Source organism: Acinetobacter sp. WCHA29 (genome assembly GCF_002165335.1).
GTDB lineage: Bacteria > Pseudomonadota > Gammaproteobacteria > Pseudomonadales > Moraxellaceae > Acinetobacter.
In genome coordinates this window covers 57,672-147,826 of record NZ_NHRQ01000006.1, presented here as the reverse complement: position 1 = coordinate 147,826, position 90,155 = coordinate 57,672, and the positions used below count along the sequence as shown (strand labels likewise).

At 38.3% G+C, this 90,155-nt stretch carries 92 protein-coding genes, 1 other RNA gene and 2 pseudogenes (1 of these 95 only partly in view); 37 read left to right on the top strand and 58 right to left on the bottom strand.

Annotated elements, in window-relative coordinates; genetic code table 11:
* The 18 genes and pseudogenes from CDG59_RS06810 to CDG59_RS06725 all read right to left on the bottom strand — a co-directional run.
* On the bottom strand, positions 1-596 hold a 596-nt coding region (locus tag CDG59_RS06810), incomplete at its 3' end, for a thioredoxin family protein (protein ID WP_171295000.1).
* A 127-nt stretch (positions 597-723) separates the two neighbouring features.
* Complete coding sequence (locus tag CDG59_RS06805; protein ID WP_087544396.1) at positions 724-1,641, bottom strand: hypothetical protein; 918 nt, start codon at positions 1,639-1,641, stop codon at positions 724-726.
* Positions 1,642-1,668: 27 nt separating this feature from the next.
* Positions 1,669-2,793: a toxic anion resistance protein gene (locus CDG59_RS06800; protein ID WP_087544394.1), complete on the bottom strand. Its 1,125-nt coding sequence runs from the start codon at positions 2,791-2,793 to the stop codon at positions 1,669-1,671.
* 12 nt (positions 2,794-2,805) lie between these two features.
* The gene (locus CDG59_RS06795) at positions 2,806-3,582 is read right to left on the bottom strand and encodes a tellurium resistance protein (RefSeq protein ID WP_087544392.1); all 777 of its coding nucleotides are present in this window, start codon (positions 3,580-3,582) and stop codon (positions 2,806-2,808) included.
* Between the two features lie 173 nt (positions 3,583-3,755).
* A pseudogene (locus tag CDG59_RS06790) lies at positions 3,756-4,276 on the bottom strand (putative solute-binding protein); the annotation flags it as partial.
* A gap of 66 nt (positions 4,277-4,342) precedes the next feature.
* The gene (locus CDG59_RS06785) at positions 4,343-4,765 is read right to left on the bottom strand and encodes a PaaI family thioesterase (RefSeq protein WP_087544390.1); all 423 of its coding nucleotides are present in this window, start codon (positions 4,763-4,765) and stop codon (positions 4,343-4,345) included.
* A 62-nt stretch (positions 4,766-4,827) separates the two neighbouring features.
* Positions 4,828-5,811, bottom strand: coding sequence for a fatty acid desaturase family protein (locus CDG59_RS06780; RefSeq protein ID WP_005160663.1), 984 nt, complete (start codon positions 5,809-5,811; stop codon positions 4,828-4,830).
* A 107-nt stretch (positions 5,812-5,918) separates the two neighbouring features.
* Positions 5,919-6,716, bottom strand: coding sequence for a PaaX family transcriptional regulator C-terminal domain-containing protein (locus CDG59_RS06775; protein ID WP_087544388.1), 798 nt, complete (start codon positions 6,714-6,716; stop codon positions 5,919-5,921).
* Positions 6,717-6,821: 105 nt separating this feature from the next.
* Entirely contained in the window at positions 6,822-7,622 is an 801-nt protein-coding gene (locus CDG59_RS06770) for an undecaprenyl-diphosphate phosphatase (RefSeq protein ID WP_087544386.1), read from the bottom strand.
* Positions 7,623-7,751: 129 nt separating this feature from the next.
* The gene (locus CDG59_RS06765; RefSeq protein ID WP_171066556.1) at positions 7,752-9,641 is read right to left on the bottom strand and encodes a M48 family metalloprotease; all 1,890 of its coding nucleotides are present in this window, start codon (positions 9,639-9,641) and stop codon (positions 7,752-7,754) included.
* A 103-nt stretch (positions 9,642-9,744) separates the two neighbouring features.
* Positions 9,745-11,283, bottom strand: coding sequence for an amidophosphoribosyltransferase (gene purF, locus CDG59_RS06760; RefSeq protein ID WP_087536879.1), 1,539 nt, complete (start codon positions 11,281-11,283; stop codon positions 9,745-9,747).
* 40 nt (positions 11,284-11,323) lie between these two features.
* Positions 11,324-11,917: a CvpA family protein gene (locus tag CDG59_RS06755; RefSeq protein ID WP_087536878.1), complete on the bottom strand. Its 594-nt coding sequence runs from the start codon at positions 11,915-11,917 to the stop codon at positions 11,324-11,326.
* A 1-nt stretch (position 11,918) separates the two neighbouring features.
* Positions 11,919-12,926 carry a quinone-dependent dihydroorotate dehydrogenase gene (locus CDG59_RS06750; protein ID WP_005215517.1) on the bottom strand — a complete coding sequence of 336 codons (1,008 nt, stop codon included), beginning with the start codon at positions 12,924-12,926 and terminating at the stop codon, positions 11,919-11,921.
* Between the two features lie 397 nt (positions 12,927-13,323).
* The gene (gene gspM, locus CDG59_RS06745) at positions 13,324-13,803 is read right to left on the bottom strand and encodes a type II secretion system protein GspM (RefSeq protein ID WP_087544384.1); all 480 of its coding nucleotides are present in this window, start codon (positions 13,801-13,803) and stop codon (positions 13,324-13,326) included.
* A complete protein-coding gene (gene gspL / locus CDG59_RS06740; protein WP_087544382.1) occupies positions 13,803-14,942 on the bottom strand; it encodes a type II secretion system protein GspL in 1,140 nt (379 codons plus the stop codon). Before gspL ends, gspM begins: the two co-directional genes overlap by 1 nt.
* A 38-nt stretch (positions 14,943-14,980) precedes the next feature.
* Complete coding sequence (locus CDG59_RS06735; protein WP_087536875.1) at positions 14,981-15,436, bottom strand: SixA phosphatase family protein; 456 nt, start codon at positions 15,434-15,436, stop codon at positions 14,981-14,983.
* A gap of 57 nt (positions 15,437-15,493) precedes the next feature.
* On the bottom strand, positions 15,494-16,567 hold the full coding sequence (locus CDG59_RS06730) for an NAD(P)H-dependent glycerol-3-phosphate dehydrogenase (protein ID WP_087544380.1): 1,074 nt from the start codon (positions 16,565-16,567) through the stop codon (positions 15,494-15,496).
* A 47-nt stretch (positions 16,568-16,614) separates the two neighbouring features.
* Entirely contained in the window at positions 16,615-17,193 is a 579-nt protein-coding gene (locus CDG59_RS06725; protein WP_087544378.1) for a nitroreductase, read from the bottom strand.
* A 195-nt stretch (positions 17,194-17,388) separates the two neighbouring features.
* Between CDG59_RS06725 and CDG59_RS06720 the strand changes: the two genes are divergently transcribed.
* Complete coding sequence (locus tag CDG59_RS06720; RefSeq protein WP_087544376.1) at positions 17,389-17,772, top strand: hypothetical protein; 384 nt, start codon at positions 17,389-17,391, stop codon at positions 17,770-17,772.
* 46 nt (positions 17,773-17,818) lie between these two features.
* Here the strand turns inward: CDG59_RS06720 and CDG59_RS06715 are convergent, their stop codons facing one another.
* Together CDG59_RS06715 and CDG59_RS06710 are read right to left on the bottom strand one after the other, a co-directional pair.
* Positions 17,819-18,061, bottom strand: a complete 243-nt coding sequence (locus CDG59_RS06715) for a hypothetical protein (protein WP_087544374.1) — start codon at positions 18,059-18,061, stop codon at positions 17,819-17,821.
* A gap of 140 nt (positions 18,062-18,201) precedes the next feature.
* Positions 18,202-19,389, bottom strand: a complete 1,188-nt coding sequence (locus CDG59_RS06710; RefSeq protein WP_087544372.1) for a phosphoglycerate kinase — start codon at positions 19,387-19,389, stop codon at positions 18,202-18,204.
* A gap of 139 nt (positions 19,390-19,528) precedes the next feature.
* Between CDG59_RS06710 and CDG59_RS06705 the strand changes: the two genes are divergently transcribed.
* Positions 19,529-19,912: a DUF2237 family protein gene (locus CDG59_RS06705; protein WP_004680899.1), complete on the top strand. Its 384-nt coding sequence runs from the start codon at positions 19,529-19,531 to the stop codon at positions 19,910-19,912.
* Entirely contained in the window at positions 19,912-20,505 is a 594-nt protein-coding gene (locus CDG59_RS06700; protein ID WP_087544370.1) for a Maf family protein, read from the top strand. Before CDG59_RS06705 ends, CDG59_RS06700 begins: the two co-directional genes overlap by 1 nt.
* A 92-nt stretch (positions 20,506-20,597) precedes the next feature.
* Here CDG59_RS06700 and CDG59_RS06695 read toward each other — a convergent pair whose 3' ends face one another.
* The 3 genes from CDG59_RS06695 to CDG59_RS06685 form a co-directional block, all read right to left on the bottom strand.
* Positions 20,598-21,851: a serine hydrolase domain-containing protein gene (locus tag CDG59_RS06695; protein ID WP_087544368.1), complete on the bottom strand. Its 1,254-nt coding sequence runs from the start codon at positions 21,849-21,851 to the stop codon at positions 20,598-20,600.
* 82 nt (positions 21,852-21,933) lie between these two features.
* Complete coding sequence (locus CDG59_RS06690) at positions 21,934-22,788, bottom strand: MaoC family dehydratase (RefSeq protein ID WP_087544364.1); 855 nt, start codon at positions 22,786-22,788, stop codon at positions 21,934-21,936.
* Between the two features lie 67 nt (positions 22,789-22,855).
* Positions 22,856-24,247, bottom strand: a complete 1,392-nt coding sequence (locus CDG59_RS06685) for a 3-oxoacyl-ACP reductase (protein WP_087536867.1) — start codon at positions 24,245-24,247, stop codon at positions 22,856-22,858.
* A gap of 224 nt (positions 24,248-24,471) precedes the next feature.
* Here CDG59_RS06685 and CDG59_RS06680 point away from each other — a divergent pair, with 224 nt between their 5' ends.
* Positions 24,472-25,998, top strand: a complete 1,527-nt coding sequence (locus CDG59_RS06680) for an acetyl-CoA C-acetyltransferase (RefSeq protein ID WP_087536866.1) — start codon at positions 24,472-24,474, stop codon at positions 25,996-25,998.
* Between the two features lie 82 nt (positions 25,999-26,080).
* On the opposite strand, the gene CDG59_RS06675 is transcribed toward CDG59_RS06680, so the two are convergent.
* The 4 genes from CDG59_RS06675 to CDG59_RS06660 form a co-directional block, all read right to left on the bottom strand.
* Complete coding sequence (locus CDG59_RS06675) at positions 26,081-26,431, bottom strand: hypothetical protein (RefSeq protein ID WP_075696634.1); 351 nt, start codon at positions 26,429-26,431, stop codon at positions 26,081-26,083.
* A gap of 124 nt (positions 26,432-26,555) precedes the next feature.
* A complete protein-coding gene (locus CDG59_RS06670; protein WP_087544362.1) occupies positions 26,556-27,341 on the bottom strand; it encodes a glutathione S-transferase N-terminal domain-containing protein in 786 nt (261 codons plus the stop codon).
* Between the two features lie 11 nt (positions 27,342-27,352).
* A complete protein-coding gene (rraA, locus tag CDG59_RS06665) occupies positions 27,353-27,865 on the bottom strand; it encodes a ribonuclease E activity regulator RraA (RefSeq protein ID WP_087544360.1) in 513 nt (170 codons plus the stop codon).
* A gap of 12 nt (positions 27,866-27,877) precedes the next feature.
* Entirely contained in the window at positions 27,878-28,543 is a 666-nt protein-coding gene (locus CDG59_RS06660; RefSeq protein ID WP_046739194.1) for an NAD(P)H-binding protein, read from the bottom strand.
* A gap of 212 nt (positions 28,544-28,755) precedes the next feature.
* Here CDG59_RS06660 and rpsT point away from each other — a divergent pair, with 212 nt between their 5' ends.
* Positions 28,756-29,022, top strand: a complete 267-nt coding sequence (gene rpsT / locus CDG59_RS06655; protein ID WP_004639414.1) for a 30S ribosomal protein S20 — start codon at positions 28,756-28,758, stop codon at positions 29,020-29,022.
* 118 nt (positions 29,023-29,140) lie between these two features.
* Here the strand turns inward: rpsT and CDG59_RS06650 are convergent, their stop codons facing one another.
* Both CDG59_RS06650 and CDG59_RS06645 read right to left on the bottom strand, forming a co-directional pair.
* Positions 29,141-29,872 carry a histidine phosphatase family protein gene (locus tag CDG59_RS06650; protein WP_087536862.1) on the bottom strand — a complete coding sequence of 244 codons (732 nt, stop codon included), beginning with the start codon at positions 29,870-29,872 and terminating at the stop codon, positions 29,141-29,143.
* A gap of 56 nt (positions 29,873-29,928) precedes the next feature.
* Positions 29,929-30,786, bottom strand: coding sequence for a 3'(2'),5'-bisphosphate nucleotidase CysQ (locus CDG59_RS06645; protein WP_087544358.1), 858 nt, complete (start codon positions 30,784-30,786; stop codon positions 29,929-29,931).
* A gap of 11 nt (positions 30,787-30,797) precedes the next feature.
* Here CDG59_RS06645 and CDG59_RS06640 point away from each other — a divergent pair, with 11 nt between their 5' ends.
* The 4 genes from CDG59_RS06640 to CDG59_RS06625 all read left to right on the top strand — a co-directional run bounded on the left by CDG59_RS06640 (position 30,798) and on the right by CDG59_RS06625 (position 33,648).
* The gene (locus tag CDG59_RS06640) at positions 30,798-31,502 is read left to right on the top strand and encodes an HAD-IA family hydrolase (protein ID WP_087544356.1); all 705 of its coding nucleotides are present in this window, start codon (positions 30,798-30,800) and stop codon (positions 31,500-31,502) included.
* On the top strand, positions 31,486-31,914 hold the full coding sequence (locus CDG59_RS06635) for an RNA-binding S4 domain-containing protein (RefSeq protein ID WP_005215468.1): 429 nt from the start codon (positions 31,486-31,488) through the stop codon (positions 31,912-31,914). Before CDG59_RS06640 ends, CDG59_RS06635 begins: the two co-directional genes overlap by 17 nt.
* 158 nt (positions 31,915-32,072) lie before the next feature.
* Positions 32,073-33,119 carry a recombinase RecA gene (gene recA, locus CDG59_RS06630; RefSeq protein WP_004661473.1) on the top strand — a complete coding sequence of 349 codons (1,047 nt, stop codon included), beginning with the start codon at positions 32,073-32,075 and terminating at the stop codon, positions 33,117-33,119.
* A gap of 46 nt (positions 33,120-33,165) precedes the next feature.
* A complete protein-coding gene (locus CDG59_RS06625; protein WP_087544354.1) occupies positions 33,166-33,648 on the top strand; it encodes a regulatory protein RecX in 483 nt (160 codons plus the stop codon).
* Positions 33,649-33,658: 10 nt separating this feature from the next.
* Here the strand turns inward: CDG59_RS06625 and ffs are convergent.
* Positions 33,659-33,755, bottom strand: an RNA gene (gene ffs / locus CDG59_RS06620) — signal recognition particle sRNA small type.
* Between the two features lie 319 nt (positions 33,756-34,074).
* Between ffs and CDG59_RS06615 the strand changes: the two genes are divergently transcribed.
* Positions 34,075-34,926, top strand: coding sequence for a YbgF trimerization domain-containing protein (locus CDG59_RS06615; RefSeq protein WP_087544352.1), 852 nt, complete (start codon positions 34,075-34,077; stop codon positions 34,924-34,926).
* A gap of 68 nt (positions 34,927-34,994) precedes the next feature.
* On the opposite strand, the gene CDG59_RS06610 is transcribed toward CDG59_RS06615, so the two are convergent.
* From CDG59_RS06610 to CDG59_RS06600, 3 genes are all read right to left on the bottom strand, one after another.
* Positions 34,995-36,866: a SurA N-terminal domain-containing protein gene (locus CDG59_RS06610; RefSeq protein WP_087544350.1), complete on the bottom strand. Its 1,872-nt coding sequence runs from the start codon at positions 36,864-36,866 to the stop codon at positions 34,995-34,997.
* Positions 36,867-36,994: 128 nt separating this feature from the next.
* Entirely contained in the window at positions 36,995-37,267 is a 273-nt protein-coding gene (locus CDG59_RS06605; protein ID WP_004661469.1) for an HU family DNA-binding protein, read from the bottom strand.
* Between the two features lie 166 nt (positions 37,268-37,433).
* The gene (locus CDG59_RS06600; RefSeq protein ID WP_087544348.1) at positions 37,434-37,889 is read right to left on the bottom strand and encodes a phasin family protein; all 456 of its coding nucleotides are present in this window, start codon (positions 37,887-37,889) and stop codon (positions 37,434-37,436) included.
* A 210-nt stretch (positions 37,890-38,099) separates the two neighbouring features.
* Between CDG59_RS06600 and CDG59_RS06595 the strand changes: the two genes are divergently transcribed.
* The 8 genes from CDG59_RS06595 to fdx all read left to right on the top strand — a co-directional run bounded on the left by CDG59_RS06595 (position 38,100) and on the right by fdx (position 44,231).
* Positions 38,100-38,747, top strand: a complete 648-nt coding sequence (locus CDG59_RS06595; protein WP_087544346.1) for a hypothetical protein — start codon at positions 38,100-38,102, stop codon at positions 38,745-38,747.
* 107 nt (positions 38,748-38,854) lie between these two features.
* Positions 38,855-39,328, top strand: coding sequence for an Rrf2 family transcriptional regulator (locus CDG59_RS06590; RefSeq protein ID WP_087544344.1), 474 nt, complete (start codon positions 38,855-38,857; stop codon positions 39,326-39,328).
* 1 nt (position 39,329) lies between these two features.
* Positions 39,330-40,547 carry an IscS subfamily cysteine desulfurase gene (locus CDG59_RS06585; protein WP_087544342.1) on the top strand — a complete coding sequence of 406 codons (1,218 nt, stop codon included), beginning with the start codon at positions 39,330-39,332 and terminating at the stop codon, positions 40,545-40,547.
* Positions 40,548-40,638: 91 nt separating this feature from the next.
* Positions 40,639-41,025 carry a Fe-S cluster assembly scaffold IscU gene (iscU, locus tag CDG59_RS06580; RefSeq protein ID WP_004639432.1) on the top strand — a complete coding sequence of 129 codons (387 nt, stop codon included), beginning with the start codon at positions 40,639-40,641 and terminating at the stop codon, positions 41,023-41,025.
* Between the two features lie 29 nt (positions 41,026-41,054).
* A complete protein-coding gene (gene iscA, locus CDG59_RS06575; protein ID WP_004661460.1) occupies positions 41,055-41,375 on the top strand; it encodes an iron-sulfur cluster assembly protein IscA in 321 nt (106 codons plus the stop codon).
* Positions 41,376-41,458: 83 nt separating this feature from the next.
* The gene (gene hscB / locus CDG59_RS06570) at positions 41,459-41,977 is read left to right on the top strand and encodes a Fe-S protein assembly co-chaperone HscB (RefSeq protein WP_004758242.1); all 519 of its coding nucleotides are present in this window, start codon (positions 41,459-41,461) and stop codon (positions 41,975-41,977) included.
* A gap of 38 nt (positions 41,978-42,015) precedes the next feature.
* Positions 42,016-43,875, top strand: a complete 1,860-nt coding sequence (gene hscA, locus CDG59_RS06565; protein WP_087544340.1) for a Fe-S protein assembly chaperone HscA — start codon at positions 42,016-42,018, stop codon at positions 43,873-43,875.
* Positions 43,876-43,892: 17 nt separating this feature from the next.
* The gene (fdx, locus tag CDG59_RS06560) at positions 43,893-44,231 is read left to right on the top strand and encodes an ISC system 2Fe-2S type ferredoxin (protein WP_004661453.1); all 339 of its coding nucleotides are present in this window, start codon (positions 43,893-43,895) and stop codon (positions 44,229-44,231) included.
* A 51-nt stretch (positions 44,232-44,282) separates the two neighbouring features.
* Here the strand turns inward: fdx and CDG59_RS06555 are convergent, their stop codons facing one another.
* From CDG59_RS06555 to aceI, 5 genes are all read right to left on the bottom strand, one after another.
* Positions 44,283-45,053: a hypothetical protein gene (locus CDG59_RS06555; RefSeq protein WP_087544338.1), complete on the bottom strand. Its 771-nt coding sequence runs from the start codon at positions 45,051-45,053 to the stop codon at positions 44,283-44,285.
* Between the two features lie 32 nt (positions 45,054-45,085).
* A complete protein-coding gene (locus tag CDG59_RS06550; RefSeq protein WP_087544336.1) occupies positions 45,086-46,522 on the bottom strand; it encodes an adenylate/guanylate cyclase domain-containing protein in 1,437 nt (478 codons plus the stop codon).
* Between the two features lie 51 nt (positions 46,523-46,573).
* Positions 46,574-47,008, bottom strand: a complete 435-nt coding sequence (locus CDG59_RS06545) for an HIT domain-containing protein (RefSeq protein ID WP_005160827.1) — start codon at positions 47,006-47,008, stop codon at positions 46,574-46,576.
* A 196-nt stretch (positions 47,009-47,204) separates the two neighbouring features.
* Positions 47,205-50,666: a transcription-repair coupling factor gene (mfd, locus tag CDG59_RS06540; RefSeq protein ID WP_087544334.1), complete on the bottom strand. Its 3,462-nt coding sequence runs from the start codon at positions 50,664-50,666 to the stop codon at positions 47,205-47,207.
* A 298-nt stretch (positions 50,667-50,964) separates the two neighbouring features.
* Positions 50,965-51,393 carry a chlorhexidine efflux PACE transporter AceI gene (gene aceI, locus CDG59_RS06535; RefSeq protein ID WP_087544332.1) on the bottom strand — a complete coding sequence of 143 codons (429 nt, stop codon included), beginning with the start codon at positions 51,391-51,393 and terminating at the stop codon, positions 50,965-50,967.
* A 101-nt stretch (positions 51,394-51,494) separates the two neighbouring features.
* Between aceI and CDG59_RS06530 the strand changes: the two genes are divergently transcribed.
* The 4 genes from CDG59_RS06530 (at position 51,495) to CDG59_RS06515 (ending at position 55,494) form a co-directional block, all read left to right on the top strand.
* Positions 51,495-52,394, top strand: coding sequence for a LysR family transcriptional regulator (locus CDG59_RS06530; protein ID WP_087544330.1), 900 nt, complete (start codon positions 51,495-51,497; stop codon positions 52,392-52,394).
* Between the two features lie 102 nt (positions 52,395-52,496).
* Positions 52,497-53,486, top strand: coding sequence for a transaldolase (gene tal, locus CDG59_RS06525; protein WP_087544328.1), 990 nt, complete (start codon positions 52,497-52,499; stop codon positions 53,484-53,486).
* A gap of 71 nt (positions 53,487-53,557) precedes the next feature.
* Positions 53,558-54,208, top strand: a complete 651-nt coding sequence (gene leuE, locus CDG59_RS06520; RefSeq protein WP_087544326.1) for a leucine efflux protein LeuE — start codon at positions 53,558-53,560, stop codon at positions 54,206-54,208.
* A 107-nt stretch (positions 54,209-54,315) separates the two neighbouring features.
* The gene (locus CDG59_RS06515; RefSeq protein WP_087544324.1) at positions 54,316-55,494 is read left to right on the top strand and encodes a benzoate/H(+) symporter BenE family transporter; all 1,179 of its coding nucleotides are present in this window, start codon (positions 54,316-54,318) and stop codon (positions 55,492-55,494) included.
* Between the two features lie 47 nt (positions 55,495-55,541).
* Here CDG59_RS06515 and CDG59_RS06510 read toward each other — a convergent pair whose 3' ends face one another.
* The 4 genes from CDG59_RS06510 to CDG59_RS06495 form a co-directional block, all read right to left on the bottom strand.
* On the bottom strand, positions 55,542-57,374 hold the full coding sequence (locus tag CDG59_RS06510) for a monovalent cation:proton antiporter-2 (CPA2) family protein (RefSeq protein ID WP_087544322.1): 1,833 nt from the start codon (positions 57,372-57,374) through the stop codon (positions 55,542-55,544).
* Positions 57,375-57,539: 165 nt separating this feature from the next.
* Positions 57,540-57,956 (bottom strand): RDD family protein, encoded by a 417-nt coding sequence (locus CDG59_RS06505; protein WP_087544321.1) that lies wholly within the window; start codon positions 57,954-57,956, stop codon positions 57,540-57,542.
* A gap of 66 nt (positions 57,957-58,022) precedes the next feature.
* Entirely contained in the window at positions 58,023-58,709 is a 687-nt protein-coding gene (locus tag CDG59_RS06500; RefSeq protein WP_087544318.1) for a dienelactone hydrolase family protein, read from the bottom strand.
* A gap of 107 nt (positions 58,710-58,816) precedes the next feature.
* Entirely contained in the window at positions 58,817-60,616 is a 1,800-nt protein-coding gene (locus CDG59_RS06495) for a hypothetical protein (protein ID WP_087544316.1), read from the bottom strand.
* Between the two features lie 204 nt (positions 60,617-60,820).
* Between CDG59_RS06495 and CDG59_RS15705 the strand changes: the two are divergent.
* Positions 60,821-61,426 (top strand): annotated as a pseudogene (locus CDG59_RS15705) (Uma2 family endonuclease).
* On the opposite strand, the gene CDG59_RS06485 reads toward CDG59_RS15705, so the two are convergent.
* The 3 genes from CDG59_RS06485 to pepN all read right to left on the bottom strand — a co-directional run bounded on the left by CDG59_RS06485 (position 61,418) and on the right by pepN (position 66,966).
* Positions 61,418-62,071: a DNA-binding response regulator gene (locus CDG59_RS06485; protein ID WP_087544406.1), complete on the bottom strand. Its 654-nt coding sequence runs from the start codon at positions 62,069-62,071 to the stop codon at positions 61,418-61,420. The pseudogene CDG59_RS15705 and the gene CDG59_RS06485 sit on opposite strands and share 9 nt — an antisense overlap.
* 46 nt (positions 62,072-62,117) lie before the next feature.
* Entirely contained in the window at positions 62,118-64,256 is a 2,139-nt protein-coding gene (locus CDG59_RS06480; protein ID WP_087544314.1) for a two-component sensor histidine kinase, read from the bottom strand.
* Between the two features lie 100 nt (positions 64,257-64,356).
* The gene (pepN, locus tag CDG59_RS06475) at positions 64,357-66,966 is read right to left on the bottom strand and encodes an aminopeptidase N (RefSeq protein WP_087544312.1); all 2,610 of its coding nucleotides are present in this window, start codon (positions 66,964-66,966) and stop codon (positions 64,357-64,359) included.
* Between the two features lie 344 nt (positions 66,967-67,310).
* On the opposite strand from pepN, the gene CDG59_RS06470 reads away from it, so the two are divergent.
* Entirely contained in the window at positions 67,311-67,568 is a 258-nt protein-coding gene (locus CDG59_RS06470) for a hypothetical protein (RefSeq protein WP_004661424.1), read from the top strand.
* 55 nt (positions 67,569-67,623) lie between these two features.
* Here the strand turns inward: CDG59_RS06470 and CDG59_RS06465 are convergent, their stop codons facing one another.
* From CDG59_RS06465 to CDG59_RS06450, 4 genes are all read right to left on the bottom strand, one after another.
* Positions 67,624-68,097 carry a DUF2147 domain-containing protein gene (locus tag CDG59_RS06465; protein ID WP_087536842.1) on the bottom strand — a complete coding sequence of 158 codons (474 nt, stop codon included), beginning with the start codon at positions 68,095-68,097 and terminating at the stop codon, positions 67,624-67,626.
* Between the two features lie 204 nt (positions 68,098-68,301).
* Complete coding sequence (locus CDG59_RS06460; protein WP_413772669.1) at positions 68,302-68,739, bottom strand: DUF2147 domain-containing protein; 438 nt, start codon at positions 68,737-68,739, stop codon at positions 68,302-68,304.
* A gap of 239 nt (positions 68,740-68,978) precedes the next feature.
* Positions 68,979-69,452 (bottom strand): DUF2147 domain-containing protein, encoded by a 474-nt coding sequence (locus CDG59_RS06455; protein ID WP_087544310.1) that lies wholly within the window; start codon positions 69,450-69,452, stop codon positions 68,979-68,981.
* Between the two features lie 145 nt (positions 69,453-69,597).
* Positions 69,598-70,056: a DUF2147 domain-containing protein gene (locus CDG59_RS06450; RefSeq protein ID WP_087544308.1), complete on the bottom strand. Its 459-nt coding sequence runs from the start codon at positions 70,054-70,056 to the stop codon at positions 69,598-69,600.
* Positions 70,057-70,297: 241 nt separating this feature from the next.
* On the opposite strand from CDG59_RS06450, the gene CDG59_RS06445 reads away from it, so the two are divergent.
* From CDG59_RS06445 to CDG59_RS06435, 3 genes are read left to right on the top strand one after another with little or no spacing between them, the layout of a single operon-like run.
* Positions 70,298-71,458: a hypothetical protein gene (locus tag CDG59_RS06445; RefSeq protein ID WP_087544306.1), complete on the top strand. Its 1,161-nt coding sequence runs from the start codon at positions 70,298-70,300 to the stop codon at positions 71,456-71,458.
* Positions 71,459-71,492: 34 nt separating this feature from the next.
* Positions 71,493-72,314 (top strand): hydroxyethylthiazole kinase, encoded by an 822-nt coding sequence (gene thiM, locus CDG59_RS06440; protein WP_087544305.1) that lies wholly within the window; start codon positions 71,493-71,495, stop codon positions 72,312-72,314.
* Positions 72,315-72,331: 17 nt separating this feature from the next.
* Positions 72,332-72,970, top strand: a complete 639-nt coding sequence (locus CDG59_RS06435; RefSeq protein ID WP_087544303.1) for a DUF4240 domain-containing protein — start codon at positions 72,332-72,334, stop codon at positions 72,968-72,970.
* 11 nt (positions 72,971-72,981) lie between these two features.
* Here the strand turns inward: CDG59_RS06435 and CDG59_RS06430 are convergent, their stop codons facing one another.
* Both CDG59_RS06430 and CDG59_RS06425 read right to left on the bottom strand, forming a co-directional pair.
* Positions 72,982-73,356 (bottom strand): 5-carboxymethyl-2-hydroxymuconate Delta-isomerase, encoded by a 375-nt coding sequence (locus CDG59_RS06430; protein WP_087544302.1) that lies wholly within the window; start codon positions 73,354-73,356, stop codon positions 72,982-72,984.
* A gap of 9 nt (positions 73,357-73,365) precedes the next feature.
* On the bottom strand, positions 73,366-75,078 hold the full coding sequence (locus tag CDG59_RS06425; protein WP_087544402.1) for an AAA family ATPase: 1,713 nt from the start codon (positions 75,076-75,078) through the stop codon (positions 73,366-73,368).
* Between the two features lie 159 nt (positions 75,079-75,237).
* On the opposite strand from CDG59_RS06425, the gene CDG59_RS06420 reads away from it, so the two are divergent.
* A complete protein-coding gene (locus CDG59_RS06420; RefSeq protein ID WP_087544300.1) occupies positions 75,238-76,203 on the top strand; it encodes an alpha/beta hydrolase in 966 nt (321 codons plus the stop codon).
* 31 nt (positions 76,204-76,234) lie between these two features.
* Positions 76,235-76,948 (top strand): glutamine amidotransferase, encoded by a 714-nt coding sequence (locus tag CDG59_RS06415; RefSeq protein ID WP_087544299.1) that lies wholly within the window; start codon positions 76,235-76,237, stop codon positions 76,946-76,948.
* A 409-nt stretch (positions 76,949-77,357) separates the two neighbouring features.
* Here CDG59_RS06415 and CDG59_RS06410 read toward each other — a convergent pair whose 3' ends face one another.
* Positions 77,358-79,085: a glutamine--tRNA ligase/YqeY domain fusion protein gene (locus CDG59_RS06410; RefSeq protein WP_087544297.1), complete on the bottom strand. Its 1,728-nt coding sequence runs from the start codon at positions 79,083-79,085 to the stop codon at positions 77,358-77,360.
* Between the two features lie 166 nt (positions 79,086-79,251).
* Here CDG59_RS06410 and CDG59_RS06405 point away from each other — a divergent pair, with 166 nt between their 5' ends.
* From CDG59_RS06405 to nfsB, 3 genes are all read left to right on the top strand, one after another.
* Positions 79,252-79,761: a peptidylprolyl isomerase gene (locus tag CDG59_RS06405; protein WP_004638567.1), complete on the top strand. Its 510-nt coding sequence runs from the start codon at positions 79,252-79,254 to the stop codon at positions 79,759-79,761.
* A 21-nt stretch (positions 79,762-79,782) separates the two neighbouring features.
* On the top strand, positions 79,783-80,499 hold the full coding sequence (locus CDG59_RS06400; protein ID WP_087544296.1) for a UDP-2,3-diacylglucosamine diphosphatase: 717 nt from the start codon (positions 79,783-79,785) through the stop codon (positions 80,497-80,499).
* 142 nt (positions 80,500-80,641) lie between these two features.
* Positions 80,642-81,295, top strand: coding sequence for an oxygen-insensitive NAD(P)H nitroreductase (nfsB, locus tag CDG59_RS06395; protein WP_087544294.1), 654 nt, complete (start codon positions 80,642-80,644; stop codon positions 81,293-81,295).
* Positions 81,296-81,322: 27 nt separating this feature from the next.
* Here nfsB and CDG59_RS06390 read toward each other — a convergent pair whose 3' ends face one another.
* The 5 genes from CDG59_RS06390 to tsaE form a co-directional block, all read right to left on the bottom strand.
* A complete protein-coding gene (locus tag CDG59_RS06390; protein ID WP_087544293.1) occupies positions 81,323-82,183 on the bottom strand; it encodes a DMT family transporter in 861 nt (286 codons plus the stop codon).
* Between the two features lie 77 nt (positions 82,184-82,260).
* The gene (gene hfq, locus CDG59_RS06385) at positions 82,261-82,773 is read right to left on the bottom strand and encodes an RNA chaperone Hfq (RefSeq protein ID WP_087544291.1); all 513 of its coding nucleotides are present in this window, start codon (positions 82,771-82,773) and stop codon (positions 82,261-82,263) included.
* Between the two features lie 91 nt (positions 82,774-82,864).
* Complete coding sequence (gene miaA, locus CDG59_RS06380) at positions 82,865-83,809, bottom strand: tRNA (adenosine(37)-N6)-dimethylallyltransferase MiaA (protein ID WP_087544290.1); 945 nt, start codon at positions 83,807-83,809, stop codon at positions 82,865-82,867.
* A gap of 6 nt (positions 83,810-83,815) precedes the next feature.
* Positions 83,816-85,756 carry a DNA mismatch repair endonuclease MutL gene (gene mutL / locus CDG59_RS06375; protein ID WP_087544288.1) on the bottom strand — a complete coding sequence of 647 codons (1,941 nt, stop codon included), beginning with the start codon at positions 85,754-85,756 and terminating at the stop codon, positions 83,816-83,818.
* Positions 85,746-86,222, bottom strand: coding sequence for a tRNA (adenosine(37)-N6)-threonylcarbamoyltransferase complex ATPase subunit type 1 TsaE (tsaE, locus tag CDG59_RS06370; RefSeq protein ID WP_087544286.1), 477 nt, complete (start codon positions 86,220-86,222; stop codon positions 85,746-85,748). The genes mutL and tsaE overlap by 11 nt, the downstream gene beginning before the upstream one ends.
* A gap of 107 nt (positions 86,223-86,329) precedes the next feature.
* On the opposite strand from tsaE, the gene CDG59_RS06365 reads away from it, so the two are divergent.
* The 4 genes from CDG59_RS06365 (at position 86,330) to CDG59_RS06350 (ending at position 88,834) form a co-directional block, all read left to right on the top strand.
* The gene (locus CDG59_RS06365; RefSeq protein WP_087544284.1) at positions 86,330-86,962 is read left to right on the top strand and encodes a hypothetical protein; all 633 of its coding nucleotides are present in this window, start codon (positions 86,330-86,332) and stop codon (positions 86,960-86,962) included.
* Positions 86,959-87,867, top strand: coding sequence for a pseudouridine synthase (locus CDG59_RS06360; RefSeq protein ID WP_087544282.1), 909 nt, complete (start codon positions 86,959-86,961; stop codon positions 87,865-87,867). Before CDG59_RS06365 ends, CDG59_RS06360 begins: the two co-directional genes overlap by 4 nt.
* Before the next feature lie 110 nt (positions 87,868-87,977).
* Positions 87,978-88,292 carry a type II toxin-antitoxin system RelB/DinJ family antitoxin gene (locus CDG59_RS06355; protein WP_087544280.1) on the top strand — a complete coding sequence of 105 codons (315 nt, stop codon included), beginning with the start codon at positions 87,978-87,980 and terminating at the stop codon, positions 88,290-88,292.
* A gap of 98 nt (positions 88,293-88,390) precedes the next feature.
* Complete coding sequence (locus CDG59_RS06350; RefSeq protein WP_087536111.1) at positions 88,391-88,834, top strand: GNAT family N-acetyltransferase; 444 nt, start codon at positions 88,391-88,393, stop codon at positions 88,832-88,834.
* Here CDG59_RS06350 and CDG59_RS06345 read toward each other — a convergent pair whose 3' ends face one another.
* Positions 88,835-89,551, bottom strand: a complete 717-nt coding sequence (locus CDG59_RS06345) for a pseudouridine synthase (protein WP_087544279.1) — start codon at positions 89,549-89,551, stop codon at positions 88,835-88,837.
* Positions 89,552-89,797: 246 nt separating this feature from the next.
* Here CDG59_RS06345 and CDG59_RS06340 point away from each other — a divergent pair, with 246 nt between their 5' ends.
* Positions 89,798-90,155, top strand: the 5' portion of a protein-coding gene (locus CDG59_RS06340) for a glycine zipper domain-containing protein (protein WP_087544278.1). The gene runs 158 nt beyond the window's last position; only the first 358 of its 516 coding nucleotides appear in the window; its start codon is at positions 89,798-89,800; the stop codon falls past the right edge of the window.

Genomic DNA, 90,155 nt, shown 5'->3' with positions numbered 1-90,155 from the left:
GCTGAGTTGGTATCTAGCTTCGCCACGATTTCTTCCAAAGTCATACGACCTTGTCCAATATGTTCATTGTCTTGAAAGACCATCGGTACAGCTAAGATTTTGCGTTCTTCAACTTCTTCTTGGAAGAAACCACCATCAATCATAGTCGCCGTTGCATTCGGGTTATAGATTGCAATCAAGTTGAGTGCTTGAACCACATCTGGACAATTATGGCAGCTCAATGAAACAAACACATCAAAGTTTGCTTTTAAGTTTAAGCCTTTGATCTGGTTCAAGACTTCATCAGAGACTTTAGGCGCATAACCTGATACTTGTAATAAAGCCAAGATCAAAGAAGTAAACTCATGTCCCATCGGTAAGCCAGCAAAGAACACACGTGGTTGTTCACCTGCTTTAGCTACACCGAAACTCGGACGGCGAGCGTTTGAACCGTCAAAACGCGCCGTAACCTGGTCAGAAAGTTCTGCAATTTCAGTGACGAGTTCTTTGATTTTTGCAGCTTTGTCTGATTCATCTAAAGCCGCAACTAACTCGATTGGACTTTCTAAACGTTCTAAGTAAGCTTTTAATTGAGTTTTAATATTTTGATCTAACATGTATTTCTCCAAATTCTAAGCAGTTCAAATCAGCTAAATTCATTCGATGAAGCTATAGTACGCAAAACTAATAAATAGGTAAAACAGTATGTTTTTATAAATTTAATCGGATAAACCGAATTAAGATTTAAGAGACATCAAGCTTTTGATTAATGCGCATATGGCGATTTTTCAATTGCTTAGCGAGTACATACAAAATAGTGCTTAAAGCAACAACCAACACAATCAAGCCCCATAAAATTACATTCACAATCTGAGAAATACGTTCGGCTTGTTGTGCACGCAGATCTAAGGGCTGAGTAATTGAGGTGATACTCTTACCATATAGCTGCTGCTGCATAACCCATAACTGTTCAGGCTTAAAATCATATTGTTTAAACTGAATCGGGTTATTCTTCTCAGCGACAATCAATTGATTCACGTAGACATTGGCAGTTTTACGATCGATAGGCTGATGCAATAAAGCTACTTGCGCCAACACATAGGCTTTTTCAGTCGATGAAATGTTGGCCTGCTGTAAATCTTGAGCAATTTGACTTTCAACAATATTATTTTGATAGCTCATCCATTGTTGATACGCCTGTTTGGTTTCATCTTTCCAATCGTATTGAATGTAGCTCAGACTGGACCAAAGCAAAATAAAGGCAATAATCCAAGCTAGAATACGCTGTGTCCATGCTTGGAAACGTTGTTGAAAAAACTTAAATTTCTTCATCCAACTGAGCAGTAAAAATGCCCCAATAAACGAAACCAAAATTTTTAGAAACAACCAACCAAACCATGATAATAAATTAAAAAAATAATCGACTGGTTGTTTAAATGGCACCAATTCTTGAACATGATAAGGCAAATCTAATGCCTGAACATGCGTGGAAAGATCAAAGAACCGATAGATAAATTCTTTTTGCAAAAATAACGATGCAACTGTAATAACGACCAATGTACAGGCTAAAACGAACCAGATCATTAAATGACGTTGACGTTTTTTTAATGCATCTAAACGTTGGTCAATCGGTTGTACACTAAAATCGTTTATGGGTGACAATGATTTTTCCTTCAAAAATTAACAATATCAAGATTTAGGTGGCTGGCTATGCTCAAGCACTAAATGATTTAAGTTCTCTTGCAAAGCACGTAAACGTGTTGTCGCTTCCGCACGCTTTTGCATCCCTTCTTTCTGGATCTGAATCACATCATTTACTGTTTTAATGAGGGTGTTTTGTACATGTTCAAGTGTTTCTACATCAATCACTGAACGTTGATTCGCTTTCGCAGTATCGACTGAGTTTTGATGCAATAATTCAGCATTACGGCGTAATAATTCATTCGTTGTGTCATCAATCGCTTTTGCTAACTGGACACTATTCTTTTGCTCTTGTAATGAAATCGCCAGACTAATCTGATTTTTCCATGCAGGTAGCGTAATGTTCTTAATGGCATAGAACTTATCTACCAACATTAAATTATTCGACTGGATGATCCGAATCATCGGCAAAGTCTGCATTGCAGATTGTTGTAAAACCTGCAAATCACTGACTCTTTTCTCAAGATTATTGGCCAAATGATTAAGATCATAAATCTGTTGCGTCGTTTGTTGATCCTGCTCTTGTGATGTGAGCATTGAGATCTGTTGCTGAATATCCTGCTGTTTTAATTGCCCTGCAGCAGTATAAACACCAAGCTGTTTATATTCATCCTGTACCGCATCAAACATTTTATCTAAGGTTCCAACCCGAGCTTTCAACCCCGATTGAGAGCTTTCAATTTCTTTAAGCAATACATCAATCTGCTCTTTAGTGGTATTAAAATGCTGATCAAAATTTTGTTTAGCATTTTTAAACTTACTCAGTAAACCGCCAAAAAACCCAGAGCTTTTTGATTTATTCAAAATACTTGAAGTATTTAATTGCTGTGCGACTTGCACGACCTCATTAAGTTTTTGTCCAGTCGTATCCAAATCTTTATTCTGAACCAGATTTAACAGTTCATCGGTATAAGTTGAAGTTTTACTGGCAATATTTTTGCCATATTCAGCTACCACTGTGGTACTGATATCTGCCAATTCTTTATGTGCATCCATTACTTCTGCAAGATCATGTGGTTGCAATCCTAAATCTTTTAAATTCAACTGTTCAAAACGTTGCTCAGGCTTTACTTCAAGCTCATGAGATAATTTGCTAAGTTCTGAATCTGACATCTTTTTTCCCTCTTATTTCTGTAATGATTTTTTCAAATTTTTAATTAAATCTTCTCGACTTTTATCAAGCTGATCAAGTGTATTTGTTGAAGTCGATACTGTACTTTGTTTAACGTGATATTGCCATGCAGGAATCAAAACCTGTTGTGCTTCTTTAAATCGATCTAGCAAGCCAAAAGATAACTCTTGTGATAACTGCATTTGTTTCATCGCAATATCATTACTCGTTTGTAAGGTGTGTAAGGTGTTTATTTTTTTTGAGAGCCGTTCAACAAAATGGTCAAGCTTTTGCTGTTGAGTAAATTGAGGATATTCTCTTAAAAATTCATCAGCGGCGCGGATATAAGCGGCCATCTGTTCTCTCAAACCTAAAGCTTGCTGTAGTCGTGATTGCGATTTTTGAATTTCGATCTGTAAGCGCTGACTTAAATGATTTGCTTCATTGATTAAACGCTCAAGATCTTTGACAAACTTTACTTGACCAGCATCGTATTCAACATCTATACCTAACCATTTTTGCAACGCGTTAAAACGACGACCACCTAAATGTTTTTTGGAAATTGAAAGTTGCTGAATAATCTGGGTAATCACTTCACTCAATTGCTGATTCAATCTAGGGTCAACACCATTCAGTAATACACTTTGAGCTTGAACTAAATGATCTGCATAATGATTCAAACGATGTGGATCATTGAGAAGAGGAAGTAAATCATTACGTTTAATCGCTAAAATATGTTCTTGATTTGATTCAATTTGCGATAAAGGTATGAAGTCGAACGATTGCGTCATATTAGCCGAGTTTAGTAAGAACAAATAAATTTGAACATAGTTAGTTTTAGCATGTTCTTACTCTTTCGCATACTTAAATGTTGTTATGTTTTTTAAAATTTAACATTTTGGAATGAATAAAAAACCTCTTAATTACAATGAATAAAGAGGTTTTCAGAATTGTAAACGATGCTTTATTCATCATTCAGGGCATATTCAAAACTATTTGGATTTTGCTTACAACGCACTTTTTTCAGAAAGTTCATCATTTTTGGATCATAAATACCTGCTTTGGTTAAACAAATACGAGCTTCGCGCATCATTTTCATATAATTAAGCTGTTCTTCGGGGGGAATGTTCATCCAATATTTTTCAGGAATTTCTTTTTCATATTTTGCGATGATATTCAAAGTACCATCAAGTTGACCCACTACCCATTCACGAGACTTTTGCCCAAATCCTTCAGGAAACTTATCCTTTGGAATAATAAAATTTGCTGAAATTTGTGTTAATGGAAATTTTACGATTCCGCCTTTATCCCCCAAACCTTTATAGAGTTCAAAGGGTTTATAAGCAACAATCATTGATAGGCAAGTATTGCTGTTTTTAAGTCTGTTCACGCACCAATTGCATCCAATGATGCTACATATTTATTGAATTGGCGACCACGCAAACCACTAATAATCGCACCATCACATCGTCCAAGTTTCAAATCTTAGGAATTTCCAGTCAATTACTCTCTAAACAAGATCATTTTAAACAATTCTAATTAGTCAAATAATTACTGAGCTTTTCGTGGTGGAAGCGCATATGTTCCAATCACATGCGCAACTGGTTCTTCATCATCCAAAGAATATAACCACACTTCACCTGTAACTAATGTTTTACCAACTTTGATTAATTTACATTCAGCTTTAATATCTTGATTTCCATTCGGTTTACGAAAAAAATTAATGGTCATGTTGGTGGTAACAGCCATAGCAATTAGACCTAAATGTCCCATAATCGCAACATATAGCGCGAAATCAGCCACCAACATCAAGGTTGGACCTGATACAGTTTGACCTGGACGTAAATCGTTCTGATCGATTTTATAAAGTAACTGTGCCCCTTTAGGGCTAATCTCTTCAATACTAGTTTTTTCGAGTGCTTGAGGAAATTCCTGTGCCAAAAAACGAGTAATTTCATGCTTACTAAGTGCCATAACAATACATCCCAAATGACTTAGATTATTTTTAAATTATGACTAAAACTATAAACAAACATTTAATCAGCTTGATCTGAAAGTTCATTTAAGACTTGCCAATAACTAGGTGGCTCAGGAACATGTCCACGCTCTAATAACATCTGGTGCATTTTAGGTAACTTAAAATATGGAACTGTTGCCATTAAGTGATGTTCTTTATGGAAATTCACATGGATGGGCGCAACTAAAGCACGAGCAATATAACCTGCTTTTGTAGATCGTGTATTCGTTAATGCACTATTACTGGTTGGCATACCTGCATGTTCTGCCATTGAACGAACACGTAAAAATAATGGAAATGGTGTTAAATATGCCAATATCCAAAGCGCATATAATTTAGGATGACCGGCTGCCCATAATATTGAAAACAAAGCAGCATTTGTTGCTATTGCACCACCACTATTTTTTAGAAATGCTTTTGGATAGTCGACCCAATGGCGTCCCTCTTGAGAAATCCAACGACGGTCGTTAGATACCGTCCACTCCATTTTCTCAACATCCATAAGCACTCGTCCAAGTGCGAATTTTAATCCTGTTATTCCAGAAACATCACGGAAAAACTTACGCATTAACGATTTCTTCGAAGTTGGGAAACCCTCTACCAAAGACAGATCAGGATCCTCTACGGTAGAAGTTTTACTGTGATGGCGTAAATGATGGGCACGATATTTCTTTAAATCATTCCAGATTGGGCGAGCACAAAGCCAATCAGTGGCAATATCATTCAGCCATTTGGTTTTAAATAAGCTTTGGTGTGAAGCATCGTGCATAATGATTGCAAGCGCAAGTTGACGACCCGCTAATATTACCAATGCAGCTATACACATCAGTAATTTGCCCCAGACAGGTAAATACTCCCATGTACTGGCAACTGCAGCGAAGGTTCCACCAATGACTGCCCAAGTTGATAAAACAGCCCAACTACCGTGTAAATCTGACTTTGTTGTCAATTCTGTGATTTCTTCTCTTGTGAACAAATCACTTATTGATGTACGTGTATTCATATCCCTACCCTACAATTTTTTTATTTCTATAGATACATAAATATATTTTTTATTTTAGATTAAGTAATATTTCTGTCAATACATTAAAATTAATTTTTCAGTAATATTTATACTAAACTAATTTCATAGAATCGTTGCCACAATTCCAGTCCAGTCTGATCCAATCGCTGAACACTTAACGCAAATTGATCACGTAAATGAACATCAACAAAATCCTCAGGCAATAATGGATCATTCATCAGCAAAGAAATGGTCTGCCGACCAAGCAATAGCGATTCTTTAGCAGCAATATCTAAACTTAATTGCTCAACTGTCTCCAACCACTTTTGAATCATTTGACTATATTTTTTATAGTTTTGGTTAAGTGTTTGAGTGGGCCAAAGCTTCGGAATTTTATTTAATGTTGTGGTGTCGAAATGATTAATTTGGCAAATTTTGGCGCTTTTTTCTAAGCCAGAAGCTTGTAATGCCAAAAATACCTCTTTAAAAGAAATGGCTAAATTATCAGGGCGAATATAAATACCTTGTTCTAACTCTTTAAAACCGAAGTGCTTTAATGCGCGTTCTCGGCGGTTTAAAGCTGTACGATCAACCCGCCCTAATTCACCCGTAAAGACAGCTAAGTATTGGTGATCCCATTGTTTTGTTTGTTTAATTCCGTTTTTACGGTTCAACATTACATCGGCCCATTCGTGTGATTTAGCCGTAAATTGATATATACCCCGCTCAATCGCCTCAATCACCCCATCACTAGATAATCGGGTTACTGCGACACGAATACTATTTCCGCTAATCTCAAAAAGCTTCGCTGCGATAATAATTTGTTTAATCGAGATCTCACGACCTTGTAGCCCTAAAAGTAAATCAATGATTAAATCTCGGGCATTCATTTTAGCTATTGTCATCTTACAATCGAACCAGTTCTAAACATAAAAAAAGAAATAAAGAATAAGAATTTTAACTTAGAATCCCTCCCTTTTAGTAATTTTTCTAAAAGGGAGATTTTATTTTTATAGAAAAACAAATAATAAAATTATACCCAGTACAATTCGATACCAAGCAAATACGCGTAAAGTGTGACGCTCAACAAATTTAACTAATGCGCTCACCACCAATAATGCCGAAATAAAAGCAGCAACAAAACCGACCCCAATATTCAACATATTATCTTGTGTCAATACATCTACATTACGAATAAGATCAAAAGTTGCAGCCCCCAACATCGTTGGCATCGCGAGAAAGAAAGAAAATTCTGTTGCCGCTTTACGAGACAAGCCTGAGAACATTCCTCCCACAATGGTAGCACCAGAACGAGAAGTCCCTGGAATCATCGCAACACATTGTGCACAACCGACTAAAAAAGCTTGCTTGTAAGTAATTTTTATCGCTTCAGTTGTTTTATGATCAAAATTCTTGGATTCAACCCAGAAAATAATCAGACCGCCAACAATCAGTGCGATTGCGACCACAAGTGGACTAAATAGAACACTTTTAATAAAATCGACTGCAAAAATACCAATCACGACAGCAGGAAAAAAAGCAATTAAAACGCTAAAAGCAAAATGACGCGCTTCTGAATCGCCACTAAAAAAACCTTTAACCAAATCAAAAATCTTTTGTCGGTATAACCAACAAACAGCCAAAATTGCACCAAGCTGAATGACAACTTCAAATACACGCCCATCGTCAGAATGGAAGTCGATCATGTGACCAAATAAAATTAAATGTCCCGTACTTGAAATCGGTAAAAACTCGGTCAAACCCTCAATAAACCCTAAAAATAAAGCCTTTAAAATTTCAATATGTTGCATAACTTACTCAAAAAATGCGTAATTCAAGATTAAAATAAAGGGCAAGCTTACCTTGAAATTAAATCATTTTATGTGATTGTCACGTAACGTTTTAAGCTTGATCTTTTTAGCTCTAATACGAGTTTATTATTAAATAATCATCAAACTATTTTTCTTTTGCATTTGTTCAACCACTTCACGTGTATCGAATCCTAAACGCCAATAAAGCAACTCTAAAACATCTAATTCATCTTGCGTGATGATACGATCGCTCCATAAACATCGCTCTGCAATTGCTAAAATATTGAGGCGATCACGTAATAATAAGCCTGAAACATCATTTAAAATTTCTGCTAAATCAAGTGGTTCATCAGAAATATCTGCATAAATCTGCATTTCTTCGGGTGCTAAAATCTGCTGAAGAATTCGCTCACGCACCTCAAGCTGATTTGGACTATTAATTTGTTGTACATGCAATAAAGCATCAATTAAATGCACAATTTGTGCTTTCACATCTTCAAATGATGTTGGTAAATGTGCAGGCATAAGATTAAGTTCACGCTTTACTCTCTCCAACAATAAAGCATCAAGCAGACCCACTTCACCGTCTTCTTGAATAATACAAGCCAATTTAGTCAAAAATTGACGAGCAATACTTGTCGGCATGTGTCCAATATTCTTACAGGCATCATGGAAGATTTGAACATGAATACGACCATCTAAATTCAATAAAGAATCAACAATTGCATGACTTACCGCGGCTTCTTGAGGAATAAACTCACGATATTGACGAATCATTAGAATCGCAACCATCACCTCCCTTGAACCTGTCGCCGTTTGCATCGCTCTTTGTATCAATTCTGGGCGTTTTTTATTCTTCCGCATTTCAGAGTTTAAAGGCTTAATTGCATCATTTAAGGCAAAACTGATCGGTGATAAACGTAATAAAGGTAAAGGCTGTGGAGAACTCCAAGGTAATGTCATATCTGTCATTTCTTCTTCCAAAGAACGAAACAGACTAAATAAAGGACGATTACGTAGCTTTTTTAAATTTTCTAATTGCAAATCCTGTAGCAAAGTAGGATTTAGTTCATAAATTCGATCTTTGATACTTGGATGAATATTCATCCAACTTTGCGGACTAAGAGAATTTGCGAAACACATATGTGAAATCGATTCTGAATACGCACTATGAATTTGCGAACCTGAATGGTGGACATAGATACGTAACAAGGTTTGAATATTGGCATTATTATTCATCAAACGCATAGTTTTCAGGTCATTACGAAAGGTTCGCCCACTTAAGGTCAAATATTTAATTAAACGCGTAATTAAGATGCCTAAACTACCAATCAGCCAAATCACTCCACCAATCGCAACAAAAATAGTTTCGAATTTGTTTCGATAAGACGTTGCATAAGGATTGTAGCCTGCTTGAGCTAATTTACTCCCCCATTGACTAAAGGTGGTTAAACCACTGTATAAAATTTTTAATTTGGTATTTTCGACTGCTTCGCCTGATAAAATCTGGTTGAATTCATAACTTAATAAGCCATATAGCTCTAGCTCATCCAAATTTTGTAGAGCACCCCACGTTAAAATAATTACGATGTCTTGAGATCTGAAGCCTGCGGTTAAGGCATTCACACCAACTTCATCTGGGAGCACATAAACAGCGGGGGTATCGATCGCAAAACTTTGAGCAACTTGCTCTACGACTTTTAATGCTGTGCTTTCTTCGGGCGTACTCTCATCAAAAACAAGGCGTCTAGCTTTAAGTTGTTTTGCGAGTGAATGGCCGCCTTCACGTAAGACATACAGTTCAGCACCAACCGACCAAACCATAACGAAGAATAAAAGAAAGATAAAATATGGACTAAGAACATGCCACCAAATGGCTTGAGTGTAGTCAAAGAAATGAACGACTAACCCCAAAATCAAATTGAGAATAAAAACTGTCGACAACATAGCGAGCAAGCAAAAACTTACCGACCATGCAATATTTTTATTTTCAATTAAATAATGGCTCATTTCTTTCAATGTAAATTTTCCTGATTACATTGTTGATCTTAGAGGCTTCGAAACCTTAAGTATCATAAAATAAAAAAGCGGGAATTTCCCGCTTTTCTATAGATTTAAATGATTACTCTTCTTTAATACCTGTTAAATCAACAGAAGAAGCATCGATATTTACATCAATATAACCATCTGCTTTCTTTTTTGCTGAATCATTACGTTTCTGCTCGAGATTAATCAGATAGTCATTATCAATCCCACCAGCCACATAGATCCCGTCAAATACTGAACATTCGAATTCTCTTAAATTAGGTACTTTGCTAGTCCGCACTGCGTTCTTTAAATCTTCCAAATCTTGGAAAACTAAACGATCTGCACCAATAATCTCACGAATTTCTTCAACTGTACGATCTGAAGCAATTAATTCAGATTTTGCTGGCATATCGATACCATACACGTTTGGATATTTCACCATAGGTGCAGCCGAAGCAAAGAATACTTTCTTCGCGCCAGAATCACGTGCCATTTGAATAATCTCATTACACGTTGTACCACGTACAATCGAGTCATCCACTAACAGTACATTTTTATCTTTAAATTCAAGCTCAACTGGGTTTAGCTTTTGACGAACTGATTTTTTGCGCTGCTGTTGACCTGGCATAATGAAGGTACGTCCGATGTAACGGTTTTTCATAAAACCTTCACGGAATTTCACGCCCAAAATATTAGCCAATTCTAATGCTGAAGTACGGCTAGTATCTGGAATTGGAATGACCACATCAATATCGTGCTCTTTACCCCATTCCTTCAAAATTTTATAAGCCAGCTTTTCACCCATTTTTAAACGAGCTTTATAAACTGAGATGCCATCAATTGTTGCATCTGGGCGAGCAAAGTACACATATTCAAAAATACATGGACGATATTCAGGATTTACTGCACATTGTTTGGTAAACAATTCACCATTTGAATTAATGAAAATTGCCTCACCTGGTGCAATATCACGCTCAACTTTAAAACCTAGCGCTGTAATCGCAACGGATTCAGAGGCAATGATATATTCAGTGCCTTGCTCAGTTTCACGAGAACCGTAAACCAAAGGACGAATCCCGTTTGGATCACGGAAACCAACAAGCCCATGACCTGTGATCATCGCAACAACCCCATAAGCACCTTTACAACGCTCATGAACACGAGATACGGTGTGGAAGATATTTTCTGGCGTTGGGTTGAGTGTACCGATCTTCTGTAACTCATGTGCAAACACGTTGAGTAAAACTTCAGAATCAGAATCAGTATTCATGTGACGTAAATCTGTTTTAAACAGATCATCATGAATTTCTGCGGCGTTGGTCAAGTTACCATTGTGTGCAAGGGTAATACCATATGGAGAGTTTACATAAAACGGCTGTGCTTCAGCACTACTTGATGAACCTGCTGTTGGATAACGAACATGTCCTATCCCATAGTTACCAAGCAAAGCACGCATGTGACGGGTATGGAATACATCACGCACCATACCATTATCTTTGCGGAGGAATAAACGCCCTTGATGGCAAGTTACAATCCCTGCTGCATCTTGTCCTCGATGTTGTAACATCGTCAAGGCATCAAATAACATTTGGTTTACTGGCGATTTACCGGCAATCCCAACAACTCCACACATAGCAACCTCTCGACAAGCTAGGAACGGGGTTTAACCCCAATTAATAAAAAGGATTTTTCGTTGAATGATCAGAACGTTGATCTACTGAAGCGCGTTCTGACTCCTCCATTTCAGTCGAAGGGCGATGTAATAACGCACCTTCAGATGTCATTTGATGTATCGCTTCATTTGCAGCATCTTTTGATATTTCAGTCGCTAATGGCGCGTATGGCAATAAGATCTGTACAAATTTTGATTGTTTCCAATGTGGTGAACTATTCACCCAAGGACCGACACCCTGCATCGCAATCAAGACAATTAATAAACCTTTGAGTGAACCAAATGCACCGCCTGCTAGACGATTTAATGGGCCCAATTTTAAACTTTTCAAGAGCCCATTGAGGAATGCGGTAATCACCCACGTGCAAATCACGATGACTAACACAATAAAAGCAAAAGCAGCAATTTTTTGCACGACTGGGTCTTGGCTTAGACTGCTCATCGCAGGTGCCCAAATGACTGCATATTTAGCCCCAATGACCAATGCGAATATCCACCCGATCAAGTTCGCAAAGGCTTTAATAAATCCTTGACGCAAACCGTTCAGCCCTCCAATGAGCAAGATGATCAGGATGATGATATCAAGTGTGTTCATGTCACACAGTCATCGCGTTAACACAATCTTTTACTAGTGTTGGGCCTGTATAAATAAGGCCACTGTATACTTGAACGAGACTCGCGCCCGCCTCTTGTTTTGCTACGGCCTGCTCACCTGAAACAATTCCCCCGACACCAATTAAAGGAATTTTTCCATCTAAAACATCGGCGAACTGACGTAAACATTCGGTGCTTTTTTCAAAAACGGGTGCGCCCGACAAACCACCTGCCTCATTACCATTTGGCAGATTTTCAACACCGTCTCGCCCTAATGTTGTATTGGTAACAATTAAGCCATCAATCTTAAATTTCAATAATTGTTTAGCGATAAATGTAATATCTTCAGGCGTTAAATCTGGCGCTACTTTGAGTACTAAAGGAACATAATGATTATTTTCTTTAGCAAGTTCTAGTTGACGTTGTTTCAAAGTTTGTAATAGCTCTGTAAGTGCATCGCCACTTTGTAAACTACGTAAATTCTTTGTATTCGGTGAAGAAATATTAACTGTAATATATGATGCGTAGTTATAAACTTTTTCTAAACAAATCAAATAATCAGAAACCGCATCTTCAACGGCAGTATCTGCATTTTTACCAATGTTAATTCCTAAAACGCCTTTAAACTTAGCAGCTTTAACATTTTCAATCAGTTGATCAACACCGTCATTATTGAATCCCATGCGATTGATGATTGCTTTCGCTTCTGGAATACGAAATAAACGTGGTTGAGGATTACCTGCTTGTGGACGTGGTGTAATGGTACCTATTTCAATAAAACCGAAACCTAAAGCAGCTAGAGCATCAATGTGCGCACCATTTTTATCTAAACCAGCGGCAAGACCAACAGGGTTTGGAAACTCGATACCCATACAGCTCACTGGTTTATGTGCAGTTTTCTGATGCATCAATCCAAATTTATGCGCTGTATCGAGCATAGAAAGTGTGAGTTCATGTGCACGCTCTGGTGCCAAAGTAAACAACAAAGGGCGAGCCAATGAATATAACATACCAATCACAGTCTACTGATTTTTCAAGTAGCCGTATTATAGGCATAGGCTCAACAAAACACCATGCTTGACATAGGCTTATTTTGTAGAGTCTTTGCTTTAGTGCTTCTTGATTAAACAATTTTCTGGTTTTATTCAGATTTTTAATCTTAGTCTCTGTTTGGGATTTTGCAGAACTTTGGCATTCACAACCTAGTGCATTGGAATGTTTGACATTATTGCAGATTACAGAAGAAGCACTTACCAACGTCATCAAACATAGCTACCCCAAAAAAGTCATTGTTCGTTTGTATTTTTCTGATCTTAAAAAATTATTTTAGAGTTAGAGTCATTCAGAGTTAATCATACTCATCATGATGAGTCTATAACTATAAAGGAGCTTCAAGCTCCTTTATAGTTATTGCACGGTCGCAGTTAACTTGATTTGATTGTTATTTAAAACCAAGTCCATTTTCTGGATACTTAACCCCATTTGAGAAAGTTGCATTAAGAAGTTTGCAAGAACAGCATAATTTTGATGTTCAGCGACAATTTGAATTTGCTCACCATTCTGCTGTGAAGAAACTGATAAGCCTTGTTGTTGTGCCGTACGTTGAATTTTATCTGCTGCTGATAGCTCTAGATCATTTGCAGGTTTCATTGTTGCTGCATTACTTTGCATCCAAACCATTAAATCTTTTAATTCATTTAAACGTTTTTGCTGTTGCTCAGCCAAAGCATGCATTTTCCATAATGCAAAACCAATAATCACAACAACTAAAAAAACTGTTGTGAAAATTACCATCACGCGTTCACGTACAGATAAGCTCTGTAAATATTGATTTAAGGTTTCAATTTTTTGATCGAAACTATTTTGTAGACTTGTTAATGCTTTCATTATTTTACTTTTACCACCCCAATCGCACCAATCGAATCTGCTTGAACATTACCCAATTCAGCTTGGAAACCTTGTTGGTTTAATTGTTGAGTTAATCCTTGTAAGTCATCTGCAGATTTAGCTTTTAATGACATTGCTAAAGTCGAAGCATCATAATTAACTTGCTGAGCAATGATCTGTTTCTGCATTAAAATCGGTCCTACTCGACTCAACAACGAAAGTGCTTGTGTATCACCCAGCTGACTCATTCGTAATTGACTTTCGAACTGACTTTTAATGTTTTGCTCAGTAACGCGACTATTTTCACCAAACCACAATTTATATTGATCTATCGCCTGAGCCGATGTCTGATCAGCCACTTTTTTTAGTTTAGACCAACGTAAAGCGTCATAACCCAATTGAACAAAAATGACGGCAACCAAAACCAATGCTGAAGCTTTCCAATAACCTGACCACTGAACTTCTGCATTCTTGGATTTTGGCAAAACATTAAATGGATGCTGTTTTGCCTTTGCCAAGGGCTGAAATTGGTAACTAAATTCAGTGTATTGATCTTGGGTTGAAGCAGCCATAACTGTTGCTAATTCAGTTGAACTAAGATTTGCCAGCTTATAATTCGTTTCAGGTGTTTGAAACTCAAGGAATAATCCCAAGTCATCCACTGAATTACCAGACCATTCCGATTCTCTTACCAATAAGTGATCATAGAGGTTTGCAATCACCACTTGGTTTTCTTCTGGCGTTGGCAGAATTAAAAAATCAGGTAAGAACGCTGCAATTTGAATTGGCAAAAGACTAAGCGCATGTTGCCATGTCTCAACTGTGGAATGAGCCACGCCCATCACACTAAGCTGATCATTTTGAAAATGATGAACCACCTTCATTTGATCGATTGGCAAAGTCACATATTCTTCTAATAAGTATTTAAGCCCTTCTTGCCCTAACTGCTTGTAGTGCATTTTTGTCATAGGCTGTTGCAAGATTTGCGCATTACGGCTTGGAAAATAGACCACTGCCTCTTTTCCATTATGCACTTGTAAGTCCTGAATCAACTGCTCAAGACTATTTGTCTGCAACCAATTTTCCCCTGCCGACCAATACCATGTTCCATTGGTTTCGGGCATCCATATATACAGCATCGGTGTTCAGTACCCTTATCCTATCGCGGATATATAAATTATAGTGTTGGTATAAAACGATTCTTTTGTGTCGATAAACCATTAGCAATCACAGCTTGATCATAAATACGTGCTTCTGCTAATGCAAACGGATTAAAATTCTCATGGGTCAATTGCTCTGCAATATGTGCCACAACATTCATATGACAGACCACAGCAATAGATTCATAGGGTAATTTAGATAACCATTCAATTGCATCTTTAGCATCATCATCAGGTTTAATTTTATCGCAAATTAAAACAGGAATGCCGTAAAAATGAGCTTTGATGTGTGCCAAAGTTTCTTGGGCACGTAATAGTGGACTAACAATAAAAATTTCAGGCTGAATGACATCTTTTAAAAAATGTCCTGTTTGCTCAGCTTGTTGATGTCCACGCACTGTTAATGGGCGTTGCGTATCATTACCGTTGATTGCTGGAGATGCTTCACCGTGACGTACTAAAGTTAACTGCATATAACGACCTTATTATTTATACCTATATATTAACAATGATTGATGACAGTTTTCTGATTAAACTTCATGATGTGGTAAAACAAATTCTACATCACTACGATGACCATTTTTCATCAATGATAAAGCGATCGTCATTGGTGGCGCATTTTCAAAAATAACTTCATATAAGGCATTGGTAATCGGCATATAAACATCCAGTTCTTGTGCTTTAGCACGTACTTGGACAATGGTATTAATCCCTTCGGCTGTTTGACCTAATTCTTTAGTTGCTTGATCAAGTGTTTTACCCGAACCGAGTGCAAAACCAATTTGATAGTTGCGACTTAATGGACTATTACAAGTTGCGAATAAATCACCTACACCAGAAAGCCCTAAGAAAGTCAAAGGATTCGCACCCTGCTTGACTGCAAAACGGCTCATCTCAGCCAAAGCACGGGTCAAAATCATACTCTTGGTATTTTCACCAATGTTATAAGCTGCGCCCATTCCCATGGCAACTGCATAAATATTTTTTAATGCACCACCAAGTTCCACACCGTGTACATCATCACTACCAAACACACGGAACAATGCGCTATGCAAAGCATGTTGTACCGCATAGCGAACCAATTCCGATTCACTTGCAATCACTGTTCCTGATGGCATGCTTGCCATAATTTCTTTTGCTAGATTAGGACCTGATAAAACACCATAAGGAACTTCTGGTAATTCTGCGCGAATAATTTCACTCATAAAACTAAAGGTTTTTGCTTCAATGCCTTTGGTTAATGAAACTACTGCTTGGGCTGTAATAAACGGCGCAATTTGTTTTAAAACATCACGAAATGAGTGACTAGGAATTGCGACCAAAATAATATCTCGATCTCTTACTGCTAATTCTAAATCAGCAACAGCGCGCAAAGCTGGCTCTAATGGATAATCAGGTAAATAACGTTTATTAATATGTGTTTGATTAATTTCTTCTGCTACAGCCGCATCTCGAATCCAAATCATGGTATCGCAACCATTGCGTACAGCTAAATTTGCCATTGCTGTACCAAAACTTCCACCACCTAATACAGTAATTCTTAATGCTGTTTTTTGATCTACAGCCACAGGCTCAACTAAATCACTAAATTTTAACTCTGTCATTTTTTTTCCTGAAACCAATTTCTTTCTTTAATCATTCATCAATAAGATTAAACTTGTTGCCATATTTTTAAAAAATCTTGACTCTCTATTTCTGCACGAGGTGCAATCGTTTTAGCAGCTGTTCCAATATAAATAATACCAGAAATCAAATCTTGCTCTTTTAAGCCCAACTGTTGTTTAAGCCAATTGGATTCTACAACTGCACCAGAACGCCACATACTCGCAAAACCTTGTGCTTGCAAAGACAATAAAAAGTTCTGAATGGCTGCACCCGTACTTAAAATTTGTTCAAAATGCGGGACTTTCGGATGATCCTGAATTGTCGTAAGTGCTAAAACCAAAAGTGGCGCGCGAAATGGATGATGCTTCACCCTTTCTAATTGTGCAGGGTCATTTTCGCCCATATCAGCTAAAGCATTTGCTAAAAACTCACCAAAAGCCGCTCGTTGCTCAGGTGTTATAACCACAAAACGTGTTGGTTTTAAACGATGATGATCGGGTGCAGTTAATGCTGCTTGTACCGCTTTTTCGAGTTGTTTTGTATTCGGTGCTGGCTCAATTAATTGCCCAATAGATTGACGTTGATGAATATTTTGATGAATTGTCTCTATATTTGAGTCCGTCATTGACATGAATCTAACTAACACAAGGATTTGTTTAGATTAGCATAATCTAACTGATTTCTACCACGTTTAATCCTTGCTTAATCATCAATTTGAGAAATTTAACAGAGTGCTACTACAAACTGTACATAACCTGCAAAAGCAATTAAAAATAATATGTTCAAATAATCCAATGAGGTAACTACTTGAGAACAAGCAATGAAAAAAACGTTAATCATGAGTTTATTAGGTGGCTTGATACTCGGGCTCACCGCCTGTGCATCAACACCGACCAACACCTTAGCGATTCAAAAAGAAAATAATCAATATGAAGTGACGGGAATTGGTAAAACCAATTTGATCTCTAAAAATAATGCCATTAGTGCCGCTCAAAAAACTTGCACCCGAAATACATCACCAGTCGTGGTTGATGAGAAAACTGCATATCAAGGTGTTTTAAAAGGTGTAGTCGATGAACAAACAGGCAAATTGGTGGAAGCTGCTGCGGGTGTACTTGGAACGATTACAGGCAAAAATGCATCATTAGCCAAAGATGATGACTATCAAACAACGCTTACTTTCTATTGCAAAGCAAATTCATAAATATAAAAAAGCCGATATTAATATCGGCTTTTTTATTACATTCAGCTTAGTGAGCTTCGCTCGCAACCTCTTCTGAAGCTGGGCTTACTGCTTCAGCATTTTTCTTATCTTGTAATTCTGGCTTATCAATTGCGTTGATCGCAGCTTGTTGCTCTGGCGTAGTCGGTGCTGATACTTCTGAAGCTACTGGTTCTTGCTGTTCAACATTTTTTGCTTCTTCTTTCTTTCCACATGCAGTCAACATGATTGGAGCAATAATTAAAGCGGCAAGGGTTAATTTCATTTTCATCACGGCTTTCCACAGTTACTTGGTTAAGTTAATGACGATTATATTGCAAATATATGACATTTTAATGACACAATAAAAAGAGCCGATTGACATCGACTCTTTTTTTAATCACTTGTTATATAACAGAGGCTAAACCTGACTTAAGCACGCTCAAGTAACACAGCCACCGCAGGTAATGTTTTGCCTTCTACAAATTCTAAGAATGCACCACCACCCGTTGAAATATAACCGATTTGATCCGCTACTTCATATTTATCAATAGCTGCTAATGTATCACCACCACCTGCAATTGAAAAACCAGTAGATTCAGCAATTGCCAATGAAAGTGTCTTAGTCCCTTCACCAAATTGATCAACTTCAAATACGCCTACTGGACCATTCCAAAGAATCGTTTTTGATGTTTTTAAGATTTCTGCAAAAGCTTGTGCAGTTTCAGGACCAACATCTAAAATCATGTCAGTATCTGCAACATCTTCTACTTTCTTAACGACTGCTTGAGCGTTTGCCAAAGAACCTAAGAAGTCACTGAAGTCGATTTGAGTTGCATCAGCAACAACGACATCAGTTGGTAATGGAACACTTACTTTTGCAGCAATTTGTTTTGCAGTGTCAATTAAATCAGCTTCATAGAGAGATTTACCAACATTGAAACCAGCAGCAGCAAGGAATGTATTAGCAATACCACCACCCACAATCAATTGATCACAAATGCAAGAAAGTGAATTTAATACATCAAGTTTTGTTGATACTTTAGAACCCGCAACAATTGCCACCATTGGTTTTTCAGGTGTTTGCATTGCTCGACCTAGCGCATCTAATTCAGCGGCTAATAACGGACCAGCAGCAGCAACTTTAGCAAAACGTGCTACGCCTTCTGTTGACGCTTCTGCACGGTGAGCAGTACCAAATGCATCCATAACGAATACATCACAAAGTGCTGCATATTTTTGTGCAAGCTCTTCTTTATTTTTCTTTTCGCCATGATTGAAACGTACATTTTCAAGTAATACCACTTGACCCGCTTCAACCTCAACGCCATCTAAATAATCAGTAAATAATTTAACATCCTGACCCAAAGCAGTACTTAAATAAGCTGCAACTGGTGCAAGTGATTGCTCTGGCTTTGGCTCACCCTCTACAGGACGACCAAGATGAGAAAATACCATTACCGCAGCGCCTTTATCTAACGCAGCTTTGATTGTTGGTAATGCAGCACGTAAACGTGCATCGCTGGTAATTTCCCCATTTTTTACAGGAACGTTTAAGTCTTCACGAATAAGAACACGTTTACCTGCTAAATCAAGGTCAGTCATGCGCTGAAAATTCATGGATGGCTCTCTAGTTGATTTTAAAAACGGCACAATTTTAAATGATTCTCTAAAATAAAGGTGAGTTTTTTTGCAGAAAAGCTGTCTAAAATTTCACTTTTGATTATCATAATCATCGTCATTAAATCTTTGTATTCTTATGTCTATTCATCCTGATCCAAAAATTAATCGTTTAAATGTTCTTGGCGAACCTTTATCTAGTTGTTGCTTTGACCCAATCACGGGCTATTTCCGTAATGGTTTTTGCCATACAGCGGTCACGGACTTAGGTCAGCACACCATGTGCGCGCAAATGACGTCAGATTTTTTAAATTTTTCACAAAAAGTTGGGAATGATTTAATTACACCTTTACCAGAAGTGGGTTTCCCTGGATTAAAACCAGGTGATTTTTGGTGTATTTGTGTGACTCGTTGGGTTGAAGCATACGAAGCAGGTCATGCTCCACCGATTAAGTTGAATGCATGCCATAACGCGGTTTTGCATTATGTGCCACTGAATATTCTCGTGGAATATGCGGTCTAATGAATCAATTTGAATTGATTTTGGCATCGAGCAGCCAAACTCGTAAAAACTTGATGGATCGTTTACGATTGGACTATCGTTGTATTTCACCTGATATTGATGAATCTGCCATGGGTGAATTACATGCCGATGATTTAGCCAAGCGCCTTGCTTTTCAGAAAGCACGGGTTATTGCTGAACAGAATCCTAATGCGATTGTCATTGGTTCTGATCAAGTCGCTTGGCGTGAACACGCGCCATATGACTTTATCGGTAAGCCTTTAAGTGTTGAAAATGCTATTCAACAATTACAAGAAAACTCAGGGAAAATCGTGTTTTTTAGCACCGCTCTCAGTGTTCAGCACTTGCAATCTGGCTTTGAAACAACGCTTGTTGAGCATTACCAAGTGAAATTTCGCCAATTGACACTAACTGAGATTGAACGTTATATCGAAATTGATCAACCGTTACATTGCGCAGGCAGTTTTAAGTGTGAAAGCTTAGGGATTAGCTTATTTGAGAAAATGGTTGGTGATGATCAAACTACGTTGATGGGTCTACCCATGATTCAGTTATGCAAGATCTTACGTGCTTTCGAACTTAAGATTCCTTAGAAAACCTTATCTAAGCTTATTGAGATAAGGTATTTTTTCAGGTCATTGGAGGCTATTATTTACTATATGCAGCCTCATTACACCAGATCAAATTAAAACCAGCCTTTCCGCCCATTTAAGATTGCATCGGCACAGCGGAGCGTCTCTTGGCTCAAGCCCCATAAACGATAATCGCCTGTTGCAGAAGTGGTACTAAAATTATGCGTATAAGCGAAACTGAGTTCACGGTCAGGATCACACCATGCACCTGAACCATTAAAGCCCATATGTCCAAAACCATGTGGCGCACGTTTGCCCATTGTTAAAATACGGTGATAGCCTAAACGCCAATGCATTGGAATTGGCATCACTCGATCACGTGCTTTAGATTGTACGGTGCTTAACTGTTTAAACACTTCTGGACGAATCAATTGTTGACCTTTCCACTGCCCTTGATTGGCAAGCATTGCATAAACTTTGGCAAGACTATCTGCTGTAAACACCCCATTGGCGGCGGGAATCACGGCTTGTAGGCCTGCATCACTATAGAAGCTAAAATTACGCATGCCTTTGGGGATCATCGCATCTTGGAAATCTTCTGGGCTTTGTCCTGAAAATTCTAAGAACTTTTCTGATAATGAGGCTTTGCGTGGTGAATCAGTATTTTTAACTTGTGGCTTTGGTGCAGATGGTTTTTTAGGTTTTTCAAGTAAGCGTGCAACTCGCTGTAATTCAGAGTTTGGTGTACCAAAATATGCGCCATCCAACTCAAGTGGTTGCACCAAATAACGCTCCATTAACCTACTTAAAGGCTGTTTCGCTGCTTTTTCAATAACCCCACCCACGAGCCAACCATAAGTCAGCGGTTGATAAGCAAAACTTTGTCCTGCTTCAAAACGTGGTGTAGCAGCAGCCACTAGCTCTAACATATGCGACCAATCCAGCATTTCCATTGCTGTATCAATCAAATTGCGGATATCAAATAAACCACTTTGATGGGACAACACATGACGCAAAGTTATATTGGCTTTGCCATTTTGAGCAAACTCAGGCCAGTAGTGTGCAATAGGCGTATCGTAATCCAGTAAGCCTTCACTTACTAAAATATGTGCAAGTGTTGCCAATATGCCCTTACCTGTCGAATAGCACATCGACAAAGTATCTGCTTGCCAATCTTGATCTTGAAATTTTTTACCAGTAAAAATATCAACAACTTTCTGACCTTGGAAATATACCACCAACGCAGCGCCACCTTGATGGCTTCGTGCATCTTGCAAACGGCTGAATTGGGTTGCTAGGTCAATAAAACGATGATCAACCTTGCCATGATAGTTATGCGTATCGGCAAATAAAATCTCTTTAATCAATGCACATGTCCTTATGATATTTATATTTTTTAGAATAACCCTCTTGCGAACAAAAGGGCTGACTCAACCATACGATTCAGTATTAAAGTGCTTTCACTGTTCCCGCAACATGCGGCTTTTTAGATTTAACGTTACGAATCAAGAAGTCAGTTTGTTTTGATTCAGCAGCTGTTAAAAACTCAACAGTTGATGGTAAATACATCGGCAATTTAAACCAAACATCTGCTTCATAAGCAACTGGTAATTCAATACTCGCCAAAGCTTTTGCCTTACTCCACATGCCATGTGCAATCGCTTGTTTAAAACCAAATGCTTTAGCTGTGACTGCATGAATATGAATCAAGTTAAAATCACCTGAAATCAATGCGTAGCGGCGACCAGTATTCTCAGAAATATTCCATTCTGCTTTTGGCTGATATGCAGGCTCTTTAGATTCTTTCGATTTTTCAGAAGCTTTTTTCTCAGTTTTTTGACGAGATAAATAAGTCGTTAAACTTTCCATCACCACTTCACCACCCACTTTGGCAGTTGTAATGAAATCGAATTGTAAGCCTTTATCATGTGGCTGAAGTTCGCCAAATTTACATGACAACGTAATTTGCTCATTCACACCGATTTTACGAGTTTGTTTGATTTGGTTACGAATATGTACCAATCCTAAAATCGCAAATGGAAACGTTTCACTGGTCATCATATGCATTTGCAGACTTTGCGACAGTACTGCTAGATAAATTGCTGGTACCAAACCATCATTTTTAAAACCACAAATTTCGTTATAGCTTTCTAAATGTTTTGCATCAATCTTTAGGGTATCTACCACATATTCAACTTGTGGTAATACTTTTTCGCCTTTTGGCTTTTTAAAAATTAAACCTTGAATAACTTTTGGATAAGCTAAGTAAGGCTTTGGTAATTGACTAAAATGGCGTGTATTCATAATGAACCTTTCTATATTTTTATAAAAAAGGGATGCACAAGCACCCCCTCTTCAAAACTTTTAACGCTTAAGCGCCCAACAAGCTTTGACCGCATACGCGAACAACGTTGCCTGTCACACCTGTTGAACCAGTAGAAGCATACCAAGCAATTGCTTCAGCAACATCTACAGGTAAACCACCTTGGTTCATTGAGTTCATACGGCGACCAGCTTCACGAATCGCAAATGGAATCGCAGCAGTCATTTGAGTTTCAATGAAGCCTGGTGCAACCGCGTTGATCGTAATACCATTCTTCAATGTTGGTGCAGTAAATTTAACCAAACCAATTACGCCTGCTTTAGACACTGCATAGTTGGTTTGACCCAAGTTACCCGCGATACCACTGATTGATGATACACAAACGATACGACCATTTGCATTTAAACCATCATTAGAAAGTAAGTAATCGTTAACACGTTCAATTGCAGACAAGTTAATGTTGATGACTAGATCCCAAAGCTCTGGCTTCATGTTTGCCAAAGTTTTGTCACGAGTAATACCTGCATTGTGAACGATGACATCCAAACCGCCTTGTTTAGCCGCAGCAGTTTTGATTTTCTCGCCAGCGTCAGCAGCAGTAATATCGATTGCCAATACTGAACCGCCAATTGAACCCGCAACACGCTCAAGATCAGCTTGTTGTTGAGGAACATCTAAGCAAATCACATGTGCGCCATCACGTGCCAATACTTGTGCAATTGCTTCACCGATACCACGGCTTGCACCTGTTACGAGTGCGGTTTTACCCGCAAGTGGCTTAGCCCAATCTAATTTCACTGTTTCTGCTTTAGAAATACGGATCACTTGACCAGATACATAAGCAGAACGTGGTGAAATTAAGAAACGTAAAGTAGACTCTAAGTTTGCTTCAGCACCTTGATCTACATAAACCACTTGAGCAGTGATACCCTTTTTGAATTCTTTACCAACAGACTTCACAAAACCTTCAAGCGCACGTTGAGCAATCGCTTGTTTTACGGTTTTAGCTGTTTCAGGTGTTGTACCAATTACAATTACACGACCAGAACTTGAGATTTGACGTGCGATTGGATTAAAGAAGTTATACAACGCTTTTAACTGTTCAGAATCTTGAATACCTGAAGCATCAAATACGACCGCTTTAAACTTAGATTCTTTATCATCTGCATTTAAAGGGCGAAGGTTTAAACCTACTTTTGCAGCAGTTTGTTGTAATTCAACATTATTGCCTACGTAGCTATCTGCATGGATATTGCTAAGAACTTGAGCAATCGCAGCAGAAATTGTGCTTGAAGGTGCTGCGCCAAGCAATACGGCACCATTTACAACAGGTTGGGCACTTTCAAAACGATCTAAGCTAACTGGTGATGGTAAACCTAAATTTTTTACAACAAATTTACCCAAAGGTGATTGTGTAAATGCTTGGTATTGATCGGTCATGATTATTATCTCTCATACAAATGAATTTTTTACAAACATCTAAACCATGTCAGCAAAATAACATGAAACCAATGTTTGATTGACTCACAATAAATCATACTTGACTTCATGTCTGGATGTCTTGACCTGAATGTGGTCTAAAGCGTCATTCTAGTCAATACAGCAGTACTGGAAATATGCTATGGTTATAGTAAGAATATCGCAATTATGCTTGGAAAAGCCTTATGAGCAAAACAACTCAAGAAAATCCAGCAGTCGAGAATTCTGCTCAAGAGACTGTGTCAAATACATCAAAAGCAACTTCTACTCCAAGTAAAAGTGCTGACGCAACTCCTAAAGCAGCAAGTACGACAACTAAAACGACTCGTCCTCGTTCTACCAGTCGTAGTACAAAAAGCACTGCTTCTTCTACATCTACAAAAGCAGCAACAGCTAAAACAACCAAACCTTCTGTTCAACAGGATAAAACCATGAGCCAAAACACTGTTCGCCGTGTTGCCATTATTGGCGGTAACCGTATTCCATTCGCTCGTTCAAACGGCGCATATTTCACTGCCTCAAACATGGATATGTTCACCGCAGCATTAAACGGCTTAGTTGAGCGTTTTAACCTACAAGGCCAACGTTTAGGTGAAGTGGTTGCAGGTGCGGTATTAAAACACAGCCGTGACTTCAACATGACTCGTGAGTGTGTTTTAAATACTCAGCTTGCACCAGAAACTCCAGCTTATGACATTCAACAGGCATGTGGTACTGGCTTACAGGCAGCTTTCCTTGTTGCAAACAAAATTGCTTTGGGTCAAATCGAAGTGGGTATTGCAGGTGGTGTTGATACCACATCTGATGCACCGATTGCATTGGGTGACGGTTTACGTAAAGCTTTGCTTGAGCTGAACATCGCTAAAACAGGTAAAGATCGCCTTAAAGCATTGAAAAAAATCAATGTTAAAGATTTGATGGATGCACCGAAAAATGGTGAGCCACGTACAGGTCTTTCAATGGGTGACCATCAGGCAATTACTGCTCTTGAGTGGGGCATTAGCCGTGAAGATCAAGATGCTTTAGCAGCTTCTTCTCATCAAAAAATGGCAAAAGCATACGAAGAAGGTTTCTTCGATGACTTAATCACACCGTTCTTAGGTTTAAGCCGTGACAACAACTTACGTGCTGACTCAACTGCTGAGAAATTAGCAAAATTAAAACCAGTATTTGGTAAAGGCGAAGCTGCAACAATGACAGCGGGTAACTCTACTCCACTTACTGACGGTGCTTCATGCGTACTTTTAGCTTCTGAAGAGTGGGCTAAAGCAAATGGTCACGAAGTTCTTGCTTACCTAACTTTCACTGAAACTGCTGCGGTTGATTTCGTGGGTAAAAAAGAAGGCTTATTGATGGCTCCTGCTTATGCAGTTCCACGTATGCTTGAGCGTGCTGGTCTTAAACTTCAAGATTTCGACTACTACGAAATCCACGAAGCGTTTGCATCACAAGTACTTTCTACTTTGAAAGCTTGGGAAGATGAGAAGTTCTGTAAAGAGCGCTTAGGCTTAGATGCACCTTTAGGTTCAATTGATCGTAGCAAATTAAACGTTAAAGGTTCTTCTTTAGCTGCGGGTCACCCATTCGCTGCAACTGGTGGTCGTATCATCGCGACTGCTGCGAAAATCTTAAACCAAAAAGGTTCAGGTCGTATCTTAGTTTCGATCTGTGCTGCTGGCGGTCAAGGTGTAACAGCAATTATTGAAAAATAATCGTTAGCTTGCATAATAAAAAGCTGAATCAAATGATTCAGCTTTTTTATTTAGATATTAAAACTCATAAAAATATTTATACTTATCTTGGTCTTTGAAACTTCACATAATAATCATTTAAAACTTTAATGATTTGCTTTAACTCTTTAAGGTTTTCTTCTGTATTTCCTAAGCGCTCAACAAATCGCTGTGAGTGCAATTCCAAATCAATCTTTTCATTAATTTGTGGTGCAATCCTAAACAGTTTCTCTAGATCATCAAATCGATCTAATTTTCGATTTGAGAAATATTCCAGACGAAATCCTAACTCATTCAAAACGATGCCCCTATAAATTGCACCGCGACTATCAAAAACCAAGTCATTTTCTTTGAGGAATAACTGCTCAGGTGTTTCCTTTGAACTTTTGAATAGGTTCGTTAGTTGGCTTAACATTTTGGAATTGATCATATGGCTATTTCGAGCCTATTAAACCGCTAAACCAATCATTGAAGCAACTGCTAGACTCCATATATAAAAAAAGCATCTTCTAAAAGATGCTTTTTTACAATTTATTCTATTATCCGTACTGTTTCTTTAGATACTCAACAATTTTAGCTGATTCAAACATTTTCACACCCGTATTCGGATCAACCAAATATGGAACCTGAATATCTCGTCCCATCACTTCAACAGTCTTTTCACGCTTACCATTTGGTAGTGGAATATATTTTCCTGGTTTTAAACGCAAAATCGCAGGACCCATATCTTGCCAACGCTCTTTCGCAACATTATGCAAAATATACGGAATTTCCAATTCAGTCAGAACTTCACGAACCAATCGTGTATAGGGACTTCCTTCAAAACTCCACAATTCAAGTAATTGTTTTGGTGCTGCTCGATTAACAATTTTCTTGTTAATCCATACACCACGTGCTGCATTTGCAAGTGAGGCTAAAGCAGAAACATAAGGAAGCTTTGGATAGTGGCTGAATTTTTTCGGCGTTTTCCCAGTTTTACCATAGTGTTTGAATAGATGATGAATGATCTCTTGTGACTCATAGAGTTGATCACCCGTGTTTTCATCAATCAAAAAAGGAAACTGTTTTTTACCACCTTTTTCTTTAACGATTTGTCGATATTTTTGACCACCTTTCGGACATGGATAAATTTCCACATCCAGATTCAGCATGGTAATCACTTCACGAACACGGCGACAAAAGGGTGAACCTTCAAACTCATAAAGTTTTAACGGTTTCGAAGGCTGATTCGGTTGGGGTGTTCCCATCACACCTCTTCCGCCTTCAATTAAAGTTGCAACAACAGATTGTAAAACCTTAAATTGATGATTCACCATTTTGAGCATATTGCTATCCTTTAGCAGTCAATTAGTTTTTCTTTCGCGATTACGATGCCATTATTATCAGCATAGATATAATCGCCAGAATTGATCGTCACACCACCAAAATACAATGTAATATCAACTTCACCTATGCCCTTACGATTACTTTTTTGTGGAATTGCAGCCAATGCATGCACACCTAAATCAAGTTCGGCAATTGCATCCACATCACGTACACAGCCATAAATCACCACGCCATTCCATTGGTTCTTCACCGCCGATTCTGCAATCAAGTCACCCATCAGGGCGCAACGCATAGAAGCGCCACCATCTACAACCAGCACCTTACCTGCACCATCAGTTGCCAATAGCTCTTTTACACGTGAGTTATCTTCAAAACACTTGACTGTTACAATCTGCCCACCAAAGGTTTTACGCGCACCATAACTTTTAAAAAACTTACCGTCTAATGATGGTGTTACGACCTGTAAATCTTTCTCAGGATTATCATCTAACAAGTCGCAAGTTACAAAAGGAATCGTAGTCACTGAAAATCTCCATTATTGGGTTTGTTGTATCATCAAATTATCGTACAGCTTGAATGCTGCTGTCTGAGTTTGAGCTGCATTTAGCATAGTATGCGCCAATTGTTCTGCGGTTACAGGCTTATATTTAAACGGCTTGGTCCAAGTCTTTTCAACCAATTTGAATAGCGTTTGTGCCACATCTTCTAAAACTCGTACTTCACTACGCTTACCAATTAAGAGTGACGGTTGAAAAATTGAGAGCTTATACATCGACAAGCTTTTTAAGTAGTTTTCCAACTCACCTTTAACTTTATTATAGAAAACTGGTGAATTAGCATTCGCTCCTAAAGCACTGACCACCAATAAATGAATATTTTTATCTTGGATTAAATCAGCAAAATGAGCATTAATTTCATAGTCAATTGCGTAAAATGCTTGTTTCGATCCAGCTTGTTTAATGGTGCTACCTAAGCAACTAAATGCATGAGTATAAGTGCTTACATCTTCATCATTCAAAAGCAAAAAATCTTCTAGAATAAGTTGGGTCACTTTACTATAAGATTTTAATTTATCTGAATTTTTCCTTACAACAACAGTCACAGAACTAAAATCATTTGACTGTTCCAATTCAGCCACAAGTGCTTCACCCACTAGCCCCGTAGCACCAATAACAATTGCCTTTTTGTCACCTATTCTCATTTTTATTTATTCCGAATCATAACTAAGCCTAATGTAACGTTTTCTTGCAAGATTATCACCTGTTAAATGTACTTAAAAGTATCACAAGGCTTGACTTCGGGGCTTAGTTTCCTCAAAATATGGCACTTGTTTACGGGCTGGTGAATGTTGCCAATATTTTTTGGTTTTAACTTCAGCCCGCCCAGACCAACTTATTTTCAAGGAGTGCACGAGTGGCAAACTCTGCTCAAGCTAAAAAACGTGCTCGTCAAAACGTTAAAGCACGTAAACACAACGCAAGCTTGCGTTCTATGGTTCGTACTTACATCAAACGTACTGTAAATGCGATCGCTGCTGGTGACTATGCTGTTGCTTCAGAAGCTTATAAAACAGCTGTACCTGTAATCGACCGTATGGCTGATAAAGGCATCATCCACAAAAATAAAGCTGCTCGTCACAAGAGCCGCTTAAACGCTCAAATTAAAGCATTAGCTAACTAATTTGATGCATGTAAAAAAGCCCGATTTTCGGGCTTTTTTATTATCTTCAACTTAGTAATGCAACGTTAGTAGTTTTTTAATTTTAAATTGCACAATTAAATCATACTCTTAAAAAATCTTATTTATTCTGAAAATCTTTAATAACCAATTCATGCTTTTGACCACGCCAGATCCATTTTAGCTTACTACTGCTAAAATCCTCACCTTCAAACCACACAAATAAGCCCTCCATCATCTCAGGCCAATCCGACTTATCAATTTGTGTTTGACCTGAAATCACAGCAACGATCGCCGCAATAATGGTGTCGTGACTAACAGCCAAGCTCAAACCTTGATGTTGCGTTGGATGGGTATGATATAAGAGCTCCAGAACATCAAAAACGCCTGTAATTGGATGTTTCATACCAGGCAAAGCATTATTCACAAAGCTATTAATAAACCCTAATGCACCTTGTTTACGAAAGTAAGGGGCTGCTTGCTGAATATCCAATACAAAGCTTCCGGGTTCTACTAACAATCGCTGCTCAACAATTTCGATCGTATGCGTATTTATTGCCTCGTGAATCCCATCTGCACCTTGAATCATTAATGCAGCCGTATCAACACAACGCTGAATCGGACTAGAGATACAATGTTGAATTGCTCGATCCGTATTTTTAATAAGATATTGACCCCATGCATAAGCCAAATCTCGACCTTGTTCCGTTAATTGCAAGTCATAACCAGCCAAACCCTGCCCATTCACCAATTCACGCAACGAATGGCGAGTAAACAGTGTTACAGGAATTGAGGCATCAGGAAGCAGATCAACTGCTTCAAACATGCTTTTTGGCAATAAATGCAGAGCCATATCACAATTTACAAAAGATGAGAATTTAGCTCACTATACCATGCAGACGACAAGACTCAATCTAAAATGCCTGAATGCGCCAAGGCCTCATAAGCAATTTTTTTGCAATATTGATCTCTAAAAGCAATAAAACCACCATTCAATACCGTTTCACGCTGATTGTATTGAAATGGTTTTCCATCCAGAGTCATCAATCCACCACCGATACTTTCGAGTAAAGCTTGTCCTGAACTGGTATCCCACTCTGAGGTTGGATGAAATCTTGGATAGATATCAATTTCACCTTCTAACATCATGCAGAACTTATAGGCACTCCCTGCCTCACGTCTTTCTACAGCACGATCTCGCAAAATTGGTTCGATAAAATTTTTATACTTTGGATTTTTACTGTTATGACTCAAACCAATTTGAAGCGGTGTTGTCAAATCATGTTCTTCGACCTGATATTGAAACCATTCTTGACGGCTAAAACTATACTTATTAGGTAACTGTGACTGATAGCCAATATACATGACCTGTTCACAGGGTACGGCAATAATCGCAAAAGTCGTTTCATTACCCTCGATCAAGCTTAAATTAATCGTAAATTCATCACGCTCATGAATAAACTCTTTCGTACCATCCAAAGGATCGAGCATCCAGCAACGTGACCAAGCAGATCGAGCAGAATAATCACTCTCCTCTGACAACACTGGTAACTCTGGCGTAAATTCCGCTAACTGCTTTAATAAAAAACGATTTACTTTTAAATCTGCCTGAGTCACAGGCGAATCATCACTTTTTTCCTGAATATTAAACTCACCACCCGCACAATAATTTTGATATTCTTCCAATAATATTTGACTTGCCTGCGCCATGATTGGCACAAGTTTCAGAATAAATTGATCTTGTGGGGCAAGCGTTTTAATAAACATAGATCAGCCTTATGTCATATTCAGATTTACAGCAGCAGCCTATCGCCATGTTCGACATGGATGGCACATTACTCGATTTAGCCTTCGATGATTTTATTTGGAATCATTGTTTACCTGAACGTCATGCCCAAACACATCAATGCAGTTTAGAGCAAAGTAAACAAACACTATTCCAATTTTACCAACAGCATAAGCATACACTATCTTGGTATTCTTCGGCGTATTGGACTGCTAAAGTTGGCGTAGATGTTTTACAACTACAATATGAACACCGTGAAAAAATTCGCGCACGTAAAGGTTGTCATGAATTATTAGAACAACTCAAAGCTCAAGGCTATCGCTGTTGGTTACTGACCAATGCTGATCGAGCAGGCTTACAACTGAAGCTTGAAAATGTCGAACTTAGCCCTTACTTTGAAGTCATGATCAGTAGTGAAGAGCTTGGGCATGCCAAAGAAGAAGTCGCTTTTTGGCAAAAGTTACAGCAAATACATCCATTTGATCCAGCTCAAGCAATATTTATTGATGATACGGTTGCGGTACTCCAAGGTGCTGAACGTTTTGGTATTAACCAATTGTTTAGCATTTTACAACCGTCTAGTGCTAAACCAGCTCGACTCGCTACGGAAATAGCGTATCCATCACTCGATCATTTAACCAATCTCTTTGATTATCTTGACACCAACTTACAGGTAACAGATGCCAAAACAGCATGAATCAGACAGCATGGATGCCATGCGCATTGATAAATGGCTTTGGGCTGCACGTTTTTTTAAAACACGCTCTATTGCCAAAGCCGCAATTGAAGGTGGTAAAGTCCATCACAACAATGACCGCGTTAAAGTTTCTAGAGACGTCCGTATTGGAATGGAACTCACCATCCAGCAAGGTTTTGAGAAAAAGACCGTTGTTGTGAAAGCACTATCAGCTGTTCGAGGTGGTGCTCCCATGGCTCAACTTCTTTATGAAGAAACGCCTGAAAGTATTGAACGCAGAGAGTTGCATGCATCACAGCGAAAATTGCATAATCTAGCCCGACCTGATCACCGACCAAGTAAAAAAGATCGTCGTGATATCAATCGTTTTAAACAAGAAAATGTACAATCATGGTCATATCATGATGAATAAAATTTTCTAATTTGGACGCGTCATCTTGTGTCGTATTGGCACAGATCAGATGTGGAATATACAACTAGAATCTGCCACTATACTCAAGTCCCAACAAGTTGAGATTCAATACATCCACTTGGGTTAGTCGTTAAGAAATAAAGTTTTGAGGTTTTGAGATGGATGATAATAAAAGCAAGGCGTTACAAGCAGCCTTAAGCCAAATTGAAAAGCAATTTGGTAAAAATACCGTGATGCGCTTAGGTGATAATACTGTACAAGCTGTTGAAGCAGTTTCTACAGGTTCTTTAACTCTCGATATCGCGTTAGGGATTGGCGGATTACCTAAAGGTCGTATTATCGAAATTTATGGTCCTGAATCTTCAGGTAAAACTACCATGACATTACAAGCGATTGCTCAATGTCAAAAAAATGGCGGTACCTGTGCCTTTATCGATGCAGAACATGCATTAGATCCAGAATATGCACGTAAGCTTGGCGTAGATATTGATAATCTATTGGTTTCACAACCTGACCACGGTGAGCAAGCACTCGAAATCGCCGATATGTTAGTGCGTTCGGGTGCAATCGATTTAATCGTTGTCGACTCTGTAGCAGCATTAACCCCTAAAGCCGAAATTGAAGGCGAAATGGGTGACTCGCACATGGGCTTACAAGCACGCTTAATGAGTCAAGCTCTGCGTAAAATTACAGGTAATGCGAAACGCTCGAACTGTATGGTGATCTTCATTAACCAAATCCGTATGAAGATTGGTGTGATGTTTGGTAGTCCAGAAACCACTACAGGTGGTAATGCACTTAAATTCTACGCTTCTGTACGATTAGACATCCGTCGTATTGGTCAAGTGAAAGAAGGTGACGAGATCACAGGTAACGAAACGCGTGTTAAAGTTGTAAAAAACAAAATGGCGCCTCCGTTCAAAGAAGCTGTGTTCCAAATCATGTATGGCAAAGGCACTAATCAGTTAGGCGAATTGGTTGATCTTGCTGTTCAACAAGACATCGTACAAAAAGCGGGTGCTTGGTATTCTTATCAAGGTAATAAAATTGGTCAAGGTAAAAATAACGTGATTCGACATTTTGAGGAAAATCCAGCAATGGCTCAAGAAATCGAAAAGGTCATTCGTGAACAACTTCTTACTAAAAACAACAAAGAAGCAGCTCAAACTGAAGATGAAGAAGAACCAGATTTTTTAGAAAGCTAAGCTGAAACGCCCTTCGGGGCGTTTTTCTTTCAAGAGGATATAAAACTTGTTTAATTCTGAAAAAATAGAGAAACCGAAAACACTAACAGGTGCAAGATTACGCTCTTATGCATTTGCCCTTCTTACACGTCGGGATTATTCGAAAGCAGATCTCGAAGCAAAATTAAATCAATATGCGATCAATCCAGAAGAAGTCGCAAATCTAGTTGATGAGTTAGCACAACAAAATTACCAAAGCGACCAACGTGTTGCAGAACTCACATTGGCCAGTCAACTTAGAAAAGGTAAAGGATTACAAAGAATTAAACAGGCTTTAAAAGCAAAACAACTCGATACAGAACTTATTACAGAAGAACTTTCAGAGGTCGATTGGCTAGATCAAGCTTATCAACTCAAAATAAAGAAATTCGGGATGGAAGTAGAGACTGATCCTAAACTAAAAGCAAGACAAATTAGATTCTTACAGTACCGAGGATTTGATATGGGAATAATTATGAAAGCAATTGCCCGAACGAGCGATGAAGAATAAATGGTGGCAACCCCACTAGCATGACTTCGGCACATCATAGTTCTACTACCGTTGCTACCTTCCGGTCCTGGCGGGGTTCATAGAGTACAATTGCGAAGCTACCAGCAGGGCTACCATTGCCTGACAAAGTATAGAGATTTTTACCTGAGTTGCAAGACTTGTCTCTGTTTTTAAGTGACTTTTTGATTCAATTGCTTATTTCATCAGCAAAATCTATCTCTATATTATCCGTTTAATTTAAATATGTATAAACATTAAACAACAGATAATTTCTTTATTCGAAAAATGCTTGAAGATTGTAAATGCTTATTGCATTTAAATGAGTTGCTGCTTTAATGACTAAATCAAAAACATAGATCTAGTGTGCCACAAGTAAACATGAGGACTTGTTCGCTCACGGCTTTTTAACTTTATGGATGAATTTTTATGTTAAAAAAGTATTCCGTACTTTTTACTGCCTTACTCGCTAGCGCACATTTATATGCAAATGTTCCCATTGAATCTCGTGCACTAAGCCAGACGATTGCAGATAATACAAATATCTCTAATACTGGCTCAAACCTAAATTGGGATCTCATTCAAAAGAACCAAAAACTAGAAGAAGAAGTTCGAAAATTACGAGGACAATTAGAAGAGCATGACAATTCAATTGAACAACTGAAAAAAGAGTTGGCAAATCGCTATACAGATTTAGATCAACGCTTAGAATTACTCTCTCAAAAAATTGACCCACCAGAAGAAAATACAGAACCAAAAAATAGTACGACAACTGATATAGTAAAAACAGAAACAAACTCAGCTCCAACATCAACAGCTCCTAGTCCTGTAAAACAAGACACAGTCCCTCAGACACCTGTCGTACAACCGAAGTCAAATACCGCTACCACAAGCAATACCAACAACCAAATTGAGCTAGAAAAAGCAGCATATACGGTTGCTCTAGATGCCTACAAACAAGGTGGTGCAAAAAAAGCCATCCAACCAATGCAAAATTTCATTAAGAACCACCCAAATGGAATTTATGTTGGAAACGCTTACTTTTGGCTAGCTGAGTTTTATTTAGCGGTTGAACCTGTTGACTATAAAGCAGCCAAGCAAAACTATAATATCGTAGTAACACGCTATCCCAATTCAGCAAAAGCTTCTCGAGCGGTTTATCAACTTTATAGCATTGCAAAAGAAGTCGATAAAAACACTGCTCTTGCCAATAAGTATAAAACAAAGTTGCTTAACCAATATCCACAATCCGAAGAAGCTAAATTTATTCAGAAAAAATAATGTTTATAATGCACAAAAAAGCCAGTTCATAAGAACTGGCTTTTTAAATTTCAAAGCTTAGATCAAACTTATTTGATTTTCGCCTGTGATTTTAAATAATCAGTATAGTCTTCTAGTAACTGCTGACCACGGAACTGCTGATACAACTTAGTTAACTCAGCAATTTGCTCTGGCGGTAACTCATTTGCAGCATTAGTATTCACGTTTGAAACCGCAACGATAACCAACTCATTAGGTAATTTTGCTGTCGTAGCAGACCACATACCTTCTTTAGTTGGCGCTGAAATACTGAAAGCAGCACGTTCAATTGCACGCTTTAAACCTTGAGAACGTGCAAATGTACCTGCATCTTCAAAAGTGACTTGTGATTTTGCAACAACTTGTGCGGCAGGTAACGCTTTAAAATCAGCTAAAATCTTTGCAATTTTTGCTTGCGCAGCTTTATACGCCTTTGCTTCAATGACTTTTGCTTTTACTTCAGCAGTCGCTTGATCTAATGGTTTAACACCCGCTGCATGGTAATTACGGACTTTAATCCAAATCGTATCACCATTCGCTAACTGAATATTAGAAGATGCATTACGGTCACCGTTTTTCACATCATCATTAAACAATTTTGCTTTAACATTTAAATCGCTCAAATAAGGGTTTTGAGTGGTTAAGGTCACGCCATTTAAAGATTCAACACGAGCACCCTTCACTTCTTGAGCAACCGCTTCTAAAGAGTCATTACCCACAACCATTTCATTTAAGCTATTTACAGTATCGCTAAATAAATTTGCAGTTTTTGCCTTCTGCACTTCAGCTGTTAAGCGAGCTTTCTCACTCTCAAATGAAGGAATATTTGCAACTGGTGCATTTGCTTCAATAATATGGTAGCCATATTGTGTTTTAACAGGTTTAGAAACTTCACCATTCTTTAAAGCATTAACCGCATTATCAAAGTCGGCTGAGAAAATACCTGGCGCATAAGCATCAACCAAACCACCCTGTGCTTTTGAAGTCGGGTCTTCAGAAAATTGTGCAGCCGCTTGAGCAAATGACATTCCACCTTGAATCTTGACATAAACATCATTCGCAATTTTTTGAGCTGCTGCCGCATCGCGCGCATCAGTTGTAATTAAAATATGCTTCACTTCACGTTTTGCATCTTTCTGCTGCTTTTCAACAAAAGCCTTATAAGCTTGTTGTAAATCAGCCTCAGTGATATTTAAATTAGTTTGAGGCAATAATGCTGGGCTTAAAACCACATAATCAACATCAACACTCGCAACTTGCTTAAATTCATTTTTATGCTTGTTGTAGTACTCTGTTATTTCTTGAGTCGACGCAGTCAAACCTTTTTTATAATCATCCAACTTAATACTTGCTAAATGCAAAGTACGCTGTTCTGTTTGCAAACTCGCAAGCTGATGTAAATCAGATTGACTTACCAACGCATAATCTAACAAAGTCGATGAAATCATTTTTAGGGCATGATCTTGACGCAAACTTGCGATTAAAGCTTGGTTAGTCATTCCAACTGAACGTAAATAATTTTCATACAACTTTTGAGAAAACTTTCCATTTTCTTGGAAACTTGGTTGTTGTGCCAACATTTGCTCTAGCTGAGTATCGCTTAAAGAAATACCTAATTTTTCTGCCTGTTGTTGCAATAAAGAGCGTGCAATCAGCGCATCTAAAGCTTTTTGCTGAATAACGGGCTGATTTAAAAGAGACTCATCACCCTTTACCATTGATAAATATTGATCTTTATAATTTTTAGTCGCACTTTCCAAGTCTTTATTAGAAATATCTTGTCCGTTAACGGATTTCGCAACGTCTGCTTTATTACTGCCGCTAAAATATCCTTCAATACCTACAAGCGCTAAAGGGGTCAAAAACAAAACTAATAGGACTTTGCCAAGCCAACCCTTAATGACTGTACGAAATGATTCCATAAGTATTCCAATATTTTATTTCGGGGCAATTTTAACTGAAAAACCAAAGCGAATGAATGCTGAATAAAGTATTTCATTCAATAAATAAAAAACGCACCCAAAATGGTGCGTTTTCTGATTTAAAAAGATTACGCAACTGAATCTTTTAAACCCTTACCTGGTTTAAAACTAGGTACTTTGCTTGCTTTAATTTGAAGCTCTTCACCTGTTTTAGGATTACGACCAGTACGTGCAGCACGTTCTTTAACGCTAAATGTACCAAAACCAACTAAAGTAACCGTATCACCGCTTTTAAGTGCTTCAGTGATTGACGCAATCGTTGCATCGAGTGCCTTACCAGCATCCGATTTAGATACTCCCCCTTTTTCAGCAATCGCATCAATTAATTCTGATTTATTCATGATAAAAAATATCCTCTTAATATCGTTTGTTAAGATCCAAGGCTATAGTTTAAAAGGCCATGCCGCCTTTATAGCAATGCTTTAGGGGAGAACGCAATACTAGAAAGGCTTTTTAGCAAAAATAAATACTCAAAAACCACATAAACAGACGAGCACCTATATTTTTTTACTTTTTATTCAATTTACTCTTTAATAGATTATTTTCATCAATCAATGCATCTACTTTAATATGTAGCTGAACTAAAAGTTGCTCGATATGCTGGAGATCTTTTGGAGTGACTAGACCAATACGATTCAACGAATGATTCACACCTGTGTCTAAAATTTTTTCAACTTTATCTTTAGTATCCGTCACTGATTCTTTGGCTTTCTCAGTTACTTTTCCAACAGTGTTATCAGCAAAATCTACGGTCTTGGATTCTAGCTCTTCACCCACCTTGACTAAAGAGTCAAATAATTTATTTCCCTCTTCTTCGGCGCGTGAAAAAGCACCTAATCCAGCCAGCCAAATCTGTTGCGTATACTTTTTGAAATCAAGGGCAGATTTTTTAGAACTCTTTGATTTTAGCTTAGTTTTTACCTCTGCCTCATCAGTTGGGTGTTCTACATTTGAGTTGTCCATTAACCATTACTCCCAAGCACTTTACAAACAGTATGTCGTATTTAACCATAAAAATGTTTTTATAATATCAAAGTTAAGACTTGATCGTTTTAAAAAACTGTTCTACAAAGCAATAAAGTCATGTAAATTATTTTTAACAATTGAGTATGGATACTCAGATTTACGTGCTTTATGAAATTTATAGTGTGATTGGCAAGGACAAAGAGACCTATGAGTGATACGCAACAAAGACATAAACACCCCCATTTGTTGCTAAACATTGTCATCATTGTTTTAGAAACTTTTTTTGCATTCATTCTCACGCATGATGCAACTTTACGCTTGCAAGCGAAAAAGCTTATCGATGAAAAAGTTACCATTCGAATCAACAGCTATATTCCTTTTTTTGACTTTTATGTCCAATTTACCGAAAAGGGAATTTTATTTGATATGAAAGCACTAGATCGAAAAGTTGATCTAGAAATAAATAGCACACTCATCGATTTGATTAAAATTTTCGTATTTAATAATCAGCGCAGTATTTACAATATGCGTATTTTAGGTGATGCAAGACTTCAAGAAGATGTGATGGATTTAATCCCTCACCTCACACTCACGAGTATATTCGCAAATTGGAAACAATGGTTCAATGCATTTAATAATGATGCAGAAGCTATTGCGCCTCAACAACGAATCGCGCCACTGCTTGATAAAATTGACCAGCAACGTTCTGAAATCAACACCTTACTGGTTGAGGCAAAACAATACCAGAACCGTATTCACCGAATGCAAAAACGCCAGCGCCTGATCAATATTTGCTTTGCTGTATTGAGCTTTATTTTTATTGCCTTTTTTGTTTATACTATGTGGATACAATAATTCAAATATATTTCACTTTTCACACTCATAATGACAATTTAAAACTTGACTATTTTAGTCGGAATTAATAAAATTTAGACATCTAGTCTAACCATGTGTATCGAATCATGCGCCTTACAACTCGCGGTCGTTACGCAGTGACTGCTCTACTTGATTTAGCTTTGCAGCCAACTGAACAAACGATCACGCTTGCGGAAATAGCAGCACGCCAATCCATCTCAGTCGCTTATCTAGAACAGTTATTCGCGAAACTTAAGCGTCATGAGTTAGTTTCAAGCGTTCGTGGTGCTAACGGTGGATATCATCTTGCACGCAATGCCGCTGAAATCACTGTGCTAGAAATTATCGAAGCTGTAAATGAAACTGTCGATGCGACACGTTGTGACCATAAAGGTAACTGCCAAAATGGTGCAATGTGCTTAACGCATGACTTATGGCAAGAACTCTCCCACCATATTGCCGATTATCTCGCAAAAATTTCTCTTGCAGACTTAATTGCACGTGACAACGTTCAAACTGTTTCACTACGTCAAAACTCAGCAAGTTTAGATTCAGCCCTCCTATCGGTTACAGGTATTTGACATGAAACGTCCAATTTATCTTGATTATGCAGCAACAACACCAGTACTTCCTGAAGTTGCACAACGTATGATGGAATGTTTAACCTTCGAAGGGACTTTTGGTAATCCTGCATCACGCTCGCATGCCTATGGTTGGCAAGCTGAAGAAAAAGCTGAATATGCACGTGAACAAGTTGCAAACCTAGTTAAAGCAGATCCACGTGAGATCGTTTGGACTTCTGGTGCAACTGAATCTGACAACTTAGCATTAAAAGGTATTGCTCAGTTTTACGGTTCAAAAGGCAAGCACATCATTACTAGTAAAATCGAACACAAAGCAGTGTTAGATACTTGCCGCGAGCTAGAAGAACAAGGTTTTGAAATTACTTATTTAGAACCTGAACCACGTACAGGTTTAATTACGCCTGAAATGGTGAAAGCAGCTTTACGTCCAGATACCATTCTTGTTTCGCTGATGATGGTGAACAATGAAATCGGTACGATTACTGACGTAGCGGCTATTGGCGAGCTAACACGTGCGAATAAAACATTCTTACACGTTGATGCTGCACAAGCCGCTGGTAAAGTCGAAATCGATCTTTCAACCATGAAAATTGATTTAATGAGCTTCTCTGGTCATAAAATTTATGGCCCTAAAGGAATCGGTGCATTATATGTTCGTCGTAATCCACGGGTTCGCTTAAAAGCGCAAATGCATGGTGGTGGTCATGAGCGTGGTATGCGTTCTGGTACTTTAGCAACTCATCAAATTGTAGGTATGGGTGAAGCTTTTGAAATTGCTGGGAAAACCATGCAAGCAGAACAAGAGCGTCTTCGCCACCTACGTGACAAACTATGGAATGGCTTCCAAGACCTTGAGCAAGTGTTCTTGAATGGTCATCCGACTGAGAACGTTGCAAACTATCTAAATGTCAGCTTCAACTTCGTTGAAGGCGAGTCACTGATGATGGCATTAAAAGATGCTGCCGTTTCAAGTGGTTCAGCATGTACATCTGCAACTTTAGAACCATCATACGTATTGCGTGCCTTAGGTTTATCTGACGAGTTGGCACACAGCTCAATCCGTTTCAGTTTTGGTAAATACACCACTGAGGCAGATATTGATCATGTGTTAACAATTACCAAAGCTGCTGTTGAGAAATTACGTGAACTTTCTCCGCTTTGGGATATGTACAAAGAAGGGATTGACCTTTCAACAGTTGAATGGGCTGAACACTAATTTATAAGGTGCTCTATTGAGCACTTCATTGAAAAGTATGTTTTAACCCTCATATTAATATTAGGCTGACCCCGAGGTTTGGAGAAGCGACATGGCTTATAGCGAAAAGGTAATTGATCATTACGAAAACCCTCGTAATGTTGGTGTATTAGACAAAAATGCAGAAAACGTAGGTACAGGTATGGTCGGCGCACCTGCATGTGGCGACGTGATGCGTTTACAAATTCAAGTCGATGACAATGGCGTAATTGAAGAAGCTCGCTTCAAAACTTACGGCTGTGGTTCTGCAATCGCATCAAGCTCTCTTGTAACTGAATGGTTAAAAGGTAAAACACTTGATGAAGCTCAAGCAATTAAAAATATTGATATTGCGACAGAGCTTGCGCTTCCACCAGTAAAAGTACACTGCTCTGTATTGGCTGAAGATGCAATCAAAGCTGCGATTGAAGACTATCGTGGTAAGAAAGCGAAAGCTTAATTGATGACCGAAATAATATTGGAGTTTTCATGATCCATTTAACTGAAAATGCTGCGACTCACATCAGCAATTACCTGCAAAACCGCGGTAAGGGTGAAGGCATTCGTATTGGTGTGAAAACTTCGGGTTGTTCTGGGTTGGCTTATGTACTTGAGTTTGTCGATGATATCGATACACATGATCAAGTGTTTGAACAACTCGGTGTTAAAGTTTTTGTTGATCCTAAAAGCCTTGTTTATCTCAATGGTTTAGAGATGGATTATGTGAAAAATGGTTTGAATGAAGGCTTTGAATTTAACAACCCTAACCAAAAAGGTGAATGTGGTTGCGGTGAATCATTTACCGTCTAACTAGCAACACCCTCTTTCTTTTCGTCAAAACAGTGTGTTCCGCACTGTTTTAACGTATTTATTAATAGCGGAATTCATCTCCCATGAATCATTTTGAGTTGTTCCAATTACCAGAAGCACTCGATATAGATTTAGCAGCTTTAAAAAAACAATTTTTAAGTTTGCAACAGCAATATCATCCCGATAAAGCCACTGACAAAGATCAAGCATTGATCAAGTCGAGTGAAATCAATCAAGCGTATAAAGTGCTCTCACAAGTTGATAGTCGTGCGGCGTATTTACTTGGCTTAAAAAAACAAGATCATCACTTGGATCAGTCCATTAGCGATTTTGAATTTTTACAATCTGCACTCGAAATGCGTGAACAGCTTGATGAGGCCACCTCTACCGAGCAACTTCGCACCTTAAAAGTTGAAGTTCAGCAATGGATTGACGGTTTAGTTCGTGAATTTAAAATTGATTTTGCTGAAGAAGATTGGGCTGAGGCTCGTGATACCGTTCGTAAACTACGTTTTTTTCAACGTGTAATGAATGATATTGATAAAGCTGAAGATCGTATGTTGGACGAAGAAGATAGCTTCGATCTCGATGATGATTTTTAATCCGCTGTTACCAAATATTTTCAAGGGATACCTCACGCATGGCACTTTTGCAAATTGCTGAACCAGGTCAATCTACTGCTCCGCATCAACATCGTATTGCGATCGGCATTGACTTAGGGACAACCCACTCTTTAGTGGCGACAGTGCTATCGGGAAAACCGAAAGTTCTGCAAGATGACAAAGATCGTGTATTACTGCCGTCGATTGTTCATTACGCAAAAGATTCAACGACGTTTGGTTATGAAGCCAAGCCGTTTATGATGACTGACCCCAAAAATACTGTTGTTTCAGTAAAACGTTTTATGGGTCGCTCACAAGCAGATATCAAATTCCAGCATCCGTATACACTTGTTGGTGCAGAAAATGAGATGCCAGCATTTGAAACTACTGCTGGTCGTAAAACGCCTGTCGAAATTTCTGCAGACATTTTAAAACAGTTAAAAGATCGTGCCGAAGCAAGTTTAAAGAACCCTATCAACGGTGCAGTGATCACTGTTCCAGCATATTTTGATGAAGCACAACGCCAAGCGACACGTGATGCTGCTCAACTTGCAGGTTTAAATGTTTTACGTTTGTTGAATGAACCTACTGCGGCAGCTGTTGCCTATGGATTAGACCAAGATACTAACTTGAGCACCGATCGTAACTACGTGATTTACGACCTTGGTGGTGGTACATTTGACGTTTCTATTTTACGTTTCTCACAAGGTGTTTTTGAAGTTCTTGCGACTGGTGGACATACCGCACTTGGTGGTGATGACCTAGACCGCTTAATCGTAAAATGGGCAAAAAAACAGCTTAATATCGAAACTTTAAGCGATGAAGAATATGCTGTTTTTGTTGTTGCAGCGCGTCAAGCCAAAGAATATTTAACAAATCATGAATCTGCTGAATTAAAATTACTGGATGATCGACTCACTTTAGATCGCCCAACTTTTGAATCGATTATTCAAGTTGCACTCGATAAAACCATGAGTGTATGTAAACGTGTACTGCGTGATGCTAAACTTGAACTCGATGAAATCGAACATGTGGTTTTAGTAGGTGGTTCAACACGTTCATATGCCGTACAAAATGCTGTACGCGAATTATTTGAACGTGAACCACTCTGTACGATCAATCCTGATGAAGTCGTTGCAATTGGCGCATCTATTACCGCCAACCAGCTCATTGGCAACAGTCAAGATGGTTCATTATTACTTGATGTCACGCCACTTTCTCTTGGTCTAGAAACCATGGGAGGATTGGTTGAACGATTAATTTCAAGAAATACCGCAATTCCAGTCGCACGCCGTCAAGAATTCACCACTTATCAAGATGGACAAACAGCGATGTTAATTCATGTGGTACAAGGTGAACGTGATTTAGTCGAGCATTGTCGTTCATTGGGTCGCTTTGTTTTACATGGCATCCCACCAATGACTGCTGGTCAAGCACGCATTGAAGTGACCTTCCAAGTTGATGCGGATGGCTTACTGACAGTATCTGCGAAAGAAACCACTTCTGGTGTTCAAGCGCAAATTGATATCAAACCATCTTATGGTTTATCTGCAGCGGATACTGAACGCCTCTTGGTTGAAGGTTTCCAACATGCGGAAGAAGACAAACAATTGCGCCATCTGCAAGAAACAAAAGTGGAAGCACAACGTGAGTTGGAAGCTTTAGAACAAGCGTTAAAAGCAGATACCGATTTACTCTCTCAGCAACAGGCCCGCGACTTAATTCTTGCTGCTGAAGCGTTAAAAGCTCGTCTGAAGACCGATGAGCTTGCGGCGATTGAACATGCTGTTCAACAACTTAAAATTCACAGCGATGCGTTTGCAGCACTTCGTATGAATCGACATATTGACCATGCCTTAAAAGGTACAAAACTTGAAGATTGGTCAAACTCAAACTAAAGGTATAGGTGATCAATATGCCACGTATTAAAGTTCTTCCTCATGCACTCATTTGCCCTGAAGGTGCAGAATTTGAAGTCGAACAAAACGCCAATTTATGCCAAAGCTTATTGAAACAAGGCATTAAAATTGAACATGCTTGCGACATGTCTGCGGCATGTACAACTTGCCACGTGATTGTTCGTAAAGGTTTTGACAGCCTTGAAGAAATGAACGATGTTGAAGCAGATCTACTTGATCGTGCATGGGGTTTAGAGCCTGACTCTCGCCTGTCATGTCAAGTTGAGATCGTTGATGAAGATTTAGAAATTGAAATTCCGAAATATACGATTAATCATGCTTCGGAAAATCACTAAGCTTCATTCATAAAAAACTCCTCTTTATTAGAGGAGTTTTTTAATCCAAGTTTATTGATCAACATCACAATCCTCAAAATATTGCCAAATAGACTCCACATGATCTCTATAAGCACCTTTATCTATAGGTAGATCATATAATATTTGCAAATCTGGATTATATTTGAGTAATTGTGCCATATTGGTCAATTGAATATTCTGCTCAAAATCCAAACTATTTTCAGAAAAATCATGTGCATCCACATGACAATACATTTGCCAGTCTCCGCCTGCGTGAGATACCCAACGTATTGGCAATTTTCCATCAATAACACAAGAACAGGCAATAACCCCTAAATATTGTGGGAATGCTTTGTATGCTTGCGGATTAAAATCTCTGGTGAAAGGCGTCGCATCCATCACTTCCTGATAGCCTGTAAATGCAATTCCTCGTTTCGCAAAGAAATTTTCAATATCACCATCTTGACGTTTTGCATTATTCAACCAGATTACTTGCCACTCAGTTAGACGTTCTCCACGATCAGCAGTAAATACACCTGTTTGAGGTTCATTAATCCAACAGCTTTGACGTATCAAAACCAAAGGATGTTCCGCTCCAGCTGTTTGTTCGGAAAACTGTTGAGCATCTTCATAAGTGGAAAATGCACAATAATAATCTTGCCCCTCATATTCATCTAGCGCACCACGTTCTGGATGACACCAAACTCGATATTCAAGAACATCATCATAAAAATAACCTGCACCAGACTTTACCAAAGCAGGATACTCACCCACCATGTTCTCATCAATAGCCAATGGATACTTTGAAACGAATGCAGACATATTTCAACTCTATAATTAATTATTGAATATTTTTATCTTACTTCATCATCCAAAGTCAGTTTTGGAATACCCTGAGCATTGGTAATTTTTTGTTGTGTTTTGATGCGCTGGACCATATTCTCCAAAATTTCAACCAATTCTGGATATTCATAATTCTGTACTTCCTCTAAGTTCAAAACCAGATGGAAGCCTTTATAATCGAAATCAAACCATTTTTGTGTATCGGATTTCTTACCTGTGAATTTTTCCATTACCTGCCACGTTTTAACAGGTCCTTGAATCCCTTTTAAATAAATTGGCACTTTCGGTACACATAAAAATTCATTTTTAATTAGCTGATGGGTGTCATCCGCAATCAGGATTTCATCAACTTCAGCAGCAGACTGCAAACGCGCTGCTAAATTTACATCTCGACCAACGATGGTATAAGCCATACGATGTGAAGCCCCGTAGTTACCTACGTGACAATAACCCGTACTAATACCCATTCGAATGTGCAACGCTGGATAGCCCATTTTCTTCCAACGCTCACGCAACAATTTCATTTGCTGACGCATTGCGATCGCCATTTCTACACATGACTTCGCATCTTGTTCAACACCCTGAGAATTTGGATCACCGAAGAAGATGAGAATCGCATCGCCCATAAACTTATCAACGGTTGCTTCATACTGTTTTGCTATTTCAGTCATATGACTTAAATAATCATTAAGTAAAAAAGCTAAATCATCAGGAATAAGGCTTTCTGAAAGCTCAGTAAACCCTTGAATATCGGAGAAGAAAATGGTTAATTTTTTACGTTTATATTCAATTTTAGCTTGAGCTTCCCCACGCATGATCGACTGCCATAATTGTAATGGCGCATATCGACTCAATTGGTTAGCAAAAGCAATGTAGCGTGTCATTTGGTTATGATAATGCTGACGCTGTTGGCCTAAAATATTGATTTTTCTATGTTGATAATAGTTACCAATCACGATAAACATCATCAAACCAAATAAACTAACGACAGTCAGTTCTGGATTTGTAGGCTCGAAATATTCTTCAGCAGCAAAAATTGTAAAAGTACAAAAGTAAAAAGTAAGAACACCGATCAGTCCGATTAAACACGCAACAGGGAGTGTAATTTTATTATTTAAACCAACATAAAGAAGCCCAAATAAAATCGTAAAAGTAGGAACTAAACTTAGGTGTAACCCTGCAAGTACAATTGCAACGATGACCGCTTCAAAAGCAAAGAGTACATTTTTTTGAGTATTTTTATCATATTTATACTGAAGCCATTTTTCTAATTTGGGACAAATAAGAAAATGGATCAATAAAAAAGGAAGGATGTAAAGCTGATAGTTAGCACTGGGAGAGGTAAATGCATAGATGACTAAAATCAGTGACAAGATCGAATATCCCATCAAACGATGAAAATAAGCGAACTGTCTAGGTTCTTTATCTATTAACCTATCTAGTGACACCCTACCCTCCTTCCTTGTTATAGAAGACTGTTTTTTATTCTATTTTCTAAATCAGTCCATACGCCAGTCAAATGGCATATCGCCTTGACCACGCAATGCAAGCATTAATGTTTGACGCATATGTGCGAGTACATCATTGCTATAAGGTACGGCTGGCGTTCCCCAAACTGGTTTAGGCCATGCAACATCATTTTGATAACGTACAACATGATGAAAATGCAGTTGTGGCACGACGTTACCGAGTGCTGCAACATTCATTTTGTCTGCACGGAATACGCGTGCCAATTGGCTCGATAACCAGCTTGATTCACGTAAGAATTGCTCTTGATCAGCTTGGCTTAATTCATATAACTCGCTAATTCCCGGTACACGTGGTACAAGAATCAACCATGGAAATTGCATATCATTCATTAAACGACATGTTGAAAGCGGAAAGTCGCCTACAAAAAATGTATCTTGAGCAAGTTGTGGATGCAAACTAAACATATCTTTATAAATGATGCATAATAATGATGATCAATACTATCACATCAGTTTTGATGTGAATATTATTAGTCGCCTGTTTGATTACAAATAACAATGATTTTCCTTATTTATTACATCGACATCAGACAAAAAGCAAATTCTTTGCTTAAAGGGAATCCAAGCTGTTCAATTCGTCAGCAAAAAATTTACTTTTCAACTAACTATGTAGTTCGTTGAGTAGTTTATTCAATAGATCAACAATAAACTGAATCCGCTTATCGTACTCAGCCATTTGCACTGTGATCTTTAAGCGTTGACCACCTTCCATACGATAGTAGGTTGGATTCTTTTGCATTAATTGAATGATACTGATTGCTTGCACTGGTGTGTCTGGCGAAAATTCAATGTATCCACCATTAGTATTGACATCAATCTTAGTAATCCCTAGCTGCTCTGCCTTCAAACGTAATTGATGCACACTAAACAATTGTTTGACCGACTGTGGTGGAATACCGAAGCGATCAATCAACTCCATACGAATGTTGTCGAGTTTCTCTTGTGTATCAGTATTACTAATGCGCTTATAAAACAACAAACGTTGATGCACATCACCCAAATAATCATCTGGAATCAAGGCTGGCATATGTAGATTAATTTCTGCGGTCAATGATAAAGGTGCGTCAAAGTTTGGCGTTTTGCCTTTTTGGATGGCTTTGGTCGCTTTCTCTAACATTTCCATATACAAGCTATAACCAATCGCTTGCATCGAACCACTTTGCTGCTCACCGAGTAATTCACCCGCACCCCGAATCTCCAAGTCTTCAGTTGCAAGCATGAATCCTGCACCTAACGTCGAGGCACGCTGAATCGCATCTAAACGTTTTTCTGCATCGCCTTTGAGATGTTTAAGTGATGGAACCAATAAATAGGCATACGCTTGGTGGTGTGAACGACCGACTCGACCACGTAATTGATGCAATTGCGCTAAACCCAGTTTGTCTGCACGTTCAATAATAATGGTATTGGCATTTGGTACATCAATACCCGTTTCGATAATGGTTGAACATACAAGAACATTATATTCTTTGTGATAGAACTGCTGCATGACCTGCTCAAGTTCACGTTCGCGCATTTGTCCATGTGCAACTGCAACACGTGCTTCTGGGACTAAATTACGAATCGTTTCTGCTGCTCTTTCAATGGTTTCAACTTCATTATGTAATAAATAAACCTGACCACCACGTAACAACTCACGCAAAATCGCTTCTTTAATTGAGTCATCCGTATGTTCTTGAACAAAAGTTTTGACGGCTAAACGGCGGGCGGGCGGCGTTGCAATAATCGAAAGATCTCGCATTCCAGAAAATGCCATATTCAGAGTTCGTGGAATCGGCGTCGCCGTTAGCGTCAGCATATCCACATCGGCACGTAAGGCTTTAATCCGTTCTTTATCACGAACACCAAAACGATGTTCCTCATCAACAATCATTAATCCAAGATTCTTGAATTGAATGTTTTCTTGCAGGATTTTATGTGTTCCCACCACAATATCAACTTTGCCTTCAGCTAAGTCTTCAATCGTTTTCAGATGCGTTTTATTACTACCAAAACGAGACAGCACTTCAATGCGCACCGCAGTATCAGCAAAACGATCTTTAAAGGACTCATAATGCTGCTGTGCCAATAGCGTAGTAGGAACTAATACCGCAACTTGCTTGTTGTTTTGGACTGCAACAAAAGCTGCTCGCATCGCCACTTCGGTTTTACCAAAACCGACATCACCGCAGACCAAACGATCCATTGGTTTGGCAAGCTGCATATCATGGAGGGTTGCTTCAATCGCGTTGGCTTGGTCTAAAGTCTCTTCATAGGCAAAACCACTAGAGAATTGCATATATCCAGTATGATCGAGCTCAAAAGCAAAACCCGGTTTCGATTGACGACGGGCCTGAATATGTAACAACTCAGCCGCAACATCATGGATTTGCTCTAAAGCTTTCCGCTTGGCTTTACTCCATGTATCTGTACCTAATTTATGTAAAGGTGCTAAGTCAGGATCGCCACCACTATAACGGCTGATCAGGTGTAAATTGGTGACAGGCACATAAACTTTTGCACCATCTGCATAATCGAGCTGTAAAAACTCATGATCCTGTTGATCAATTTCTAAGGTAATTAAGCCTGCATAACGCCCAACACCATGATCGATATGTACTACAGGTGCACCAATACTCAGTTCGGTTAAGCTTCGAACAAGAAATTCTTCAGAAACTTCTTGCTGACGCTTACGACGTCGTTGTACTACCCGATGTTCATAGAGTTGATTTTCAGAAATGACTGAGAGTTGATTGCTGAGCACGAGTCCACGATCTAATGGCGCGCTTGTGATTGCAACTTGTAGCTTGTCTTTCTGAAATTGGACAAAACTCTCTACATTTTGAATTTCACCTAGAACTGAACGTAATGCATCTTTTAAGGTTTCACGCCGACCTGCACTTTCTGCTACCAATAAAACAGGATGTTTAACTTGGTCGATATAATGTTTAACTGCTTCAAAGGGCTGTTCTTTTTTAGGATCAACTGCAAGCTTTGGTGGTTGTTCTGCTGCAAGATTTAAAACACCTACTTTTTCGTCAAATGCTTCTGCTGAAGCTAAAATCCTTGGAAATTGGTTTAATGCCTGTAACACATGATTTGGCATTAAAAACAGCTCTTCAGGCGGAAGAATTGGTTGGTCGATGTTATGACGGCGATCTTCATAACGACGAACCACTTCTTTCCAAAAATTGATTAATTCATCTTCAATTTCGTTATTTGTAATGACAACGCAATTCTTTGGTAAGTATGTCATAAGCATACTTTGCGCTTCCATCACCTTTTTCTCAAAGAATAAAGGTAAATAAAACTCTAATCCCGGTGTTGCAATTCCTTCAAGTACATCTTGATAAATTGGGTTTTTCTTAGGATTCGCAGTTGGAAAACTTTCTGCGTAACGATCTCTAAAGGTAGAACGTCCCTCTTTTAAAGGAAATTCTTTTGCTGGTAAAACAGTGAAGTTTTTTAAAGACTCAGTGGTTCTCTGCGTTTCTGGATCAAAAAATTTTAAGCTTTCAATTTCATCATCAAATAAATCAATTCGAATCGGTTGATCTTGTCCAGATGCATAAATGTCCATGATACTGCCACGAACTGCAAATTCTCCATGATCATAAACAGTATCAACCAAACGATAACCCGCCTGCACCAGTTGCTTTTTCTGTGCTTCCAAATTAAGCCGTTGTCCAACTTTAATATCAAAGTGTTCACCAACCACCCATGAGTACGGTGCAACACGTTGCGCTAAGGTACTGGCAGAAACCAGTAGAATACCCTTTTGTGGCATATTCGCTAAAATCGCCAAACGTTCAGAAACAATATCTTGATGCGGAGATAAACGGTCATAAGGCAAAATTTCCCAATCAGGAAAAATCGTTGGTTTTATTCCGTAAAATTCTAGTTCACTTTCGAGCTGAGCAAGATGCTGATTATTTCTCGCAACAATCACATATAGATTTGAACTTTTCGTGGCAATTTCTTTAAATAATAATGCTGCTGATGATCCACGTAAGGAACCAATCCAGCGCTTTTCGCCTGCTTTGAATTGTTGTAGGTTTAATTGAGAGATTTCTTGTTGAAACATAGAGAAAATCATGTAATCGAAAAGACAATGCGCTTAGTTTAGCATGGAGTTTTTTTAGGGATGAGAATTTTCTATTCTGTTTGAGATCTACTTAGGCTATTTAGCTTCTAAGACAATTGATCAGCTACCATATAGATCAATATATAAAAGAAATAACGAAACCATGAATTATCACAAAAGTTTTCCAGAAATGATCCGTATCCATAATAAGTATCAAAAATCCTTTTTATTTTAATCAATTATGTGCTTTTAAGGCATTGTTTAAAAGAGTCTACTAAACAATGCCTTTATTTATATATCAAGATGCAAATTTCACATCAGGAAAGAAACGCTCTTCTACCATGTCATAACACCATTGGAAGATAAAGGTATAAACCAAAATACACATCGTTAGACCAAAATCTAAAATTAATGCATCAATAAAGCTCATCTTCATCATATAAGCAATAATTGGAATGGTCGCAAGCATCAAACCACCCTCAAAACCAACCGCATGCAAGATACGCACAGGAATCGTTCGTTTCCACTGATATTTATGTTCAACTCTCTCAAAATAATGGTTAAAAATCATATTCCAAATCACTGAAATGATGGCCATGATTACACCTAGAATACCAGTCACCTCTAAAGGCATACTAAAAATAAAACTTAACGCAATTGCGATGATGACCAATAAGATCACTTCATAGCTAATTGCATGAATGAGTCTTCTTCTGGAAATCAACATTTTCTAACACTCTTTTATTTGGATACGCGCCATTTTATTTTTATAATTTTGATTAATCCAATCAGGTTCTTTCACTTTTTTTGATAGATTGGTTTTGACAGATGAATATTAATCAAGAACAACTTCTAATGTTTCAGACCGTAATCGAAACAGGTTCATTTTCGGCTGCTGCGCGGAAACTCGGCAAAGTTCCTTCGGCAGTGAGTATGTCAATTGCCAATTTAGAAATTGATCTGAATCTCAATTTATTCGAGCGAATTGGACGTGAACCTACACCAACACCTGCGGCAATGGTTTTATATGAGAAAACTCAAAAACTTTTGATTGAAATCAATCAATGGAAACAACATGCTCATGCACTCAGCGCTGGACTAGAGTCAACTTTAAACATTGTCGTGGTTTCTGAATTGCTACATACCAATTGGACCGATTACATTACGTTGCTTGAACAACATTTTCCAAATCTGACTATTAATATTTTTTCTGCTCCTCAGGAAGATGCTTTACAGATGTTACTGGATCAGTCTGCACAACTTGCACTGATGTTTGAACGAGAACAATTAGATAGTCGTGAACAATTTGTTGAATTAAAAAAAGAAGCTCTTGTTCCAGTGATTGCTCAAGGTCATGCTTTAGCCCAATTTGAGCAAATCTCATTTGAGCAAATGGTGCAGACACGCCAAATCGTGGTCGCTAGCCGTGACCATAGCATTAAACCTGAATTGTTATTTTCTAAAGATTATTGGCGTACAGATCATCATCATTCTGCTTGTATGATGATTCTTCGGAATTTAGGTTGGGGTGTTTTGCCCTTAGAAATGTTTAATGAAAACCCTGAATTAAAGAAAAAATTAAAAGTTTTGCAACTTTATGATTTCACCCCAAAGTTTGAATACTATGTCGATCTAGTCTGGAGTCGAGAAAGCAAGTTAGGTGTTGCTGCTAGATTTTTGATTGAGCACATTCGACAACAACGGCAACAACCTAGGAAAAGCGACTAAATTACTCAGATTTAAATGTATTGAAAGCGATGCTTTGCTTTCCTGTAGATTGTGCTATAAAGAAGTTATCCATAATTTTTTTTAAGTAAGAACGCTATATCAATGACTCAGACTGCATTACACCAATTAAAAAATTTAACAACCGTTGTTGCCGATAGTAGTGATCTAGAAGCGATTGAAAAATTTCGTCCCTTAGATGCAACAACCAATCCATCACTTATTACAGCAGCGGCTGAACAACCTGAAAGTAAGCAACTGATTGAAGAAGCTTATACACAAGCAAAACAAGAAGGTTATCAAAGTGATGAACTGATTGAACGCACCATTGATATTTTGACAGTGAAGTTTGGCGTTGAAATTTTAAAATTGATCGATGGACGTGTTTCAACTGAAGTCGATGCTTCTCTTTCTTATGATACTGATGCGACGATTGCCAAAGCGCGTGAACTTTCTAAACTTTACCAAGGCTATGGTATTGAGCAATCTCGTATCTTGATCAAGATCGCGTCAACGTGGGAAGGCATTCAAGCAGCTAAAGTTTTAGAGGCTGAAGGGATTCCATGTAACCTCACCTTGTTGTTTGGTTTGCATCAGGCTCAAGCTTGCGCAGATGCAAAAGTAACCCTAATTTCTCCTTTTGTCGGTCGCATATTAGACTGGTATAAAAAAGCGGAAGGCGTTGAGCAATACCCGATCGAAAACGATCCAGGTGTTCTTTCAGTCAAGAAAATTTATAACTATTACAAACAACACGGCATTGCGACACAGGTCATGGGTGCAAGCTTCCGTAGTACAGCACAAGTCCTCGGTTTAGCAGGTTGTGACTTACTGACAATTGCACCAAATCTATTGGCCCAACTTGAACAAGATCAACAGGTTGTTGAAGCTCAACTCAGCTCAACTTCGGCGCAACAAGCTGAGAAAATTGAACGTACGGCTCAAAGCAAAGAAAGTTTTAAAGCTGAACTTGAGCAAGATTTAATGGCTTTCCAATTACTACAAGGTGGTATTGATGGCTTTATCAAAGCACGTGATCATTTGAGTTTATTACTGCGTCAATCTTTTGGTATTGATGCAGAGATTCGACCTTAATTAGTTTATTTTTCACCTATAAAAACCGATTTTTGTTATATTAATGAAAATCGGTTTTTAATGAGTAGATTGTGTTCGGCATAACAGATTTAACCACTTTTATTATTGGTACAATCTTAATTGTGTTATTGCCTGGCCCAAACTCTTTATATGTGATGTCGGTCGCTTCACGCTATGGTATTCGTACAGGTTATGCTGCGGCATGTGGCGTATTCACAGGTGATTCTATTTTAATCCTGTGTACGGTCTTAGGTGCGGCATCATTATTAAAAGCCTTCCCGATTTTATTTATCGTTTTAAAATTAACAGGCGCTTGTTATCTCGCCTATCTAGGCTTTAAGCTATTACAGAGTGCCTATCAGACATGGAATAAGCCTGCACACCCTACAGAAATGACTGATTTACCTCGTTTAGATCAAATTCATCCCTATCGTACCGCACTCAGTATCAGTTTACTCAATCCTAAAGCGATTCTGTTTTTCCTGTCTTTTTTCGTGCAATTTGTACAACCCAATTATGCTTATCCAGCACTCAGCTTTCTGATCTTAGCCATTATTGTGCAACTGGTCAGTTTTACCTATCTGACAGCTCTGATTTTTTCAGGTGTTAAATTAGCAAACTTTTTCAAACATAATTACAAACTTGCCGCTGGAGGTGTTTGTAGCGTGGGTATTTTATTCTTTATTTTTGGATTACGGTTGGCAACCTCTACCCTTACATAATAATGTTTTGATCATATGATCAATTAATTCAATCATTTTTAAACTACGATTTCCGCTGAATTAACGATATACTTTTCAACAAATTTTAATCAAGTATAGATGCCTTGATGCAACGTCTAATTCAAGATTTTTCGATTCCTGCCGTTTTTGCTGGTTTTATTACCTTCCTGATTGGAATTAGCGTTTCTGCTGTATTAGTGATCCAAGGCGCACAATCTTTAGGTGCAAATACAGCACAAATCAGCTCTTGGTTTTGGGCATTAGGTTTAGCGATTGGATTATCAGGACTCATCTTATCTTGGAAATATAAATATCCAGTTGCTACAGCATGGTCAACCCCAGGGATTGCACTGATCATTGCATCGACTGGCCATTATGATTTGTATGAAGCAATTGGTGCTTTCTTAATTTGTGGCGTCGCAATCGCAATCGTTGGATTTTCAGGCATTTTCCAAAAGTTACTGGCGCATATTCCTCAAAGCCTCACATGTGCGATGCTTGCTGGGATTTTATTAAAATTTGGAATTCAGATTTTTAGCAGCTTAGAAAGTCAACTCGGCTTTATCTTAAGCATGTTAGCAATTTATCTTGTGTCAAAACGCTTATTGCCTCGTTATAGCATTGTGCTGACAGTGATTTTAGGTGCAATGATTTGCCCGCTCTTTATTGATTTTCAATTACATTCAATCACTTGGTCTTTTACTCAACCTGTATGGATGCAACCTTCATTTTCATGGTCTGCATTACTGGGTCTAGCCTTACCCTTGTTTGTCATCAATATGACTTCACAAAATTTGCCCGGTATTGCCATGATTAAAAGCTATGGTTATCACCCACACGTCAATCAAATTGTAGGCTGGACAGGCATTGCACATACGATTTTTGCTCCTTTTGGTTGTTTTTCGATCAATTTAGCCGCGATTAGTGCAGCGGTCAGCTTAGATGAACAAGTGCATCCTGATCCGAGCAAACGCTATATTGCAGGTATAAGCTGTGGTTTGTTTTATATTTTAATGGGGCTTTTCGCTGCAACCTTAGTCAGCTTACTCATGTCATTTCCGCCTATTTTTATTGTTGCACTTGCAGGTATTGCCCTATTTGCCACGATTAGCCATAACATTGCAGTGGCTTTTGCAAACGTAGAAGAACGAGAAGCAGCATTACTCACCTTTTTATGTAGCGCATCAGGAGTTCAATTTTGGGGAATTGGTTCTGCATTTTGGGGGCTTTTATTGGGTATTTTTGTTTTAGTTTTATTCAAATTTAAATTAAAAAATAAGTCTTAGTCTAGCTAGCTAAGACTTATTTAAATCCATTTTATTTCAAAATCGATTTACCTATCTTCTACATCCTTTTCAGTTTCTTCACCATTTAAAATTCGTCCTGCTTGTTTAGGTCGAATCAATGGTGCTGTAGGTCGAGGATGAGAATGTGAGTATTGTAAACCCACCCCAGCATAGACATCATCCGCAGCAATTTCAGTTTCAAAACGCTCATTATCACGTTCTCGAATTTCATTTGAGATCATACGAACTTCATGTTCATCGACACCTAATTGCTCTAAAATGACTTCACCGAATTTAACCGCAGATTCAAAGGTTTCACGAATCATATAATCGACTTTTTGTTTGACCAAATGTAGTGAATGCTCTCGATCATAAGAACGAACCAAGACTTTGGCTAATGGAAATTCATGTGTCACCAATTCCACAATTCGATTGGTTGTTTGTTTACTGTCGACACAGATGACGATTGCTTCTGCCGCCGAAGCCCCTGAAGCATGTAAAATATCGAGACGACAGCCATCACCATAGTAGATTTTAAAACCAAATTTTTCTGCGTTTTGAATCATGTCGATGTCATTATCAATAATTGTCACATCAACCCCTCTTGCCAAGAGTAATTGACTTGTCACCTGACCAAAACGACCAAAACCAATCATTAGAATACTGCCACTTAGACCTTGAGCTATATCAACGTTATCAAGAAAAACTGAATCTTTGGTTTCGGTAAATCGTTTAAAAAGAATGCCTAAGATTGGGGTTAATACCATAGACAGTACAATAATTGCTGTTAGATTCGACTTAACTGTATTATCAATCACCTGAGCAGTGACCGCAGCAGAAAACAGAACAAAAGCAAACTCACCGCCTTGCGCCATCAATAAAGCACGATCCAAAGCTTCCGTATGTCGACTTTGGGTTATTCGCGCAACGATATAAATCATGAGTGATTTCGCAAACATCATTGCAATAACGCCACTGACAATCAGTTGCCAGTTTTGCTTCACGACCGATAAATCCAGTGACATTCCAACACCAAGGAAAAAGAGCCCCAATAAAATTCCTCGAAATGGTTCAATATCGGCTTCAATTTGGTGTCTAAAAGTTGATTCTGATAGCAACACGCCTGCAAGAAATGCCCCCATTGCCATAGATAAACCACTGACTTGCATCAATAAAGCAGCACCCAACACCACTAAAAGTGCTGCAGCCGTCATTACTTCTCGTGCTTTTGCCGCAGCAAGCAATCTAAATAAAGGATTGAGCAACCAATAACCTGCGGCGATTAAACCTGCAATTGCAATTAAACCAATGCCAATATTTTCTAAACGTGCTGAACTGCTTTCCACCACAGGATTCGGTGCCATAAAAGCAACAATTGCCAGTAATGGGACAATTAATAAGTCTTCAAATAATAAAATCGCGACAATCTTTTGACCTTGTGGCTGGGCAATATCCCCACGATCACCCAAGAGTTGCATCACAATTGCGGTAGACGTCAGTACAAAACCTGCTGCACCAATAAATGCAACTTGCCATTTAAATCCAAATAAAAGCCCCACACCTGTCAGTGCTGCCGCACAGGCTACAATCTGTAAAGTGCCTAGACCGAAGATTTCACGTCTGAGTCCCCATAAATGTGAAGGCTGCATTTCCAGCCCAATCACAAACAGGTACATGACGATTCCTAACTCTGCGATGTGTAAAATTGATGCGGAGTCTTGGAAGAAAGCAAAGCCAAATGGTCCAATGATCAAGCCTGCAATTAAGTAACCCAGTACCGAACCCAAACCTATTCGTTTAAAAATAGGGACTGCAATCACAGCTGCAGCCAATAAAACCACGGGTGCAATTAAGCTGATTGAATGTGCCTCTGAACTCATGTTGTTCTCATTTTTATCAATGCGATTTTATTCTATGTGAAAGCTTAAAAGACTGATATATCATTTATGAGACATCGCCTCTCAATTCATTTATTTTCATGTGGATAGAAACAAAAAAGCCGTCAACCATGACGACTTTTTTGTGTTCATCTTGAAAATCTAAAGTTACAACTCACGTACAACTACACTTTTTGCGATTTTGTCATGCCAGCCTTGTTTTTTACTATCGAATGCAATCCAGATAAAACCGAGAAAGAAAACCAGCGTAGATGGAAAATAACCAATATAACGAAGAATAGCTTGCCCAACCGTGAGGTTTTCGCCTGTTTTTTCATCCAGTACCTTTAAACGTAATAAACGTTTTCCAGGTGTTCCTGCAAATTTTACCCAGCATACAATATAAAAAACTGCACCAATAATCTGGCCAAGCCAATCTGACCATGTCCAGCCTGTAAAACCACTTGCAGCATTTGGTGCGATAATCATCATGATCGGAATCAAAGCGACAATCAGAATAATCGAATCAATAATAGACGCAAGAAAGCGTATCCAAAAACCTGCATATTCGTATTTATGTGACATTTTCCCCTCTCATTTTATTTCTATAAGAATCAATATTTATACGTGATATTTACCTAAGCATATTATTTATACCGTATTTTGTTTTAATTCACGATCAAAAAATTCAACTGTACGTTGCCAAACCACCTTTGCTTCAGGTAAACCACGACTGACACTGCGGAATCCGTGTGGCATGTTATAGGTATAGGCTTCAACCCGATCACCCAGTTGCTGAATCAGTTTGTTGCGCTTGGTTGTTGGACAGAATGGATCAACGTTTGACCAATGCCCCTGCAAAATGCGAATGTCATCCAGAGATTCTTTTTTCGGTACGCCTGCACCTTGAATTCCCAGTGAATGATGATAAACCACAGGTGCCAGCATGTCCTCACGCTTGGCCATTTGAATCACATAACCACCCGTTAAACATTGTCCCAGCATGCCCAAGCGACCATTTGAGCGTGGATCAGCTTTTAACGCATCAAGTAACACATGAATTTCTTTATTCATATCGCTATCGGCAGCATTGATTCGCCCAGCCTTACTGACCATTGCCCGAATACAATACTTGACTGCACCACCACTAAATAAATTGGGTACATAAACCAGATAGCCACGATTTGCCAAGTCCTGTGCATCTTCCCGATACACATCCAGTATGCCAAACAATTCATGCAGCAATAAAATAGCAGGCGTTTTTTCAGAGCTTTGTGCAGGTGCATACACTTCAACTTCGATTTTACGTGTCGGTAATGTGATTGTTTTTATTTCCATTTCAGCTATCCATTCTTTTAAATCGCTTTTATATTATTTTTGACAATATTAATTGTCAAATAAAAAAGAGCATCAATAGATGCCCCAGCTAAGATTAGAGTAAATTTTTAAAATTTCAGTATACCATTGGCAGTTAATATTTTCGTTGGATCAGCTTGTTGAGAAAGTTTTACATCTTTAAATGTTAATGTACGGTTTGCTGTGTCCAAACTTAATCCAGGGCATACCGAAGTTTCCGAAGCATATGTTCCACATTGATACCAAGTCATTGAACCTAGTACAAATGAGATATAAGTAGCAGTCGCATTAGCTTTGGTAATCGTTATACCATCCTCTAGTGGTGGATTTGCTTTATGGGCGAACTGTACATTTACAGTTTGATTAGATGCGTTAAACTGCCCAACTCTTGGTGTCGCCCATACAGTTGAGTTATGTTCGAATATCAATGGCGCAGCTAATCCAGTAATGGTGATACAACCCCATTGATTGGTACTATTTGCACAGCTTGTAGCAGGTGTCGGTGTAGTCTGCTGACTGTTATCTAAATACATCAACAAACTATTATTTTTAACTGTTAGATCTTGCGTTGTCCCACTGACTGCTTTTAATACAGTATTATTAAAATAGAAGCTTTTTGCAGGTTTTGAATTGATCTGTCCATCTTTTACGGTTACACCATTACAGGCAGGATTTGTTCCCACACCACATGCCCAAGCATAACTATTATTTTCAACAGCAACACTTTTCACAACTGAATTTTCAACCGTGATTTTTACATTTTCTTTTTTATCAGCATTAAAAAATGTATAAATATCAGGTGATGTAATTGCAACTGAACTTGCCTTACTAAAGCTACAGAAATCATTCGGGGCATTCTTAAAGCCAAGCTTATCATCCGCACCATTTGACTCGCAAAGTTGTGGAGAGGCTGTGGCTTTTTCACCATAAAAACCTGTAAAATCTGCACTTTCTGCAGAATATTTACCTGCATTGTCTTTAAATAGTGTCACATATCCCTTATCAGTAATTACATAATAATTTGTACCATTTTGCTGAACGTTTGCACCGCAAACTTCTGCAATGGTTGCAGTTGTGCCTTTTGCAATAACTTTTCCTGTCGCTGCATTCAGATTCAAGACCACTGTACCTTTATCACTGTAATCACCGCTATAGCTCATCAAATCACTGAGTTTGCCTACAGGTAGTTTCTTGCTGGCACAGGTTTCTGTTACTGGGGCAGGAGTTACAGGAACGAAATCAGGAACTGCTGCCACATCTCCTGCTTTTACTTTCTCAATCAGGGCAGCATAGTCTTTAATCGTAGCTTGATTGGCAGCCAATGATGCCGCAAAAGCATCCAGAGCCTTATCAAATGAATCACCAATTGCAAATTTAGTTGTTAATAGGTCAAAGTTTTCTGGTAATACATAACCATCTGCTTTGAGTTGCTTGGTTAAATTATCTACCGCGGTTTTAAGTGTGGTTTCTAAAATTGGTTGATAGGTTTTAAACCAGTCACTTGGCGTTTGTGAGCTTGCCAAAGCCAGAGCAAGATCAGTAAATGGTGTAATATTGACATTACCCGCTTTTGCAGCATAACCATGCAAGGTTTGGGTATCTGATGCTTTCACTTCCAATGCACAAGGTAGTTTAGTGCTATCCACCTGCCCTGACCATTCCCCCTGTTCATTGGTTTTAACCTCATTTTTAAACCCAGTGCCATCTTTACAACTCGCTGTGACACTGGCATTTTTAATCGCTGCCCCAACAGCTGCTGTTCCAGCTAAATTACTGTAGGTTGTGGTCGGTGTTGGTGATGTATTACTGTGCTGATCATCGTCATCATGACATGCTGTCAGTAACACACTGGCAGCAATACAAGCACTCAATAAACTTTTTTTTAACATACGAACCCCATTCGTTATTTCATCCCTTTCGTGATGACAGTAACGTTTTTAGGGTTTTCTGTGTATCCCCAGTTCAGGGGGGGATAGCCTAAAATCTATTTTGACTTCAAAAACTTGCTTACAATGTGAATATTCAATCAGTTGTGATACTTCTTCATACACGCTAAGGTATAGGCTGTATTTATATCATTATGAGTTATTGCCATATCACCTCATCATGCCTACCCACTTTCAGTCAGTGAACAGGATTATCTTGATGGCGAATTGCTAACTGATATTAAACATGAATATATTCATGGCGAAGTCTATGCAATGGCTGGGGCAAAAGCGGCGCATAATCATATTGTCAGTAATATATTCAGCCTTTCATATGCATTTAAAAGGAAAATCTTGCAGTTCTATGATGTCAGATATGAAAGTCAAAATTGACGACTGTTATTTCTATCCTGATGTACTGGTTGATTGTTCAGATTTAGCAGATGACAGTGTTTTTACACAAACACCGACCATTATTGTTGAGGTATTGTCTAAATCCACGCGCCAGATTGACCGTGTGATCAAACGTGAAAAGTATCTACAGATTCCGACCCTACAGGAATATATTCTGATTGAACAGGGTATTGCCGAGATTGAAGTGGTATGTCGTAGTCAAAACTGGCAATCTCATTTCTACTATTTGGGAGATCACATTACACTGAACTCAATTGGTTTAAGCATTTCAGTTGAAGATATTATGACCGTGTCAAAAATGAAGATGTCGTGACATGGTTAGAGAAGAAAGCCTTAGCAGAACAAAACGTATCAAAGTAAACCATATTGCTGTGCCAGCAGTGCCGCTTCAGCACGGGATGAAATATGCAGTTTTTGATAAATTGTCTTGATATAGCCATTTATGGTATGGCCAGATAATTTTAATTCGTAGGCGATTTCAGCGACCTGATGTCCTTTTGCAATATAGACAAGCACCTGTTTTTCCCGATTTGTTAAAGTCAGTGACTGTATGGCCTGTTGCTTTTGTTGATTGAGCTGTTCATGTGTTTTGACATAATTGAGCAGTTTCTGCGTCATGCTTGGGGAAAAGGCATGGATTCCAGCAATCAGGTTTTTCAAATGCTGCTGAAATAGAGTGGGTTCAAGGTCTTTCAGCAAGTACCCTTTTGCACCATGACAAATAGCCTCAAACAGATATTGGTCATCTTCAAAAATTGTCACCACCACACTCAAGGTATTGGCAGAATGTTGTGCCAGCCAGTCAATCACCTCTGTTCCCTTTCCATCAGGCAAGGAAAGATCAATCAAGGCCAGATCATAATGTTGTGACAATAATGCCTGCTTTGCTTCCTTTACACTATAAACCTGCTGGATACGAATGCCTGCAAAGGTTTCAAGCAACATCTGTTTCATCCATGCATTGACTTCCAGTATATCTTCTAAAATCAATGCCGTTTGAATCATATTTACACCCATCTTATATATTTACATCCATTACTTTTTGCCACAGTCACGATAATGGAAAAATCAACTCTACCCTTGAACCTTGTGTTTCTGGCAGCCTCTGAAAATGCAGGGTTGCCGAAAGTTCAGTTGCACGTTCCCTCAGGTTTTTAAGTCCATTCCCCTCAAGCTGATTAGTTTGACCATCAAATCCAGCACCATCATCACAAATGACTGAAACCAGTTGTGAGTCAAGCAAACTAATGTCAATCGTCACTTTTTGCGCATTGGCATGCTTCATTATATTACTGATGATTTCCCGAAGCATAGAAATATAATGCCTGTATTGTGCATAACTCAAGGTAATGGGTGTGTCTGCAAGGTTTTGTTGCCAATTTAGTTCTATCCCACAACTTTGCAGGCGAGTCGCAACCTCATATTCAAACTCCTGCAAAATCACATTTAACTCAACCCCTGTACCTAACAGACCATTGACGATGGTACGCATTTCGGCAATCGCCTGACGAATGGCCTGCTTGGCTTGATCCACATCTTTCTGGTAGAGACCCGATAATAGTTTCGCCCCCAGATCATCGTGCAAATCTCGGGCGATACGGTGTCTTTCCTCACGCACACCATTGTCATAGGCAACCCGACTCTCTACTGCCTGAGCTAAAAACGGTAATAGATTCTGGATCAGTTGCTGGTCATATTCACTAAACAAACGGCGGCCTTGCTGCGGATAGCTGAGACGCATCGCCGCCAGCCCTGCCACCTGTGGGATATAGAGCACCAGTCCATTGTCTTCGATTTGGCTATGATTTCTCTGTTCACTTATCTCAATGTTTAAAGGCTGAAACAGGTCATTCAACAAGGCTTTCCACTGTAACTGGCGTTCCTGCTCATTCACCGCAAAGCTGACCTGCAAGATTCGTTCAAACAGTTCGCTGTCGGATAACTTTTTGCGTTGTAACAGGCGTGCCTGTAGCCAGCCACGGACAGGCAACCAAACCAGACCACAAATCAGGATGGCCAGACTGAGTGACATAAGTGGGCTTAACATCATCACCAGAAAGGCATCCAGCAACACCAGTAAAATCGCTCCTGCCAGCCAGTACAGAATTCCGAATGCCCAACGGTCCAGACTAAATAACTGATAGCGTTTTAAGCCAATCGCAATACCAATAGTCACAAACAGGAAGAAACCGAACGAATAGCCTTGTGACATATTAAGCTGAATATCAAGTAGCTGGGTACTCTGCACCAAAAATACAAATGCGCCGCTACTCACCAGAATCCATAAGGCAAACCAGCGCAATGCCACTTTTGCCCGTGGATCATGTCGGTTTGCCCGCCATTGCCAAACCATACATAAAATTGCGCTCAGCATTTGCAGGGTAACGGGTAAGTCTCCCCCCATGCTTGGTTCAGGCAAAAGAAATAAGGTATCAAGCAACCACCAAACAGAGAAAAATATCGGTATTGCCCACAACCATTGGGTTCTGATCAACTGCTTTGGGTACACCAAGAATAGACTGATTAATGCACAGCCATATAGCAATGCACCACCCGTATTGATTGCGACCAGTACCCGAAATAATTCGGCATTTAAAGCCAGATCACGGGTGCTATAGATGGCTGCGGAAAAGGAAAATACGGGATAGGCTGCATTGAGTAAGGCAAAAACACGGGGGGCTATTTCATTGGGACGCAATGCCCAAATCCAGCAGCCCAGTAAAAATCCAATCGAACTGACGGCAAGCTGAAACCAAAACTCAAAAGGTAAATCCCGAAGCGTTCGTTTAGGCTGAATATTGACAGGATATGGTGTTGAGCTTGAATGATCGCCTGAATGCAAAAATATTTGCTGATGCTGGCTCATCAGTCGATGAACTTGGCTCTGCTTGATAAAAAATTGCCGCATTTCAGGATAGGTTGCAAGAAAATGAGGGTCTTCAGTAAAGTCATTTGCGTTTAGCTGTATTCGGTTCTGCCCACCTGCTGATGAAATCGCAACTGAATCCACATCCTGTAATATCAATCGCTCCCCGTCAAATACCGAAATTTTTTGGCGTTCTTTGACTTCAAAGCGTAAATGGCTACTGGGCTGATTTACCGCACAATAGATGACCGCAATAAGGGCCAACGACAACCCTAAAATGGCATAAAACAACCGATCCGCTGGTGTTTTTCGACGCAAAGCCATATATCACCACAATATGAGTATCCTTTCTGTGAACTAATGATAATCCAGAACATGTAAAAAAGGATGCTGAGACAGCATCCTTTCTGACAAAAACAATGTGTTATTCAATGTTTAGCATACTGCTCAAGGTTTCAGATACATTTTTCGATTTCACTTTAGGCTGCAACGCCTTAAGCGCCTGTTGCACCTGACTACGTTGTGGTTCGGCTAAAGTATACCAACGAGACAGTACTTGTAATAAACGCGAACCTAAAATTGGGTTTTTCTCATCTAAATAAGCGGCAAGCTCAATGAAATGATCAACACCAAAGCTCCACGTATTGACTGGATTTGCAGCTAGTCCACCACTCACTGCACGGATACGGTTCGGTGTTCCCAAATCATAATCGGCGTGCTTAGTCAGATACTCAATCGTTTCCGCTGTCGCACATGGATTCGATGCTTGGATGCTAAACCATTGATCTAAAGACAAGGCTTCATCTTTAAAACGCTTATAGAAATCTGCAAGTGCAGCTTGCGCTTGTGGCGCATCATTCCAGACCAAAACGCGTAATGCCCCTAAACGTTCAGACATATTGCCTGTTTGTTGATATTGGGTATAAGCCAAATCGAACACAGATTCATCACCTTGACGCGCCAACATATTCAAGGTGATATTTTTCAATGAACGCACGCCCATTGCCAAAGAGAACTCTTTTTGCTGGTCTGGATCTAAGGCCAAATAGGTGTCTTTCCAGAATGAGCCTAAATCACGTGCTAAATGATCCAGCACAGCTTCACGCTTCTCTCGAATCAATTCAGGCTCATAGTCTTGATCAATACGACTACCTAAATAGTTTTCACTTGGTACATCAAATAAACGTGATGCCAATAACGGATCTTTATTTACTAAGTCAGGCAAGGTATTTTTAATTGCCTGAATATAGGTATCCACCTTATGGTCTTCTAAAAGAATACGTTCCAATAAAGTTTGTGTCGCTTGCCATTGGTTAAAGCCATTGGTTTCATGCTGAATCAAGAAGGCAAGATCATCATTGGAATAGTCAAAGACTAAATTCACAGGGGCAGAAAAATTACGTAATAACGAGGCAACAGGTTGCTCAGTCACCCCTGTAAATTCAATTGTTGCTTCATCTTGATCAAATAAGTACACGCCATCTTTGACCTCATTCACAAACAGATCAGTGCTATGCAAGGTATACTGCTCACCTGTATTGGCATTAAATAATGCCAGAGCAACAGGAATTGGCACTGCCTTGAGGTTTGGATATTTTGGATGTGCTTTCAAGCTTTGTTTGAAGCTTAAACGGTAAGTCTGTGCAGCAGCATCATATTCACCTCGAGCTTCTAACTTTGGTGTCCCCGGTTGGTTATACCATGTGAGGAAGTTAGAGAGATCAACACCTGAACCTGCACTCAATGCCGCAACCCAGTCTTCAACTGTAACTGCTTGCCCATCATGACGCAGAAAATATTCATCTGTGCCTTTACGGTATTTTTCTTTCCCCAATAAAGTTGCCATCATGCGATTGATTTCAGCACCCTTCTCATACACTGTCGCGGTATAGAAGTTATTGATTTCAACAAAATGGTCTGGACGAGGTGGATGTGATAATGGTCCTGCATCTTCAGGGAATTGATGCGATTTCAATACCGCTACATCATCAATTCGTTGTACGGCCGCTGATTGTAAATCCTCAGAGAAAGACTGATCCCGGAAAACCGTTAAGCCTTCTTTTAAACACAACTGGAACCAGTCACGACAGGTAATTCGGTTGCCTGTCCAATTATGGAAATATTCATGTGCAATGACTGACTGAACTCGCATAATCGCAGCATCAGTGGTGTATTCCTCATCGGCAAGTACACAAGATGTATTAAAGATATTTAAACCTTTATTTTCCATTGCACCCATGTTGAACTGACTGACCGCGACAATCATGTAGTTATCGAGATCATACGGACGACCATAGTGTTCTTCGTCCCAACGCATCGAATGCTTTAATGCTTCCATTGCGATGTGACATTTTGGAATATCTTTATCGATTGCATAAATTTCAAGAGCAACATCACGACCTTCTGATGTGGTATAACGATCTTTCAGTACCGCCAAATCACCAATCACACAGGCAAATAAATAGCTTGGCTTTTTGGTTGGATCTTGCCAAATTGCAAAATGACGACCTTCCCCAGCTTCACCCGTTTCCAACAAGTTACCATTTGCAAGCAATATAGGATATTTCTTATCTGCTTCTACCCGTGTCGTAAACTCAGCAAGCACATCTGGACGATCTGGATAGAAGGTGATTTTACGGAAACCTTCTGGTTCATTTTGGGTAACGAACAAATCACCTGCTTTATATAAGCCTTCAAGTTGCGTATTGGATTCAGGATGGATAATCACCTGAGTTTGAACAATGACCTCATCTGGTGCATTAGTGATCACCAATTGTTCAGTATCCAAGTGATATTGTTCAGCGCTAAGGGTTTGCCCATTCAATTGAACCGATTTTAATTCAAGATCACGACCTAACAGAACCAATTCACCTGCAGTCTGACGCTTCATCACCAGTGTAGAATCGACAATCGTATGATCATCATAAACTTGAATATTTAAATTAATTGATTCAACCAAGAATGATGGCTTTTGATAATCTTTTAAATAAATCGTTTGATCTGCTTGTACAGGAGGCTGTGCCGCAATATTCATCAGTATTCCTTATCGTTCATCATGTCGGATGGTCTTGTTATCAAGACTTCTTGATTAGTCGATCATACGCCAACTTACAAAAGCTGTCTTTAAGCCCATATCTTAGTTTCAAGTATTTTTATTGGGGTTTAGTTCAGTAATTTTCAAATTAATTGATTAAAATGGAATTTTGTTTAGAAAGAATAATAACAGTTATTTCTAATTTTAAATAAAAGCTACAAAAATAACCAAATTCCAAGGTTTGAATTACATTTTTTTTATGCGCTTTACATTTTGTGCACGGTTATTGCTTAAGTTTATATGCCAATGTAGGTAATACAATCAAACAAGCGAGGGTTAAGACGATGGAATTAAAAGCACACTTATATCGTTTAGAAAATATTAAAGCGATCCATGATCTTGCAAAAGCAGGTGTGGATCATCATGTCATTTCCGTTTTTTTAACAGCAGAAGGAATCGAACTCAGCAGCTTAGAAGTAACGAATATCGTGAATACCTATGATGAACTTGGAAAAGAAAAATTACCAAGTAAAAAAGTCCAAGCACTTATCAACGCCAAAAAAATCGGTCAGGAGGACGAAAACTTACCATGCCCTGTTTAACTTTTACATTTAATAAAAAACCTCGAAATATTTTCGAGGTTTTTTATTACACTAATTAAGGATTTGCACTATCTGTTCGTAACCAGACGACTGTACGACCTAAGGCAGAAACGCCCATATAACCGCGCATACGTAAACGTTTACCGTCACCCGTTACGACCGCTTTACCTTTATAAACTCTACCACTTGTTGCTTCTAATACTCGACCTTCAATATATGAATCTGGCTTATCTGGATCTTCTCTAAAACCTGATAAAATTTCTAAGCCAAGAATTGGCTTATTGGTATTTGGAGCTGGGCACTTGGTACAGTTCGCAAGGGAAAAACCACGAGCATTAGGATAACGATAAACAATTTTCCCATGAAAGCGACCATCTGATCCTTTACGGATTTCAACAATCGAAAGTTGCTCACCTGTACGTTCTTCAATACTTTTCCAATAACCTTCGATCGAAGCTGAAAAAGCAGTCATGCTTAAAAAAGCAATAGAAACTCCCATGATTCCTTTCATAAACATTTGATTTAGCATACTAACCCCGTCTTTTAAAAACTAGCCCATTCATCTTTATAGGTTTAATTATTGAAACTTATCACACTTCACTAGAACTTTCACTCTACTGGTGCGTTCTTTTGCTTTAAAAAACTTATCTAACTGATATAATTCATGTAATCAACGATAATATTTTTTAAATACAAAATAGATTCTTCACATTTGTATCAAATTACAAGATTTTTAAGGATTGGCATGATCCGTCCTTAGCCAAACCACAGTCCGCCCTAAAGCCGAGATCCCCATATAGCCACGCATCCGTAAACGCTTACCATCACTCGTTACAAGTGCCTTGCCCTTGTAGATCCGGCCACTGGTAGGTTCTATTATTCTACCATCAATATACGCATCTGGATTTTCAGGATTATCTTTGAGCTTTGATAAGATTTCTAAGCCAAGGATTGGATGATTGGTATATGGTTCAGGGCATTTAACACAATTGGCTAGCTTAATACCGTGTGCATTGGGGTAACGATAGACAATTTTGCCATGATAATAACCGTCTGTGCCTTTTCTAATTTCGACAATTGAAAGCTGCTCACCCGTACGATCATCTATACTTTTCCAGTAACCCTCGATTGAACTTGCATAACTACTAATACTTGTAATAGCCAATACCATTCCGATTAGGCATTTCTTTAATGAATTTTTATACATAGAAGCCTCAACGTTTTGAATAAGAAAAATCTTTTTTATGCTCGACCTCTTAGGATATAGCATAAAAAACCTTTCTGATTCAATATCAAAGCATTGAAACTGATCCACATAGATGAATTCATAAAATGACTAAAAGACGATTAGACATGAATTCATTTAGATATAAACCCAGATATTGAACCAAATTTATTTGTTCAACAGGGTTATGGATTGGCACTGTCAGTCCTAATCCAAACTTGGGTACGACCTAAAGCAGAGATCCCCATATATCCGCGCATGCGTAAACGTTTACCATCAGCACTTAACTGAGCTTTGCCTTTATAAAAATTGCCCGTTTTAGGTTCGAGTATTTTTCCGTCTATAAAATGGTTTGGATTTTTAGGGTCTTCTCGCAAACCTGATGCGATCTGAAGCCCTAAAATAGGTTTGTTTTTGAAAGGCTCAGGGCATTTCACACAATTGGTTAATACACTACCACCTGGAACAGGGTAACGATATACAATTGTTCCTGTATAAGTATTATCAGGTTTCTTTTTAATTTCTACGATTGAAAGCTGTTCGCCCGTACGGTCATCAATACTTTTCCAAAAGCCTTCAGGTGTCATCGCGAAATTAGCAGTTGCGAATAGGGCAAATGAAATTCCCACGATTCCTTTCATGAGTGAATGTTTTTGCATAATATGCTCTCCCTAAGTGCAAAATAGATCCATCTGATATACATTTTTATTCCAATGTTCTTAGACAGTCAACAAGACGAGTGGATATTTAATTGTTTAAAATCACAATAAATTTTAAACAATTCATCTATTAAAAAAGAAATGATTACGGGTTCGCACTATCTGTGCATATCCAAACCGTATTTCTACCCAAAGCTGAAATTCCAACATAACCGCGCATATTTAAATGCTTACCATCAGCACTTAACTGAGCTTTGCCTTTGTACACTTTTCCAGTTTTGCTCTCTAAGATGCGTCCATTAATAAAACTATTTGCTTTATGGGGGTCTTCAACCAAACCAGTTAAAACTTCTAAACCTAAACGTGGCTTTCCTGTATATGGCGGTGGGCAGTTAACACAATGTGTTACGATCGCCCCTTGCGCATTCGGATAGATATAAACGATTTTTCCGCGATAAGTGTTATCCGCTGCTTTCTTGATTTCAATAATAGTCAGTTGTTCGCCTGTCCGATCATCAATACTGCGCCAATAGCCTTCAATTGTACTTACCTCTGAGAGAATACTTGTAAAACAAGCAATTAATGAAATAGAGCATTTCAACAATGTTGATTATTCATCCTTATCTCTTTCTACTTATAAAACAAACTTAATAACATCTTTTAATTGGGGCAGAAGTTTACCACATTTTAAAAAATGGATAAGCCACCTGCTTAGATTTTATATAAAATTCAGTGGATTAAATCTCAATACAAAACCACTTTTTCAGTGCAAATAATCTTTTTCTCACTCCGAGCACGAGCAATGTATAATCCTTTCATTTCGTGGTTATATAGGTTTATTGTCAATGGATTTACAGATTCTGCAAAAGCAGTTAGATGAAAGTAGCCATTGTCCATTGTGCCAAGCATCCATGTTCTGGATTGAAGCTGAGCAATACTCACAAGAATTCCAATTTCATGAATGTAGTCATTGCCAACATCGTGTATTTAAAAGTGACAGCAAGCTGAATTGCCATTGTGCTCAATGCACAGCTCAGCGCAAAAAACAAACTCAACAAACCATTTTACAAGAACAACGTAAATACAAAGTCAAAGATGAAGTGATTTATAGCCTGAATCAACTCAGCTTTATGCATAAATTATTTTTACTAAGTTTATTGGACAGTTATGCTCGTGAAGATGTACAGCATGATGAATTCATCCACTGGAAGAACATTAAATATCATGATTTCACCCCCAATTATTTATTTCAAAATCAACTCGTTCAAGAGTTACTCAAATTAGGCATCTTTAAATCACAAGATTCGAGCCTAGAAACAGAACATTTTTATCTTAATCTTCGGCTTGATGGTTATTCTGATCCGAGTCTATTTAGTGTAACCCAACAATTGCGCCATTGGTTTTATGAGAATCTAAGTTTAGGTATTCCCTTCAAAACAACAGATGAAGTTAAAGATGCTTTGTATTTGATTCTTTATCAAGAAATCGTCCAGTTCATGCAGTTTTATTGTAGAACTTGGGGAATTCAAATTGCAGGCAATCGCTCCTTTCAGGCCTTTTGCTATCGCTTGATGGAAGGACTCGCAGTGGGTCAAATTTTTTACTTAATTCAAACTGCGTTAGAGTATCTCTATAAGCAAAACGCATTGCAGCCAAGAAACGATAAATTTATTAATACCAACTTACTCAAAAAGACATTAGCACAATATCGTGAACGCGCTTTGGCTGAACGTTGGGAAACCACGACATTACCTCGCCCATACACCATTCCATTTAGTAAAATGAGCGAAGTATTATTATTTAAATTCTTGGGTTATGACGAAGGTGTTTTTATTCGACCTGTCTGGAAATCTTGGCGCAAGATTGAAGCTCGTTTAAATTTTTATGCAGTAAAGCGTTGCATGTATTGCGGTTCAAATGATCTTGTAGTCGATTATGATGCTACAGACTATGTATCATTGATTTGTCGTCGATGTAAGCATCAAGACCACTACTTTACGCGTTAAACTATTATTTTTGTAAATTTTTAAGGGGTGATGAATGTCACAAAAACAACAACTCATTGAACAAGTGATTGAAGCTTGGCAAGCTCTTCAGCAACAAGCCCCATTGGTACAATGTATTACCAATAGTGTCGCCAATAATTACGTCGCAAATATCTTACTTGCAGCTGGTGCATCGCCCGCAATGATCGACAATCCATTTGAAGCAGCAGATTTTACAAACATTTGTGCAGCTTTAAGCATCAACATTGGTACACCGACGACTGAACAAACTCAAGCGATGCTCATTTCTGCTGAAACAGCGCAACAGCAACAAAGACCATGGGTACTCGATCCTGTTGGCTATGGAGCAATCCTGAAATGGCGTAGTGAAACTGTCGATCAATTACTCAAGTTTCAACCTACGATTATCCGTGGCAATGCCTCTGAAATCAGCACTTTAGCGGGCAGTCAAGTTCAATCTAAAGGCGTTGATAGCACATTAAATAGCCATGATGTCTATGCTCAAGCAAAAAGCTTGTTACAACATACTGAATGTGTTGCGATTTCTGGTGAATCTGACTATATCATTTCCAAACAATTGGATATGATAATCAAAGTAAATGGTGGTTGCCATTTACAGCCTAAAATTACTGCAACAGGATGCGCTCTAGGAGCATTAACCGCCGCTTATCATGCAGTAACGAATTCAACCATTGCGGCGCTTGCTGCACATATTCATTTTGCTATTGCAGGCAAACTGGCATATGACCATGCCCAAACCGTTGGAAGCTTTAATGTCGCTTTTTTAGATTATATTCATATGCTCGATGATAATTTAATTCAGCAATATGTAGACATTGAAATTTTAGAACTTTAAATATAACGAGAAAAATAATGTCTTTATTTGAATATAAGCCTAATTCTAATCCTGATGATCTTCTATTTTGGCTTGCAATCGACATTTCAAATACCCAAAAAGATCTACCTTGGAATGAATATGATATAGATACACATTTAAAAAATTTAACCCTATACCTGTCTAAACTAAATAAAGAACAACTCATCATCTTTGAAAAAACATTACAAGAGAAGCTCTCTCAACTTTATAAGGCTGAAATTGCTGAGTTATCCATGATTCTTGAATGTGATTTCACTAAAGATCATGATATTTATAATTTCGACTCGTACCTATCTGATGATGGTTTTATTTATTTCCGATGTTGGCTAATTCTTAAAGGTAAAACATTTTTTGATGATATTAGAAGTGATATACAAAGTTTTATTAATGGGAAATATAGTTTCGATATTAGTAATTGTTGGGCAGAGGAACTACTCTATTGTGCTGATGAAGCCTACCTTTTGAATAATAATGATGAAAGTGAAACTCCTATTCGTGATGCTGTTTATGACTTATTTCCAGACAATCACTATGATAGTGCTCACTTTTCTATGGATAGGCAGCTTCTTCATGGAGCAGAACTTCAAATTAAATACCCGAAATTGGTCAAAATAATCTGTGCATTGAGAAATTAAATCATCATTCTCTAATGATCATTTTGAATCGTCGCCTTAAAATAATTCTCTTTTGGCATATCAATCACTTCAACACATAATTGAATTGAATATTCAGCCTCATTTTTTAGATAATCTTTTTGTTCTAACAATCGGAGTAATGCCTCACCTGCTGCTTGCTTCTGAACTTGGGTTCGTCCACTCAAAATATAAAGTTTTAGATGAACATAAGCTTCTTGATGATCCTCCAACCCAATCAAAAACACCTCATCTTTAAAAATGCGCGACTTAATATCATGGGCAATAAATAATCCAGTCTCAACCAATACTGTATTGACTAGCTTAAGAAGTTTTTGCTGATCAAGATCAGCTAAATTTGCTGAATAATTTGCAATCAGATGAGGCATTTAAATCCCTTATTCGATAAACAGTAACGCTAAACGGACTTGATCATAAGCCATACGCGGACTTGTAGCTTCCACAATTGGACGTAACTTAATTGAACCATCATCGGTAAAATGCTCAGGATTTTTACGTTTGTGTAACCGTTTATAGATCTTACGAACTTCTTCAACGACTTCATCACCTGGGTTAGCAATGGAAATATCTAATCCTTGCTCTTTATGCAATCGCGCGAGATGGTTAATAATCGTTGCAGGCGTTAGCCCTCGCTCATGCGCGATATCTTCAATTTCATATCCATCTTCAAATAAAGCACGCGTTTCCTCTAAAGTCGCTGCTGCATAATTCTGTTTTTCGCCTTTCGAAAGTTTTTTCTCGTTGCGTGCAATTTCAGTTGCATTCAGCGTGCCACCACAATGACGAATAAAGGCATTATGCTGTGGGGTTAGATCAATATTTTCAAAATTCACTTCTGCTTCGGTCGATAATTCCTGAAAACGGCGGTCTGCTTTAATTGCTAAACTATCCAACTCAAGTGCTTGTTCATTAAACCCAAGCAATTTCAGTCCAGTCAGTGACTTTAATCGAGACAAAGCCACATAACCCTGACCTTTTTCAAAAGTATGCGTTAAATTAATTTCTGCTGCTTCTAAAGTCATACCCTGACTTTTATGAATAGTGATTGCCCATGCCAAACGTAAAGGAATTTGCTGATAACTTGCAATCACCTTGCCTGCTTCATTTTCAATTGACCATGTTTCTGGCTCAACAAGTAATGTCGTTCCATCTGTCAATTTGACTTTTGGTAAAATCCCTTTTTTATCATCTTCCTCAAAACCAATCACTTCACCTAAACTGCCATTGATATAGCCCATATCAAAGTTATTTTTGACAAACATCACTTTGGCATGCTTTTTAAGGGTCAATTCTTCAGGTGCGCGTACCGAGGACTTCAGTGTTTCGATTAATTTTTCATTACCATCTAAAACAGCATTAAATTGATGACTTTCATTTTCAATTTCGTTCAGATGCTGATAATTGATGTTATCCACATCCATATTATGTGTGTATAAACGAGTGAAGGTCTCGCCAATATCGTGCTGACGAGATTGTTGTAATGCAAAAATATGATTCTGCTGAATGCTCTGTGCTCGAATCGCATTTAATATCTGATTTAAAATTTCATCATCCTGACGGTGTTGCTCAGTCAAATAGCAAACTCGGAATTTTGCTTCAACCCACGCTTCAGACATGAAGCAAAATTTATCTCGATTACTTTCATCTTTCTTACCTACTGGTGGTAACTGGAAAAAGTCACCTGCAACAATGACTTGAATTCCACCAAAAGCTTCATCACTTTCTTTAAAGTATTTAAGCACCTGATTGACTAAATTAAGCTGTTTGGCATGCAGCATTGAAATTTCATCAATAATCAAGACTTGGGCATTTTCTAAATGCTCTTTTAAATATTTACGCTCTTTCATACGCTTCAGATCATCATCATTCAAACGATCTTTAATTCCAATCCCTGCCCATGTATGAATGGTCATTCCATTCATATGCGTAGCCGCGATCCCTGTAGAAGCCGTAATCGCAACGGGGACTTTTCGCGCTTTAAGATAGTGAATATATTGATTTAGCGTATAGGTTTTTCCTGCACCCGCGGAACCTGTTAAAAAAACATTTTCCCCAGCTTTAAGTAACTTCAGTGCAGTCTCTTGTTTCATAATTTCTTCAGTCAAAAACAACAGCACATAGCTTAACGATTTTTTTGTAAAAGTAAAAACTCAAACTGATTTTGAGAACTGTTTGTATCTCATTTTTACATTGACATCCAAACATTTTCATTTAATGTGTTTCTTAATTAATTCAGATTAGATATAAAAATGAACAGCTCAAATTCATATAAATATCAAACAGATATACTAGGAGAAGATTATCAGCAACTCACTTTAAATTTTGCTGATGATTATGATGGTAAAGTCGTTGCAACACTAGTTCGTAAGAAAGCAGCTCAAGCCACCAAGAAAGCGGTTCTATATATCCACGGTTTCTGTGATTACTTCTTTCAAACGGAAATGGCAGAGCAATTTAACCAGCATGGTTATGATTTTTATGCTCTCGATCTCAGAAAATATGGTCGCTCAAAATTACCTCATCAGAAGTTTTATTATCTACTCGACTTACGTGAATATGATGCTGAAATCACTAAAGCACTCGAAATTATTGGTCAAGAAAATCATAACCAAGTTTTACTTGCTGGGCACTCAACGGGCGGCTTAATTACAACGCTCTACGCAGCACATTACCCAGATCATCGCTTGATTAAAGCACTATGGACCAACAGTCCTTTTTATGATTTTTATAAAAGTGTAATAGAGAAAAAAGTTGGTATTCCTTTATTAAGCGAAGTTGGCGAACGTTTACCAAATGCTAAATTCCCAAGTGGTTTAAATCAATGGTATACACCAAGCCTACATAAAGATTTCTATGGTGAATGGGATTTCAACTTAAATTGGAAGCCCAAATCACTCCCTTTTGTTCATTTATGTTTTGTAAATGCGATCCACAAAGCACAAAAAGAAATCCATCGCGGTATTAGTTTAAATATTCCAACCTTGATTATGCATTCACACCAATCCAAATATCCAAAAAAATGGGGTCTTGATGCACAGCAAAGTGATGTGATTTTAGATGTCAAAGATATGACACACAATGCAAAGAAAATGACAGGTGATGTACAAACCTTAGCAATCAAAAATGGCTTACATGATTTAGTCTTATCTGCACCGCCTGTGCGAAAGAAAGTGTATGAGGATTTATTTTCTTGGCTTGAACAAAAAATGCCTTAAATAAGCTCTATTTATAGTGATTACACAGATTATGGATACTTCAATTTCTTTGCCTAAAACAGTTTATGCAATTCAACATCTTGCATTTGAAGATTTAGGTTCATTAGAAGATATTTTTTATCAACTCGGTTTCCGTGTTCGTTATTTTGAAGCGGGTGTGGATGATCTTAAACCCGCTTTAAATTATGAAGGTCTTACCATTATCCTTGGTGGACCAATTGGTGTTTATGAAACTGAAGACTACCCTTTTCTTATAGAAGAAATTGAAGGCCTTAAGCAACGCTTGAATGCGAATAAACCAACTATTGGTATTTGTTTAGGCGCACAATTGATCGCACATGCATTAGGTGCAAAAGTCTACGCAGGTCATCAAAAAGAAATTGGTTGGAGCCCATTAGAAATAAAAAATCTTGATCAAAACCCATTATCAGGATTAGAAAATATTCATGTCTTACATTGGCATGGTGATACTTTCGATTTACCATCACAAGCAACTTTACTCGCTAGCTCAGAAATTTATCCAAATCAGGCATTCGCCGTGGGAAATAATATTCTAGCTTTACAATTTCATCTTGAGATAAACCAACACAGTTTTGAGAAATGGCTCATTGGGCATACGTGTGAAATACGGCATGCAGGCTTATCAATTCCTCAGTTACGACAAGCTAATTTAGATTATGCTGAACATTTAGAAAGTAAATGCAGGGCAATTATTGAATTTTTTTTAGAAAAACTTGATGATTGAATTCATGACTCGAAAACAGTATGTTTATGATAAATTTAGACATACTATTTGCCTAACTTAAATTAGTTATTTGAAAAATAAAATATTACACTTATTAAAATTTTATTACAGAAACAAACATTAAGACCAATAAGTAACGACAGTACTCGCAAGCTATTTTCTAAAAAAGCAATAAAATAACATTATTGATTTACACTCTTTTAGTTGGAATAAAATATGATCAAGTTAATAAAAAGTTTTCACTCAATCAATACTTATTTATTCATGTCGACGGCTTTACTTATTTCAATGATTATTTATTTCTATCACATAAATCCATAATATAATAGAAAAACCCAATTTAAAATTGGGCTTTTCCATGTCTAAACTAAGTTCTTCGAGCTAAAAAGAGTTCAAATTCACCTAAAGGTTATTTCTTCTCTACTTTAAAGCTATCTTTAAGATCAAGAATACGGTTAAACACTGGTTTTTCAGCTTGATGATCATGTTGATCTGCAACAAAGTAACCCTCACGTTCAAACTGGAAACGATCTTCAGGTTGCGCTTGTGCCAAAGCTGGTTCAATCACCGCTTGAACGACTTTTAATGATTCAGGATTTAGATTTGCCAGGAAATCATCATCGGCATCAGGTGCAGCTGCGGTAAATAAACGATCGTAAATACGAATTTCAGCAGGTATCCCTTTCGTTGCAGAGACCCAATGAATAACCCCTTTGACTTTACGACCTTCAGGGTTTTTGCCTAACGTTTCAGGATCAATTGAACATTTAAGCTCAATTACTTCACCATTGGTATCCTTGATTACTTCATCACACTTGATCACATAAGCATGGCGTAAACGCACTTCGCCTTCTGGAATCAAACGTTTAAATCCTTTTGGTGCAACCTCTTCAAAGTCTTTACGATCAATATAGATTTCACGTGTTAAAGGAATGATACGTTCGCCCATATCCACATTTGGATGACGAGCATGGGTTAAATCGAGTTCTTCTGGCAAATTGGTCAATGTGACTTTTAAAGGATTCAACACTGCCATACCACGTGCTGCGGTGTTTTCCAGAGACTGGCGGATACAGAACTCCAGCATTGCCACATCCACGATACCATCAGTTTTTGACACACCGACACGCTTACAGAAATCACGCAAGCCCTCTGGGGTAAAACCACGACGACGCATCCCCACTACGGTTGGCATACGCGGATCATCCCAACCCTGTACATGGTTACCCTCAACCAATTTACGCAATTTACGTTTAGAAGTAATCGTGTAATCGATGTTTAAACGTGATGACTCATATTGACGCGGTACAGCCTGAGAGTGGACTTTCTCAATCACCCAATCATAGAATGGACGGTGATCTTGGAACTCTAAAGTACAGAGTGAATGAGTAATCCCTTCAATTGCATCTGACAATGGATGAGCATAGTCATACATTGGATACATTTTCCATTTATCACCCGTTTGGTGATGCTCTGAATGTAAGACTCGATAAAGAATCGGATCACGCATATGCACGTTCGGGCTGGCCATATCAATTTTGGCACGTAAAACCGCTTTGCCCTCGCCCAACTCACCATTACGCATTTGCTCGAAACACGCCAGATTTTCTTCCACAGTCGCATTACGATATGGCGAGTTTTTACCAGGTTCAACGAAATTACCGCGATTCAACTTGATTTCTTCAGGTGTTTGCAAGTCCACATAGGCATCCCCCTGTTCAATTAATTGAACAGCCCACGTGTAAAGTTGATCAAAATAACCTGAAGCATAGCGAGGCTCACCATTCCAGTTAAAACCTAACCATTTCACATCGTTGGCAATACCATCAACATATTCTTGTTCTTCGGCATCTGGGTTTGTATCGTCAAAACGTAAATTACATAGACCATCAAATTCTTCGGCAATACCAAAGTTCAAACAAATTGCTTTGACATGACCAATATGCAGATAACCATTTGGCTCAGGCGGGAAACGAGTTACAACTTTTTGGGTACGACCTTCTTTTAAATCATCGGTAATCACCTGACGTATAAAGTCCAAGCCTGCCTGTTGTTCTTGCTGCGCGGCATCGACAGAGGCATGAGTATTCGGCGTCGGGGTCTTTGGCAGTTCTGAAACAACATCATTTGGCTTCATAGGGTGTAAATCACTTCTTACAGTTAAAAATGGGAAATAAAAACGCAATCTTTGCTATTTATGAAAGATTTTAACGTTTTTTACTTGCCTTGTAGTTTACAGTTTGCTTATGCTTCTCTCAACCAAAAACCCATGGTCACAAACCCATGTTTAGGAGATTAATGTAATGAGTTTTCCTCAAGTCGAATTAAATACCAATAAAGGTCGTATTGTTCTTGAGCTTAACGCTGAAAAAGCACCAAAAACGGTTGCAAATTTCTTAGAATATGTACGCGACGGTTTCTATGACGGCGTAATTTTCCACCGTGTGATTGATGGTTTCATGATCCAAGGCGGTGGCATGGACGAAAACTTCAAAGAAAAAGCTACTCGTGATTCTATCGAAAATGAAGCTGACAACGGCTTAAGCAACGATGAAGGCACAATTGCTATGGCACGTACGCAAGCTCCTCATTCTGCGTCAGCTCAATTCTTTATCAACGTAAAAAATAACTCTTTCTTAAACCACACTGGTAAAACAGCACAAGGTTGGGGTTATGCAGTATTTGGTAAAGTTGTTGAAGGTATGGATGTTGTAGCTGCAATTAAAGGTGTCCGTACTGGTAACCGTGGTTATCATGCTGATGTTCCTTTAGAGAATGTAGTTATCGAATCTGCTAAAATTATCTCTGAATAATTTTATCCAACAGGATTCTTTGTGACTTATCTGTTTATTTCAGATTTACACTTGTCACCTGATCACCCTCGACTCGTTCGAGGGTTTTTGGCTTTATTAAAAGAATATAAAAATAAAAACACTCAACTCTATATTTTAGGTGATTGGTTTAATGCTTGGATTGGTGATGATTATAGTGCCCCATGGCTAGATGAAATTATTACAGCCTTACAAGAATTCACAGCTGCGAATAATCATGTTTATTTCCAAGTTGGAAATCGAGATTTTGTTTTGGGTAAGAAGTTTTTAGCACTATTTAATGCTACGCTTTTACCTGATGTTTATATTCTAGAAATTAATCATAGGAAGTTTCGCCTCGAACATGGCGATGCTTTATGTACCGATGATGTTGCTTATCAACGTTTTCGCAAAGTGATACGTAATCCAATCTTATTGGGCATTCTAAAGAGCACACCTTTAAATTTTAGACAAAAACTTGCCAATGGTTTTCGTAAAAAAAGTAGTAAAACTAAACAACTAAAAAGTTATGACATTATGGATGTGAATCTGCATGTCGTTGAAAATTCAATTCATCAAGTAGATTTCTTAATCCACGGTCATACCCATCGCCCTGAAATTCACGAAGTTATTAATAAAAAGCGTATTGTCCTTGGTGATTGGCGTGAAGATACGGCTTGGATACTTGAGATAAATGAGCAAGAAAACTTTAAGCTCGATTTCAAAAAATGGTCATATTAATCGAGTAAATACGTAGAATTTTTTTGACTAACTTATTCACCGTTCGTAAAACTTAAATCTCTATACAAAATCACATTTAGCTACTTTCGATGTAATTAATATCAAGTAAAATCATTAAAATTTCTAATTGAGTGAAAGACGGATGGATGTTCTAGTTACTGCCAAAACACGCTATGCAACAAAGGCATATGATGCAGAGAAAAAAATTCCACAACAACAATTTGAAAAACTACTCGAAGTTCTGCGTTTCAGCCCTTCTTCAGTAAACATTCAACCTTGGCACTTTTTAATTGCTGAAACCGATGAGGCGAAACAAAGAATTTCGAAAGCCCTGACTGGTAATTATATTTATAATTCAGCAAAAGTTTTAAATTCTTCGCATACTCTTGTATTTTGTACTCGTACAGATATCAGCGCTGAATACTTAGAACAATTACTACAACAAGATGAAGTAAATGGTCGCTTCAAAGATGAAACCGCAAAACAAGGTCAACGAGATACTCGTAAAGGCTATGTTGAGTTTTATCGCAATGAACTCAAAAACCTCTCTGCTTGGATGGAAAATCAAACTTATCTTGCACTTGGGCAACTACTATTCGCTGCCGGATTAGAAGGAGTTGATGCAACCCCAATGGAAGGCTTTGATCGAGATACTATCAATCAAGAATTTGGATTAGCTGAAAAAGGTTTAAAGGCATCCGTTGTTGTTTCTCTCGGTTATCGTAGTGAAAATGACTTTAATGCAAAATTGCCTAAATCTCGGCTGCCAGATCAAGTGGTATTCACTCGCTTATAATTTTTATTTAAGGGAGTTAAAGCTCCCTTAATTCATCATTGATTTAGCTAAACACAGCACCGCAAGTATTCCAGCAAATAGACCAATCCATGTGTAAGTAGTCAGTTTTTCTTTAAAGAACACTATGCCACTAATTACTCCTAACATTACGACAAGGATATTCATTCCAGCAAATACGATTGCAGGTGACTCTTTAAAAATCATATGTGCTTTAACATACAAAGCAATATTGGCAAAGTTCAGTACACCCAAACATAATCCCATAAAAATGTTTTTAGGTTGCCAGTTCCGTTGGGTAATGGCGATATAAATGATAGATAAAATAAAGGCTGTAATAAAAGTTAAATTTAGCGTGACCGCAAACTGTAAGCCTAAACTACTGCTATATTTTAGTAATACATCAATTGCTGCATAACCCGCCCAAACACTAAACAAAAATAAGGCTGATTTTAAGCTCATGCCTTTACTTGCCTGCTCTGTGGCCTGTCCCATAATGATCGCTAAAATTGCCATAACTCCGAAAACAACCCCAATTAATTTCAATTGGCTAAATTGCTCACCAAAAATAAAATAGGCAGCTAATAACGACAGTATGACTGCAAGCCGCTGAGCAATTTCCGTTTTTAAGATACCAGCGAATTGTAGCGACTTGGCTAAGCATAAAAATATACTTGGTAATAATAGACCTAAAACAAGAATTAACCACCAAGGCGTATTATTGAGAGAAATATGAGTAATATCGGTTTTAAACCAATAAAAGCATAAAAGGCTTGCGCTCAAATAATTCCACGCGATGATTTGAAAAACATCAAAACCTTTTGCTTTTAAATATTTTAAAAGAATCGAGACCAATACACTACAACACGCAGCTGCAACAATCATTTCCATAGTTTTTCTAGCTATGTAAAAACACAAAAAAAGCCAGTCTATTATTAGACTGGCTTTTTTAAAAGATCATAGATCAATTAACGATTATTTTCGTCTTCTTGACCATCTTCGAATTTAGTTTCGCTATCGAAGCCACCTTGATGACCACCGAACCCACCTTGACTACCAAAGCCGCCTTGACCACCGAAGCCGCCTTGACCACCGAAGCCACCTTGACCGCCGAAGCCACCTTGACCGCCGAAGCCGCCACCTTGACCACCGAAGCCACCTTGACCGCCGAAGCCGCCACCTTGACCACCGAAGCCACCAGCAGCACCTTGACCACCGAAGCCACCTGTAGCACCTTGAGCTGGGAAGCCACCAGTACCTTGAGCACCAGCTGGACGAGGGTTACGCGCAGGAACAACTGTAGAAATCGCGTGTTTATAAACCATTTGACTTACAGTGTTTTTTAATAAAACTACATATTGATCAAAAGACTCAATATGCCCCTGTAATTTAATACCGTTCACGAGGAAAATAGAAACTGGAATACGTTCTTTACGGAGAGAATTTAAGAACGGATCTTGTAAAGTTTGACCTTTAGACATTTGTAACTCCAAAAAATTTTTAAATCAGCGCAAAAAAACTATCTTTATTTTTCAACTAAAAATTATAAAAAGACAGCCTGCGAATTTTGCTTTATCCAAAGAAGTTTCGCAAGTCTTCTTTCGCCTGCTTTATCGTCACGTAAGTTTTAAAATCGTGTATTTCTTGCAAAGAACGTAACCAAGTGTATTGACGTTTGGCAAGTTGCCGTGTCGCAAATAATGCTTTGTTCTCCATTTCTACTTTATTTTTGAGACTTAGGTCACTTTTTAATAAAAAATCTAAAGCTTGACGATAACCCACAGACCGCATGGATGGTAAATTATCACTTAAATCGTATTTTCTAATTAATTCCTCTACTTCATTTAAAAATCCAATACTCCACATTTTGCTTAAACGTTGCTCAATACGTTGATGTAATTCTACCCGATCTGGCATCAATGCGTAATTATGAAATTTGTAACGATATGGTTGATTTTTAGGCTGTTCTGCCTGTAATTTTGTTATTGGTTCACCTGTAATTCGGTAAACTTCTAATGCCCTAATAATTCTTTGTTTATCTGAAACTTTGAACTTTTGTCCAGCAATTGGATCAACAGAAGCCAATTCATCATAAACAGACTGCCAGCCTTCAAGATCAGCTTTAGCGAGAATTGCATCACGAATACTTTGATCCGCATTCGGTAGATTATTAGCTAATCCTTCAAGTAGCGATTTAAAATATAGCATTGTGCCGCCCACTAAAATTGGTGTTTTGCCACGCGAATGCATGTCATCAATTAATGGGCAAACATCTTCAACAAATTGTGCTGCTGAGTATACGTCCAATGGCGTAATAATATCGATTAAGTGATGCGGGTATTGTTGTTGCTCTTCTTTTGTGGGTTTAGCAGTCCCAATATCCATATCTTTATAAACTAAAGCTGAATCCACAGAAATCAATTCGAAATTACCGCGTTCATAGAGTTCGCATGCCAATGCTGTTTTACCACTTGCGGTAGGCCCCATTAAATTGATGACGGGCAATTGATTTGACATGTAAAACTACTCTCCTCGAGCAAATAATTTATCTAATTGATGCAATGGAAATGCGCGCCAAGTTGGACGCCCATGATTACATTGACTGGCAAATTCAGTTTGTTCCATTTGGCGTAATAAAGCATTCATTTCCGAAAGACTGAGTTGTCGATGTGCTCTTACAGCCCCATGACACGCCATACCAGCAAGAAGCTCATCACGTTTTTGTAATAGGCCTCTGGCTTCATCATTTGGATCAAGATCATTTAATAATTCTGGAATTAAATTACTAAAGTCAGCTTTATGCAAAATGGCAGGCACACCACGCACAATCACTTGATCATCGCCATATTGATCAATTTCCAACCCCAAACGTTCTAATTGTGGTTGTAAATCTTCAACGCGAGTCGCTTGCATACGAGTAATGGAAACAACTTTAGGAATCAGCAGTTGTTGCGAGGTCCAAAATTCAGGTTTATCCCATGCCGACTTCATCTGCTGCAACAAGATACGTTCATGTGCCGCATGCATATCCACAATGATCAGGCCTTCAGTATTTTGCGCCAAAATATAGATGCCATGCAGTTGTGCGATTGCAATTCCCAAAGGAAATTCATCTACACGTGATGGGCCAGGATTATTTCCATCTTCTGTTTCTTCACGTAAAGGCGCTAAATAGCTTTTGAGTGCATTATTTAACTGTGCAGAGCCATTATAACGTGGTTCTTGAGGTGTTGAATTGTACTGTACTGCCTGTGGGCGGCTTTGATTAAACTCAGTGAGTAAATCTGTCGAAACAACAACCTGCTGATTGGCTTGTCGTTCAGGCTCAGCTACTGCTCGATGTAAATTGAATTGTTCTTGGTATTTTGGCTGAGGCTGATAATTAAAATTTTCTGCCTCCGCTTCATCTGTTTTCATCGCTTGTGCTAAATCAGCAGTTGCGGTTTGAAATTGAGACAAGGTTGCTTTGGCATAATGCCGTACAAACTCATGTACTTCACGCTGGTTCAAAAAACGAATTTCATGTTTGGTTGGATGAACATTCACATCAATATTTTCTGGATCAACTTCTAAAAACAATAAATAAGATGAATGTTGATGCCCATGCAAAATTCCTTCATAGGCCATACGTAAAGCGTGTGAAATGGTTTTATCTTTGACAATACGACCATTCACATACACATATTGCATGTCAGCCTGTGCACGTGCGTCGGAAGGATGCCCTAACCAGCCTGACAAACGCATATTGATACTTTCAGCATCGATCCAATAGGCATTTTGAATAAACTGTTGACCTAACAACTGCTGGACACGCTGATAACGTAATTCACCACTATCAGCAATCGGCAAATTTAAACGAATATTATCGTTATGTTCGAGTACAAAACGAATTTCAAAATGAGTCAAAGCCAAACGACGGACTATTTCTTCAATATGACCAAATTCTGTACTTGGTTTTTTTAAAAACTTTCGGCGCGCTGGCACATTGAAAAATAAATCTTGTATACGAATATGTGTACCTTTTTGTGCTGCAACAGCCTGTATTTGTTGATGATCAAATGCTGTTCCATTCACTTCAACCTGATAACCCACGCCTTGTTCATCTTGGCTACTGGTCAACGTCAAACGTGATACTGCAGCAATCGAAGCTAATGCTTCTCCACGAAAGCCTAAACTAACAATTGCATGCAAGTCTTCCGATGTTTTAATTTTACTTGTCGCATGACGCATCACCGCTAATGGTAAATCTTCAGGATGAATTCCATGGCCATTATCAATGATTTCAATCAGGGTCGAACCACCTTGCGCTACCCGAATAATAAGTTCGGTTGCGCCAGCATCGATTGCATTTTCTAATAATTCTTTAACAACTGATGATGGACGTTCAATCACTTCACCGGCAGCAATCTGGTTGGCTAAGGCAGCATCAAGGGTATGAATACGACGAGTTGAATCATGCGCCATTCAATTGTTCCTGCAAAGTTTGAGATAAAGATTCGGATTCACTAGTTAGCGTGACAAACCGAGTCAATTCATCCTCCGATTTTTGAATATCAATGATTACATCAGCTTTTGGTATTTCGTCTCCACCTTTTGACGGCCATTCAAATAAGAATAAAGCATCTGGGGTTTCTAAATAATCACGAATTCCCATCAGTTCTAATTCATAGGGATCATCTAAACGATATAAATCAAAATGGAAAATTTCTTTGCCTTGAATGGTATATGGCTCAACCAAGGTATAAGTTGGACTTTTTACTGAACCTTGATGCCCAAGATTCTGGATAAAGTAACGCGTAAATGTCGTTTTTCCAGCCCCTAAATCACCAATCAAATATATAACGCCTGAATGCACTTGTTGTGAGAGCACTTGCGCAAATTTTTGAGTGTCTTGTTCATGATTTAAAGTAAATTTCACTGAATATGACATGGTAAATAGAATAAAATTGGGATACCCGCTATGATAACATCGCCCTGCGTTAAAGCCTAATGCACCGAAATGAATTGCTTCTTTTTAAAACGTTCAAGAATTTAAATATGACCTTACAAAATAGAGTAAACCCTTGGGGAAAATTGCATAAGCATCCTTCTAAAAAAGCGATGCTGATGGGAAATCGTGGCGGTCGTCTCCATAACTCGAATAAACAGATTATTAAACAATGGGCAACACAGTCATGGATTCATTGTTTAACAACATTCGGTAATATTAAAAGAGAAGTTTTTGGTGACTCTTATTCAGAATTATTTTTTTTAGATGAAGCCACAGCTTTATCTGCAGGACATCGTCCCTGTGGCGAATGCCAAAGAAAACGTTATCAAGAGTTTAAAAAAATCTGGTTAAATATCAACAACGCAGGTATATCAATTTCAGCAAAAGAAATGGATAAACATATCCACCAAGATCGAATTAATGCTGAAAAAATGCAGCATACATTTCAAGCAAATCTTTCAGAACTGCCTATTGGAACTTTTTTTGAATATGCTTCTGAAGCGATTGTAGTTTATAAAGAAAACTGTTATTTGATTTGGTCTTTTGATGGCTATCAAAAGAAAATTGAATTACCTCAAAATCTTATAGTTACTGTATTAACACCTCAAACTTTTGTAAAAATGTTTGACCATGGATATGTCCCAAATTTTCATTCTTCAGCATCACTCAAAATAATATGAATACGGTTGAAAATTTTATCCCTCCAGTGATCAATGGTGTCAGTGCCAGTAAAGTCTTTTTACCTCAAAATATTTCGGCACCTACCATTTTTGAATATCTTTGCCAACACTTCTCGCATATTCAAGCCAGTGAATGGCAGCAGCGCTTTGCTGATCAGTTAATTTATGCGGCTGATGGTGACATCTTAAACATAGAAAGCCACTATACGCCTAATACCCATATTTTTTATTATCGTTTTCTGGCGCATGAAATTCATGTGCCTTTTCTGCATGAGATTTTATACGAAAATGAACATTTACTCGTGGTTGATAAACCCCACTTTCTTACTATGACTCCAACTGGGCAATATGTTCAGGAAACATTATTAGTACGTTTAAAAAAGCAAACTGGATATGAGGATCTAACCCCGATTCATCGACTGGATCGCGAAACAGCGGGCATCGTTTTATTCTGTAAAAAACCAGAACTTCGAGGAATATACCAACAACTTTTTGCAGATCGAAAAGTGCAAAAAATCTATCACGCGATTGCAGCTTATCGAGCTGAATTACATTTCCCACAAATATTACAGCTCCATTTAGAAAAAGGTCAGCCGTTTTACACGATGCAAAATAATTCTGAAAAACCTCAGAATTCTGAAACTTTGATAGCGCTTTTGGAACACAATCAACATTACGCAAAATATCAGCTTAAACCCAAGACGGGTAAACAACATCAATTGCGTGTGCACCTTAATTACTTAGGCATTCCAATTTTAAATGATCCGTTTTATCCAGTTGTCGCACATAAAGCCGATGATGACTTTGAAAAACCGCTCCAGTTGTTAGCAAAAGAGATTTATTTTATCGATCCCATTTTAAATCAAGAAATGCATTTTAATTCTAAATTTGAACTGACATTGTAAATACAACGTAATGACAAAATTGCTATTTTTTTCACTTCAGAAATATTGAAATTACATTGCAATGGTTTAGAATACATGACGATAACTAAAAATATTTGGTCATATCTTTCATGCGAAAAACAGAAGTTTATCAGGTTCGACTTGATTCTCAGGAAAAAAAGCAGGCATTTGCCGTTTTTAAGCAGTTAGGTATATCCCCTGCCCAAGCTGTTCGTCTTTTCTTTAAACAAGTTGTGTTGACGAAATCAATTCCTTTTGCGATTGAAAATCAAAACATTAATATGGAACAGTTACTCAAGCTCCGTAAATCTAAAAATGCAGCAATAAATGATCCTTCAACTGCTATAGATTTGCATGTTGAAGACGATCATGAAGATCTATTTGAAGAATTGAATGCACTGTTAGGTGAAAGTGACAAAACTTAACAATGTTGCATTTATAAACAAGTTTTTATTTTTTAAGCTTAAATTTTTTCGTTATTCTGATAGTCCAAATAAAATTATAAATGCAAGGATGGACAGGAATGATTGTTAAACGAGCAACAAAAGAAGATCTTCACCAACTTGCTGTCTTGTTTGATGAATACCGTCAATTCTATGGTACATCATCCAATATTGAACAATCCTATCAATTTCTAAAACATCGTTTCGAAAATAAAGATAGTGTCATTTTCATTCACGTTAAAGATGATGTGCTCACAGGCTTTGTTTTACTGTACCTTGCTTTTTCATCTGTTTCTTGCGAAACCTATTATATTTTAGATGATGTTTATGTAACCCCATCTTATCGAAAACAAGGATCGGCTAAGCAATTAATTGACACTGCAATTCTTTTTGCTCGCCATGAAAATGCACAAAGAATTAGTCTCGAAACACAAAAAAATAATTATGAGTCTCGCCGTCTTTATGAACAAATGGGATTTATTCAAGATGATGAATTCAAGACCTTTCACTGTTTTTTAAAATAGTTACTCGATATCTAAAGCAATATTTTGACTTAATTGTTTTTGCGAAGATGTAAGATAAATCCATTCACCTTCTGGTAATTCAGAAAGCTCAAGTAATCCTATTTGTTGGCGATGTAAAAGCTCAACTTTATTTCCGACTGCGGCAAGCATACGTTTAACTTGATGGTAAACACCTTGATGAATTGTCATTGCCAATTGATGTGTGGAAAATAGTTGAAGATTGGTTGCGGCATAAATACCTTTTTCATTCCTTAGCTCAACTCCCTGTTCTAAAGCCATTAATTGCTCAGCTGAAATCGGATCGGCAGTCGTTACATGATAAACTTTTGGCACATGCTTACGCGGATTGGTTAAGGCTTGTAAATATTGACCATCATCAGTCAATAACAATAATCCTGTGGTATCTTGGTCTAGTCTTCCCACGCATTGAATACCTCGATGGATCAAAATTTCAGGTAGTAGGCTAAATACACTTTTATGATGCGTTGCCTGATGTGAACATTCATAGCCCTTCGGTTTATTTAAAACAATGTAGAGATGTTCTCGATATTGGTATTCTTCTCCAAATACTTGAAAACAAAGCTGATCCGTATTTATATTCTGTTTAGGGTTTTCACAAATTTGTCCTTCAATCTGCACAGAACCATTTTTAATTAACTGTTGGCAATACTTTCTTGAACCAAAGCCTTGCGATTGCAAAATTTTTTCCAACAGCATAACTACATCCTCATCTCAAACTCAGTCTATTGTACTCGATTCAGCTAGGCATCGTTGCTTACAGCATACTCATTCTTATTTTTTATAATTTATTCACAATCTGTTCATTTGTAATAGAACATATACAAAACTCTCGCCAAACTCTCTCAATCATCCTATTGCGCTCCATATTTCCACTTAAAAGTCTTGTTACATTTGTCTCAAGCAAAAGAATACTGTCCAAAAGAATGGATAAGGAGTTTCACCATGAAATCGAATATGTGGTTATGTAGCGTCATCTTGGCAACCTCATCAATGATGACTGTTGCACATGCAGATAATACAGCACGTGTTGCAGCAACTTCAGCACTTGGTAGTATTGTTGGTACAGCAGTTGGTAAACAACTTGGCGGTAATACGGGTGCCATGATTGGTTCCGCAATTGGTGGTGCTGGTGGTGCAGCAGCATCAAGCAATAAACGTGATCGCACTGAAGCCGCCATTGGTGGTGGACTAGGCGGTGTTGGTGGTTACACCGTTGGACGTAATGTCGGTGGAACGAGTGGCGGCTATATTGGTGCTGGTTTGGGTGCAGCAGGTGGTGCGGCTTTAGGTCAAAAAGTTG

Coding starts and splice junctions, on each gene's coding strand:
- CDG59_RS06465 (WP_087536842.1), bottom strand. CDS start 68,097: ATGCTAAATCAAATGTTTATGAAAGGAATCATGGGAGTTTCTATTGCT.
- CDG59_RS06590 (WP_087544344.1), top strand. CDS start 38,855: ATGCGCCTTACAACTCGCGGTCGTTACGCAGTGACTGCTCTACTTGAT.
- CDG59_RS06505 (WP_087544321.1), bottom strand. CDS start 57,956: ATGTCACATAAATACGAATATGCAGGTTTTTGGATACGCTTTCTTGCG.
- CDG59_RS06750 (WP_005215517.1), bottom strand. CDS start 12,926: ATGTTATATTCATTGGCTCGCCCTTTGTTGTTTACTTTGGCACCAGAG.
- iscU (WP_004639432.1), top strand. CDS start 40,639: ATGGCTTATAGCGAAAAGGTAATTGATCATTACGAAAACCCTCGTAAT.
- hfq (WP_087544291.1), bottom strand. CDS start 82,773: ATGTCTAAAGGTCAAACTTTACAAGATCCGTTCTTAAATTCTCTCCGT.
- CDG59_RS06495 (WP_087544316.1), bottom strand. CDS start 60,616: ATGTTAAAAAAAAGTTTATTGAGTGCTTGTATTGCTGCCAGTGTGTTA.
- CDG59_RS06430 (WP_087544302.1), bottom strand. CDS start 73,356: ATGCCTCATCTGATTGCAAATTATTCAGCAAATTTAGCTGATCTTGAT.
- CDG59_RS06365 (WP_087544284.1), top strand. CDS start 86,330: ATGACCTTACAAAATAGAGTAAACCCTTGGGGAAAATTGCATAAGCAT.
- CDG59_RS06360 (WP_087544282.1), top strand. CDS start 86,959: ATGAATACGGTTGAAAATTTTATCCCTCCAGTGATCAATGGTGTCAGT.
- CDG59_RS06460 (WP_413772669.1), bottom strand. CDS start 68,739: ATGGTATTGGCTATTACAAGTATTAGTAGTTATGCAAGTTCAATCGAG.
- CDG59_RS06420 (WP_087544300.1), top strand. CDS start 75,238: ATGAACAGCTCAAATTCATATAAATATCAAACAGATATACTAGGAGAA.
- CDG59_RS06755 (WP_087536878.1), bottom strand. CDS start 11,917: ATGAACACACTTGATATCATCATCCTGATCATCTTGCTCATTGGAGGG.
- miaA (WP_087544290.1), bottom strand. CDS start 83,809: ATGTCAAATCAATTGCCCGTCATCAATTTAATGGGGCCTACCGCAAGT.
- CDG59_RS06650 (WP_087536862.1), bottom strand. CDS start 29,872: ATGGCTCTGCATTTATTGCCAAAAAGCATGTTTGAAGCAGTTGATCTG.
- fdx (WP_004661453.1), top strand. CDS start 43,893: ATGCCACGTATTAAAGTTCTTCCTCATGCACTCATTTGCCCTGAAGGT.
- tal (WP_087544328.1), top strand. CDS start 52,497: ATGACTCAGACTGCATTACACCAATTAAAAAATTTAACAACCGTTGTT.
- mutL (WP_087544288.1), bottom strand. CDS start 85,756: ATGGCGCATGATTCAACTCGTCGTATTCATACCCTTGATGCTGCCTTA.
- CDG59_RS06635 (WP_005215468.1), top strand. CDS start 31,486: ATGCCAAAACAGCATGAATCAGACAGCATGGATGCCATGCGCATTGAT.
- CDG59_RS06445 (WP_087544306.1), top strand. CDS start 70,298: ATGGATTTACAGATTCTGCAAAAGCAGTTAGATGAAAGTAGCCATTGT.
- purF (WP_087536879.1), bottom strand. CDS start 11,283: ATGTGTGGAGTTGTTGGGATTGCCGGTAAATCGCCAGTAAACCAAATG.
- CDG59_RS06390 (WP_087544293.1), bottom strand. CDS start 82,183: ATGGAAATGATTGTTGCAGCTGCGTGTTGTAGTGTATTGGTCTCGATT.
- CDG59_RS06485 (WP_087544406.1), bottom strand. CDS start 62,071: ATGATTCAAACGGCATTGATTTTAGAAGATATACTGGAAGTCAATGCA.
- CDG59_RS06675 (WP_075696634.1), bottom strand. CDS start 26,431: ATGTTAAGCCAACTAACGAACCTATTCAAAAGTTCAAAGGAAACACCT.
- CDG59_RS06415 (WP_087544299.1), top strand. CDS start 76,235: ATGGATACTTCAATTTCTTTGCCTAAAACAGTTTATGCAATTCAACAT.
- CDG59_RS06585 (WP_087544342.1), top strand. CDS start 39,330: ATGAAACGTCCAATTTATCTTGATTATGCAGCAACAACACCAGTACTT.
- CDG59_RS06680 (WP_087536866.1), top strand. CDS start 24,472: ATGAGCAAAACAACTCAAGAAAATCCAGCAGTCGAGAATTCTGCTCAA.
- CDG59_RS06350 (WP_087536111.1), top strand. CDS start 88,391: ATGATTGTTAAACGAGCAACAAAAGAAGATCTTCACCAACTTGCTGTC.
- CDG59_RS06455 (WP_087544310.1), bottom strand. CDS start 69,452: ATGCAAAAACATTCACTCATGAAAGGAATCGTGGGAATTTCATTTGCC.
- pepN (WP_087544312.1), bottom strand. CDS start 66,966: ATGAATATTGCGGCACAGCCTCCTGTACAAGCAGATCAAACGATTTAT.
- CDG59_RS06770 (WP_087544386.1), bottom strand. CDS start 7,622: ATGCAACATATTGAAATTTTAAAGGCTTTATTTTTAGGGTTTATTGAG.
- CDG59_RS06795 (WP_087544392.1), bottom strand. CDS start 3,582: ATGACGCAATCGTTCGACTTCATACCTTTATCGCAAATTGAATCAAAT.
- nfsB (WP_087544294.1), top strand. CDS start 80,642: ATGGATGTTCTAGTTACTGCCAAAACACGCTATGCAACAAAGGCATAT.
- CDG59_RS06615 (WP_087544352.1), top strand. CDS start 34,075: ATGTTAAAAAAGTATTCCGTACTTTTTACTGCCTTACTCGCTAGCGCA.
- CDG59_RS06705 (WP_004680899.1), top strand. CDS start 19,529: ATGTCTATTCATCCTGATCCAAAAATTAATCGTTTAAATGTTCTTGGC.
- CDG59_RS06605 (WP_004661469.1), bottom strand. CDS start 37,267: ATGAATAAATCAGAATTAATTGATGCGATTGCTGAAAAAGGGGGAGTA.
- CDG59_RS06720 (WP_087544376.1), top strand. CDS start 17,389: ATGAAAAAAACGTTAATCATGAGTTTATTAGGTGGCTTGATACTCGGG.
- iscA (WP_004661460.1), top strand. CDS start 41,055: ATGATCCATTTAACTGAAAATGCTGCGACTCACATCAGCAATTACCTG.
- CDG59_RS06510 (WP_087544322.1), bottom strand. CDS start 57,374: ATGAGTTCAGAGGCACATTCAATCAGCTTAATTGCACCCGTGGTTTTA.
- CDG59_RS06345 (WP_087544279.1), bottom strand. CDS start 89,551: ATGCTGTTGGAAAAAATTTTGCAATCGCAAGGCTTTGGTTCAAGAAAG.
- tsaE (WP_087544286.1), bottom strand. CDS start 86,222: ATGTCATATTCAGTGAAATTTACTTTAAATCATGAACAAGACACTCAA.
- aceI (WP_087544332.1), bottom strand. CDS start 51,393: ATGTTGATTTCCAGAAGAAGACTCATTCATGCAATTAGCTATGAAGTG.
- CDG59_RS06690 (WP_087544364.1), bottom strand. CDS start 22,788: ATGAATACACGCCATTTTAGTCAATTACCAAAGCCTTACTTAGCTTAT.
- CDG59_RS06700 (WP_087544370.1), top strand. CDS start 19,912: ATGAATCAATTTGAATTGATTTTGGCATCGAGCAGCCAAACTCGTAAA.
- CDG59_RS06355 (WP_087544280.1), top strand. CDS start 87,978: ATGCGAAAAACAGAAGTTTATCAGGTTCGACTTGATTCTCAGGAAAAA.
- CDG59_RS06470 (WP_004661424.1), top strand. CDS start 67,311: ATGGAATTAAAAGCACACTTATATCGTTTAGAAAATATTAAAGCGATC.
- gspM (WP_087544384.1), bottom strand. CDS start 13,803: ATGAAAGCATTAACAAGTCTACAAAATAGTTTCGATCAAAAAATTGAA.
- mfd (WP_087544334.1), bottom strand. CDS start 50,666: ATGTTTCAACAAGAAATCTCTCAATTAAACCTACAACAATTCAAAGCA.
- CDG59_RS06500 (WP_087544318.1), bottom strand. CDS start 58,709: ATGGAAATAAAAACAATCACATTACCGACACGTAAAATCGAAGTTGAA.
- CDG59_RS06515 (WP_087544324.1), top strand. CDS start 54,316: ATGCAACGTCTAATTCAAGATTTTTCGATTCCTGCCGTTTTTGCTGGT.
- CDG59_RS06670 (WP_087544362.1), bottom strand. CDS start 27,341: ATGCTCAAAATGGTGAATCATCAATTTAAGGTTTTACAATCTGTTGTT.
- CDG59_RS06530 (WP_087544330.1), top strand. CDS start 51,495: ATGAATATTAATCAAGAACAACTTCTAATGTTTCAGACCGTAATCGAA.
- hscB (WP_004758242.1), top strand. CDS start 41,459: ATGAATCATTTTGAGTTGTTCCAATTACCAGAAGCACTCGATATAGAT.
- CDG59_RS06435 (WP_087544303.1), top strand. CDS start 72,332: ATGTCTTTATTTGAATATAAGCCTAATTCTAATCCTGATGATCTTCTA.
- CDG59_RS06645 (WP_087544358.1), bottom strand. CDS start 30,786: ATGTTTATTAAAACGCTTGCCCCACAAGATCAATTTATTCTGAAACTT.
- CDG59_RS06780 (WP_005160663.1), bottom strand. CDS start 5,811: ATGAATACACGTACATCAATAAGTGATTTGTTCACAAGAGAAGAAATC.
- CDG59_RS06715 (WP_087544374.1), bottom strand. CDS start 18,061: ATGAAAATGAAATTAACCCTTGCCGCTTTAATTATTGCTCCAATCATG.
- CDG59_RS06555 (WP_087544338.1), bottom strand. CDS start 45,053: ATGTCTGCATTCGTTTCAAAGTATCCATTGGCTATTGATGAGAACATG.
- CDG59_RS06480 (WP_087544314.1), bottom strand. CDS start 64,256: ATGGCTTTGCGTCGAAAAACACCAGCGGATCGGTTGTTTTATGCCATT.
- thiM (WP_087544305.1), top strand. CDS start 71,493: ATGTCACAAAAACAACAACTCATTGAACAAGTGATTGAAGCTTGGCAA.
- CDG59_RS06725 (WP_087544378.1), bottom strand. CDS start 17,193: ATGACGGACTCAAATATAGAGACAATTCATCAAAATATTCATCAACGT.
- CDG59_RS06545 (WP_005160827.1), bottom strand. CDS start 47,008: ATGTTTAGTTTGCATCCACAACTTGCTCAAGATACATTTTTTGTAGGC.
- CDG59_RS06735 (WP_087536875.1), bottom strand. CDS start 15,436: ATGCAGTTAACTTTAGTACGTCACGGTGAAGCATCTCCAGCAATCAAC.
- hscA (WP_087544340.1), top strand. CDS start 42,016: ATGGCACTTTTGCAAATTGCTGAACCAGGTCAATCTACTGCTCCGCAT.
- CDG59_RS06640 (WP_087544356.1), top strand. CDS start 30,798: ATGTCATATTCAGATTTACAGCAGCAGCCTATCGCCATGTTCGACATG.
- CDG59_RS06800 (WP_087544394.1), bottom strand. CDS start 2,793: ATGTCAGATTCAGAACTTAGCAAATTATCTCATGAGCTTGAAGTAAAG.
- gspL (WP_087544382.1), bottom strand. CDS start 14,942: ATGCTGTATATATGGATGCCCGAAACCAATGGAACATGGTATTGGTCG.
- CDG59_RS06600 (WP_087544348.1), bottom strand. CDS start 37,889: ATGGACAACTCAAATGTAGAACACCCAACTGATGAGGCAGAGGTAAAA.
- CDG59_RS06610 (WP_087544350.1), bottom strand. CDS start 36,866: ATGGAATCATTTCGTACAGTCATTAAGGGTTGGCTTGGCAAAGTCCTA.
- CDG59_RS06660 (WP_046739194.1), bottom strand. CDS start 28,543: ATGAGAATAGGTGACAAAAAGGCAATTGTTATTGGTGCTACGGGGCTA.
- CDG59_RS06710 (WP_087544372.1), bottom strand. CDS start 19,389: ATGAATTTTCAGCGCATGACTGACCTTGATTTAGCAGGTAAACGTGTT.
- CDG59_RS06425 (WP_087544402.1), bottom strand. CDS start 75,078: ATGAAACAAGAGACTGCACTGAAGTTACTTAAAGCTGGGGAAAATGTT.
- CDG59_RS06730 (WP_087544380.1), bottom strand. CDS start 16,567: ATGACAGAGTTAAAATTTAGTGATTTAGTTGAGCCTGTGGCTGTAGAT.
- CDG59_RS06410 (WP_087544297.1), bottom strand. CDS start 79,085: ATGAAGCCAAATGATGTTGTTTCAGAACTGCCAAAGACCCCGACGCCG.
- CDG59_RS06405 (WP_004638567.1), top strand. CDS start 79,252: ATGAGTTTTCCTCAAGTCGAATTAAATACCAATAAAGGTCGTATTGTT.
- recA (WP_004661473.1), top strand. CDS start 32,073: ATGGATGATAATAAAAGCAAGGCGTTACAAGCAGCCTTAAGCCAAATT.
- CDG59_RS06785 (WP_087544390.1), bottom strand. CDS start 4,765: ATGGCACTTAGTAAGCATGAAATTACTCGTTTTTTGGCACAGGAATTT.
- CDG59_RS06775 (WP_087544388.1), bottom strand. CDS start 6,716: ATGACAATAGCTAAAATGAATGCCCGAGATTTAATCATTGATTTACTT.
- CDG59_RS06685 (WP_087536867.1), bottom strand. CDS start 24,247: ATGACCGATCAATACCAAGCATTTACACAATCACCTTTGGGTAAATTT.
- CDG59_RS06595 (WP_087544346.1), top strand. CDS start 38,100: ATGAGTGATACGCAACAAAGACATAAACACCCCCATTTGTTGCTAAAC.